The sequence below is a fragment of the Chryseobacterium sp. POL2 genome, from assembly GCF_011058315.1.
Taxonomy (GTDB): Bacteria; Bacteroidota; Bacteroidia; order Flavobacteriales; family Weeksellaceae; genus Soonwooa.
On sequence record NZ_CP049298.1, the window covers coordinates 519,045 to 634,387 of the forward strand.

At 31.3% G+C, this 115,343-nt stretch carries 126 protein-coding genes (2 of these 126 cut by a window edge); 42 read left to right on the top strand and 84 right to left on the bottom strand.

Translation table 11 applies throughout. From position 1 onward, the window contains the following. The 3 genes from G6R40_RS02390 to G6R40_RS02400 all read right to left on the bottom strand — a co-directional run. Window positions 1-319: the 5' portion of a MepB family protein gene (locus tag G6R40_RS02390; RefSeq protein ID WP_165131198.1), read on the bottom strand. Its footprint begins 188 nt before the window's first position; 319 of the gene's 507 nt are visible here — the first part of the coding sequence; it begins with the start codon at window positions 317-319; its stop codon lies off the left edge, out of view. A 236-nt stretch (window positions 320-555) separates the two neighbouring features. Further along, window positions 556-1,146 carry a hypothetical protein gene (locus G6R40_RS02395; RefSeq protein WP_165131200.1) on the bottom strand — a complete coding sequence of 197 codons (591 nt, stop codon included), beginning with the start codon at window positions 1,144-1,146 and terminating at the stop codon, window positions 556-558. 233 nt (window positions 1,147-1,379) lie between these two features. Then, entirely contained in the window at window positions 1,380-2,207 is an 828-nt protein-coding gene (locus G6R40_RS02400; RefSeq protein ID WP_165131147.1) for a GLPGLI family protein, read from the bottom strand. Between the two features lie 22 nt (window positions 2,208-2,229). Between G6R40_RS02400 and G6R40_RS02405 the strand changes: the two genes are divergently transcribed. From G6R40_RS02405 to G6R40_RS02495, 19 genes are all read left to right on the top strand, one after another. Continuing rightward, a complete protein-coding gene (locus tag G6R40_RS02405) occupies window positions 2,230-2,379 on the top strand; it encodes a hypothetical protein (RefSeq protein ID WP_165131202.1) in 150 nt (49 codons plus the stop codon). Window positions 2,380-2,671: 292 nt separating this feature from the next. Beyond that, complete coding sequence (locus G6R40_RS02410) at window positions 2,672-3,889, top strand: site-specific integrase (protein WP_165131060.1); 1,218 nt, start codon at window positions 2,672-2,674, stop codon at window positions 3,887-3,889. Between the two features lie 55 nt (window positions 3,890-3,944). Further along, window positions 3,945-5,021 (top strand): YhcG family protein, encoded by a 1,077-nt coding sequence (locus G6R40_RS02415; protein ID WP_165131062.1) that lies wholly within the window; start codon window positions 3,945-3,947, stop codon window positions 5,019-5,021. Window positions 5,022-5,233: 212 nt separating this feature from the next. After that, window positions 5,234-5,572: a hypothetical protein gene (locus G6R40_RS02420; RefSeq protein WP_317164542.1), complete on the top strand. Its 339-nt coding sequence runs from the start codon at window positions 5,234-5,236 to the stop codon at window positions 5,570-5,572. Between the two features lie 79 nt (window positions 5,573-5,651). After that, complete coding sequence (locus G6R40_RS02425; RefSeq protein WP_165131066.1) at window positions 5,652-5,921, top strand: YHS domain-containing protein; 270 nt, start codon at window positions 5,652-5,654, stop codon at window positions 5,919-5,921. Then, on the top strand, window positions 5,908-6,591 hold the full coding sequence (locus G6R40_RS02430) for an SCO family protein (protein WP_165131068.1): 684 nt from the start codon (window positions 5,908-5,910) through the stop codon (window positions 6,589-6,591). Before G6R40_RS02425 ends, G6R40_RS02430 begins: the two co-directional genes overlap by 14 nt. A 42-nt stretch (window positions 6,592-6,633) precedes the next feature. Continuing rightward, window positions 6,634-6,963, top strand: a complete 330-nt coding sequence (locus G6R40_RS02435; RefSeq protein ID WP_185670499.1) for a hypothetical protein — start codon at window positions 6,634-6,636, stop codon at window positions 6,961-6,963. Window positions 6,964-7,052: 89 nt separating this feature from the next. After that, window positions 7,053-7,880, top strand: a complete 828-nt coding sequence (locus G6R40_RS02440; protein WP_165131072.1) for an MbnP family protein — start codon at window positions 7,053-7,055, stop codon at window positions 7,878-7,880. Between the two features lie 55 nt (window positions 7,881-7,935). After that, the gene (locus tag G6R40_RS02445) at window positions 7,936-8,946 is read left to right on the top strand and encodes a cytochrome-c peroxidase (RefSeq protein WP_228455895.1); all 1,011 of its coding nucleotides are present in this window, start codon (window positions 7,936-7,938) and stop codon (window positions 8,944-8,946) included. Then, the gene (locus G6R40_RS02450) at window positions 8,946-9,893 is read left to right on the top strand and encodes a transporter (RefSeq protein ID WP_165131076.1); all 948 of its coding nucleotides are present in this window, start codon (window positions 8,946-8,948) and stop codon (window positions 9,891-9,893) included. The genes G6R40_RS02445 and G6R40_RS02450 overlap by 1 nt, the downstream gene beginning before the upstream one ends. 72 nt (window positions 9,894-9,965) lie before the next feature. Continuing rightward, window positions 9,966-10,874: a hypothetical protein gene (locus tag G6R40_RS02455; protein ID WP_165131078.1), complete on the top strand. Its 909-nt coding sequence runs from the start codon at window positions 9,966-9,968 to the stop codon at window positions 10,872-10,874. An 89-nt stretch (window positions 10,875-10,963) separates the two neighbouring features. Then, on the top strand, window positions 10,964-11,242 hold the full coding sequence (locus G6R40_RS02460) for a helix-turn-helix domain-containing protein (protein ID WP_165131080.1): 279 nt from the start codon (window positions 10,964-10,966) through the stop codon (window positions 11,240-11,242). Window positions 11,243-11,383: 141 nt separating this feature from the next. Further along, window positions 11,384-13,564: a VapE domain-containing protein gene (locus G6R40_RS02465; protein WP_165131082.1), complete on the top strand. Its 2,181-nt coding sequence runs from the start codon at window positions 11,384-11,386 to the stop codon at window positions 13,562-13,564. A 423-nt stretch (window positions 13,565-13,987) separates the two neighbouring features. Then, a complete protein-coding gene (locus G6R40_RS02470; RefSeq protein ID WP_165131084.1) occupies window positions 13,988-14,992 on the top strand; it encodes a CBASS cGAMP synthase in 1,005 nt (334 codons plus the stop codon). Beyond that, on the top strand, window positions 14,992-16,668 hold the full coding sequence (locus G6R40_RS02475; RefSeq protein ID WP_165131085.1) for a ThiF family adenylyltransferase: 1,677 nt from the start codon (window positions 14,992-14,994) through the stop codon (window positions 16,666-16,668). The genes G6R40_RS02470 and G6R40_RS02475 overlap by 1 nt, the downstream gene beginning before the upstream one ends. Then, the gene (locus G6R40_RS02480; RefSeq protein WP_165131086.1) at window positions 16,668-17,291 is read left to right on the top strand and encodes a hypothetical protein; all 624 of its coding nucleotides are present in this window, start codon (window positions 16,668-16,670) and stop codon (window positions 17,289-17,291) included. Before G6R40_RS02475 ends, G6R40_RS02480 begins: the two co-directional genes overlap by 1 nt. Continuing rightward, window positions 17,288-17,731, top strand: a complete 444-nt coding sequence (locus tag G6R40_RS02485) for a hypothetical protein (RefSeq protein ID WP_165131087.1) — start codon at window positions 17,288-17,290, stop codon at window positions 17,729-17,731. The genes G6R40_RS02480 and G6R40_RS02485 overlap by 4 nt, the downstream gene beginning before the upstream one ends. Further along, a complete protein-coding gene (locus G6R40_RS02490) occupies window positions 17,728-18,207 on the top strand; it encodes a Mov34/MPN/PAD-1 family protein (RefSeq protein WP_165131088.1) in 480 nt (159 codons plus the stop codon). Before G6R40_RS02485 ends, G6R40_RS02490 begins: the two co-directional genes overlap by 4 nt. Window positions 18,208-19,169: 962 nt before the next feature. Then, window positions 19,170-19,595, top strand: a complete 426-nt coding sequence (locus G6R40_RS02495) for a DUF6943 family protein (protein ID WP_165131089.1) — start codon at window positions 19,170-19,172, stop codon at window positions 19,593-19,595. A 198-nt stretch (window positions 19,596-19,793) separates the two neighbouring features. Here G6R40_RS02495 and G6R40_RS02500 read toward each other — a convergent pair whose 3' ends face one another. The 4 genes from G6R40_RS02500 to G6R40_RS02515 form a co-directional block, all read right to left on the bottom strand. Continuing rightward, a complete protein-coding gene (locus G6R40_RS02500; protein ID WP_165131090.1) occupies window positions 19,794-20,072 on the bottom strand; it encodes a hypothetical protein in 279 nt (92 codons plus the stop codon). Beyond that, complete coding sequence (locus G6R40_RS02505; protein WP_165131091.1) at window positions 20,062-20,325, bottom strand: hypothetical protein; 264 nt, start codon at window positions 20,323-20,325, stop codon at window positions 20,062-20,064. Before G6R40_RS02505 ends, G6R40_RS02500 begins: the two co-directional genes overlap by 11 nt. Window positions 20,326-20,337: 12 nt before the next feature. Continuing rightward, window positions 20,338-20,790 (bottom strand): DUF5675 family protein, encoded by a 453-nt coding sequence (locus tag G6R40_RS02510; RefSeq protein WP_165131092.1) that lies wholly within the window; start codon window positions 20,788-20,790, stop codon window positions 20,338-20,340. A gap of 79 nt (window positions 20,791-20,869) precedes the next feature. After that, complete coding sequence (locus G6R40_RS02515) at window positions 20,870-21,673, bottom strand: hypothetical protein (RefSeq protein WP_165131094.1); 804 nt, start codon at window positions 21,671-21,673, stop codon at window positions 20,870-20,872. Between the two features lie 108 nt (window positions 21,674-21,781). On the opposite strand from G6R40_RS02515, the gene G6R40_RS02520 reads away from it, so the two are divergent. Further along, complete coding sequence (locus tag G6R40_RS02520; protein WP_165131096.1) at window positions 21,782-22,273, top strand: thermonuclease family protein; 492 nt, start codon at window positions 21,782-21,784, stop codon at window positions 22,271-22,273. Window positions 22,274-22,393: 120 nt separating this feature from the next. Here the strand turns inward: G6R40_RS02520 and G6R40_RS15045 are convergent, their stop codons facing one another. The 12 genes from G6R40_RS15045 to G6R40_RS02580 form a co-directional block, all read right to left on the bottom strand. Further along, on the bottom strand, window positions 22,394-22,882 hold the full coding sequence (locus G6R40_RS15045; protein ID WP_185670500.1) for a hypothetical protein: 489 nt from the start codon (window positions 22,880-22,882) through the stop codon (window positions 22,394-22,396). Window positions 22,883-23,118: 236 nt separating this feature from the next. Further along, window positions 23,119-23,796, bottom strand: coding sequence for a hypothetical protein (locus tag G6R40_RS02530; RefSeq protein ID WP_165131151.1), 678 nt, complete (start codon window positions 23,794-23,796; stop codon window positions 23,119-23,121). 235 nt (window positions 23,797-24,031) lie between these two features. Next, window positions 24,032-24,334, bottom strand: coding sequence for a helix-turn-helix domain-containing protein (locus G6R40_RS02535; protein WP_055041225.1), 303 nt, complete (start codon window positions 24,332-24,334; stop codon window positions 24,032-24,034). 3 nt (window positions 24,335-24,337) lie between these two features. After that, window positions 24,338-24,625 carry a type II toxin-antitoxin system RelE/ParE family toxin gene (locus tag G6R40_RS02540; RefSeq protein ID WP_317164541.1) on the bottom strand — a complete coding sequence of 96 codons (288 nt, stop codon included), beginning with the start codon at window positions 24,623-24,625 and terminating at the stop codon, window positions 24,338-24,340. Between the two features lie 344 nt (window positions 24,626-24,969). Beyond that, window positions 24,970-25,605 carry an SEL1-like repeat protein gene (locus tag G6R40_RS02545; protein WP_165131204.1) on the bottom strand — a complete coding sequence of 212 codons (636 nt, stop codon included), beginning with the start codon at window positions 25,603-25,605 and terminating at the stop codon, window positions 24,970-24,972. Between the two features lie 230 nt (window positions 25,606-25,835). Further along, on the bottom strand, window positions 25,836-26,180 hold the full coding sequence (locus G6R40_RS02550) for a hypothetical protein (protein WP_165131206.1): 345 nt from the start codon (window positions 26,178-26,180) through the stop codon (window positions 25,836-25,838). Window positions 26,181-27,155: 975 nt separating this feature from the next. Then, window positions 27,156-28,049, bottom strand: a complete 894-nt coding sequence (locus G6R40_RS02555) for a WG repeat-containing protein (protein WP_165131208.1) — start codon at window positions 28,047-28,049, stop codon at window positions 27,156-27,158. A 214-nt stretch (window positions 28,050-28,263) separates the two neighbouring features. After that, window positions 28,264-28,941 carry a hypothetical protein gene (locus G6R40_RS02560; protein ID WP_165131151.1) on the bottom strand — a complete coding sequence of 226 codons (678 nt, stop codon included), beginning with the start codon at window positions 28,939-28,941 and terminating at the stop codon, window positions 28,264-28,266. Window positions 28,942-29,157: 216 nt separating this feature from the next. Next, window positions 29,158-29,898: a YoaK family protein gene (locus G6R40_RS02565; protein ID WP_165131210.1), complete on the bottom strand. Its 741-nt coding sequence runs from the start codon at window positions 29,896-29,898 to the stop codon at window positions 29,158-29,160. 245 nt (window positions 29,899-30,143) lie between these two features. Beyond that, window positions 30,144-30,698: a hypothetical protein gene (locus G6R40_RS02570; protein WP_165131040.1), complete on the bottom strand. Its 555-nt coding sequence runs from the start codon at window positions 30,696-30,698 to the stop codon at window positions 30,144-30,146. Between the two features lie 225 nt (window positions 30,699-30,923). Then, window positions 30,924-31,472 (bottom strand): hypothetical protein, encoded by a 549-nt coding sequence (locus G6R40_RS02575; protein WP_165131212.1) that lies wholly within the window; start codon window positions 31,470-31,472, stop codon window positions 30,924-30,926. A 230-nt stretch (window positions 31,473-31,702) separates the two neighbouring features. Next, complete coding sequence (locus G6R40_RS02580) at window positions 31,703-32,530, bottom strand: GLPGLI family protein (RefSeq protein WP_165131147.1); 828 nt, start codon at window positions 32,528-32,530, stop codon at window positions 31,703-31,705. A gap of 22 nt (window positions 32,531-32,552) precedes the next feature. Here G6R40_RS02580 and G6R40_RS02585 point away from each other — a divergent pair, with 22 nt between their 5' ends. Further along, window positions 32,553-32,774, top strand: coding sequence for a hypothetical protein (locus G6R40_RS02585; RefSeq protein WP_165131214.1), 222 nt, complete (start codon window positions 32,553-32,555; stop codon window positions 32,772-32,774). Window positions 32,775-34,175: 1,401 nt separating this feature from the next. Here G6R40_RS02585 and G6R40_RS02590 read toward each other — a convergent pair. Further along, on the bottom strand, window positions 34,176-34,469 hold the full coding sequence (locus tag G6R40_RS02590; protein ID WP_165131216.1) for a hypothetical protein: 294 nt from the start codon (window positions 34,467-34,469) through the stop codon (window positions 34,176-34,178). Window positions 34,470-34,471: 2 nt separating this feature from the next. After that, window positions 34,472-35,053, bottom strand: coding sequence for a hypothetical protein (locus G6R40_RS02595; RefSeq protein ID WP_165131218.1), 582 nt, complete (start codon window positions 35,051-35,053; stop codon window positions 34,472-34,474). Between the two features lie 283 nt (window positions 35,054-35,336). On the opposite strand from G6R40_RS02595, the gene G6R40_RS02600 reads away from it, so the two are divergent. Then, window positions 35,337-36,497 carry a transposase gene (locus G6R40_RS02600; RefSeq protein ID WP_228455899.1) on the top strand — a complete coding sequence of 387 codons (1,161 nt, stop codon included), beginning with the start codon at window positions 35,337-35,339 and terminating at the stop codon, window positions 36,495-36,497. Continuing rightward, a complete protein-coding gene (locus G6R40_RS15100; RefSeq protein ID WP_228455900.1) occupies window positions 36,428-36,910 on the top strand; it encodes a transposase in 483 nt (160 codons plus the stop codon). The genes G6R40_RS02600 and G6R40_RS15100 overlap by 70 nt, the downstream gene beginning before the upstream one ends. A gap of 110 nt (window positions 36,911-37,020) precedes the next feature. On the opposite strand, the gene G6R40_RS02605 is transcribed toward G6R40_RS15100, so the two are convergent. The 12 genes from G6R40_RS02605 to G6R40_RS02660 all read right to left on the bottom strand — a co-directional run bounded on the left by G6R40_RS02605 (window position 37,021) and on the right by G6R40_RS02660 (window position 46,517). Further along, the gene (locus G6R40_RS02605; protein WP_165131200.1) at window positions 37,021-37,611 is read right to left on the bottom strand and encodes a hypothetical protein; all 591 of its coding nucleotides are present in this window, start codon (window positions 37,609-37,611) and stop codon (window positions 37,021-37,023) included. A gap of 220 nt (window positions 37,612-37,831) precedes the next feature. Further along, window positions 37,832-38,458: a DUF4240 domain-containing protein gene (locus tag G6R40_RS02610; RefSeq protein ID WP_165131220.1), complete on the bottom strand. Its 627-nt coding sequence runs from the start codon at window positions 38,456-38,458 to the stop codon at window positions 37,832-37,834. 238 nt (window positions 38,459-38,696) lie between these two features. Then, window positions 38,697-39,347 (bottom strand): RloB family protein, encoded by a 651-nt coding sequence (locus G6R40_RS02615; RefSeq protein WP_165131222.1) that lies wholly within the window; start codon window positions 39,345-39,347, stop codon window positions 38,697-38,699. Window positions 39,348-39,357: 10 nt separating this feature from the next. Beyond that, entirely contained in the window at window positions 39,358-40,668 is a 1,311-nt protein-coding gene (locus G6R40_RS02620; protein WP_165131224.1) for an AAA family ATPase, read from the bottom strand. A 228-nt stretch (window positions 40,669-40,896) separates the two neighbouring features. Continuing rightward, on the bottom strand, window positions 40,897-41,325 hold the full coding sequence (locus G6R40_RS02625) for a hypothetical protein (protein ID WP_165131226.1): 429 nt from the start codon (window positions 41,323-41,325) through the stop codon (window positions 40,897-40,899). A gap of 305 nt (window positions 41,326-41,630) precedes the next feature. Continuing rightward, window positions 41,631-42,335: a hypothetical protein gene (locus G6R40_RS02630; RefSeq protein WP_165131228.1), complete on the bottom strand. Its 705-nt coding sequence runs from the start codon at window positions 42,333-42,335 to the stop codon at window positions 41,631-41,633. 916 nt (window positions 42,336-43,251) lie between these two features. Then, window positions 43,252-43,665, bottom strand: a complete 414-nt coding sequence (locus tag G6R40_RS02635; protein ID WP_165131230.1) for a hypothetical protein — start codon at window positions 43,663-43,665, stop codon at window positions 43,252-43,254. Between the two features lie 210 nt (window positions 43,666-43,875). Beyond that, window positions 43,876-44,334: a hypothetical protein gene (locus G6R40_RS02640; protein WP_165131232.1), complete on the bottom strand. Its 459-nt coding sequence runs from the start codon at window positions 44,332-44,334 to the stop codon at window positions 43,876-43,878. Window positions 44,335-44,580: 246 nt separating this feature from the next. Next, the gene (locus G6R40_RS02645; RefSeq protein WP_165131234.1) at window positions 44,581-45,060 is read right to left on the bottom strand and encodes a hypothetical protein; all 480 of its coding nucleotides are present in this window, start codon (window positions 45,058-45,060) and stop codon (window positions 44,581-44,583) included. A 215-nt stretch (window positions 45,061-45,275) separates the two neighbouring features. Next, window positions 45,276-45,740: a carboxypeptidase-like regulatory domain-containing protein gene (locus G6R40_RS02650; RefSeq protein ID WP_165131236.1), complete on the bottom strand. Its 465-nt coding sequence runs from the start codon at window positions 45,738-45,740 to the stop codon at window positions 45,276-45,278. A gap of 217 nt (window positions 45,741-45,957) precedes the next feature. Further along, window positions 45,958-46,275, bottom strand: a complete 318-nt coding sequence (locus tag G6R40_RS02655; RefSeq protein WP_165131110.1) for a type II toxin-antitoxin system RelE/ParE family toxin — start codon at window positions 46,273-46,275, stop codon at window positions 45,958-45,960. Window positions 46,276-46,277: 2 nt separating this feature from the next. Then, window positions 46,278-46,517 (bottom strand): hypothetical protein, encoded by a 240-nt coding sequence (locus tag G6R40_RS02660; protein ID WP_165131112.1) that lies wholly within the window; start codon window positions 46,515-46,517, stop codon window positions 46,278-46,280. A gap of 49 nt (window positions 46,518-46,566) precedes the next feature. Here G6R40_RS02660 and G6R40_RS02665 point away from each other — a divergent pair, with 49 nt between their 5' ends. After that, window positions 46,567-46,800 carry a hypothetical protein gene (locus tag G6R40_RS02665; RefSeq protein ID WP_165131238.1) on the top strand — a complete coding sequence of 78 codons (234 nt, stop codon included), beginning with the start codon at window positions 46,567-46,569 and terminating at the stop codon, window positions 46,798-46,800. Between the two features lie 1,400 nt (window positions 46,801-48,200). Here the strand turns inward: G6R40_RS02665 and G6R40_RS02670 are convergent. From G6R40_RS02670 to G6R40_RS02715, 10 genes are all read right to left on the bottom strand, one after another. Next, complete coding sequence (locus G6R40_RS02670; protein ID WP_165131200.1) at window positions 48,201-48,791, bottom strand: hypothetical protein; 591 nt, start codon at window positions 48,789-48,791, stop codon at window positions 48,201-48,203. A gap of 226 nt (window positions 48,792-49,017) precedes the next feature. Further along, window positions 49,018-49,734: a hypothetical protein gene (locus G6R40_RS02675; protein ID WP_165131240.1), complete on the bottom strand. Its 717-nt coding sequence runs from the start codon at window positions 49,732-49,734 to the stop codon at window positions 49,018-49,020. Between the two features lie 231 nt (window positions 49,735-49,965). After that, the gene (locus tag G6R40_RS02680) at window positions 49,966-50,601 is read right to left on the bottom strand and encodes an SEL1-like repeat protein (protein WP_165131204.1); all 636 of its coding nucleotides are present in this window, start codon (window positions 50,599-50,601) and stop codon (window positions 49,966-49,968) included. A gap of 231 nt (window positions 50,602-50,832) precedes the next feature. Beyond that, window positions 50,833-51,510 (bottom strand): hypothetical protein, encoded by a 678-nt coding sequence (locus tag G6R40_RS02685; RefSeq protein ID WP_165131151.1) that lies wholly within the window; start codon window positions 51,508-51,510, stop codon window positions 50,833-50,835. A 172-nt stretch (window positions 51,511-51,682) separates the two neighbouring features. Further along, window positions 51,683-52,408 (bottom strand): hypothetical protein, encoded by a 726-nt coding sequence (locus G6R40_RS02690; protein ID WP_165131242.1) that lies wholly within the window; start codon window positions 52,406-52,408, stop codon window positions 51,683-51,685. Window positions 52,409-52,791: 383 nt separating this feature from the next. Continuing rightward, on the bottom strand, window positions 52,792-53,697 hold the full coding sequence (locus G6R40_RS02695; protein WP_165131244.1) for a hypothetical protein: 906 nt from the start codon (window positions 53,695-53,697) through the stop codon (window positions 52,792-52,794). A 222-nt stretch (window positions 53,698-53,919) separates the two neighbouring features. Further along, window positions 53,920-54,510, bottom strand: a complete 591-nt coding sequence (locus G6R40_RS02700) for a hypothetical protein (protein WP_165131200.1) — start codon at window positions 54,508-54,510, stop codon at window positions 53,920-53,922. 211 nt (window positions 54,511-54,721) lie between these two features. After that, a complete protein-coding gene (locus G6R40_RS02705; RefSeq protein ID WP_165131246.1) occupies window positions 54,722-56,797 on the bottom strand; it encodes a DUF262 domain-containing protein in 2,076 nt (691 codons plus the stop codon). A 244-nt stretch (window positions 56,798-57,041) separates the two neighbouring features. Beyond that, entirely contained in the window at window positions 57,042-57,608 is a 567-nt protein-coding gene (locus tag G6R40_RS02710; protein ID WP_165131248.1) for a hypothetical protein, read from the bottom strand. 232 nt (window positions 57,609-57,840) lie between these two features. Then, window positions 57,841-58,422, bottom strand: coding sequence for a hypothetical protein (locus G6R40_RS02715; RefSeq protein WP_165131250.1), 582 nt, complete (start codon window positions 58,420-58,422; stop codon window positions 57,841-57,843). 18 nt (window positions 58,423-58,440) lie between these two features. Here G6R40_RS02715 and G6R40_RS15240 point away from each other — a divergent pair, with 18 nt between their 5' ends. Further along, on the top strand, window positions 58,441-58,563 hold the full coding sequence (locus G6R40_RS15240; RefSeq protein ID WP_262887661.1) for a hypothetical protein: 123 nt from the start codon (window positions 58,441-58,443) through the stop codon (window positions 58,561-58,563). 84 nt (window positions 58,564-58,647) lie between these two features. Here G6R40_RS15240 and G6R40_RS02720 read toward each other — a convergent pair whose 3' ends face one another. The 7 genes from G6R40_RS02720 to G6R40_RS02750 all read right to left on the bottom strand — a co-directional run bounded on the left by G6R40_RS02720 (window position 58,648) and on the right by G6R40_RS02750 (window position 62,239). Beyond that, the gene (locus G6R40_RS02720; protein WP_165131252.1) at window positions 58,648-59,106 is read right to left on the bottom strand and encodes a hypothetical protein; all 459 of its coding nucleotides are present in this window, start codon (window positions 59,104-59,106) and stop codon (window positions 58,648-58,650) included. Between the two features lie 252 nt (window positions 59,107-59,358). Beyond that, complete coding sequence (locus G6R40_RS02725) at window positions 59,359-60,306, bottom strand: helix-turn-helix transcriptional regulator (protein ID WP_165131254.1); 948 nt, start codon at window positions 60,304-60,306, stop codon at window positions 59,359-59,361. Window positions 60,307-60,314: 8 nt separating this feature from the next. Next, a complete protein-coding gene (locus G6R40_RS02730; protein ID WP_165131256.1) occupies window positions 60,315-60,734 on the bottom strand; it encodes a WG repeat-containing protein in 420 nt (139 codons plus the stop codon). Then, window positions 60,731-61,393 (bottom strand): hypothetical protein, encoded by a 663-nt coding sequence (locus tag G6R40_RS02735; protein ID WP_165131258.1) that lies wholly within the window; start codon window positions 61,391-61,393, stop codon window positions 60,731-60,733. The genes G6R40_RS02730 and G6R40_RS02735 overlap by 4 nt, the downstream gene beginning before the upstream one ends. A 7-nt stretch (window positions 61,394-61,400) precedes the next feature. Then, window positions 61,401-61,826: a lipocalin family protein gene (locus G6R40_RS02740; protein WP_165131260.1), complete on the bottom strand. Its 426-nt coding sequence runs from the start codon at window positions 61,824-61,826 to the stop codon at window positions 61,401-61,403. Window positions 61,827-61,833: 7 nt separating this feature from the next. Further along, window positions 61,834-62,031, bottom strand: coding sequence for a peptidase (locus G6R40_RS02745; RefSeq protein ID WP_165131262.1), 198 nt, complete (start codon window positions 62,029-62,031; stop codon window positions 61,834-61,836). A gap of 1 nt (window position 62,032) precedes the next feature. Then, a complete protein-coding gene (locus tag G6R40_RS02750) occupies window positions 62,033-62,239 on the bottom strand; it encodes a hypothetical protein (protein ID WP_165131264.1) in 207 nt (68 codons plus the stop codon). A gap of 99 nt (window positions 62,240-62,338) precedes the next feature. Here G6R40_RS02750 and G6R40_RS02755 point away from each other — a divergent pair, with 99 nt between their 5' ends. After that, window positions 62,339-62,572 (top strand): hypothetical protein, encoded by a 234-nt coding sequence (locus G6R40_RS02755; RefSeq protein WP_165131266.1) that lies wholly within the window; start codon window positions 62,339-62,341, stop codon window positions 62,570-62,572. A gap of 1,402 nt (window positions 62,573-63,974) precedes the next feature. On the opposite strand, the gene G6R40_RS02760 is transcribed toward G6R40_RS02755, so the two are convergent. Next, window positions 63,975-64,520, bottom strand: a complete 546-nt coding sequence (locus G6R40_RS02760) for a hypothetical protein (RefSeq protein ID WP_165131268.1) — start codon at window positions 64,518-64,520, stop codon at window positions 63,975-63,977. 84 nt (window positions 64,521-64,604) lie between these two features. On the opposite strand from G6R40_RS02760, the gene G6R40_RS02765 reads away from it, so the two are divergent. Next, complete coding sequence (locus G6R40_RS02765) at window positions 64,605-64,856, top strand: hypothetical protein (protein ID WP_165131270.1); 252 nt, start codon at window positions 64,605-64,607, stop codon at window positions 64,854-64,856. Window positions 64,857-65,055: 199 nt separating this feature from the next. Here G6R40_RS02765 and G6R40_RS02770 read toward each other — a convergent pair whose 3' ends face one another. Further along, window positions 65,056-65,760: a hypothetical protein gene (locus G6R40_RS02770; protein ID WP_165131228.1), complete on the bottom strand. Its 705-nt coding sequence runs from the start codon at window positions 65,758-65,760 to the stop codon at window positions 65,056-65,058. A 905-nt stretch (window positions 65,761-66,665) separates the two neighbouring features. On the opposite strand from G6R40_RS02770, the gene G6R40_RS02775 reads away from it, so the two are divergent. Further along, a complete protein-coding gene (locus tag G6R40_RS02775; protein WP_165131100.1) occupies window positions 66,666-68,240 on the top strand; it encodes an IS1182 family transposase in 1,575 nt (524 codons plus the stop codon). A 97-nt stretch (window positions 68,241-68,337) separates the two neighbouring features. Here the strand turns inward: G6R40_RS02775 and G6R40_RS02780 are convergent, their stop codons facing one another. The 3 genes from G6R40_RS02780 to G6R40_RS02790 all read right to left on the bottom strand — a co-directional run bounded on the left by G6R40_RS02780 (window position 68,338) and on the right by G6R40_RS02790 (window position 70,200). Beyond that, the gene (locus tag G6R40_RS02780) at window positions 68,338-68,802 is read right to left on the bottom strand and encodes a carboxypeptidase-like regulatory domain-containing protein (RefSeq protein ID WP_165131236.1); all 465 of its coding nucleotides are present in this window, start codon (window positions 68,800-68,802) and stop codon (window positions 68,338-68,340) included. Window positions 68,803-68,971: 169 nt separating this feature from the next. Then, window positions 68,972-69,484 carry a DUF2947 family protein gene (locus tag G6R40_RS02785; protein ID WP_165131272.1) on the bottom strand — a complete coding sequence of 171 codons (513 nt, stop codon included), beginning with the start codon at window positions 69,482-69,484 and terminating at the stop codon, window positions 68,972-68,974. 221 nt (window positions 69,485-69,705) lie between these two features. Next, window positions 69,706-70,200, bottom strand: a complete 495-nt coding sequence (locus tag G6R40_RS02790; RefSeq protein ID WP_165131274.1) for a hypothetical protein — start codon at window positions 70,198-70,200, stop codon at window positions 69,706-69,708. Window positions 70,201-70,203: 3 nt separating this feature from the next. On the opposite strand from G6R40_RS02790, the gene G6R40_RS02795 reads away from it, so the two are divergent. Continuing rightward, complete coding sequence (locus tag G6R40_RS02795) at window positions 70,204-70,401, top strand: hypothetical protein (protein ID WP_165131276.1); 198 nt, start codon at window positions 70,204-70,206, stop codon at window positions 70,399-70,401. A 16-nt stretch (window positions 70,402-70,417) separates the two neighbouring features. Here G6R40_RS02795 and G6R40_RS02800 read toward each other — a convergent pair whose 3' ends face one another. From G6R40_RS02800 to G6R40_RS02810, 3 genes are all read right to left on the bottom strand, one after another. Continuing rightward, on the bottom strand, window positions 70,418-70,723 hold the full coding sequence (locus G6R40_RS02800; protein ID WP_055041231.1) for a type II toxin-antitoxin system RelE/ParE family toxin: 306 nt from the start codon (window positions 70,721-70,723) through the stop codon (window positions 70,418-70,420). Beyond that, the gene (locus tag G6R40_RS02805; RefSeq protein ID WP_055041230.1) at window positions 70,705-70,947 is read right to left on the bottom strand and encodes a hypothetical protein; all 243 of its coding nucleotides are present in this window, start codon (window positions 70,945-70,947) and stop codon (window positions 70,705-70,707) included. The genes G6R40_RS02800 and G6R40_RS02805 overlap by 19 nt, the downstream gene beginning before the upstream one ends. Window positions 70,948-71,227: 280 nt before the next feature. Further along, window positions 71,228-71,725, bottom strand: coding sequence for a hypothetical protein (locus G6R40_RS02810; protein ID WP_165131278.1), 498 nt, complete (start codon window positions 71,723-71,725; stop codon window positions 71,228-71,230). A gap of 984 nt (window positions 71,726-72,709) precedes the next feature. Between G6R40_RS02810 and G6R40_RS02815 the strand changes: the two genes are divergently transcribed. After that, window positions 72,710-74,284 (top strand): IS1182 family transposase, encoded by a 1,575-nt coding sequence (locus G6R40_RS02815; RefSeq protein WP_165131100.1) that lies wholly within the window; start codon window positions 72,710-72,712, stop codon window positions 74,282-74,284. A 110-nt stretch (window positions 74,285-74,394) separates the two neighbouring features. On the opposite strand, the gene G6R40_RS02820 is transcribed toward G6R40_RS02815, so the two are convergent. The 7 genes from G6R40_RS02820 to G6R40_RS02850 all read right to left on the bottom strand — a co-directional run bounded on the left by G6R40_RS02820 (window position 74,395) and on the right by G6R40_RS02850 (window position 82,200). Continuing rightward, entirely contained in the window at window positions 74,395-74,961 is a 567-nt protein-coding gene (locus G6R40_RS02820; RefSeq protein ID WP_165131280.1) for a hypothetical protein, read from the bottom strand. A 219-nt stretch (window positions 74,962-75,180) separates the two neighbouring features. Next, complete coding sequence (locus G6R40_RS02825) at window positions 75,181-76,050, bottom strand: hypothetical protein (RefSeq protein WP_165131282.1); 870 nt, start codon at window positions 76,048-76,050, stop codon at window positions 75,181-75,183. A gap of 875 nt (window positions 76,051-76,925) precedes the next feature. Beyond that, entirely contained in the window at window positions 76,926-78,092 is a 1,167-nt protein-coding gene (gene tet(X) / locus G6R40_RS02830) for a tetracycline-inactivating monooxygenase Tet(X) (protein ID WP_005783159.1), read from the bottom strand. Between the two features lie 949 nt (window positions 78,093-79,041). Beyond that, complete coding sequence (locus tag G6R40_RS02835; RefSeq protein WP_165131284.1) at window positions 79,042-79,551, bottom strand: hypothetical protein; 510 nt, start codon at window positions 79,549-79,551, stop codon at window positions 79,042-79,044. A gap of 13 nt (window positions 79,552-79,564) precedes the next feature. Next, a complete protein-coding gene (locus G6R40_RS02840) occupies window positions 79,565-81,133 on the bottom strand; it encodes a hypothetical protein (protein ID WP_165131286.1) in 1,569 nt (522 codons plus the stop codon). Between the two features lie 278 nt (window positions 81,134-81,411). Further along, window positions 81,412-81,801 (bottom strand): hypothetical protein, encoded by a 390-nt coding sequence (locus tag G6R40_RS02845; RefSeq protein ID WP_165131288.1) that lies wholly within the window; start codon window positions 81,799-81,801, stop codon window positions 81,412-81,414. Window positions 81,802-81,834: 33 nt separating this feature from the next. Then, window positions 81,835-82,200 carry a hypothetical protein gene (locus G6R40_RS02850; RefSeq protein WP_165131289.1) on the bottom strand — a complete coding sequence of 122 codons (366 nt, stop codon included), beginning with the start codon at window positions 82,198-82,200 and terminating at the stop codon, window positions 81,835-81,837. A gap of 336 nt (window positions 82,201-82,536) precedes the next feature. Here G6R40_RS02850 and G6R40_RS02855 point away from each other — a divergent pair, with 336 nt between their 5' ends. After that, complete coding sequence (locus tag G6R40_RS02855; protein ID WP_165131100.1) at window positions 82,537-84,111, top strand: IS1182 family transposase; 1,575 nt, start codon at window positions 82,537-82,539, stop codon at window positions 84,109-84,111. 119 nt (window positions 84,112-84,230) lie between these two features. Here G6R40_RS02855 and G6R40_RS02860 read toward each other — a convergent pair whose 3' ends face one another. Together G6R40_RS02860 and G6R40_RS02865 are read right to left on the bottom strand one after the other, a co-directional pair. Then, window positions 84,231-84,548 (bottom strand): type II toxin-antitoxin system RelE/ParE family toxin, encoded by a 318-nt coding sequence (locus tag G6R40_RS02860; protein WP_165131110.1) that lies wholly within the window; start codon window positions 84,546-84,548, stop codon window positions 84,231-84,233. 2 nt (window positions 84,549-84,550) lie between these two features. Continuing rightward, entirely contained in the window at window positions 84,551-84,790 is a 240-nt protein-coding gene (locus G6R40_RS02865; RefSeq protein WP_165131112.1) for a hypothetical protein, read from the bottom strand. A 49-nt stretch (window positions 84,791-84,839) separates the two neighbouring features. Here G6R40_RS02865 and G6R40_RS02870 point away from each other — a divergent pair, with 49 nt between their 5' ends. Both G6R40_RS02870 and G6R40_RS02875 read left to right on the top strand, forming a co-directional pair. After that, window positions 84,840-85,073 (top strand): hypothetical protein, encoded by a 234-nt coding sequence (locus G6R40_RS02870; protein WP_165131238.1) that lies wholly within the window; start codon window positions 84,840-84,842, stop codon window positions 85,071-85,073. 749 nt (window positions 85,074-85,822) lie between these two features. Next, on the top strand, window positions 85,823-87,397 hold the full coding sequence (locus G6R40_RS02875; RefSeq protein WP_165131100.1) for an IS1182 family transposase: 1,575 nt from the start codon (window positions 85,823-85,825) through the stop codon (window positions 87,395-87,397). 112 nt (window positions 87,398-87,509) lie between these two features. On the opposite strand, the gene G6R40_RS02880 is transcribed toward G6R40_RS02875, so the two are convergent. Continuing rightward, window positions 87,510-88,457: an alpha/beta fold hydrolase gene (locus G6R40_RS02880; RefSeq protein WP_165131149.1), complete on the bottom strand. Its 948-nt coding sequence runs from the start codon at window positions 88,455-88,457 to the stop codon at window positions 87,510-87,512. Between the two features lie 355 nt (window positions 88,458-88,812). On the opposite strand from G6R40_RS02880, the gene catB (G6R40_RS02885) reads away from it, so the two are divergent. Then, entirely contained in the window at window positions 88,813-89,442 is a 630-nt protein-coding gene (catB, locus tag G6R40_RS02885) for a type B chloramphenicol O-acetyltransferase (RefSeq protein WP_014043450.1), read from the top strand. Between the two features lie 203 nt (window positions 89,443-89,645). Here the strand turns inward: catB (G6R40_RS02885) and G6R40_RS02890 are convergent, their stop codons facing one another. Continuing rightward, on the bottom strand, window positions 89,646-90,149 hold the full coding sequence (locus G6R40_RS02890) for a trimethoprim-resistant dihydrofolate reductase DfrA49 (protein ID WP_038694170.1): 504 nt from the start codon (window positions 90,147-90,149) through the stop codon (window positions 89,646-89,648). A gap of 568 nt (window positions 90,150-90,717) precedes the next feature. Between G6R40_RS02890 and ere(D) the strand changes: the two genes are divergently transcribed. Further along, window positions 90,718-91,944, top strand: coding sequence for an EreD family erythromycin esterase (gene ere(D), locus G6R40_RS02895; RefSeq protein WP_165131291.1), 1,227 nt, complete (start codon window positions 90,718-90,720; stop codon window positions 91,942-91,944). A gap of 395 nt (window positions 91,945-92,339) precedes the next feature. Further along, window positions 92,340-92,969: a type B chloramphenicol O-acetyltransferase gene (gene catB / locus G6R40_RS02900; protein WP_014043450.1), complete on the top strand. Its 630-nt coding sequence runs from the start codon at window positions 92,340-92,342 to the stop codon at window positions 92,967-92,969. Between the two features lie 965 nt (window positions 92,970-93,934). On the opposite strand, the gene G6R40_RS02905 is transcribed toward catB (G6R40_RS02900), so the two are convergent. Then, window positions 93,935-94,468, bottom strand: coding sequence for a hypothetical protein (locus G6R40_RS02905; protein ID WP_165131293.1), 534 nt, complete (start codon window positions 94,466-94,468; stop codon window positions 93,935-93,937). 277 nt (window positions 94,469-94,745) lie between these two features. On the opposite strand from G6R40_RS02905, the gene G6R40_RS02910 reads away from it, so the two are divergent. After that, window positions 94,746-96,320, top strand: coding sequence for an IS1182 family transposase (locus G6R40_RS02910; protein WP_165131100.1), 1,575 nt, complete (start codon window positions 94,746-94,748; stop codon window positions 96,318-96,320). A 79-nt stretch (window positions 96,321-96,399) separates the two neighbouring features. Further along, window positions 96,400-96,627 carry a hypothetical protein gene (locus G6R40_RS02915; protein WP_165131295.1) on the top strand — a complete coding sequence of 76 codons (228 nt, stop codon included), beginning with the start codon at window positions 96,400-96,402 and terminating at the stop codon, window positions 96,625-96,627. Window positions 96,628-96,834: 207 nt separating this feature from the next. Here the strand turns inward: G6R40_RS02915 and G6R40_RS02920 are convergent, their stop codons facing one another. The 7 genes from G6R40_RS02920 to G6R40_RS02950 all read right to left on the bottom strand — a co-directional run bounded on the left by G6R40_RS02920 (window position 96,835) and on the right by G6R40_RS02950 (window position 103,015). Further along, a complete protein-coding gene (locus G6R40_RS02920) occupies window positions 96,835-97,557 on the bottom strand; it encodes a hypothetical protein (protein ID WP_165131297.1) in 723 nt (240 codons plus the stop codon). Between the two features lie 33 nt (window positions 97,558-97,590). Then, a complete protein-coding gene (locus tag G6R40_RS02925) occupies window positions 97,591-97,917 on the bottom strand; it encodes a helix-turn-helix domain-containing protein (protein WP_165131299.1) in 327 nt (108 codons plus the stop codon). 17 nt (window positions 97,918-97,934) lie between these two features. Further along, window positions 97,935-98,222 (bottom strand): hypothetical protein, encoded by a 288-nt coding sequence (locus tag G6R40_RS02930; protein ID WP_165131301.1) that lies wholly within the window; start codon window positions 98,220-98,222, stop codon window positions 97,935-97,937. After that, complete coding sequence (locus G6R40_RS02935) at window positions 98,189-98,623, bottom strand: transposase (protein ID WP_165131303.1); 435 nt, start codon at window positions 98,621-98,623, stop codon at window positions 98,189-98,191. The genes G6R40_RS02930 and G6R40_RS02935 overlap by 34 nt, the downstream gene beginning before the upstream one ends. 103 nt (window positions 98,624-98,726) lie before the next feature. Continuing rightward, on the bottom strand, window positions 98,727-100,622 hold the full coding sequence (locus G6R40_RS02940; protein ID WP_165131305.1) for a hypothetical protein: 1,896 nt from the start codon (window positions 100,620-100,622) through the stop codon (window positions 98,727-98,729). A gap of 45 nt (window positions 100,623-100,667) precedes the next feature. Further along, a complete protein-coding gene (locus G6R40_RS02945; RefSeq protein WP_165131307.1) occupies window positions 100,668-101,315 on the bottom strand; it encodes a hypothetical protein in 648 nt (215 codons plus the stop codon). Between the two features lie 122 nt (window positions 101,316-101,437). Further along, window positions 101,438-103,015 (bottom strand): helix-turn-helix domain-containing protein, encoded by a 1,578-nt coding sequence (locus tag G6R40_RS02950; protein ID WP_165131310.1) that lies wholly within the window; start codon window positions 103,013-103,015, stop codon window positions 101,438-101,440. A 407-nt stretch (window positions 103,016-103,422) separates the two neighbouring features. On the opposite strand from G6R40_RS02950, the gene G6R40_RS02955 reads away from it, so the two are divergent. Further along, complete coding sequence (locus G6R40_RS02955) at window positions 103,423-103,701, top strand: hypothetical protein (RefSeq protein WP_165131313.1); 279 nt, start codon at window positions 103,423-103,425, stop codon at window positions 103,699-103,701. On the opposite strand, the gene G6R40_RS02960 is transcribed toward G6R40_RS02955, so the two are convergent. From G6R40_RS02960 to G6R40_RS02985, 6 genes are all read right to left on the bottom strand, one after another. After that, a complete protein-coding gene (locus G6R40_RS02960; protein ID WP_165131316.1) occupies window positions 103,668-104,693 on the bottom strand; it encodes a YhcG family protein in 1,026 nt (341 codons plus the stop codon). The two genes, G6R40_RS02955 and G6R40_RS02960, sit on opposite strands and share 34 nt — an antisense overlap. A 75-nt stretch (window positions 104,694-104,768) precedes the next feature. Beyond that, the gene (locus G6R40_RS02965; RefSeq protein ID WP_165131319.1) at window positions 104,769-105,113 is read right to left on the bottom strand and encodes a hypothetical protein; all 345 of its coding nucleotides are present in this window, start codon (window positions 105,111-105,113) and stop codon (window positions 104,769-104,771) included. Between the two features lie 4 nt (window positions 105,114-105,117). After that, window positions 105,118-106,386 (bottom strand): SPFH domain-containing protein, encoded by a 1,269-nt coding sequence (locus G6R40_RS02970; RefSeq protein ID WP_165131322.1) that lies wholly within the window; start codon window positions 106,384-106,386, stop codon window positions 105,118-105,120. 21 nt (window positions 106,387-106,407) lie between these two features. Then, window positions 106,408-107,655, bottom strand: coding sequence for a hypothetical protein (locus tag G6R40_RS02975; protein ID WP_165131325.1), 1,248 nt, complete (start codon window positions 107,653-107,655; stop codon window positions 106,408-106,410). A gap of 1 nt (window position 107,656) precedes the next feature. After that, entirely contained in the window at window positions 107,657-108,043 is a 387-nt protein-coding gene (locus G6R40_RS02980; RefSeq protein WP_165131328.1) for a hypothetical protein, read from the bottom strand. A gap of 56 nt (window positions 108,044-108,099) precedes the next feature. Then, complete coding sequence (locus G6R40_RS02985; RefSeq protein WP_165131331.1) at window positions 108,100-108,549, bottom strand: DUF6591 domain-containing protein; 450 nt, start codon at window positions 108,547-108,549, stop codon at window positions 108,100-108,102. Between the two features lie 849 nt (window positions 108,550-109,398). On the opposite strand from G6R40_RS02985, the gene G6R40_RS02990 reads away from it, so the two are divergent. The 3 genes from G6R40_RS02990 (at window position 109,399) to mph (ending at window position 113,396) form a co-directional block, all read left to right on the top strand. Further along, window positions 109,399-110,973 carry an IS1182 family transposase gene (locus G6R40_RS02990; protein WP_165131100.1) on the top strand — a complete coding sequence of 525 codons (1,575 nt, stop codon included), beginning with the start codon at window positions 109,399-109,401 and terminating at the stop codon, window positions 110,971-110,973. 310 nt (window positions 110,974-111,283) lie between these two features. After that, the gene (mef(C), locus tag G6R40_RS02995) at window positions 111,284-112,507 is read left to right on the top strand and encodes a macrolide efflux MFS transporter Mef(C) (protein ID WP_085286200.1); all 1,224 of its coding nucleotides are present in this window, start codon (window positions 111,284-111,286) and stop codon (window positions 112,505-112,507) included. Window positions 112,508-112,511: 4 nt separating this feature from the next. Next, window positions 112,512-113,396, top strand: a complete 885-nt coding sequence (gene mph, locus G6R40_RS03000) for an Mph(E)/Mph(G) family macrolide 2'-phosphotransferase (protein WP_078213155.1) — start codon at window positions 112,512-112,514, stop codon at window positions 113,394-113,396. Between the two features lie 946 nt (window positions 113,397-114,342). Here mph and G6R40_RS03005 read toward each other — a convergent pair. After that, a protein-coding gene (locus G6R40_RS03005; protein WP_228455901.1) for a metallophosphoesterase crosses the window boundary here: on the bottom strand, window positions 114,343-115,343 show its 3' portion. 151 nt of this gene lie beyond the right edge of the window; only the last 1,001 of its 1,152 coding nucleotides appear in the window; the start codon falls outside the window, past its right edge; its stop codon occupies window positions 114,343-114,345.

Here is a 115,343-nt window from a genome sequence, read left to right on the forward strand (position 1 = left end):
GTCTTTTTATTAATTCATTTTTTGGAAACAAGAAGAATCCATAATTTTCGTTTTCTTCAGTTACAATGATATAAAAATCAAAATTATCATATTCATTAAATGGCTCGGTTTCTTTTTGTGAGTTTCGCTTCCATAAAGTTACAAATTGACCAACTTTCTTAGGAGTAATTTTCGCTTTTCTAAATTTGAAATTCAGTTTTTCAGTTTGAAAATTATAACCGAAATATTCTTTTGCTTCTTCGTCTTCAATTAGATTTGAAATTTGAGATAGAGTAGTACCAAAAAGTAACTTTTCAAATTTATTTAGTTCTTGGTTCATCTTTTTTGTTTTGTGCGCAATTTTGGACGCATTACAGCTAACGGAAAAAGTATTGGCGAAGTGCGGGCTTAATTTGAACGAAAGTTCAAGTTCAGACCAATCGTAGCCAATATTTTTTCAATGGAACTAAGTTAAACAAAAAAGTGGAATTGGAAAATATTGGCGGATAAATATTACTAAAAGTTCAATTTAGCCTTAAACCCCGCATTTTGCCAATACAATGTTATGTGCAGTTCTTACTTTATATTTTCATCTTTCCAAACATCTTCGTAGCCATTTCTATCTATTTGAAATCTGTAACCAATCTCTAAACCCAAGAAATCAATTATTTTTGGATAAATATTAAGTAAATGTTCAGCACAAATAGGTTGAAAAAAATCAGGATCTTCTGAATATTCTCCAAACCAAATAAACCAACCTGAAGTCCCTTTTTCAGCGGAATGTCTTAAACCATTAATTGGTTCAAGATCATAATTTTGTGAAAGTCCAATATTTAATTTTTTATTAATAGGCTTCCATTCAGATTTGTACTTTTCGCAAAGTTCCTTCTGTAATTTTATATGAAAATTCCAATTATTATATTCTAAAAGTTTGTCTTCTCCCGTCATTAGATAATGTTTCCATAGACTAATATTCAATTTATTTATTTTGAAATTAATTTCTGTATTATCCCACTGAAATATTATATCTGAAACAATATCATTTTCAAATTCAATTTCATCATCAAATATTGCTTTTCCTGCAAAAGTTTCGATTTCATTTTCAGTAATTTTATCAGAGAGATAATTATCACAAATTTTCACTAAATCTTCTGTGTTAACTTTCATTGCGTGGTTTTGGGAGAATTGCACATAACGGAAAAAGTATTGGCGAAGTGCGGGCTAAAAATGAACTTTAGTTCAATTTTAGACCAAACGGAGACAATATTTTTTCCAACTTTAGCTAAGTTAAACAAAATAGATAAATTGGAAAAATATTGGCGGCTAAATTTTACAAATTTTTCAACTTAGACTTTCATCCCGCATTTTGCCAATACAATGTTAGCTGTAGTAGTTTTTTTTTAGTTTTGTGGATATTTTAGTGCTTTATCAATTTCAATAGGATTGTTATTTTCACGAATGAATTTTCGTCTTGATTCGGTCAATTCTTTAAATTGACTGATGTCTTTTATATCAGTACCATTAATGCTAAAAGTCGTTTTCGGATTTTTTTTGAACTGTTCACGAGTTTCGTGATATGGATCATTATATTCATTCATCAACATTTTATTTATGTTTTCTTGGGTTGTTTTTATCGGTTTTTGACCATAAAAACTTTCAATGAATGGCGTTTTATAAGTAGAATTCAATTTAAAACTTTTCACTAATGTAAAATCAAAATTATTTTGGTCATCATATATTTGGAAAATTAGTCCAGGCAAACCACGAAATTTATATGGACCTTCTGAAATATTTATTTCTTTAGAAAACCAGGCTGTCCATTTTCTGCCACCAAAATTTGAGGTCGCTTTTTGTAACGTATAGTTTTCAAATTTTTTGGTTTCTTTATCGAGATTCCAATCAATTTTGTCTTCTGTGTCAAAAACAAACACATCATTAATCATAGTATAATTACTATTTGTATTTGAATTTTTTGATCGAACGATAACATTTGTAGAATTATCCCAAAGCTGACTGTTTTGTCCTTTTGTTATGTTTGTTGAGTCGATTTCTACATAACGGTAATTATAAAATTTCACATTTTCAGGATTTACATCTAAAGTCATATTTACTTTTTGAAATTCTGTTTGTTTTGGGTTTTGTTTATATTTGAATTCGTAGATAAAGCGATGAGTTTGAGCAGAAATTAAAGCAAAACTAAAAGTAAAAATTAGAACAAATATTTTCATAACAGTATTTTTTAACGGCATTTTGGGAACTATTACAGCTAACGGAAAAAGTATTGGCGAAGTGCGGGCTTTCGAAGAACTGAAAGTTCAAGAACGACCAAACGTAGCCGATATTTTTTCCATGAAACGAACTTACAAAAATTTAGTGGAATGGAAAAATAGCGGCGGCTAAAAGTGGAAGATTTTTCAATTTAGACTTTAACCCCGCATTTTGCCAATACAATGTTATATGAATAATTAAATTTTATGTAACTATTTTCATTTAAATACTTATTAATAAAGTGTTTATAAAATTAAACTGATTAAAATAAAGCATAAAAAAGTAACAAAAACTGTAATTTGTTGTACTTAAAGTTGTATCTTTGTTTCAGGTTGCAGTCAATTATAAATCGTTGATTTTCTTTTGATTTATTCGATTGCTTTTCTTTTCCAAAACTGTTTAATTCATCTAAAATTTTAAGATTATGGCAACGGTTAAATTAATACTTCGAACATTTCAGGAAGATAAAAACGGAGAATGTCCTTTGTATATCCGTGTTATAAAAGATCGTAAGGCAAAGTTTATATCTACTGGATACAAATTCAAACCTTCACAATGGGATGAAGAAAAGCAGCGTGTAAAAAAGATTTATAAAAGCTCTGCAAGGGTTAATGCTTTTCTTGCTCAGAAAGTGGCAGATGCTGAAGGTCAGGTTGCGGATATGGAAAGACAAACAAAAAGTGTTTCTGCAAGAAAACTAAAGGAAGCTATTAAAGGAAAATCATCGTTGAACTATTTTGATTATTCCTACAATCGTTGTGAGAAGATTAAGTCGACAGTTTCATTGAAAACCTATGTTTGTTACAAAGGCGTTTTGGATAAGTTGAAGCGATTCAATCAAAATAGAGATTTGAATTTTGATGATATGACGGTTACTTTTCTGAAAGATTATGTCAATTACTGTTCTTCCAAGTTGGGAAATAGCAATACAACGATAAAACATTCGCTTATCATTATGGGGCAGTTTTTTAAAGATGCAATCAATGAAGATTTAGTTTATGCTAATCTGTACAATTTTAATAAAATAAGCATTAAAAAAGAACCCAGTAAAAGAATGTATCTCAATAAAAAGCAAATTGAGGATTTTAAAAATTTAGAAGTCAATCAGGATTCAAAAGCTCCCGTTATAAAAGATATGTTTTTGTTCAGTATTTATGCAGGAGGTTTGAGGTTGAGTGATGTTTTGGAACTGAAATGGAGCAATATTAACCTCGATGAAAACAGAATTATAAAAACGATTAAGAAAACCGGAAGACAGCATAGTTTTAAATTTGGACAATCAGCCTTGGATGTTTTAACTAAATACCATTCAAAAACTTCGGAGGAAGATGATTTTGTTTTCCCGATGTTGGACAAAGAAACGCCTTATTTTACCAATAGAAATTTTGCTTTAGCAGAAATGGCGCGATGTACGTCATTATCAAGTTTGCATCTTAGAAATATGGAAAAGGCTATGAAATTGCCGTTCAGATTGTCCTTTCATATCAGCAGACATACATTTGCTACCAATGCTTTGAATAACGGAATGAGAATAGAACACGTTTCAAAATTATTAGACCATTCGGATATTGGGATTACTCAGATTTATGCCAAAGTGATTAGTGAAGAATTGGACAAAGCAGTGGAGCAGTACATCAATTAGTTTTTATGGAGCTTCGGTAATATTATTTTTAAATTTGTAAATCATAAAATTGAATATGGACACACAATTTTTAGACATCCTGCATCTTATACAGCAATCCCGAAACAATGCGATAAAAGCCGTAAATGTGGAGCTGATAAACCTGTATTGGAATGTTGGAGCTTACATAAAGCAAAAACTTTCGGTTTCGGAATGGGGAGATAAAACAGTGGAAGAATTGGCGATTTATATTCAGAAAAACAATCCGGAACTGAAAGGCTTCAATCGTAGAGGTCTTTACAGGATGATTCAATTTTATGAAACTTACGCTTCTCACTCAATTGTGTCCGCAGTGAGGACACAATTACAAAATGCTGAAAACCAAAACGATATAATTGTCGCCTCATCGAGGACACAATTTGAACCGCAGGATATTAAAAACACTATTTTGGTACAGTTGAGTTGGACGCATCATCGCACCATATTTTCAAGATGCAAAACGGAAGAAGAAAGAGAGTTTTATATCCGAATGAGCATCAAAGAAAATTACAGCGTGAGAGAATTAGACCGTCAGATTTCCGCAAGTCTTTTTGAGCGTACAATGATTGGTAACGAAAAACTTTCTCCTGCAGCAAAAGAAATTCATACGGATATTGCAAATACATTCAAGGATAGCTATGTTTTTGAATTTCTAAATCTTCCGGAACCTCACAACGAAACAGATTTGCAGAAGGGACTAATCAAACAGATGAAAAATTTCATTCTTGAGTTGGGAAGGGATTTTCTTTTCATTAGTGAAGAATACAAGGTTCAGGTTGGTAATAGTGATTTTTATATTGATTTGCTTTTTTACCATCGTGGTTTACAGTGTTTAGTAGCTTTTGAGTTGAAAGCCGATAAATTTAAACCGGAACATTTAGGACAGCTTAATTTTTATTTAGAAGCTTTGGATCGCAATGTGAAAAGAGAAAATGAAAATCCAAGCATTGGTATTTTACTTTGCAAAGATAAAGATACCGAAGTGGTAGAATTTGCTTTGAGCAGAAGCCTTTCGCCTACAATGGTCGCAGAATATCAAACCCAATTGCCGGATAAAAAACTGCTTCAGCAGAAATTACACGATTTGTTTGAAAGGAGTAAAGAAATTGAATAATTTTTTTGGAAATTATTATTATATAGAGTAAAAATAGTTTGTTAAAGATTTAGAGAAATGGTTTAAATAATTAGTTGTCAAAACATAAATAATAATATTACTAAATTGAATGTTACAATTGATTTTACCCATAAATAACTATGCAAAATGTAGTATATTTGCACAACTTAATATAATTAATGAAACATTTGTTTCCCATACTTATCATTTTCATGATGGTACTACGTCCAGTAATGCCAATTGTTAATTATATGGTTAATTATGATTTTATTGTACAAAATCTTTGTGAAAACAGGGAAAAGCCTGAAATGATGTGTAATGGCAAATGCTATCTTAGTAAAGAGCTTGCAAAAACTACAGATAATATTCCAAAACAGGATAATTCTAAAATTAATATTACACTATTGGTAGACTCATTTGTTGTCAGAGATATATTTTCATTCTCCCAGCTAAATATTGGTATTAATGAAACACCGAAGCAAAATTCATATTTGGCTTTATTCTATAACTTTTCTATAAGTTCAAGTATATTTCATCCACCTTTGGTTTAGTTATTTATTCTACCATTTTTACTGTTTTCTTCCACAGAAAGCAGGCATTTATTTTATAATTAAATCAAATTTCGAAAAAATGAAAATCAATATTCTTATGATACTGCTTTCAGTATCTGTCATGTCATGTGCTCAGGAAACTCCTAAAGTGAAACAAGTTAAGAAAATGGCACCTAAAAAAGAAATAAAAGGTGTAAAGGTCGTAAATTCTGAAGACCCAATTTGTCATATGAAAACCGCAGAATTTCTTAAAGACACTGCAATTTATAAAAGTAAAACTTACGGTTTTTGTAGCGATTATTGCAAAAAAGAATTTAAGAAAAATCCAGCAAAGTATGTCCAAAAATAAAAAAAGAACAAACTCATCTAAAAACAAAATCATCATTCCCGTGGTTGTTTTCGCTTTACTTTTTGTAGCAATCGGATTCGGAATGTCTTATTTCAAAAAGAACTTGTACACAGTAATGAAAGTTCCAGATTTTGAATTGACAGATCAAAACAGCAAAGCAATTTCCAATAAAGACATGTTAGGAAAAGTGTATCTCGTAGAATTTTTTTTCAGTAAATGTCCAACTATTTGCCCCATAATGAACCAGAATATGAAATATATTCAAAATGAAATAAACAGTCCGGATTTTGGAATTATTTCCATCAGTATCGATCCTGAAAACGATACTTCGGAAGTCCTAAAAAATCATGCAAAAATGGTGGGCGCAACTTCCCCCAATTGGCATTTTTTGACAGGAGATAGAAATTATATTGGCAATATAGCGGATAAATTTAATATTTATGTTGGAGACAAAGAGGACGAAGCAGAAAGTCTCAATCACAGTGGAATGATTGCCTTGGTAGACAAAGAAGGAAATCTTCGTTGCCGTTTTGACGAAAATAATATGCCGATTCTCTATTATTCTGGACTTAATTACGAAGATGAAAAAGGAAAAACACCAAATCTACGAGGAAAATATCACCCTGATCGTGAAAAATTAATCGAAGACATCCGTAAACTTTTAAACTAAAATTTGAAATATACTCTTCACATATTCCTTGTATTTTACTTAATGCTGAAACCTCTGTTTCCAGTATTGGATTATGCTGTTAATTACGATTATATTTCTACGGAACTTTGTGTCAACAAAACTCAGCCGGAGCTTCATTGCAATGGGAAATGCTATCTTTCCAAAGAACTTGCAAAGTCTTCGCAGGAAGATACTTCACCTTTCTCAAAAACTAAAAATCAGCCGCAGAAAGTGCTGGATTTCTATCTTCCTGCCGAAATTTCTGAAATTCAAATTGTAACAAAAGAATTTTATACAAGTTTTTTCTTTATTTATAAAGCAGATTATTCATATCTATTTCTTAAGCATATTTTCCGACCTCCTATTTTTTAAGTTTTAATTTTTTATAACAATCCTATTTGTTGGACAACTAGTCCAACAAAGGATTCTAATCATTCAATTAAAACTTAAAATATTTAAAAATGAAAATTTACAAATTTTTATCATTATTCTTTATTGCCTTTGCTTTATTAATCGTTTCATCTTGTAGAAACAACGATGATGAAGATATTCAAGACACAACTCCGGGAAACCTCCAAATTAAATTTGAAAATGGTTTCAACAACCTTGGGAATATTGTTTTGAATCAAACAACACAAACTTCTAGTAATGGACAAAAGCATCAGTTTTCCACTTTAAAATATATTGTCAGTAACATCACTCTGATTGATGAAAGCGGAAACGAATTCAAATACAATTATAATAATCCTGATAAAGGAGCTTTCATTGTAGATCAGGCAGAGGCAACAGGTGGAGTTGTTTATCTTAACCTTAACGATATTCAAAAAGGAAACTATAAAAAAGTTAAATTCGGTTTGGGTGTAAGTCCACAAGCTTACTTATTAGGACAAAACGGACAAGGCGTATTTTGGGATAAAGCTAAAACAGCAGGCATGGCCTGGTCCTGGGCAGCAGGATATATCTTCACCAAACTGGAAGGAAAATACGGAACATCTTCTCCTGACACCGAATTTATGAATCACGCAGGAAATATGGGCGATACCACTGCCAACGGAACACCAGATCTTTACAGGGAAATTACTTTGGATTTGCCAACAACAGCAAGAGTTTCAAAAGATATTACACCATCTATTCATATTTTGGCAGACCTTAATCAGTATTTAAGCGGACAAACTGCGTTAACGTTGAACACTGCTAATAATATGGCAATGGGAAGTAGTCAGCATTTGGTAAATGTAACGGATAATTTGTCTAAAATGTTTAAAGTAGATCACGTTCACAATGATTAATTTTTTTACTAAAACCCAGAGAGAACACAATTGTTCTCTCTGGGTTTTTATTCTTATGATTGGATTTCTTCAATCCTGCTCGGATGAATATGAAGGAATCCCGATGGATAAAGATGAAGCTTACAATCTAGAAAAACCAAATGGTTTTCCCGAAATAGCATTTGATATTACAGGAAATCCCGTTACTGTAAATGGTGTTGCTCTTGGAAAAAAACTGTTTTACGAAGGAAAATTATCGAGAAATAATACTATTTCGTGTGGATTTTGTCATATTCAGGAAAATGCTTTTACCCATCACGGGCATCCTGTAAGTCACGGAATTGATAATAGACTCGGAATACGAAATGCACCTCCGATTCAGAATATGGCTTTTCTTAAAAATTATACTTGGGATGGTGTAAGTCATAATCTGGACGAACGTTCATTAGTGCCTATCACAACTGATTTTGAAATGGACAGTTCTATACCCGAAGTAGTTTCAAAGCTAAATGCAGACACCAATTACAAAAAAATGTTTAAAGCGGCTTTTGGAGATGAAACAATCACAGGACAAAGAATATTAAAAGCTCTTTCACAATTTATGGTAACTATGGTTTCCTCAGATTCCAAGTACGATCAAATGAAAAAAGGAATAGCCACTTTTACCAATGATGAAACCAAAGGGTATCAGCTGTTTCAGAACAAATGCATCAGTTGTCATTCCGGAGAATTATTTACAGACCAAAGTTACCGAAATACCGGAATGTATTACAATTCGCAATATGATGACAGAGGAAGATACAGAGTTACATTGGATTGGGACGACAACATGAAATTTCGTGTGCCAAGTCTTAGAAATGTAGAATATACAGCACCTTATATGCACGACGGAAGATTTTACACATTAGAGGCTGTGCTCAATTTTTATACAGACGGTGTAGAAAACCAACCCAATCTCGACCCTTTATTAAAACAGAACGGACATATCGGAATCCCGATGAATGCTCAGGAGAAGCAATACATCATCGCTTTTCTGAAAACATTAAGTGACAAAAATTTTATTACAAACCCAAAATTTGCAGAATAATGAAGAAGCTTATTTTAATTTTATTTTTTATCTCAAATATTTCTGTTTTTGCCATAGAAAAAGACAGTTTATATATTCCAAAACCTCTATTATCCGGGAATTACATTTTATTAGACGATTGTGATGCTTGTGGTTGTGCAGCCGGAAATGGCTCATCTGGTTTCGAATCACTTTTGAATCCGCAATTTATCGGGATTAAATACTTTAACCAACACTACAAAGCCAAAGAAAATTTATTTGTAAATGGTGTTACCCAAAATCAATACTTCAATACTTTACAACTTTGGGGCAAAATTCCGGTATCAAAAAAATTAAGCATATACGGAAACATACCATTTCAATTTCATGAAAAAAGAACGCTCCAAGGAGATATTAAAATTAATGGAATTGGAGACGCAAGTCTAATGGGAATTTATGAAATTCTACAATCAAAAGACAGCTACCACCAATTAAGTGGAGGATTTGGTGTAAAAATTCCAATCGGAAAATTTGATGAAAAAGGAATTACAGGCGTTAATCCAAGTTTTCAATTGGGAACAGGAAGTTGGGATTATCAATTGGCTTTAAGTTATAAATATCAAAAAAACTTATTTGCATTAATGCTAAACTCCGACTATACCATTAAAACCGAAAACAAAAAACATTATCAATTCGGGAACCAATGGAATTATGCAGTAACAGGATTTCAAAGGCTTTGGAGAAACGAAAACAGTATTTTCTCTGGAAAATTAGGATTACAAGGCGAAGTCTATGACTGGAATAAACAATTTGGGGAGCTTATGCCGAGAACCGCCGGAAGCGCATTGTACGGAAAGTTGGGTTTTGAGTTTTCATATAAAAAATTCAGTTTGGGAAGTGAACTGATGCTACCTGCTTATACCAATTTAGCAAGTGGAGATATTGAAGCTAAATCCAGGTTCAGTGTTTTTGTAAATTTTGGATTGTAATAGTGTAGTCTGTTTTAAAATAATAAACAATGATTTTTTATTATTAGTAAATTATAAAATTTAAAAATTAAGATGTCTCCAAGTAGTAAAATTAAGCATATAGTACAATTTACAGAACTGACTTCGGTTTATAAAGAGGAGGCAGATAATTCGGTATACAATATTTACAAAGAAGAAACAAAAACTAATAAAGCTTATTGTCAGGCAGTAATAGATAAAATTTTCAACCTGCCTTATGCTAAACTTCCGGAGTTTTTTAGTCATCATTGTATTTTTCTTGCAGATCCTATAAAATGGCTCAATAAGTTTGAGAAACTAATTTCCGAAAACGAAGAATTATTTACCACTTCAGGGAATCAGGGAAGAATGATAAAATGCTATACAATTATTGAAAGCAAACGGAAAGAAATAGAACAAACAGGCTATAAGCATACAGCAGCAAAACTTCCGATGATGTATGTCAATGCAGAATGCGAAGAACGGTATTTTTCTTTTAAGGAAACCAAAAAGAAAGTTCATTTGGCGGGAAGTTATACGGACAAAATAATGTTTCTGACAAAGGAGAAGTTCGATTATGAACAGGCAAGTATCGATTTTATTAATCCCAAATTGCCGGATTATTCTACACAATGTCAGAAAGAAATTGACCAGATTCAGCATATCAACAGATTGACCAATGAGTTTTCTCTTGATGTATCACAAAGCAATATTGGAATTATGCCACATAATAAATTGAAAATCAATTGCAATATCAATCAATTGGTAGATGTGTATTATCAACTGCACAGAGAATTATTTACAGATGGAAAACCTATTATTGATGGGCATATCAATGATATTACAGCAGTAATTGTCAATTCTTTTGTCGACAAAGATGGAAGAGAATTAAGTCCTCAAACCATCAGAACACTATTGACACCATCAAGGACGGATAAACGTCCTAAACCTCATAAAAGAATAGACATCGACAAATTGCTATAAAAGTTTTTAGTCCTGAAAGACCATTTTAGGACTAAAAGACTTTTTTTCTTTTATCACATTTGCTTCATAATCATAAAACCAAATGAATTATGGAAGCAATAATTTTATCCAAAGACCAATTCGATGGTCTGATGTTCAAAGTAAATGAAATTTCAGAAAAACTAAATTCAAAGAACAATCCGAAGCAGGATGTATTTTTGGATAATGAAGAATTTCTAAAGATGATGAAGATTTCCCGCAGAACCGCTCAAACGTGGAGAGACGAAGGAAAGATTTCATTTTCGCAGGTGGGTAATAAGATTTACTACAAATTGTCGGATGTAGAAAAGACCTTACAGAATTATTACAACAAATCTTTCGCAAAGTAACGGTTATGAACAATCTATACATCCGAAAAAGAAAGCCCAGAGTTACTCGCTGGGCTTTTTTCAAAATTTATAGTCACTATTTCTATAAATAATATGAATGAAAATCTGAAATCTCACGTCTGAAATCTAACATCTAATCCAATGAAAACCTCATTATTCAAAAACTTCAACGAAGTTGTAGAAAACAAAAACATCATAGAAATTCTGAACAATATCCAATCTGGAGTTTACAGAAATCAAATCACGTATTTACGAAAATCTTTGGCAGACAATAAAACCGAAGCAGCAGAAAGAGCCAAGAAATCACTTCCGGCATTTACTCCAAGTGCTACATTCAAAGGAGGTCGGAAAATGGAATTTTTGCAACAATACAATCAATTGGTTGTTTTGGATATTGATAAATTGAGTTTGGAAAAACTAACTGATACGAAGCAAAAAGCAAAAGAGAACGAATTTGTATTTTCAGCATTTATAAGTCCTTCAGGAAATGGTTTGAAAGTATTTGTAAAAGTAAATTCAGAATTAGAACAACATAAAGAAGCATTCATAAAACTGCAGAACTATTTTGAAAAACTTTTAGAAATCGAAATAGACAAATCCGGAAAAGATAGTACAAGACTATGCTTTGTTTCCTTTGATTCCGAATTATACTTAAATGAAAATTCTGCAATATTTTCTATAATTGAACAACCTGTAGACTGTCACACTGAGCGAAGTCGAAGTGTCCCCGAAAAATACCAATCATCAACCGACAACTATACTACAATCTACGAACATTGTGTTCGATTTACTGAAAAAAAAGAATCATTCGTGGAAGGCAACCGTAATAATTTTGTTTTTCAGTTGGCAAATAATCTCAATAGAAAAGGGCTTCCGGAATCTATGGCTTTAGGTTATTTGTTAGCAGATTATGGATATAATGACAAAGAAGTTACGGAAGCGGTAAAAAGTGCTTATGGTAATTCCGAACAGCATAATATCGATACTTTCAAACCAAGAAATTCAAATGGAAGAAACGAGAATAAAAAGACTGTCACATTGAGCGGTGTCGAAGTGTCTAAAAGAGTAAAAGAAGGAGATCCCGATTTTGAGGACGAAGAAGAAAAACCAAGTTTTATCGATAAATTGGAAATGTTTCTCAATAATCGTTACAATTTCAGATACAATACCGTTTTAGGAAAATTAGAATTTAAACTTTTGAATTCCTCCAAATGGAAACCAATGACTGACTTTTCAGAAAATTCCATATTAAGAGAAATCCTGAAAGCCAAAGTAAAATGCAACATCAATTCCTTACGGAATCTCTTGCATTCCGATTATTGCGAAATGTATGATCCTTTTGTAGAATACTTCAACAATCTCCCTGAAAATACAGATGAAACCGATTGGATAGAACAATTGGCAGATACCATTACAACAACAAAACAGGATTTGTGGCGGTTATGTTTTAAGAAATGGTTTGTGGCTATGGTGGCTTGTGTATTGGACGAAAAACAGGTCAATCAAACGGTAATTGTCTTTTCAGGAAAGCAAGGATTAGGAAAAACAACATGGATAGAAAAGCTAATGCCGAAAACACTTAAAGAATACATTTTTTCAGGAACCATCAATCCGAGCAATAAAGATACTTTGATACACCTTGCAGAATGTATGCTCATAAATTTGGACGAATTAGAAAATCTGAACAGAACCGAAATTGGAACGCTTAAAGAAATCATTACGAAAACCCATATCAGAATGCGGAAAGCCTATGGACACAATAATGAAAATATGCCGAGAAGAGCCAGTTTTGCAGGAAGTGTAAACACTGCACAATTTCTGAATGATACCACAGGTTCACGCCGTTTTCTTTGCTTTGAAGTAGAACATATAGAATATACCCACGAAATTGATATTAATAAAGTTTATGTTCAGGCTTTAAAATTAAAAAATGAAGGTTTTCGCCATTGGTTCAATCAGGAGGAAATCAAAGAAATCAATCAGAACAATGAGCAATACCAATTACGAAGTCCTGAAGAAGAATTACTATTAACATGGTTTGAACCTGCAACAAGAGAAAATGCAAATGCCTATTACAATGCTTCGCAAATAGCAGTGAGGTTGTCCGAAGTTGCCAAACTAAATGTGACTGATGGAACGGTAAACAAATTAGGAAAAGCATTGAAGAAACATCAATTTCAAAGATTTTCACGAAACCATGCTTATGTGTATGCTGTAAAAGAAATGTCTTATGAACAAGTTGAAGCCAAAAATAAAGACAACGGAATTCCACCAATTGAACCACCAACACAACAAAAAATACCCTTCCGATTTGATAATTGAAATTATAGATAATAATGTTATATGATATTCTTTCAAATCCACCATTTTACTCTGTTTTATGTGAGTAAGTAACGTAAGCAGATTTTAGCAAAAGAAAATTTAAAAATTTTCATTCTCAAAAAATATGCTGATTGAGGATAATCCAAAGCAATCTATTCATTAGACTTCACTCAACCGCTTCTAAATCGACAAATAAAATAGTTTTTTCAAAATCTCAAAAATTAAAAATTCTTTTTCTTTATTTTTTGGTTACGTTACTTACTTATTTCAGAAATCACGTTTTTTTCATTAAATTGCATTGTTTATTTTCTAATGAAGAATTTATGAAAATAGTGTTCCTCTTAAGAACCTATTTTTTCATTTTTTAATGACTTTTCATTATAAAGTATAAGATAATTAATATTAAAAAAAACATATGTAATAATGGCAGATAATCATTCTACATTTTTAGAATTTAATGATATTATTCGGTTAAATTCTACTAAAAAGAAACAGTTGAGAACTTCAAGAAAATCGGTTAGAGACGATATTTCTAAATACTTTAAAGATAATCGAGAAAAACATTCGGTTAGTTTCAAAGGACAAGGATCTTTTCCTATGGACACTACAATTTTACCTATAAATAATGAGTACGATGTTGATGATGGTGTTTACATCTTTGGTAAATCTGAAGATAGACCTTCTGTACAAACAGCTCATGACTGGATTTATGATGCTGTAAAAAATAGAACGGATCAAGAAACTTTAGATAAAAAATCATGTATTAGAGTTCAGTATGCAGCACAATACCATATTGATTTGCCTATTTACTATAAAACAGAGAAGGGACATGAATCTGAAATTGATGAAGAAATTCCTTTGCTCGCACACAAAACAAATGGATGGATTGAGAGTGATCCGTATAAGTTTGTAAAATGGTTTGATGAGCAGGCGAATGGTAAACCCCAACTAAAAAGAATAATAAGATATTTAAAAGCTTGGGCAGATCATCGTAGTGAAAAAAACAAAAGCTTGAAATTCCCAAATGGATTAATCTTCACAATATTAGCATGTAAACATTTTTCTGATAATTCGAGAGATGATAAATCACTATTGGATACATTAAAAAATATTCAATCAAGTATTGATGATCGTTTTCCATTCTATGGTTCTTACGAGTGTTATAGACCTACGATAGATACAAATGAAGATTTGTTAAATAAGTTTTCTGCAGAAACTGTAAAAAATAATTTCCTTGATGAGCTAAAAAAAATTATAGAATCTGGTAATCAAGCAATAGAAATGGAAAGTGCAAAAGATTCTTGTTCTAAATGGCAAAAACATTTAGGGGATAGATTTCCTTGTCAAAATATTACCGAAGATTCAGAAAAATTAGCAAAATCATTTTCAGTACAAGAAATTTTTAGACACGATAATAAATCAGCATAATGATTGATGAAATTATTAATGAAATTTCCAAAACTGAAAACTGTCGCATTCTATCTTTAGATGAAATTCGTAAAATTTCACATTTAAAAAAAAATAAGAATGTTATTGAAATAAATACAGATTTATCATCTGAATCTGGGTATATTTCAGTTGTTCTATATCTGACTTTAGAAAATGCCGAGTTACCTAAATTATATGTAAACGAGGATAGCTATGAATTAATAAAATTTATTCCGCATGTAAATCAGGATTTTAGTATTTGCATTGTTGAAGATGAATCAATAAGTTTTCATGAATCAAATCTTCCTAGAATTGCAACATATTTTATTCATAAAGCAAAAGAGATTTTATCAATAAAAAATGTTGATAAAGTGTCTGAATTTGAAGATGAGTTTAAAGCTTATTGGGAAATTCAGTATAATGGAGAAAAGGCTATTTATGAAGCTGGAATGGTTTTAATTACAAATGATGCACCTATAAAATGTGTAAGATTTACTTACAATTTTAATTTTTTCACATTTTTGCTTTACACAGATTCAGAAGAATCAAGCCGTTTATTTAATTTTTTTGATGTACGGAAAATTAAATATTACGAGATAGAAGCAATAGAAGCTACATATGATAAAGCCGTACCACCTTTCGACCTGAGTTTTACAGAATCTATTAAACTCCTTTCAGCAGAACAAATTAATATTCTAAGAAAGAAGATTAATAAAGAAGGACTAGATTCTGTAATACTTTTTTTTAGGAATAATAAAAATGAATGCTATGGATGGTGGTATGAAGAATTTATTCCAAAGATAAATCCTAAAATAGTAAAAGGACATACTTATAGTAATTGGGAGAAAATTAATTTACCACTTTATAAAAATAGTAAAGTTAGAAGGATATCCTTTTCCAATATCGGCAAAAAAAGATTGGATGTAAGGACTGCCGGTCAATTAATTGATGATGATAAAAAAGTTTGTATAATAGGATTAGGAAGTATTGGTTCTCAATTGCTTCATTTATTAACTAAAATATCATTTAACCAATACAAATTAGTGGATCATGATCTCTTGAAAGTTGAAAATATTGCACGTCACCAATATGGTTTTTCCGAGATAAATAAATTTAAGGTAGATATAGCTGAAAGAAATATTTTAGAAAAAAATCCTTTTGTTAAAGTATTAACATACAATAAATCAATAGTAAACCTTTTGAATGAGAATACAAGTTTTTTTGAAAATGACGATTTTATTTTCATTGTATTAGGAATAACGAGATATGAAATTTTCATTTTGGATTATTTAATAAAAAATGGAATAAACAAGCCAGTAATAATTATTTGGGTAGAGGCATATTTATCAGGAGGTCAAATGATTTTTTCGCATCCGAATGACTTTTCTAAAGCGAAACAACTCGTTTCTAATTTTCAATATCGAGTTTTAGATGAAGAAGTATATTTGAAGGAAGGGAGTTGCCAAGGAACATATATGCCATATTCGATGGAGCATATTAATTTATATTTATCATCAATTTTTGTAGAGATTTATAAAATAATCAGCCGCCAACAAAATTATTCTACCATTTTTACATGGTTTGGAGATTTGGATTTTGTGAAAGCTAAAAATCTTAAATTGACTACTTTTGCACAAAATAAAGAATCATTTTCTTTACATAAAACTAACATCTAATGAATTTCAAATATTATAAACGAGCCAATCTTATTATTTTTATTCTTGTGCTGTCGGTTGCACTTGGTAAAATAATGATTTATCTTGAACCCCACATTAATGAATATGAAATACTAAAACAAATTAATGATTTAATGGGTGTTTTTAGTGTGGTTGGCTTGCTGGGACTAGTACTATGGTTCATTGATGAAATTGGTTGGAAATGGATTTGTTTTAATTGGTTAATTGATGTGCCAAATCTCAATGGTAGGTATAAAGGGACATTAGTTTCAAACTATAATGGTAGAACTGAAATGGATTGTATCATTGAAATCATCCAAACCGCATCAATCGTTAAATTGTATTGTTATTTTGGGAATCTATCAACCGGAGAAATATCTTCGGAGTCTAGAAGCCATACAGAAGAAATTATATGTGAGCCAAATAAATTAAATAGATTAATTTATACTTTTAAGAATAATTCAGATATTGAAGTAAATCTTAACGATCATGAAGGAGCAGGTTCTTTATCGTATTTTAAAGATATAAAAAAGTTGGATGGCACCTATTTTAATAGAAGAGGTAATACTGGTAAAATCGAAGTAATATTTGAACAAAAAAAACTTTTAAAAAGATTTATATGAAAGCTGTTTCCGAATTTACAGAATTACTAATTGAACTTGCTGAAATACAAGATGTAGATTTTTCTGGAATAGGTTTAATTCTATATTCTTCTTTAGATAATTTGGATTTTATTCTAATGAAAGATAATGCAATCCTTTCAAATAAGCTAATTAGAGGTAAAGTAGAATTATTGAAATTTATCAAAGAAATATCTAGCCACGATAATTATTTTCATGACGGATTTCATTTAATAAATGAAAAATTAGAATTAACCCATTTATCCGCATTTATATCTCCTAAAATTAATAATGATTTAATTGTTTTTGATGGATATGGAAGCAGATATCGTACTGCTATATATTCTTCATTGTGTCCAGGTATCTTAGCAACAGGAGTAATAGGAAAGTCTTATGGACCATTTGTTTTTCAAAATGGTAATACTTACAATGTTAGTATATGATAGAGGAGTTATTGGTTGACTTCGATGTGATAATGCTAAGAATATATTCTGAAGTAATTTTAGTATTTAAAAAATATAAACAAGAGGCAAATAATAAAAATGAATCAGGAGGTGTTTTATCAGGTTTTTATTTGGACGAATATTCATATAGAATTACTGATGCATCAGTTCCTACAGAATTAGATAGGTCAGGAAAATATTTTTTTAATAGAGCTAAAGGAAGTGCACAAAGTTTTATAAGTAAACTATTTAAAAAAAGTAAAGGTAGAAAGATTTATCTTGGAGAATGGCATACTCACCCAGAAGATATTCCTACTCCTTCATATCTTGATATAAGATCTATTAAAAAACAAATTAAAACTGTCAATTTAAATACATCTCGTATATTTTTAGTTATTGTAGGGCGTAAAAAAACTTATTTAGGCATTTATGACACCAAAGGTAATTTGATTGTAGAAAATCATATTATTATATAAAAGACTTTACTCTTCTTATACTTCCGCTCAGCCACAGCAAATTACATAATCGAAATTATACGCAAAAGCCTACGCAACAACGTGCGTTTCCACTACGCTACACCGCAACCAGCACCATCTTTGCCTATAATTTGAGATTATGTAAAATGCTTTCCTTGCAACGGGCATAGCCCTTTTGCTCCAACGCCTTTCCAACGCTTTTTTCCCACCCACCCATTTTCATAGGATGCACAAAAAGTGATGCAGAAAGTTTGGTTTTATTGCCATCGGAGAAACCCGCTTCACATCCGGAAATATTTTAAAAGCAATAAAAAAATATTCCGACTGTTCAGCAGGTTCTTCCTTCCCGCACAGCAGTATTCCGTACTGAATAAAATTGCTTTCCTGAAGCAAATCCAAGCAAAAAGCATTTTCTTTCAGCACTCCATACCGCTGTCGTTCCAACACCTTTTCACGATAGATTTACAAAACAGATTTGTTGATAATTGACCATTTCGTAAAACATCATTTTTGTGCGAGTTGTTTTACCCATTTTTGCCAACGCTTTCCAATGTTCCTTCACACCATACAAAGCAGGCTTATGTATGCCGTTTCGTCACGGCTTGCAGAAGTATGTCGCCAATTCCTAAATCCAAAGCAACATACCTCTGCTTTTTCCATTCCTTCCCAACGCTTTATGGTCATTCTTTGAAGATTTGGGTTCCTACAAAAAATAAAAAAAGGAAAGTAAGTTAGGGGGCTTCCTGAATCCAGCCGCTAAGTTCTGTAAAGGTCAAGCACTTCGTGTTTTTGGAAAAAGATTTTTTCGTATAAAATATACGCAAAAATTTTTTCCAAAAAACCTTGACAGAACGCCCCGCCCCCTTTTGAAAGGGCTTTCTTTTTTTCTTTTTTTTTCGGTTTTTTTCTTGGTTTTCTTTTAAAAATATTTCGGCGGAGCATCAATTTTTAAATCGAAAACTATGCTCAATTTCAAAGTACGCACGTACAATTCCGAAAAGGAAACGCCTGAAAATTCAATTTTCATTTTATCAAGAGGAAAAAACGCAGGAAAACCGCTTTTTGAACCTTGCCCGAATTGTTTTATCCTATATTGTAGGAACGAAACCGAAAAAGAAAACCTGTACTGGATATTTTACACCCTTTGGAAAAACGGATTTTTCCATCCGTATCTCTGCGGAAGTGTAATTGATATGCTTCGACTTTCAGAACTCAAAAAAGTCCTTCAAAAATGGATTATTCCAAGTTTTTCCAAAATGGAACAAAACGGAAAAATCCTGCAGGACATCAAAGCGGTCTATCAACTCGAACAACATTATTCCAAACAATTGAAGCAACTTGCAGAACTTCGTAGTGTTCTTGTACAGAAATACTATTACAAGATTTGATGATTTTAGCCCTTACTTTAAGGGCTTTTTTATTGCAATAACTCTGAATGAACAATAAAGGCAGTTTATTTCATAGATAATTGCTACCTATTTCATCCACTTAAATAAGGAGCTGAAAGCAAATGAATATAAAAGAAATACCCACTTAAAAAGCGGGTATTTTGGTACATAAGGAATGTTTTAAAATAGATAAACTATTTAATTTTCCTGATTTTCGGCGGAATTTTTCGGAATTACTTCCGAATTTTTGTCCGGTTCTTCAGAATTGATTGCGGTTTGTGAAATAGCTGTTGCTAAAGTTCCTCCAAGAAGTAAATAACCTCCGACTGTAATCAAAGTAGCAGGCAAAGCAACCGGAGCGGCTACTAAAACACCGCCAACTGCGGATAAAACCAAACCTGCAGAACGGATAATTTTGAACCATTTTGGAGTGGGTTCTTTAATTCTGCTGACTAAATTCAAATTGTTATTTTTCATTGTCTGAATGTTTAATGAGGTTTAATTCGATTTTATTGATTCTTTGTTCTAAATATTCTACTTTCTGATTGATAAGATCATACGAATTTTTGAACTCTGTTTTTATGACCAAAGCCATTGTTTTGACTTCGGAAATGTCTTTTTCCATACTTTTAAAATCAGTGTGCAACTGTTTTATAAAGTAGGCAACGATGCCTAAAAGTAAGCTGCTTAATGCTCCGAAAAGGATGTTTATGGTGTATTCATTTTCCATTCTTTATGATATTTAGAATTGAAAATTGTTTTCTACCAAAATTCCTTTATCCGTTCCCTGAACAACTTTAAGAAGTTTTGGATAAATAATTTTGTAGGCTTCACGACTTTGAAGAACCTGAAAATCCCCATCTTTTTTAATCCAGCTCAATCCGGTAAGCGGACAACCTGCAGTTTGCGTAATAGTATTTCCAACGTGAATATATACAGCATCAAATGTAGGTAGACCATCAATTTCTATCATTCCCCGATGCATAACGGGATAAGTATTGGCGTAAGTCTTATTCATACCGCCCCAAGTATTTAAGGTTAAATAGAATTCTCCCGTAGGAATGGCGGTTTGTTTCATTATTTTAACCAAACGTATTTTATCCTCTAATAGAAAACATTGAAAAATTCCGTCAATATACAAATGGGATAATGTACTTTGTTTGCCTTCGGCAACTCTGATTATTTTTATTCTCATAATTCATAAATGTTTTAAAAGTTCGACGAATGAAAAATAAAAGCCCTCTTTTTTGAAGAAGGCTTTCAACTGAACCATTTTAAAAAGCTTCCTCAATTTTGAGACAGTTACCGGAAGCAAAAGGATAATATTGACCGTTAACTTCCTGAAAAAATTCAATTCCTATACATTGGACAACAGAAACATTTGCTCCAAGTGTTGGCGTTCCAGGTAGAGTAGCGGTTATCGTTGCTCCTGAATAAGATTGGTTTAAAGGGATGTAAGGAGAATATTCTACTACATTCAATTCGTTATTGTCCATATCGTCAGGTTCATAACTTCCTGTCGTTGGATTATAGGAAAAGTCAGCCAATACGGCTAAAGCATTCAATAAACGGAAATGCGTAGAACCTGACGGAGCAGAAATCAAATCCACTGGCAGAAATTCATCTACGATGAAATCTGCAGATGTTCTGTCCACATCGTGATTCACATCATAAGGAGCATTGAAAATACCTGAGATAGAAAGATTTTTATTGAACTCAAATCCGTCCAAATATTTTCTTTGTGTGGAAATTTCAACTTTTCGGTAACCTCTGGCTTCGGTTCCGTCCTCCAAATTGATTTTCTTCATAATTGAAGTTAAACGACCTGTAACCTGTGGATCAGTAAATTTACCCATCAAAGCGGATAAAGCAGTTCTTAGCGATTTTCCGGCTTTGGCACATCCGCCAAATTCGTTCATGTTTTCCCGAGTTCTTTCAAACTCCGGAGCAGATTTAACCTGTTGAGCAGTAGGACCTCCTACCAATCCGGCAAAAAATCCCTGCTGACCTTTGATTTTGAAATGTCTTACGTCACCAATAGTTCCGGTGTACTTCATAAGACCTTTTTGTCTTGCCATTGTAATACGATTTTGTAATTAGAAAAGATTGAAAAACACTGTTGTCTAGACACTTACAAATATCATTTATTATCTTTATAAAATCAATAGTTAAAATACTGTAAACCAATGAAATACAACGAAATTAGTGACTTTATAGAAGAAACTCACGTCAAAATAGAAGAAGTATTGGACGGAGACACGATAAAAGTAAAGCAGGAATTCGGGCAAATATCGAAGGAAATCCGTTTGTATGGATTAGATGCCCCAGAAGTGAGAATAAACCGTAAAATGTTGGAAGATGAAGCCAAGAGCCATATTCCAAGTTCTATGCTATTGCAATATGGTTTGATGAGTTTGGATTTTGTATTGCAAGTAGCACCAATCGGAACAAGAGTAACATTACTCACGGAAAGAAAACATCAATTGGATTTTTGGAAAAGGCAATTGGCTTATGTGATTTTGCCGAATGGTTTGTGCTTGAACGAAGAACTAATAAAAAATGGATATGCAAAAGCTAGTAATAATTATTACTGTCAACTACTTCCTAAATATCAAGCGTTAAACCTACAAGCTAAACAGCAAAAGCAGGGAATCTACCAATTTACTGATGTTTTCTAATTTGTTGTATTTATGTTGTACAATGATAAGTAAGTGAGTAAGATAACCCTGTATTTATAGGCTTTTTGGAACAAAGTTTATATAATACAATGTTAGCAGAAGTTGCAATTGGGAACTTTTTTACTGCTTTTTTGTTTTTGAAGATTTGATTCCTGTTAAAATAATTGATACTAACATTAGTGAAATTCCAATTATCAAAAATGGAATCCAGAATATGAAACAAAATTCAGACAATTTTATGATAAATTTACTATAATCACCTCGCGAAACAAACATTCCAGCACCAAATATTAACATTAAAATTGATGAAAGAAGTAAAATTATTCCACTTATAAATAATTTTCCACGAATCGATACTTTATTTTTGGATTTAATGTTTTCAGGTTCATAAATTCCCCAAATATTGTTTGAAAATTCTCCAGCTGAAAATATAATTTTCTTTCCGTTATTATTTATTTCATAAACATCAAAAATATAATTTTGATTATAAATTGGATCTTTAATATTTATTTTTTCGCCTGTATTATTCCATTGTTTACTCCAAATATTAATGTTTTGAATCAAATATGGTTCTCCATCTTTAATTGTTTTTGAAAATTTCCAATTCATAATCTTTGCGGAATATTTGTATGCAATTTCTGCTAACGGAAAAAGTATTGGCGAAGTGCGGGCTAAATGGAACGAAAAGTTCTATTTAGACCAATCGTAGCCAATATTTTTTCAATGGAACTAATTTAAGCAAAAAAGTGGAATTGGAAAATATTGGCGGCTAAAAATTACAAAAAGTTCAACTTGGACTTTAACCCCGCATTTTGCCAATACAATGTTATCTGCAGGCGTATTTTTTATTTTTTATCCAATTTTACTGATATACCCATTCCACTTATTGAGTATTCAGGATAATCTTTTAAGTCCATATTTGGCAGTTGATATTTCATACTTTGTTTATCGATTAAATTAAATTTTTCAATTCCATAACCGATTACTTTTTTATTTTGCAATTTTAGAAACTCATTCATTTTGGTATTAAAAATTGAACTGAGAAGAAATTTGTTTAAGTCTTTATATTCAATTCTTTTTTTACCATATTTTGCGTTATATTCATTTGATAGTTTTGTAACTATATCTGGATAATAAATAAAAGTGTTTGTAAAATATAGGTAATTAAGTTTTTCAATGTTAAAATCTTGTTTAATTAGAGTTAAACAATTTTCCGTATTTTTTATTGCAGTTTTTAAATTAATGGGATTTTTGTGAAAAATATTTATGCTCATAGATTTGTCTCTTTCATATTCGTGAGCGCTTATTGCAAAATCAAGAGTGTCTTTTCCAACAATCCAATAATAACTATAAGATTTTGAATAAAACCCAACTTCATAAGATTTTTCTATTGAATTTTTGTGTTTTACAATAATAGTGTCTTGAACATTACTTTTATAATTTGTAGAGAATTTTTTAGCGTTTATCTGTAAAAAACAAATTGATGCTAATAAAGCAAAAAATATTAAGACATTTTTTCTCATTTTGTGCGGTTTTTTTGTGATACGCTTGCAGATAACGGAAAAAGTATTGGCGAAGTGCGGGCTTAATTTGAACGAAAGTTCAAGTTCAGACCAATCGTAGCCAATATTTTTTCAATGGAACTAAGTTAAACAAAAATGTGGAATTGGAAAATATTGGCGGATAAATATTACAAAAAGTTCAATTTAGCCTTAAACCCCGCATTTTGCCAATACAATGTTAGCAGAAGTCGCAATTTTAGTTAATTAGTAAATTAATTCTTCTTCCAAGTCCAAACTCAAAAATTTTATATAAAGTTGAAAGTTGAATATCACATTTACCATTTTCCAATCTTGAAATATAACTTTTCTTAGTTCCAACTTTTTCAGCAAGTTGCTCTTGTGTCATTTTCGCTTCTTTACGTGCTTCTTTCAACATTTCACTAATTACAAAATATTGTGCTTTTTCTTCGAATTCATCGCGTTTTTCAGTTCCTATTTCCCCGTATTTGATGTTTAATAATTCATCGAAATTATTCACATCACTTATTTTATTTTTCATTTTCTATTTTTTAGAATTTAAATATTTATTTTTCAATTTAAGAGCTAATTCAATTTCTTTTTTTGGTGTTTTTTGAGTTTTCTTTTGGAAAGCGTTGAACAAAACAACTAAATTTCCTTTATCAAAACAGCAAAAAATTCTATAAATATTACTTTCAAACTCAATTCGAATTTCGTAAAGTCCGTCTGTTTCTGCCATATGTTGCAAAAACTTCTTCGGAACATTTTGAACTGTTCTGACAAGTTTAAAAACATATTCAATTTTCTCTTGAACTTTTTCGTTTTGTTCCAAATAGAAATTAACAAAATACCGTTCGTAGAAAATAATTTTTCTCTCAAAATTCATGTTACAAAGTTAACTTAAAAGTTATCAATTTGCAAGTTTATTCTGAAATATTTTTAAAGCGGAAAGCTTGGATGCGATTTCTGCTAACGGAAAAAGTATTGGCGAAGTGCGGGCTAAATTGGACGAATAGTTCAATTTAGTCTGAACGAAGCCGATGCTTTTTTCGGATTGTTAAATTACAAAAATAATCAATACGAAAAAGCAGCGGTGGCTAAATAGTTCAAATCTTTCAACTTGCATTTAACCCCGCATTTTGCCAATACAATGTTAACTGCAGTTGTGTAATGTTCTTATCTTCCAATAATGTTTAATAAATCATTAGATATTTCATTATCATTTTGGGAAAGTAAAAATTTTGCATTTTGAATTTCATTGTTTTCTAATGATAATAATGCTAATTGATAGTTCGCTTGTTCGATTTCGTATACGGAATATTTATCTACTTGATTTATAATTGATAAAAAGATTTCCTTAGCTTTCAAGTTGTCTTTTTTTATTCCTAATCCGTATAAATAATGAAAGGCTAATTCAATCGGAAAAATGCTATCAATTTCAAAAACTTTATAAAGTAATTCGACGACTTTTACATAATCACCTTTATCACGATAAATAGTGGATAAATTAAATGCAGCAGTACTTAAATTTTCTCTGATTAATTCGTTGTAAAGTTCAATTGATTTGTTAATGTCTTTTTTACATCCTATTCCTTCTGATAGATAATCAGCAACTCTTATTTTACAATAATTATAATGTGAACCTTCTAAATAAATCTCAAAAGCTTTTTCGAAATTTTGTTTAATTTCTAAATTATTTTCATCTATTAAACCTTCTTCATAAACTTGTGCTATTAATAAAAAATCATCTTCAGATTTATACTTTTTGATTAATAAATCATTCAAATCTTCAACGGTTTCAATTTCTTTCATTTACGAGAAGTTTTTTTACAATTGCAGTTAACTGAAAAAGTATTGGCGAAGTGCGGGCTTTCGAAGGACTGAAAGTTCAACAAAAAACCAAACGTAGCGAATGCTTTTTCAATACTGCTAACTTACAAAAAAATGCAGAATTGAAAAGTATGAGCGGATTATTTTTTCTGCTTTTCAATTTTGCACTTCTCCCCCGCATTTTGCCAATACAATGTTAGCAGAAGTTGCATTTATTTTTCTAAAGTCTTTATCTTTTTGTATAAACCGCTTTTATCGATTCTATAGATATCAAATTTATTTGAATACATTGGTTTGTTGATAGAATCATTTTCTAAAATGTCATCTTCTTGATTAACTTTTATAACACTTAACCTATTAAAAATATCATTTGTTTTAAATTTGATTTGAACATATCCATTTCCTCTACCTACAAATCTAGTTTCTTTTACAACTCCTGATATACAACTTTGATAAACATCTTTTTCTGTTATAGTTTTACCTGTTATAAACCAAGTAATAACGATACATAATATGCTATTAAATAAAATTAATCCTATAAAATTGTTTTTTTTCATTTAAAAAGATAGAATTATTAATCATACAAAAATAATTATTTCTTATTGTTACAGAATTTTGTGAGCGATTTCTGCTAACGGAAAAAGTATTGGCGAAGTGCGGGAATTCGAAGGACTGAAAGTTCAAGAATTCAGAAACGTAGCCGATGCTTTTTCACTTCTGCTAACTTACAAAAAATCGCAGAATTGAAAAGCATTCGGCGGAATATTTTTACAAAATTTCAACTTTTACAAAATCCCGCATTTTGCCAATACACTGTTACGCGCAGTAGAAAATGAGAACTTTTCAATGCTGAAAAATAGTTCTAAAAAATTATGAGCAATTAAATCACAAACAAATCAGATGAATAAAACGAAATTCAACCAGTTTTCAAACTGTATTTTTTCAGCAAAATTTAAAACTCAATTATCTGAAATTTTTCTCGATGGTTTCTGCGAAAAGTAAAATTGAAAATTCGTAAAAACTGAAAATTATTTTTATGAAAATATTAAAAAATGGCAAAACTTTCAACTATGGTTTCTGAATTCGATATTTTTTAATTTTTCAAATGGGAAAAATTTCAATTATAAAAAGAAAAGAGTAGAAGAAGCTTAAAAATCACGCGAAATTTTAAGCGAAAAAAACTCGAAATTTATTTGTCGAGAAAAGTGTTTTCAAGAAAATTTAAGAACTTTTTAAACCCAATATTTCTACTGAATTTTTTCTTATAAAAACCTAAAATATCAATGTTTAAAAAAAAGAAATTATTATCCGAAAATGCGCTAATCTATTGCGTGTAACGGAAAAAGGCTTTGCGAAGTGCGGGAATTCGAAGAACCGAAAGTTCAAGAATTCAGAAACGAAGCAAATGCTTTTTCAGATTGTCTAAATTAGTCAAAAAAACAATATGAAAAGCAGTTGCGAATAATTTTGACGAAATTTCAGTCAATGACTAAACCCCGCATTTTGCAAAACCTATGTTATGCGATGTTTTTTTATTCATAAGAATAGAATTCATCTTTTTTACCGGCTGCTTTTAAAATAATATATTCCTTTATCAATTGAATTTCATCATATTTCATATCCTTGATGATTTTGTTTTCAATATTAATTAATCCCTTCTTATTATTTTGTTCAATGATATAATATTTCCAATTTTGTGAAGGTGTGAGTTTATCATAGCTTGGTGGTATAACAACTGTATTTGAGGAATTAATTACACCAAATTTTCCGTTTTGTTTAAAAATTTGATATCTTTTTTCACCAATAGTGAAATTGTTTGCTGTTTTTATAAAAGAAATGTTTTCGTCTAAAATAACTGTTTTTGAAAGGTTTTCTAAATCTAAAATGTAAGCTTTATTATCTTTTTGGGCAAATACTTTATAATTATCTTCTTTGTAAAATATGTACTCTTCAGGATAAATATTATTTCCCTTAATATCATAAACTCCAAAGAGCCCTTTTTCATTTTCAACTAAGTAATATTCTTCGTATAAATTTGAATTTATATCATTAAAAATTGTTGGAAGTATTATTTTTCCTTTATTGTCAATCAAACCACATTTTGGACTCTTAGTACAAATTATAAAAAGGTTATTTTTTTTGGGTATTATGTATTTAAAATTTATAGGAACAATTTCTTTATTTTGAAAATTCAAAATGCCACTATTTTCTCCTTTCTCTACGATAAATACAGAATTTTTGAAAGAAATATAATTATATTCAAAAGGAATTATAATATTGTTTAAGCTATCAACGACACCATGAATATTATTTCTCCTTTCTATGAATAGATTATCTGAAATTTTAATATTATTATTTTGCCCAAATACACTAATGTTTGAGAAAATTAATAATATTAAAAATTTAATACAAGGGATGTTTTTCATAAAATATCGCATAACGAAAAAGTATTGGCGAAGTGCGGGCTTAATTTGAACGAAAGTTCAATTTTAGACCAATCGTAGCCAATATTTTTTCAATGGAACTAAATTAAGAAAAAATGTGGAATTGGAAAATATTGGCGGATAAATATTACAAATAGTTCAATTAACCCTTAAACCCCGCATTTTGCCAATACACTGTTATCTGCAGGCGTATTTTTTATTTTTTATCCAATTTTACTGATATACCCATTCCACTTATTGAGTATTCAGGATAATCTTTTAAGTCCATATTTGGCAGTTGATATTTCATACTTTGTTTATCGATTAAATTAAATTTTTCAATTCCATAACCGATTACTTTTTTATTTTGCAATTTTAGAAACTCATTCATTTTGGTATTAAAAATTGAACTGAGAAGAAATTTGTTTAAGTCTTTATATTCAATTCTTTTTTTACCATATTTTGCGTTATATTCATTTGATAGTTTTGTAACTATATCTGGATAATAAATAAAAGTGTTTGTAAAATATAGGTAATTAAGTTTTTCAATGTTAAAATCTTGTTTAATTAGAGTTAAACAATTTTCCGTATTTTTTATTGCAGTTTTTAAATTAATGGGATTTTTGTGAAAAATATTTATGCTCATAGATTTGTCTCTTTCATATTCGTGAGCGCTTATTGCAAAATCAAGAGTGTCTTTTCCAACAATCCAATAATAACTATAAGATTTTGAATAAAACCCAACTTCATAAGATTTTTCTATTGAATTTTTGTGTTTTACAATAATAGTGTCTTGAACATTACTTTTATAATTTGTAGAGAATTTTTTAGCGTTTATCTGTAAAAAACAAATTGATGCTAATAAAGCAAAAAATATTAAGACATTTTTTCTCATTTTGTGCGGTTTTTTTGTGATACGCTTGCAGATAACGGAAAAAGTATTGGCGAAGTGCGGGCTTTCGAAGAACTGAAAGTTCAAGAAACACCAAACGTAGCGAATGCTTTTTCAATACTGCTAACTTACAAAAAATTGCAGAATTGAAAAGCATGAGCGGAATAATATTTCTGCTTTTCAATTCTACACTTCACCCCGCATTTTGCCAATACAATGTTATATGACGTTTTTTTTGCTGTCACTATGTTTTCTATGATGCATTATCATTCTTAATTTTAGTCCATCATATATTATTCCAGTGATTAAAATAGCTGCAGCAATTGCTAAAATATACAATTTCAAGTTTGAATAAAGAATACCTCCTAAAAGTCCACCCAAAAAGAAAAATATAATAATAGTTAATCGTAATTTAATCGAAGAATTTAGTTTGTCCTTTTGATCTTTTTGTTTATAAAAGAATAGTTGTGATAGTTCAATACCCAAATCTGTAAATAGTCCTGTCAAATGAGTAGTTCGAACAGTTGCATTAGATATTTTCGTTACTAATGAATTTTGTAATCCCATTGAAAAAAGTAAGGAGCAAACAAGAAGGTTGGGGTTTTGCGAGATTAAAAATTGTCCAAAAATAGCCAAAGAAAAAAGTATAATACTTTCAAGGATGGTTGGAATAATATAAATTAATCTGTCATTTTTTTTAGCAATAATTTCAACTATAAAATTGGACACAAATGAACCTAAAAAGAAGAAAAAAATGTATAAAAAAAAGATAAATGCTTGCCAAAATCTAAGTTGAAAAATTTCGTCAACAAAAAAAGCAAAATGTCCAGTTACATTGGTTGTCAAACGTTGAACAGATAAAAAACCGGCTACATTCACAATTCCAGCAACAAAAGAAAGTAATGAAGCAATATTTAAATTATGTTTTAATGTCCTTGTTTTTCCCTTATGTGTAAACATAAATTAATTACAATTATTGTATTTATCTGTTGTCTAAAAATGTCATATAACGGAAAAAGTATTGGCGAAGTGCGGGCTGGATTTAACTGAAAGTTCAATTCAGACTGAGCGAAGCCGATGCTTTTTCAGATTGTCTAAATTAAGAAAAAAAACAATATGAAAAGCAGCGGCGAATAAAAAAGTAGAGTAGTTCAACTTACCCTTAAACCCCGCATTTTGCCAATACAATGTTACCTGCAGTTTTTTTATTTCTTTATTCCTCCAAATATTTCTCTTAATTCTATTCGCTTTTCTGTAATAATTTCGTTGTTACTATTTTTGAAAAGTGATTTTAAATTCTCCCAAAAAGTCTTTTTTTCAAAATTTATAGTTGTTGAATATTCATCTTGTTCATCAATATATATTTTTGACTTAAATAATTTTCCATTTTTATAAAATTGGACTTCAGTTCCTTTTAATCCGTTGTCAAGTTGATTATTTATGGCGTTCTTGTTAATTTCGTTAAATTCTAGACCTGGATTTCCGTACGATTCATTTTCTGTAAAATCGTTGGCATAAAAATATTCAATTTCTTGTTGTTTCGTAAAACCAATTGTTTTTGGATTTTCAAAATGCATCCAAATTAATTTGTCACCTAAATATCCAATTTTTATTTTCGTTTTTTCATTTTGATTTATTGATATATATTCTTCTATATCAGTATCTCCATGTTTTCCATGATCAATTCGACAATATAAATTTGATTCTTTTAATTTGTCTTTGAAAAATGATTTCCAATTTTCTTCTTTATTGATGCTCATTTGCGTTATGTTTGGAAAAATTGCAGGTAACGAAAAAGTATTGGCGAAGTGCGGGGAATTCGAAGAACTTTAGTTCAAGAATTCCCAAACGAAGCCGATGCTTTTTCAGATTGTCTAAATTAAGAAAAAAAACAATATGAAAAGGAGCGGCGGATAAATTTGAAAAATAGTTCAATTTTGGCTTAAACCCCGCATTTTGCCAATACCATGTTAGCCGCAGTTTTTTTATGTAAAATCAACATTTACCAAAATTGTTTTATTGTCATTAAGAAAATGTATAAATAGAAATCTATCACTTTCACCTTTTATTTTTCGCTCAAAAACTCTTAATTCATTCTTTTTATAAGGTTTTGTTTCAATTAATGTCTTGTCATTTTGTAATTTTTCTAATAACATATTAAAGTCTTGTTCCGACAATTTAATTTCTGATTTAGAAAAATAATCTCCGTGAAAATCTGGATAACTTGATTTTTTATTAATAATTTTCGCCGAATTTGGAATTTTTTGATTTGTTACATATTCAAATTCTTTATAGTAAAAGCTATCATTTGGATAAACTGCCGTATAAGATTGATAGATCGAAAAAATAAAAGAGCATATCAGCAAATAATACTTTAACGACTTATTTGACAAATATTTATTTTCTAATTTTAGTTTGTTTCTTAAAAATTTTAAGAGTTGAAAAATGAGAAGACAAACCCAAAAACAAATGAAAAATATAATTAAAAAAACTATTAATATAATTACAATATTTATTTTGGTTTCTGTGTCCATGCGGTTGTTATAAAATTGCGGCTAACGGAAAAAGTATTGGCGAAGTGCGGGCTAAAAATGAACTTTAGTTCAATTTTAGACCAAACGGAGACAATATTTTTTCCAACTTTAGCTAAGTTAAACAAAATAGATAAATTGGAAAAATATTGGCGGCTAAATTTTACAAATTTTTCAACTTAGACTTTCATCCCGCATTTTGCCAATACAATGTTAGCTGTAGTAGTTTTTTTTTAGTTTTGTGGATATTTTAGTGCTTTATCAATTTCAATAGGATTGTTATTTTCACGAATGAATTTTCGTCTTGATTCGGTCAATTCTTTAAATTGACTGATGTCTTTTATATCAGTACCATTAATGCTAAAAGTCGTTTTCGGATTTTTTTTGAACTGTTCACGAGTTTCGTGATATGGATCATTATATTCATTCATCAACATTTTATTTATGTTTTCTTGGGTTGTTTTTATCGGTTTTTGACCATAAAAACTTTCAATGAATGGCGTTTTATAAGTAGAATTCAATTTAAAACTTTTCACTAATGTAAAATCAAAATTATTTTGGTCATCATATATTTGGAAAATTAGTCCAGGCAAACCACGAAATTTATATGGACCTTCTGAAATATTTATTTCTTTAGAAAACCAGGCTGTCCATTTTCTGCCACCAAAATTTGAGGTCGCTTTTTGTAACGTATAGTTTTCAAATTTTTTGGTTTCTTTATCGAGATTCCAATCAATTTTGTCTTCTGTGTCAAAAACAAACACATCATTAATCATAGTATAATTACTATTTGTATTTGAATTTTTTGATCGAACGATAACATTTGTAGAATTATCCCAAAGCTGACTGTTTTGTCCTTTTGTTATGTTTGTTGAGTCGATTTCTACATAACGGTAATTATAAAATTTCACATTTTCAGGATTTACATCTAAAGTCATATTTACTTTTTGAAATTCTGTTTGTTTTGGGTTTTGTTTATATTTGAATTCGTAGATAAAGCGATGAGTTTGAGCAGAAATTAAAGCAAAACTAAAAGTAAAAATTAGAACAAATATTTTCATAACAGTATTTTTTAACGGCATTTTGGGAACTATTACAGCTAACGGAAAAAGTATTGGCGAAGTGCGGGAATTCGAAGGACTGAAAGTTCAAGAATTCAGAAACGTAGCCGATGCTTTTTCACTTCTGCTAACTTACAAAAAAATTGCAGAATTGAAAAGCATTCGGCGGAATATTTTTACAAAATTTCAACGTTTACAAAATCCCGCATTTTGCCAATACATTGTTACGCGCAGTAGAAAATGAGAACTTTTCAACGCTGAAAAATAGTTCTAAAAAATTATGAGCAATTAAATCACAAACAAATCAGAAGAATAAAACGAAGCTTAACCAGTTTTCAAACTGCATTTTTCCAGCAAAATTTAAAACTCAATTATCTGAAATTTTTCTCGATGGTTTCTGCGAAAAGTAAAATTGAAAATTCGTAAAAAATAAAAGTTATTTTTATGAAAATCTTAAAAAATGGCAAAACTTTCAACTATGGTTTATGAAGTTGATATTTTCTGATTTTTTCAAATGAGAAAAATTTCAATTATAAAAAGAAAAGAGTAGAAGAAGCTTAAAAATCACGCGAAATTTTAAGCGAAAAAAACTCGAAATTTATTTGTCGAGAAAAGTGTTTTCAAGAAAATTTAAGAACTTTTTAAACCCAATATTTCTACTGAATTTTTTCTTATAAAAACCAAAAATAGCAATGTTAAAAAAAGAGAAATTATTATCCGAAAACGCGCTAATCTATTGCGTGTAACGGAAAAAGTATTGGCGAAGTGCGGGCTTTCGAAGAACTGAAAGTTCAAGAACGACCAAGCGTAGCGAATGCTTTTTCAAGTACACTAAAATAAGAAAAAAATGTGGAATTGAAAAGCATGAGCGGATTATTTTTTCTGCTTTTCAATTCTTCCCTAAATCCCGCATTTTGCCAATACATTGTTACGCGCAGTAGAAAATGAGAACTTTTCAACGCTGAAAAATAGTTCTAAAAAATTATGAGCAATTAAATCACAAACAAATCAGATGAATAAAACGAAGCTTAACCAGTTTTCAAACTGCATTTTTCCAGCAAAATTTAAAACTCAATTATCTGAAATTTTTCTCGATGGTTTCTGCGAAAAGTAAAATTGAAAATTCGTAAAAAATAAAAGTTATTTTTATGAAAATCTTAAAAAATGGCAAAACTTTCAACTATGGTTTATGAAGTTGATATTTTCTGATTTTTTCAAATGAGAAAAATTTCAATTATAAAAAGAAAAGAGTAGAAGAAGCTTAAAAATCACGCGAAATTTTAAGCGAAAAAACCTCGAAGTTTATTTGTCGAGAAAAGTGTTTTCAAGAAAATTTAAGAACTTTTTAAACCCAATATTTCTATTGAATTTTTTCTTATAAAACCTAAAATATCAATGTTTAAAAAAGAGAAATTATTATCCGAAAACGCGCTAATCTATTGCGTGTAACGGGAAACGCATTGGCGAAGTGGCGGATAAATTGGACTAAAAGTTCAATTTAGCAGTAACGTAGCCGATGTGTTTCCACAGAAGCTAAATTATTAAAAAAAGCTGAATGTGGAACACATTCGGCGGCTAAATATGTAGAAACTTTCAATTTAGCACTTAACCCGCCATTTTGCCAATGCGATGTTAGCTGATGTGCTTATTTTTCATTAAGATTTACTTCGTTTTCGTTAATTCCGTTCAAGTCCATAATTGTAAAAACAGTTTCTTCGGTTTTTCTACAAAGTTTTACCATTTTTTGAACATTTATATCTTCCATATCGTCAAAATGGTTTAAAGAAAATGAATAAATATCTCCTTGGTCAAATGCTTCTTTTAAATGACTAAATTCATTTGACATTGCAAGATTTAAAATTTGTTCAAAAATGATGTGTCTTGCTTCGATTAAGTTATTTATGTTTTCAATGATTTGTTCACGATAAGTTAGTTCCATAATTATTCTCCTTTAAAAAATGCAAGTTCTAAAGCTCTATATTCTGTTATTTCATAACCAACTTTTTGTTTCATCAGTTCGTAAAAACTGTTAAATGCTTTTTCGCCTTTCAGTTTTTCTATAAAATCAAGATATTCGATATAAGTTTTTGGTCTTTCAAGTTTGTATTTATGAGGTTCTTCGTTGTTTAAGAATCTAAAAACTCGACTGTCCCAAATTGCGTATTGTTTTGGATTGATAAAATGTAAAAGTTTTGAAGTTCCGACAAGCGAATTGTTAAATGCACTTTTTAATGTTGCAAGTTGCTCTTCATTTATTTTCTTTCCGTTTTTCACATCGTTTAAAATCGAAAGTGTTTTTTCGGTATTTTCGAGTTTTATTGATTTTAATATTGTCGGCATCCAAGAATAAGTAAAACTTATTCCGATTATTAAGTTTTCAATATTTATGGATTGTAAATTTTTGAAATAGTTCAAAAAGTGAGGGTAGGACAGAAGATAATTTTCTTGAGTTGAGTCGAAATTATTTGCAATTTTAGTCAGTTGTTCAATAATTTCTTGGTTGGATTTTTCGGATAGTTTCATTTTGTGAGTTCTGTTCGGAAAGCATATCAGCTAACGGAAAAAGTATTGGCGAAGTGCGGGCTTAATTTGAACGAAAGTTCAAGTTCAGACCAATCGTAGCCAATATTTTTTCAATGGAACTAAGTTAAACAAAAAAGTGGAATTGGAAAATATTGGCGGATAAATATTACTAAAAGTTCAATTTAGCCTTAAACCCCGCATTTTGCCAATACAATGTGCTTGTTGCACAACTCAAATATACAAATAAACTTGTATAAAAACGGGATATTTCGTAAATTGATGTATGCAAGGAAAGAAGAGTTTTACACCACAATTATTTGTTTCGGTCAATTTATTAGACCTAGTTCCAGAGGATAATTTTTATAGAAAAATGTTATCCGAACTCAATTTAGATTTCATTTATAAAGCAACTCAAAAGTATTATGGTAAGGAAGGACAGGAGAGTATAGATCCTGTTGTTTTCTTTAAGATATTATTGGTGGGATATTTAAACAATATCAATTCAGATAGACAGTTGATAGCTTTTTGTAGTGATAGCTTGTCGATAAGATTGTTTTTAGGTTATGATGTACATGAGCAGCTTCCTTGGCACAGTACCATTAGCCGAACTCGCGGTTTGTATGGCGAAGAAGTCTTTTTAAACTTGTTTAAAGAAGTCTTGAGAATGTGCGTTTCTAAAAATATGGTTCGTGGTAAACGACAAGCGGTGGACAGCGTTTTCATCAAAGCTAATGCTTCTATGGATAGCTTGGTAGAGAAAGAAGTTTTAGAAGACGCCAGTGCTTTTGTAAACGAACTAGAAGAAAACAGCGAATACAAAGTAACTACCACCCGCAAGAAACTCGTTGAACGCCACCATGATTGGAAAGCAGAAGCGTATAAAGGAATGCCAGCAAATAGCAATAGTAGACAGATAGATGAAAACGGCAATCTCATCCGTCCCAAATACCTATCTAATCACACCCATTATTCTCCCACAGATAGCGATGCTAGAGTGAGTGTAAAACCCGGCAAAGCGCGACAATTAAATTATTTTGGACAAATCGCAGTTGACGATGCGCACCATGTCATTACAGGAGCGTGTTCAGATTTTGCGGATAAACGCGACAGTCAGTGTTTAGAACAAATTGTAGAACTCACAGAAGAAAACCTAAAGGAAAACGGAATAGAATTACAAGAACTTTTAGCCGATGGTGGTTACAGCAGTGGCGAAGCATTGGCGTATTTGCACGAAAAAAACATCAACGCCTACATCCCTAACTTCGGACAATACAAATCAGAGCGAGAAGGTTTTACTTACCACAAAGAAGAAAACTATTATCAATGCACAAAACCCGAAGGTAAGCAAGCTAAACTGCTTTTCAAAGGCGAAAAATGGATAGTAAAGGCTACACCAAACGAACGTACCGAAGCAGTGAAACAGATTGCAAAAACTGTCCACTAAGAGAACAATGCTGTGGCAAAAGCACCAAGTTTAAAAAGCTAGACGACAGCATCCACAAAGAACATTACGACCGTATGCATCAAAAACTCACCCAAAACGAGAAATATGCCAAGAAAATGGTTAGAGTGCGAAGCAAAACGGTAGAACCCGTCATTGGAACGTTGATCAACTTTACCAACATGAAACGAGTCAACACTCGAGGCATCAAAAACGCAAACAAACATGTACTGATGGCAAGTTTAACCTACAACTTGAAGAAATACATGCGTTTTACCATTAAAAAACCAAGTATTTTAGCCCAAGTTCTATCTCTAAAACAAGGGAAGAACTTTGCTTTTTCAAAACGCGCCTTTTCAGTCTATAAAAACTCGATTTTAAGCTATTCAAATTCTAGAATTTTGAACTACAACTAAAAAAAAACCTCTCTAAAATTGCTTCTAAAGAGGTCAAAATTTCATGTTTTTGAAAACTATTTTCTAAAAAAAAGGAGTTGTGCAACAGTTACCAATGTTATGTGCAGTTCTTACTTTATATTTTCATCTTTCCAAACATCTTCGTAGCCATTTCTATCTATTTGAAATCTGTAACCAATCTCTAAACCCAAGAAATCAATTATTTTTGGATAAATATTAAGTAAATGTTCAGCACAAATAGGTTGAAAAAAATCAGGATCTTCTGAATATTCTCCAAACCAAATAAACCAACCTGAAGTCCCTTTTTCAGCGGAATGTCTTAAACCATTAATTGGTTCAAGATCATAATTTTGTGAAAGTCCAATATTTAATTTTTTATTAATAGGCTTCCATTCAGATTTGTACTTTTCGCAAAGTTCCTTCTGTAATTTTATATGAAAATTCCAATTATTATATTCTAAAAGTTTGTCTTCTCCCGTCATTAGATAATGTTTCCATAGACTAATATTCAATTTATTTATTTTGAAATTAATTTCTGTATTATCCCACTGAAATATTATATCTGAAACAATATCATTTTCAAATTCAATTTCATCATCAAATATTGCTTTTCCTGCAAAAGTTTCGATTTCATTTTCAGTAATTTTATCAGAGAGATAATTATCACAAATTTTCACTAAATCTTCTGTGTTAACTTTCATTGCGTGGTTTTGGGAGAATTGCACATAACGAAAAAGTATTGGCGAAGTGCGGGCTTTCGGAGAACTGAAAGTTCAAGAAAGACTTAACGTAGCGAATGCTTTTTCAATAGTGCTAACTTACAAAAAATTGCAGAATTGAAAAGCATGAGCGGAATAATATTTCTGCTTTTCAATTTTGCCCTTCTTCCCGCATTTTGCCAATACAATGTTAGGCGTAGTTTTACTTGTTTTCAAATTCAGCAAAAAGTTGAGGACATATTTTTTTCATACTGTCTGGATTTTCCTCTTGCCAAGTAAATTCAAATTGTGGATAATTTCCTTCTTTTGTTGTGAAATTATCTTCATCAATATAATCATAAAGGTCTTTTCCAGTTGTTTTTTCAAATGCTTCTAAAGCAACATACCAAAATAACTCAAATTCATAAAAATCTTCTTCTGAAAATTCTTTTTGAGAAATTAAACTATCAGGATTTTCTTTTGCCTTATAATATACTTCTTTACCTCTAGAAATTATCCAATTTCTAAAATATTCAAATCCATCATCTGAATTTCCTCCATTCATCAAATAGCTTGCACACCACATTTCAGAATTGTATGTATCATAGAGAAGTTTATCGGTTCGCAATCGAAAACCAATCATTTGTTTTGGAGTCAAATTGCTTATTTCATTAATCAAAAATTGTTCTTGATCAGTTTGGTTATTCGTGTTTTTTAGTGAATTATCAATAATTTTCCAAAATATATCTTCATCAAGCATTTCTGCTGTTTTTTCAAGTTTTAGACTATCAACTTTTGGTTTAGGTTGTTCATTATTTTTTTTACCAAAAAGGTTGTCAAAAAATTCCATATTATTTTGATTTGAATTGTTACAAGATAAAATTGTTAAAAAGAATATTGTTATTATAACGGTTTTCATAAAATTACGCCTAACGACGGTTCGCGGCTTTGCGTAGTGGCGGATTTTTTGCAGAAATGTTTAATCGAAGCACTAACTTTCAATTTTGTACAAATGTTCAATCGAAGTCGTTACCCCGCCATTACGCAAAACCGATGTTGTATGCCGTTTTTTGTGTTTATAAGCCCTCTTAATCTCTTTTTATTTTTTCAATCAGTTTGTAGATATGAGAACCTAATTTAGTGGGATATTCTTCTTGTGGTTGGTCAAGATTTTTTGCTCTCGAAATGGCTAAATCAATGTTTGGAAGAAAATCGTCCACTTTAAGGTTCGTTTTATTGTAAGAACCTACAATTTTAACGATTTTAGTGTCCACATAATTTCTGTTACCCGTCTTTCTATTTCTAAAAATTAGCTCTAATTCTTCTGCACCGTATTCTTGAATATCTTTGATGTGTAGCAATAACCAAAATTCAAAACACGGATTACTTACAGCAACAAACATATTCTCCAAATCATTACAGGCTTGGATAATATCAGGAATATTCCTCCATCTGTCGGTGTCAATAATCATCCAAAGTTCATCTCCTGTCTTGAAATTAAACTCGTCTTTTGCCTCCTTTTTCAATTTACTAAAAACGTGATTAGGTGCACTATTGGTATCATCGTTTGCACGTTTTAATAAATGTAAGTAAATCAGTTCGTCATTAAACTTATTGGAATCTCTAAATTCAGAAAAGTATTTTTCTTCGGTTTTATTCCCCTCGAAAGCCAATACGAATATTTTCTCCCTTTCGGTAGTGTTACTTTCTCTGAAAAAATCTTCTCTTTCTCTTGGCATAACAAAAAAATTACTTGTTAATTACTGTAAGTTTATTTCTGTTACCAATTCGAGGAATAGCCTTAAATCTGCCTAATAGGTAGTCTTTGCGAATTTCTTTATCAAATCGAACATTGTATTCTTCGAGCGAATGCAGTCTTGAAGCTCCGTAATTGTCTTTTACAACAAACCAAATTTCATCTTTTCTTAATAATTTTTGAGTTAATAAAGAAGATTCGTGACTTGCTAAAATTAACTGACTACTTACACCTGTTGATTTTGATAAAAACAAATCCAATAAGTCATAAATCAGATTGGGGTGCAAACTTCTTTCCATTTCGTCTATTATGAAAACATTGTCCCCTTTTAACAAGTCCATTAACAGAGGAATAAAGTCCATTATCCTGTTAGTGCCGTCTGATTCATCACTTGTATCAAATTTTTCAGGATTGTTGGCATTTTTTACCTTATGCTTTGTCATAAATTTCTCAATGACAATATCCTCATTTTTAACCGACAAAAAGTAAGTAGTATTTCCTTTGGATATTATAGAAGCTCTTATGTTCTCTGATTTCTTACTCAATAAATCCTCTCTGATTTTCTCTAATAAAGGCTTGGGAATATCTATATTTTCAGAATCAATCTTTTCAAGGCAAACACCGTCAATTCCTGTGTCAAAATAGGATAAAAATTCTTCAAAGGTTGTCAGTAATTCTTCGTCCTGTTTTAACTCAAATTTCAACCCCTCGTTGTATTTGTCATCTGGAAAAATGACCTTTAAGGAATTTTGAAACCAATCAATAACATTGAGTAAATCCTCTATTTTTGAAACATTTTCTTTAACTTTTCTTGTTCTGATTTCAGTCAAAAAGAGCTGATTATTAGGCGTTCCTTTCGCAATAAAGCGAAGAAATTGTTTTTCTTCCTCTTTTTTTAGCTTTTGCAGAATATAATCTAAATCAAATATTTGCTTATTTGAAAAGTTTCTCTCAAAAATTTTAACCTCTTTTTTTGCTCCGACTTCATAAAGCCATTCTTCCTTGATTAACTCATTATCGAATACAAAACCATAAGCATAATTTTTCCCCTTATGCTGTATTTCATATTCAATTCTTGAATTATTAGTATTGGAATTTTTGTCAAGTCTAAATTTTTGATAGTCTATTGGTTTTTCTGGCTTAGTTCCTCTTAAAACTAATTTTTTCCCAAAATCAATAGCTTTAATCAAATTAGATTTTCCCGAAGCATTTGCACCAAATAAAACAGATGTTTTCAATGCAGAAACACCATTAACCTTTGGGGTTTTGTGGTCTGCTTTTAAACTTCCTTTACCTGGCAACATAGAAAATTTTTGTCTATCACTAAATGACAAAAAATTCTCAACTGAAAACCTGATTAGCATATCTTTTGTTTTTACTGATGCAAATGTAGTGATTTTTTCACAACTTGTATGCTTTTGTTGGGTGAAAAACAAAAAAAACAGTGCTAAAAGATATTTCAGAGGTTGAAACCTCTAATGAAAACGATAAAGTAGAGTTTCACTATCCAAAAACTCTACTTTAAAGATTTGTCATTCTTTTACGAAAACAGTGTTACCCCAAGCGTCTTTCTTGTAAGTTCCTACTTTATTTCCTCTGTTGTCATAGACAGCTGTGTTTCCCCAAGCATCCTTTTTGTAAGTGTACTCGGTATTTCCCCGATTGTCTTGTTGGATGGTATTTCCCCAAGCATCTTTTTTGTAAGTGGATTGTGTGTTTCCTCTACTGTCTTGCTCGATTGTATTACCCCACGCATCTTTCTTTTGTGTTGTTATAGTGTTTCCTCTATCATCAACCCAAACCTTGTTTCCCCACGCATCAGTTTTCTGTGTGGCAATTGTATTACCTCTATCATCAACTGCTACTGTGTTACCCCACGCATCTTTCTTATAGGTTATGTTTTGACTAAACCCTACAACTGCAACTAACATAAAAGTTAGTGATAAAATTGCTTTTTTCATTTTTTACAATTTATGTTTTGCCTACTCTTTCAAGATGTGGTTTTCGGCTTCCCCGTTGTATTTCATCTTCCTTTCAAGGATAGTTGCTCGGTAAAATGGCATACAACGGAAAAAGTATTGGCGAAGTGCGGGCTTAATTTGAACGAAAGTTCAAGTTCACACCAAACGTAGCGAATGCTTTTTCAATACTGCTAACTTACAAAAAATTGCAGAATTGAAAAGCATGAGCGTATTATTTTTTCTGCTTTTCAATTTTGCACTTCTCCCCGCATTTTGCCAATACTATGTTACCTGCAGTGTTTTTATTATTTAATTTCACCAATGTAAAAACATTCATAAACTTCGCTTCTTTTATCGAAATCTTTATATCGACCTTCAAAGCAATTTCCATTATATTTTATTCTGACTTTCCATTCATCACTTCCGAACAATAATAAAGGTTTTAAAAAGGTTTTTTTATCTTCTTTGAAATCTAAATTTGAAAACCAATTTGGCATTGTGTTTTTAGGAAATTGCGAATTCCATATTTCAATTGTGTTATCATTATTTAGCATTTCATAATTTGTTGAGGATAGTTGCAAAACATCACCGAAAATGTTAAACATATAAATTTTGTCATCATTATTTTTACGTGCATTTTCAGGATAATACTCAAAACCTAATTTTTTCCAAGCAAATTCAGATGATTTAGGTGCACAATATAAATGCATTGCTTTATAATCTGAATTTTTGAAATTTTTTTCAATCGCTTTTTTAATAAATTTTGCAACACCACGATTTCTGTGACTCTCTTTGGTTTCTGCAATAATTATAAAAATGCAAACTGCTTCAAGCTCATATGCGAAAAATCCAACAGTTTCATTTTGAATCATTGCAACACATAAATTATTTTTTTCAAAACATTTTTGAATAACAGACCAATTATTTTTAGGAAAAGTCGTCCAAGAAAAAATTTCGCTTAAGTTTTCTTCTGTAGGATTGAAATTTATTGTTATAGACGAATTTTTCATAACATTGCAGGTAACGGAAAAAGTATTGGCGAAGTGCGGGAATTCGAAGGACTGAAAGTTCAAGAATTCAGAAACGTAGCCGATGCTTTTTCACTTCTGCTAACTTACAAAAAATTGCAGAATTGAAAAGCATTCGGCGGAATATTTTTACAAAATTTCAACGTTCTCAAAATTCCGCATTTTGCCAATACACTGTTACGCGCAGTAGAAATTGAGAATTTTTCAACGCTGAAAAATAGTTCTAAAAAATTATGAGCAATTAAATTACAAACAAATCAAAAGAATAAAACGAAACTTAACCAGTTTTCAAACTGCATTTTTCCAACAAAATTTAAAACTCAATTATCTGAAATTTTTCTCGATGGTTTCTGCGAAAAGTAAAATTGAAAATTCGTAAAAAATAAAAGTTATTTTTATGAAAATCTTAAAAAATGGCAAAACTTTCAACTATGGTTTATGAAGTTGATATTTTCTGATTTTTTCAAATGAGAAAAATTTCAATTATAAAAAGAAAAGAGTAGAAGAAGCTTAAAAATCACGCGAAATTTTAAGCGAAAAAACCTCGAAATTTATTTGTCGAGAAAAGTGTTTTCAAGAAAATTTAAGAACTTTTTAAACCCAATATTTCTACTGAATTTTTTCTTATAAAAACCAAAAATAGCAATGTTAAAAAAAGAGAAATTATTATCCGAAAACGCGCTAATCTATTGCGTGTAACGGAAAAAGGCTTTGCGAAGTGCGGGAATTCGAAGAACTTCAGTTCAAGGATTCACAAACGTAGCAAATGGCTTTTTCAGATTGTTAAGTTAATAAAAAATTGCAATATGAAAAGCCAATTTGCGGATAAATATCTAAAATAGTTCAACTTAGACTTTAACCCCGCATTTTGCAAAACCACTGTTGTCTGCAGTGCTTTTTATTTTTTAGTATAAGTCTTTTTTATATTCAAAAAAATTGTTGAAATGAATATACCAATTGCGGATACAATAGAAAAAGTTAGAGCACTAAAATTCCCGTTAACATCATACTTTTCTTTTCCAAAGGATGCATATATTGTTAATAATATTAATAATGTAGAAATTCCACTTAGTATCAATTTATTTTTTGTGTAAAGATTATTCATTCCAAACTTAGAAATTAAAAATACAACGAGGAAAGTTGGAAAGGAATAAATTATAGAATAAAAAAACATAAAAATTCCGAAACCTATAAAACTTAAATCAAGACTTTTGGATTTTATAGCACTTCCAAGAATAAAAATCAAAATTGCAAAAATTATTGATAAAATCCAGAATTTTATAATATAATAATTATTGGCGGTATCTTTCATAGCATTGCAGACAACGGAAAAAGTATTGGCGAAGTGCGGGAATTCGAAGAACTGAAAGTTCAAGAATTCAGAAACGTAGCCGATGCTTTTTCACTTCTGCTAACTTACAAAAAATCGCAGAATTGAAAAGCATTCGGCGGAATATTTTTACAAAATTTCAACTTTTACAAAATCCCGCATTTTGCCAATACAATGTTAGCAGAAGGTTTTTTATTTCTGTCGAATATAAATTCCAGAATTTGGAAATGTAATTTGTGCGAGATAATCTTCTTTAGTAATGTATTGAAACCATTTTTTATATTTACGGTTTCTAAAATCATAAACATTAATTATTAAATATGGTTGTTCAAGATTTTTTTTTTGCAATTTTATATTAAAGGTTTTAAGATTCTGTATTCCTTTTTTAAATGTGTTATATGTGAAAGTCAGAGTAAAGTATTCATCAAGATTTTCAAATTTTTCTTTATCGTAATTGCTAACTATCAAATCTCCAGGATAATAATTTGCATATATTTTTTCATCAGTTTTTTGATTATTGTTACTCAAATATAAATTAGTAATTTCTCCATTAATGTTTTGATCATTTACTTGAAGGATTACGTTAAAATTTTGAGCTATTAGATTTAAAGTTCCAATAAATAAGGTTGCAAAAGTCAGTGAAAATTTCATTTAGTATTTGATTTGACGATTGTTTGGATAAACTTTCTGCTAACGGAAAAAGGCTTTGCGAAGTGCGGGAATTCGTAGAACTTTAGTTCAAGGATTCACAAACGTAGCAAATGGCTTTTTCAGATTGTTAAATTACAAAAAAGAGCAATATGAAAAGCCAATTTGCGGATTATTTTGACAAAATTTTCAGCTTTGACCTAAACCCCGCATTTTGCAAAACCTATGTTAGCGGAAGTCTTATTATTTTTAATAGGTGGGTATTTTTTCGTGTATTTTATTCATAATATTTGGAATCGACTCCCAATATTTCTGTTGCATTCTTGTTAAGCTATCTAGTCTTTTACTACCATAAAACTCTAAGCAGTGATTTAAAACATTTCTTTTTTGATACAGCGGCTTTAAATCTTCAGGATATGTGCCTTCTGAATTTATTGAGTCTAATCTAATTAAGTTTATTTCCTTTTTAACTTGAAATTCAAGAGAATCATCAAATATTGCTATTGCTAAAGCATTATAATAAGACCGATCATTATCCCATAATTTTTTTTCTATATTTTTATTTTCGTAACCTTTCAATTGACATAAGCAAAAAGCTCTTGATTTAAATTCTTTATCCCAATTATTAAAATTCCATGCTTCTCTTTCATCTTTCAATTCTTTATTGATAGAACAAGAAGTAAATGTTTGCAATAATATTGTGAATATATAGAAATAATAATTTTTCATTTATGCAGACAGTTGGTTTAAGATTTCCGCTAACGGAAAAAGTATTGGCGAAGTGCGGGCTAAAACACTGAAAATGTTCAACTTAAACTGCAAAAAGCAAAAACTTTTTTCCTTTTGCTAAAATACAAAAAATTGTAAAAGAAAAAAGTTTTTTGCGACGAAATACAATTAAATTTTCAATTAAAACTTCAATCCCGCATTTTGCCAATACAATGTTATCTGTAGTTCTTTTTTAAAGTTATTTTGGGTTTGAATTCAATTTTTTCACACGCATAACAACCATCCTTTTTATAAGATTTGTATTCATCAAATTTTGTTTTGAAAGTTTCATAACCGTTATTTGAAATTTCAAAATCTGCATAACACCAAGCAAAAGGTAAATCAAGTGGTGTATGAAACCAGTCTATTCGAGATTTTTGTTCAAGAAAAAAGTTTCCATTATCGTCAGTTTTTGTAGTTTGAGATTTATATTCAGAGTGTTCTTCGTAACCCCATTTTTTATTTTTCCACCGTTTTTCTTCAATTCTTGAAACTACAGCGTTTTTTATTGGAATTCCATTTTCGTCGATAACTTTTCCAGAAATTTTTGCTTCATATATTACTTTTTGAGGTCGAATAAAAAGACCAATAATAAAGATTAGAAAAATTCCTATAATTACTTTTATGACACGGTTTTTCATAGAATTACAGATAACGGAAAAAGTATTGGCGAAGTGCGGGCTTAATTTGAACGAAAGTTCAAGTTCAGACCAATCGTAGCCAATATTTTTTCAATGGAACTAAGTTAAACAAAAATGTGGAATTGGAAAATATTGGCGGCTAAATATTACAAAAAGTTCAACTAAGACTTCTCCCCGCATTTTGCCAATACTATGTTAGCAGAAGTGCTTTTTATTTTTATTTTGATTTTCTTCTTTCATCAGTCATTTTTATTGGATTTTGTCTTCCATCAAAAATGTCATTGATGATTATTTTAGTATCCACAATTTTGTAAATGACTTTATAATTTCCACAAACAATATATCTATGCTTTTGATTTAGTTTTTCTAGATTTAATTCAATTTGGCCAGATTTAGGATTATTGATTAATTGTTTTGTCGAGGTCAAAATTTGCTTCCGAATTTTATGAGCAACTTTTTTATTTGCTTTATTTGAGTAATAATCAAAAATATCTTTAAGATTTTCTATTGCAAAATCGGTCCAAATAATTTTCATTTCTACCAATTTGCTGATAATTTTTCCAAATCTTCTTGAGATTTATATTTTCCATTTTTAAAATCTTGTTCAGATTTTTCAATTCTGTTAATAAGTTCTTCAACAGTAAATGGTCTGAATTCAGAATGATCTTCTTTTTCGAATTTTCTTAAAATATAATTTTCGATTTTTTCAAAGAAACTTTCATCCTGCAATTGAGCAAGGTATGTGATTAAGTTTAATTTTCTATTTTCTAAATCCATTGTAATAATATTTGAATCAAATTTACTGAATTATTTTTGGATTTTGAATTTGAACACGAATTTTTGTAGCATTTCTGCTAACGGAAAAAGTATTGGCGAAGTGCGGGAATTCGAAGGACTGAAAGTTCAAGAATTCAGAAACGTAGCCGATGCTTTTTCACTTCTGCTAACTTACAAAAAAATTGCAGAATTGAAAAGCATTCGGCGGAATATTTTTACAAAATTTCAACGTTTACAAAATCCCGCATTTTGCCAATACATTGTTACGCGCAGTAGAAAATGAGAACTTTTCAACGCTGAAAAATAGTTCTAAAAAATTATGAGCAATTAAATCACAAACAAATCAGAAGAATAAAACGAAGCTTAACCAGTTTTCAAACTGCATTTTTCCAGCAAAATTTAAAACTCAATTATCTGAAATTTTTCTCGATGGTTTCTGCGAAAAGTAAAATTGAAAATTCGTAAAAAATAAAAGTTATTTTTATGAAAATCTTAAAAAATGGCAAAACTTTCAACTATGGTTTATGAAGTTGATATTTTCTGATTTTTTCAAATGAGAAAAATTTCAATTATAAAAAGAAAAGAGTAGAAGAAGCTTAAAAATCACGCGAAATTTTAAGCGAAAAAAACTCGAAATTTATTTGTCGAGAAAAGTGTTTTCAAGAAAATTTAAGAACTTTTTAAACCCAATATTTCTACTGAATTTTTTCTTATAAAAACCAAAAATAGCAATGTTAAAAAAAGAGAAATTATTATCCGAAAACGCGCTAATCTATTGCGTGTAACGGAAAAAGTATTGGCGAAGTGCGGGCTTTCGAAGAACTGAAAGTTCAAGAACGACCAAGCGTAGCGAATGCTTTTTCAAGTACACTAAAATAAGAAAAAAATGTGGAATTGAAAAGCATGAGCGGATTATTTTTTCTGCTTTTCAATTCTTCCCTAAATCCCGCATTTTGCCAATACATTGTTACGCGCAGTAGAAAATGAGAACTTTTCAACGCTGAAAAATAGTTCTAAAAAATTATGAGCAATTAAATCACAAACAAATCAGATGAATAAAACGAAGCTTAACCAGTTTTCAAACTGCATTTTTCCAGCAAAATTTAAAACTCAATTATCTGAAATTTTTCTCGATGGTTTCTGCGAAAAGTAAAATTGAAAATTCGTAAAAAATAAAAGTTATTTTTATGAAAATCTTAAAAAATGGCAAAACTTTCAACTATGGTTTATGAAGTTGATATTTTCTGATTTTTTCAAATGAGAAAAATTTCAATTATAAAAAGAAAAGAGTAGAAGAAGCTTAAAAATCACGCGAAATTTTAAGCGAAAAAACCTCGAAGTTTATTTGTCGAGAAAAGTGTTTTCAAGAAAATTTAAGAACTTTTTAAACCCAATATTTCTATTGAATTTTTTCTTATAAAACCTAAAATATCAATGTTTAAAAAAGAGAAATTATTATCCGAAAACGCGCTAATCTATTGCGTGTAACGGAAAAAGTATTGGCGAAGTGCGGGCTTAATTTGAACGAAAGTTCAAGTTCAGACCAATCGTAGCCAATATTTTTTCAATGGAACTAAGTTAAACAAAAAAGTGGAATTGGAAAATATTGGCGGATAAATATTACTAAAAGTTCAATTTAGCCTTAAACCCCGCATTTTGCCAATACAATGTTATGTGCAGTTCTTACTTTATATTTTCATCTTTCCAAACATCTTCGTAGCCATTTCTATCTATTTGAAATCTGTAACCAATCTCTAAACCCAAGAAATCAATTATTTTTGGATAAATATTAAGTAAATGTTCAGCACAAATAGGTTGAAAAAAATCAGGATCTTCTGAATATTCTCCAAACCAAATAAACCAACCTGAAGTCCCTTTTTCAGCGGAATGTCTTAAACCATTAATTGGTTCAAGATCATAATTTTGTGAAAGTCCAATATTTAATTTTTTATTAATAGGCTTCCATTCAGATTTGTACTTTTCGCAAAGTTCCTTCTGTAATTTTATATGAAAATTCCAATTATTATATTCTAAAAGTTTGTCTTCTCCCGTCATTAGATAATGTTTCCATAGACTAATATTCAATTTATTTATTTTGAAATTAATTTCTGTATTATCCCACTGAAATATTATATCTGAAACAATATCATTTTCAAATTCAATTTCATCATCAAATATTGCTTTTCCTGCAAAAGTTTCGATTTCATTTTCAGTAATTTTATCAGAGAGATAATTATCACAAATTTTCACTAAATCTTCTGTGTTAACTTTCATTGCGTGGTTTTGGGAGAATTGCACATAACGGAAAAAGTATTGGCGAAGTGCGGGCTTTCGAAGAACTGAAAGTTCAAGAACGACCAAACGTAGCCGATATTTTTTTCGTGGAACTAAACTACAAAAAATTGTGGAATGAAAAAATAGCGGCGACTAAAAAAGTAGAGTAGTTCAACTTTGTACTTTCCCCCGCATTTTGCCAATACAATGTTATGTGCAGTGCTTCTTAGTTCCAATCTAATAAGAACATTTTCCATTCTTTTTGAATTGTTTTATCCAAGAATTCGATAAATATTTTTTTGTCATTTTGAAATTTAACATCTTGGAAATTTTTATCAGTTTCAAGAGTGTATTTTAAACTTTGAGCTATTTCCGGAGTAATTTCATTTGTAATATATTCTGAATTAAATTGTTCTAATCTTTTATCATTATTATAGATGTTCCCATAAATTAAATCATCAAAAATTTTATTTTTCTCTCGTAATAGAGATAAAAAGCTAATTTTAAATTCAAAATTCCCTAAATGACTTTGAACCCATTTTTGTTGAAATTTTTCAGGTAATGTTTCTTTAAAAAATAGATAATCCAAACCTGCATTCCAATATTCTTTGTTTCCATTTAAAGTGGATTCGATAACTTCTTCTGCTAATGCATAATCAGTCGCTTCTATTTTTTTTGTGTTATGTATGTATTTTTTTGATAAAGTATCTTGAGATACAGGATTTATTTGTGATAATTTTTTTAAATCATTTTTTAATTTTTCATTCTGAAAATCAAATGATTGATAGTTTTTTAAAAAAATATCAATTTTTTGGTTGTCAAACACTAGAAAGGTAAATTGTAAATCATTTTGGTCATAATATTTATTACCAATTTCTGTGTTTTTCGTTTTTATACAATTTTGTAGAAGAAAAAGACTAATAATTATTAGAAACTGTTTCATAGCGGTCTTTTTGGTGCATTGCACATAACGGAAAAAGTATTGGCGAAGTGCGGGCTAAATTGGACGAATAGTTCAATTTAGTCTGAACGAAGCCGATGCTTTTTTCGGATTGTTAAATTACAAAAATAATCAATACGAAAAAGCAGCGGTGGCTAAATAGTTCAAATCTTTCAACTTGCATTTAACCCCGCATTTTGCCAATACAATGTTAACTGCAGTTGTGTAATGTTCTTATCTTCCAATAATGTTTAATAAATCATTAGATATTTCATTATCATTTTGGGAAAGTAAAAATTTTGCATTTTGAATTTCATTGTTTTCTAATGATAATAATGCTAATTGATAGTTCGCTTGTTCGATTTCGTATACGGAATATTTATCTACTTGATTTATAATTGATAAAAAGATTTCCTTAGCTTTCAAGTTGTCTTTTTTTATTCCTAATCCGTATAAATAATGAAAGGCTAATTCAATCGGAAAAATGCTATCAATTTCAAAAACTTTATAAAGTAATTCGACGACTTTTACATAATCACCTTTATCACGATAAATAGTGGATAAATTAAATGCAGCAGTACTTAAATTTTCTCTGATTAATTCGTTGTAAAGTTCAATTGATTTGTTAATGTCTTTTTTACATCCTATTCCTTCTGATAGATAATCAGCAACTCTTATTTTACAATAATTATAATGTGAACCTTCTAAATAAATCTCAAAAGCTTTTTCGAAATTTTGTTTAATTTCTAAATTATTTTCATCTATTAAACCTTCTTCATAAACTTGTGCTATTAATAAAAAATCATCTTCAGATTTATACTTTTTGATTAATAAATCATTCAAATCTTCAACGGTTTCAATTTCTTTCATTTACGAGAAGTTTTTTTACAATTGCAGTTAACGGAAAAAGTATTGGCGAAGTGCGGGCTAAATGGAACGAAAAGTTCTATTTAGACCAATCGTAGCCAATATTTTTTCAATGGAACTAATTTAAGCAAAAAAGTGGAATTGGAAAATATTGGCGGCTAAAAATTACAAAAAGTTCAACTTGGACTTTAACCCCGCATTTTGCCAATACAATGTTATCTGCAGGCGTATTTTTTATTTTTTATCCAATTTTACTGATATACCCATTCCACTTATTGAGTATTCAGGATAATCTTTTAAGTCCATATTTGGCAGTTGATATTTCATACTTTGTTTATCGATTAAATTAAATTTTTCAATTCCATAACCGATTACTTTTTTATTTTGCAATTTTAGAAACTCATTCATTTTGGTATTAAAAATTGAACTGAGAAGAAATTTGTTTAAGTCTTTATATTCAATTCTTTTTTTACCATATTTTGCGTTATATTCATTTGATAGTTTTGTAACTATATCTGGATAATAAATAAAAGTGTTTGTAAAATATAGGTAATTAAGTTTTTCAATGTTAAAATCTTGTTTAATTAGAGTTAAACAATTTTCCGTATTTTTTATTGCAGTTTTTAAATTAATGGGATTTTTGTGAAAAATATTTATGCTCATAGATTTGTCTCTTTCATATTCGTGAGCGCTTATTGCAAAATCAAGAGTGTCTTTTCCAACAATCCAATAATAACTATAAGATTTTGAATAAAACCCAACTTCATAAGATTTTTCTATTGAATTTTTGTGTTTTACAATAATAGTGTCTTGAACATTACTTTTATAATTTGTAGAGAATTTTTTAGCGTTTATCTGTAAAAAACAAATTGATGCTAATAAAGCAAAAAATATTAAGACATTTTTTCTCATTTTGTGCGGTTTTTTTGTGATACGCTTGCAGATAACGTTTTTCGGCTTTGCGTTCGGGCGGGCTTTTTAGCACTGCACCCGATACGAAGAACCGCACTTCAATTATACACAAAATTGTCAATAGAAGCACGACACCCCGCCTGACGCAAAACCGATGTTGGCGGTAGCTTTTCTATTGTCCATATGTGCCGTCCTTGTAATCCCATTCGGCAGTCATTTCTCCCTTGTCATTAAACCACTTCCACACTCCAATCCGCTTTCCTCCACTTGTCAGTCCAGTAAACTTTATCTTGCCATTCGGATAATGTTCGTGATTATTTTCCCACCAAACAGAAGATACAGTTTTGCCATTTTTATCTTTAATCTCTGTCACTTTAAAAACCAATTCGTCTTTTTGTAACTCGCAATATTTTTCAAAAATTGAGGTGTCTTTAAGTGCAGTCTGTCTTGTTTTTATGAAGCCGTTTTGATAGAAATATGAAGTTAAACCATTTGTCAAGTCGAACTCTGATTTAACTACTCCATTGTCGAAGAAGTGTCTCCAAATTTTTACAGATTTACCTTTCTTGAATTGACCTTCCGCAATGACAATATTGTTTGAGTTTATGAATTTGAATTTACCCGATAATTTATTTTTGAAAATGTCAGCAAACTGTTTCAAAATGTGAAGTTCATTTACAACAATCGGGTTATCACTAATTTGCTTTGTCCATCTGTCACAGTTGCCTCCAAAACTAAATACCCGTCCGCTGCCACCTGTATAAATTAAGTATGACTTGCCAACTGTCAAGTATGAACCAGCTCTAAGCGTTATAATGTTAGTATCAACGTTACCAAAATAAACTTCTATTATTTCTGCGGTAGCTGTCCCGTCAATACTACCGTCTGAGGCAATCATAGCTATATTATCTCCGTAGTTTGGAGTTGAAAAAGTCAAAATGCGGCAGGAAAAAATTGTCCCAGAGTTTCCATTAAACAACCTTTCAGTCAAAGTCCTGTCATCTTCTGCGCAACATCCGTATGACGTATTTGTCAGTCCGACACATAGTAATATGTAAAGTAGTCTTTTCATAAAGTTACCGCCAACGGAAAAAGTATTGGCGAAGTGCGGGCTTTCGAAGAACTTTAGTTCAAGAACGACCAAGCGGAGCCGATGCTTTTTCAATGAAGTAAACTTACAAAAAAACTACGGAATTGAAAAGCAGCGGCGGAATATTTTTTCAAAAGTTCAACTTTGCACTTTCTCCCGCATTTTGCCAATACAATGTTAGCAGAAGTTTTTTATTTCTTGTTTTTTATGTATCTGATTGAAGGAAATAAATTAAAAAATGGATTCTGATTACCAGTAAATTCATAGACTGGTTTATCCAAATAATTATTTTTAATTAATTCTTTTTCTGTATCATATTTTCCTTCTATTTTTAAAACTAACTCATCTAATTTTTTATATTGAGTATCGTGAATATCTTCAACATCCTTTAAAGTTGTTATTATTTCGTCAAGCAAATATTTTATATATTCTCCTGATTCTAATCTGCTGATCGCCGAATTTACATAGGAAGAAAGTGCATTTGATTTAACGCCCTTGAGATTCCATATGTCTCCGTTAATTTTTTCGATTTCATTTTTTATTCTTTTTAAATCTGAACTTAATGACTTTTCTGTTGATTCATTTTGAAATGTGCTTAATTTTTCAATTAGATTTATTTGTTTTTGCTTTTCTTTAAAGTCTTCGTTGATTTTATCAGAAAATTTGTTTTCCATTTTCACAAAGATTTTATCAATATTTTCTTTATTTAGCTTATCATTTTGTGTAATTTCCTTTAAAATATCGGCTTTTAATTCAGAAAACTTTTCCATAATGTCTTTGTTTATACTTTCCAAATCTTTTTTATTAACTCTCCAGTTAAAAAATATTTGACTTCCAAATATTGCTAAAAGAAATGCAAGTGAAAGACCAATAGTCCATTGAATAGTTGTTGTTAATTGCTCATTAAAATCTTTGGAATTTTCATATAGTAACTTATATAAATCTTCTTGATTTTCTATTTTATTACTTTTACTTACGTTATTTTCATAAAGTTTTTTTTCTATTTTAATAGAATCATTATTAGACTTTATTTTTTTTTGCGCATAAATATTGAACACAGTAAACAATAATAAAAAAAGAAGGTATTTTTTTTTCACGTGATTTTGTTTTAAAATTTCTGCTAACGGAAAAAGTATTGGCGAAGTGCGGGCTTAATTTGAACGAAAGTTCAAGTTCAGACCAATCGTAGCCAATATTTTTTCAATGGAACTAAGTTAAACAAAAAAGTGGAATTGGAAAATATTGGCGGATAAATATTACTAAAAGTTCAATTTAGCCTTAAACCCCGCATTTTGCCAATACAATGTTATGTGCAGTTCTTACTTTATATTTTCATCTTTCCAAACATCTTCGTAGCCATTTCTATCTATTTGAAATCTGTAACCAATCTCTAAACCCAAGAAATCAATTATTTTTGGATAAATATTAAGTAAATGTTCAGCACAAATAGGTTGAAAAAAATCAGGATCTTCTGAATATTCTCCAAACCAAATAAACCAACCTGAAGTCCCTTTTTCAGCGGAATGTCTTAAACCATTAATTGGTTCAAGATCATAATTTTGTGAAAGTCCAATATTTAATTTTTTATTAATAGGCTTCCATTCAGATTTGTACTTTTCGCAAAGTTCCTTCTGTAATTTTATATGAAAATTCCAATTATTATATTCTAAAAGTTTGTCTTCTCCCGTCATTAGATAATGTTTCCATAGACTAATATTCAATTTATTTATTTTGAAATTAATTTCTGTATTATCCCACTGAAATATTATATCTGAAACAATATCATTTTCAAATTCAATTTCATCATCAAATATTGCTTTTCCTGCAAAAGTTTCGATTTCATTTTCAGTAATTTTATCAGAGAGATAATTATCACAAATTTTCACTAAATCTTCTGTGTTAACTTTCATTGCGTGGTTTTGGGAGAATTGCACATAACGGGAAACGCATTGGCGAAGTGGCGGATAAATTGGGCGAAAAGTTCAATTTAGCAGTAACCTAGCCGATGTGTTTCCACAGAAGCTAAATTATTAAAATAAGTTGAATGTGGAACACATTCGGCGGCTAAATATGCAGAAAGTTTCAATTTAGCAATTACCCCGCCATTTTGCCAATGCGCTGTTAGGCGATCGTTGTTTTTTCTTCAGCATATTTTATCAATAGTTCGTCTTCGAAATCAAACAAAGTAAGAGCAAGTTTTATCCTGTCAAACTTTCCGTTATTGTCAATATTTCCTTCTATAAAATAAGTTTCATTGATTGGCACAGGTTGTCTTGGATTTCCTTCTGTTGGATTTTTAGTTAAGCCAATTTTTTCAGCAAGTTCTGTTGTGAAAAAAGTCTCAGGTTGTAGTTCAAAAAGTTGTCTAAAAACTTCAAAATATAGTTTTGCAACTTGATTTACTTCAATTTTTTGGTCAAAGAATACAGCATATTCTAACTTTTTCCCTTTTGGGTCTTCTGCTTCAAAAATGTTTATTTCATCATTATCTGAACTTTCGTCAATTGTAATGTTGGGAATTTCCCAAATTTTCAAAAAGCGTTCAGAAATTAGATTATATCGTATTTCAATTTCTGCTTTATCCCACTTGTCAAGAATTGTAAGATATTTGTTTAGCCATAATCGACTATCTTTATAACCTGCCTCGGCTAAATCTCTTTTGTCAAGGAATGGTTTGTTACCTAATTTTCCATTATTTCCTGATAATGTTAGGTTTCCAATAGTATTAAGATAGTTTTCTTTGATATAGTTGTATTCATCTGCTCCTAAATCTAATTTCCATTTAGCATCAGGATTTTGAGGAAAAATGTGTTCAATTGTTATGTCAGGGTTTCCTTCAATTAAAACAGGTTCTCTATTTTCAAAATTTTCAAGTCTTTCCAATAAATAAGTTCTGTTTTTAGATTTGATGTTATAAACATCTTTTATCCTTAAAGCATCAGTAACTTCTGCATTTCTTGGAAATCTTTGTACACCAGTTCTTTGTAAAAGTGATTTTTGTACTGAATGTAAATAATTGTCAGTTTCAACTTTGTCGTAAAGATTCATAAATATTTTATTCAAGGCATTTGTTGGCAAACCAAGAATAAAACGTCTCCAAGTAAACGATTGAATTAGTTCTAAAATTTTGACGAATGTAGATTTGTCAATGATTTCTTTAGAATAATCATCGTAAACTTTCATTAAAAACGGATAAGCGACATTAATTTCTAACTTACTGATATATTCTAATTGTTTTCTGATGTCTTTGTCAGTTTCATTTTTCGGGTTTAGTAGCTTGTTGTAATGTTTTACTAACGATTTTATATTTCCGAGATTTGTTTCTAAATCTTCGAGTGAAGAAGTTGGATATTTAGCTTTGAACTCTAAATACACTTTTCCTTTATTGGGAATATTGTTATTTTCAAGTGTTAAATAATCTCTTATAAAATCAGAAACTCGACTTGAATTAGAAGATTCATCTTTTGCAAGTTTTTCAATTACTTCCCAGTAATTTTGATAGATTTTGTTTTGGTCTCTTCGATTGAGTCCCATTAAAATATAGTTTCTAATCAAATCCGCTTGTGTCAATTCCAAACCTGTTGAGTTCAAACTTTCAAAAATTCTTTGAGGGTCGTCTTTTTCTCTGTCAAGTGAAACTTCAACAAACATAAGTTTTGACAAGCCTTTTAAAACCACGAGATAATTTTCTTCCGAAATTCTCCCCTTAAAATAATTGAAGTTGTCTATCAATTTTGAAAAATCGGTATATTCTTCGTCAGAATGCCCACGTAACAGATATTTTAATGCTTTATCGTTGTTTTCCGTTGGTCTTAATTTTAATTTTTCCTCTTCTGGTGCGAATTTGTTTATAAGATATGTTTCGCTTATTTCGCTTTCAAGTCCGTCATCTTTTAAATCTTTAGCGAGTTGATATAAAGCTAAATAAATTAAAGTAAGTGTTGTAAGACGTTGTTGTCCATCAATAATTGTTAATTCCTTTATTCGTGAAGCTGTATAAACATCATCGTGAACATAGACAATGCTCCCAATAAAGTGAGCGTTCATTTTTTTGTTTGTTCCTACTTCAAGAATATCGTCTAAAAGTTGTTTGCATTGTCCTGTTGTCCAATCATAGTTTCTTTGGTAAACTGGGATTACAAATTGAGTTTTATTTGATGATAAAAAGTCTTCTACTTTAGTTTCGTTTGCTTTCATTATTAAGATGGAATTTCAATTTAGGGCAGTGTTTACATACAATGTCGCCTAACGGAAAAAGGCTTTGCGAAGTGCGGGAATTCGAAGGACTGAAAGTTCAAGAATTCAGAAACGAAGCAAATGCTTTTTCAGATTGTCTAATTTAGTCAAAAAAACAATATGAAAAGCAGTTGCGAATAATTTTGACTAAATTTCAATCATGACTAAACCCCGCATTTTGCAAAGCCTATGTTGTCTGCAGTTTTTATCGTATTCTCTTAACCTCCCAATTAACAAAGCCTTTTAATGTATCTTTTGGTTTAACTTCAAAATATTTAATTTTTTGAATTCCTCCTTTTTTCTTATCAGGCTTTTCTACTTCTGCAAGAACTGAAATATTTCCATCACTAAAATGATGACCAATTGAATCAGCTTCACCTGTTTTGCGATTATAAAATATCCAATCGGAAACTGGAATTATTTTTTTTGATTTATAATTATAAACAACAAAACCTTCATTTTCTTTTCTTCCATTTTCAAAATAATTTTTTATTTCAAAAAAATTTGGTTTTTGTAATAATGTTGCAACTAGTTTTTTATTTTGATTTGTGTGAAACTCAACCATTTTTGTAATAGTATCTTTATCAAAATCTGTAATAGCTAAAATTTTATTAGTGTTTTTATCATACACTTCTATTTTGATTTTGAAATCATCTTTATAATATTCTTTAACAATATTTGCTCCATTATTTACACTCATTTCTTCAACTCTATTTGGATTTTTTTTACATCCAATTAATAAAAAAGATACTAAGAATAAGTTTTTTTTCACTATAATAACAGTTTTTTGGTGAAATTGCAGACAACGGAAAAAGTATTGGCGAAGTGCGGGAATTCGGAGAACTGAAAGTTCAAGAATTCACAATCGTAGCCGATATTTTTTCAATGGAACTAAATTAAGAAAAAATGTGGAATTGGAAAATATTGGCGGCTAAATATTACAAAATGTTTAATTTAGACTTTAACCCCGCATTTTGCCAATACAATGTTATGCGACGTTTTTTTTAATTTTTTAATAAGTTGGAAAGTTTCTCAAAATCTCCATCTTGACCGAAGTTTTCTGTATTTGCATTTGTTCCTATGATTCTGAATAAACGGCAATCAAAACATATTTTACAAAATCCTATAATTTTCTTATTTTTTTTAAAGACAAGAATATCACGATAAACTGCAACACAAGCTGCTGCATAATTTTCATAAACTGTTTTTTCGGTGAAAATTTGATTAATTTCCTTAAATTTAGATTGAGGAATTTGAGATCTTGTAAATCCTATTTCGCTTAGTGAAGTTATAAACTTTAAGTTATTTAAATTTTCAGGTTTTTCGCCAATAATAATATCAAATTTTAATTTGTCTATTTGTGATTTATTTTGTGAATCAAATAAATCCATAGCTTTATCTTCTGGAATTTTTGTGTGATAATATTCAATTACATCAAAATTAAAAAATGAATTTCCATATTTTGGGACAAATTTATTTTCAACGAATTTATTTTTTTTATTATCAATCTCAGTATTTTTATTCTCAGTTTGTTTGCATCCTATAAAAATGAGAATAATTAAAAAAATGTTGAAAATTTCTTTCATAGACGTGTTTTATGTAAAATGTCGCATAACGGAAAAAGTATTGGCGAAGTGCGGGAATTCGAAGGACTGAAAGTTCAAGAATTCAGAAACGTAGCCGATGCTTTTTCACTTCTGCTAACTTACAAAAAATTGCAGAATTGAAAAGCATTCGGCGGAATATTTTTACAAAATTTCAACGTTCCCAAAACCCCGCATTTTGCCAATACAATGTTGTACGAAGTGTTTTTATTTTTTATAATTATATGTTGAAAATGGATCATCATTTTTCTCAACTGCAACAGGTCTTTCTTTTATTAGTTTTAGAAGATATTCCATTGCATTATAAACTTTATTTGCATTTTCTCTATCCTTTAATTGTTTTACCATAAAACTTTGAGAAAAATTAGATTCTCCTTTTCGATTTGTTGATTTCACACATTTTGAATTGTATTTACATATCAACATTACATTTGTAGTTCCAATATTTTCTCGTTTCTCTAATTCAACGTCTTTATAATCAACAATTGTTTCCCAAACCCAAAAATCTTTAAATTTCATTACTCCGTATTTATCCACACTTATAAATGAACTATAATCACTTGGTTCAATAGAGTTTATGTAATTAATAGTTTCTTCGATTGATAAGTTTTGAGAAAAACAAAAATTAGAAATTAAGAAGATTGTAGAATAAAATATTTTTTTCATTTTCCGTTTATTCAACGCAATTTTTGGTAACATTGCGTACAACGGAAAAAGTATTGGCGAAGTGCGGGCAAAAAATGAACTTTAGTTCAATTTTAGACCAAGCGTAGCCGATATTTTTTCCATGAAACTAAACTACAAAAATAATGTGGAATGGAAAAATAGCGGCGGCGAAGATGCTGAAATTTTTCAATTCTGTTGTAAACCCCGCATTTTGCCAATACAATGTTAGCAGAAGTGTTTGTTTTCGTAAGTTTACTTATAATTTTCAGACATTTCTCTGATAGTATTTGTAATGTGTTTTCGGAAAGATTCGGGAGAAATTACCGTAACATTTTGTCCGTGAGAAAGAATTTCTTGCGTGAAATCGAAAGTTGGGCACAGCTTCACTTTTATTCGTAATTCTTTTTCATTATCTGTTACTATTTCTTGTGAATGATGAAGCGGTAAAGATTTTATATATTGTCCTTGATGTGGTGTGAAAGACAAAATGATTTCTTGCGGAATCTCATCTAATGTTGATGAAACTCCGAAAGAATACTTGAAGGAATCCTCTAAAATATCATCAAAACGAAGTTGCCTTGTGTAATGAACCTCCACATTAGAAATGCGGTCTAATCCAAAACTTTTAATCTTTGGTTTTTCATTGTTGGAAAGGAAATCCCCAACTGATTTTTTATTTTCAACAGAGTAATCAGTAGCTAAAAGATACCAGCGATTTTGAGATTCTTTCAAAGCGTAAGGAACTACAACTCTTTTTTCAGGTTGATTTTCATAGAATTTTTGGTATTCAAAGGAAACTATTCTGTGTCTTTTAAGAGCATCAATAAAATCAGAAAAATGGTATAAACCTCTGGGTTCTCTTTTTTCAAATAGAATAATTTTAGAATTTCTCTTTGATTTTCGATAAGCTTCGATTAGCAAAACATCTTCTAAAGTACCTTCTGAATCTTCTTCCAATTCTTCATGGTTTAATGCAAAAGTTCCTGAGTCCTTTTTGTATTTGCTTTCTAAGCCCAAAATTTCGGCAATGAGATTACGGTCTCGCTTAAAAGTTTTCTCACTGAATTTAAGCTCAAATCCTTTTTCTTCAAACTTTTTTTCAAGAAAGTCTTTGGTTTCTTCAAACGTAATTCCGTTAGGTTTACTTTTTAGCAATTCTGCGATATACAATAAACGTTGGATTTGTTCTAGTTTAGCCATGATTTTGTTTATAAAATTTTATCTAACCCATCAATTTCTTTGATGATATGATTTTCCTGATTTATTATGTAGTATTTTCCATTTTTACAAACCTTGGCTTCTCCATCTTGAAAGACAGAAGCATAAGAATATTCAAATGGAATTATAATTTCATTTTTCCAATTGATAAATCCCCATAATTCTCCTTTGTTTGCAAGAATTATTTTACTTTCAAGCTCTGCAAAATCAATGAGATTATCATATTCTAAAGGAATTATTATGTTACCATTTCTATCAATTACACCTGAATAACCTTCAACAGAAATTATTCCGTAACCTTGCTTGTCAAAAATTGTTACATGCTCCCATTCAGTTGGCTCTTTTCCGTTATTCTCGTCTCGGTAAAAAGTAAAAACTTCTGTTACGTCTTTAGGCTCAATTTTTTTCATCTTAAAACATCAATTAAATCGTTTCCAATTAAATTTCTAATTTCCGTACTATTGTAGCCTCTTGCTGAAAAATGTGGAATAGAATGAACTAATTTATTATTTAAAATTCCACTTTTTGTATATTTTCCTATTTTTTGAATATTTTTAACTCCTATTTTTCTAAGTACGGATGTGTCTGAAGTGAAAATTATTATATTTTTGGGGTTTAAAATATCAATAAGTTCAATTGTCTTTTGTAAACAAAAATTTTTTATTTCGTGGTCTAAATCTTTAAGATTCTGAGATGAAATCGTATTGAAAAAAGTAGTGTTGGTCATAACAGAATTTGTTAACTTACAAAATAGCTGCTCGGTAAAGAAAATCTCTTTTAGTTTTCTTCTTACTTGTGAAAGACTATCTCCCCAATTGGCTTCTTCTATTAATAAATTTTGCGAATAATATAAGCTTTCTGGTTTCCTTTTTTCAATTTTATTATTTTTTAAGTAATCAGAATATTTACCATTATTTCCTGGATTAATTCCAATCAAAAGTATATCTGGATTAAATGAAATAGAAGTTTGAAAACAATAAAAATCCAAATCAGTTTTTAAAGCAAATTCATGACATTGCTCTGCAACTTCTTTCAACCATTTTTCCTTTTTTAATTCGAAATCTTTCATATTATTCTTATTTACTGAATGTATATTTTGTAACATCATTTCCCACCGAATTTACTAAAATCAATTCATTTTCAGACAAACTAGAAACTGAATAAATTAGCACATCATTTTGAGCGTTTTTTGCGGTTATTTTTTTATTGTTTTCGTCAATAGAATAAGTGTAATTATCAGTATCTATTATACAATTGTTATTGACAACTGAATTATGATTTTCATATAACTTATTATTATAATCGAAGACAAAGTTTCCAAGATTCAGACAAGGTGAAGATGCAGGAATATTAGTTCCGTTACTTTCCTTTTTTACAATTGTCCAAGTTCCTATTATTTTTTGATGAATAGTAATTTGTGTAGCATTATCTTCATCTCGGTCTTCTCCACAAGCTTGAAGCATAAACAAAGTTATTGCTCCTAAAAATAATTTTCTTTTCATATTTTTTCTATTTTTTTTCAATTACAAAATAAGAGGAACTACATTTTCCTTCGTTTACTTCAATATTGTACTTTATTTGAAATGCACTTACAATTTCTTTAGGTCTAGGTTCTCCACTTCTATCCGAAATTACAATTTCCACACTCATTCCTTTCACTACTTTTCCGCTGTCTCTTTTTGCGGTGACTTTCCAAAGTTTTGCCATTTTATTTATTTTTTAATTGTTTAATCCTTGACTGTATTCTTTCCAAAATCTTTTTGTCAGAATCATTGTGAATATCTCTTATTTCTTCCGAATCTTTTTTAAATTCATTAATATTCAGATTGAATAAGATTTGTCCAAACCTTTGATTTGGATTCTCTTTACAATAATTTGCAATGATATTTAGTATTTCTTGTTTCGCTTCATTCATTATGATGCAAATGTAACTTTTAAAACAGACAAAATATGTCTGTTTATTATTTGAAATCAAAAATTATTGAAATAAATTAAACCTTAGAAAAAATTTCTTTTGAAACGGAATTTTGGCAACATTTCTGCTAACGGAAAAAGTATTGGCGAAGTGCGGGAATTCGAAGGACTGAAAGTTCAAGAATTCAGAAACGTAGCCGATGCTTTTTCACTTCTGCTAACTTACAAAAAAATTGCAGAATTGAAAAGCATTCGGCGGAATATTTTTACAAAATTTCAACGTTTACAAAATCCCGCATTTTGCCAATACATTGTTACGCGCAGTAGAAAATGAGAACTTTTCAACGCTGAAAAATAGTTCTAAAAAATTATGAGCAATTAAATCACAAACAAATCAGAAGAATAAAACGAAGCTTAACCAGTTTTCAAACTGCATTTTTCCAGCAAAATTTAAAACTCAATTATCTGAAATTTTTCTCGATGGTTTCTGCGAAAAGTAAAATTGAAAATTCGTAAAAAATAAAAGTTATTTTTATGAAAATCTTAAAAAATGGCAAAACTTTCAACTATGGTTTATGAAGTTGATATTTTCTGATTTTTTCAAATGAGAAAAATTTCAATTATAAAAAGAAAAGAGTAGAAGAAGCTTAAAAATCACGCGAAATTTTAAGCGAAAAAAACTCGAAATTTATTTGTCGAGAAAAGTGTTTTCAAGAAAATTTAAGAACTTTTTAAACCCAATATTTCTACTGAATTTTTTCTTATAAAAACCAAAAATAGCAATGTTAAAAAAAGAGAAATTATTATCCGAAAACGCGCTAATCTATTGCGTGTAACGGAAAAAGTATTGGCGAAGTGCGGGCTTTCGAAGAACTGAAAGTTCAAGAACGACCAAGCGTAGCGAATGCTTTTTCAAGTACACTAAAATAAGAAAAAAATGTGGAATTGAAAAGCATGAGCGGATTATTTTTTCTGCTTTTCAATTCTTCCCTAAATCCCGCATTTTGCCAATACATTGTTACGCGCAGTAGAAAATGAGAACTTTTCAACGCTGAAAAATAGTTCTAAAAAATTATGAGCAATTAAATCACAAACAAATCAGATGAATAAAACGAAGCTTAACCAGTTTTCAAACTGCATTTTTCCAGCAAAATTTAAAACTCAATTATCTGAAATTTTTCTCGATGGTTTCTGCGAAAAGTAAAATTGAAAATTCGTAAAAAATAAAAGTTATTTTTATGAAAATCTTAAAAAATGGCAAAACTTTCAACTATGGTTTATGAAGTTGATATTTTCTGATTTTTTCAAATGAGAAAAATTTCAATTATAAAAAGAAAAGAGTAGAAGAAGCTTAAAAATCACGCGAAATTTTAAGCGAAAAAACCTCGAAGTTTATTTGTCGAGAAAAGTGTTTTCAAGAAAATTTAAGAACTTTTTAAACCCAATATTTCTATTGAATTTTTTCTTATAAAACCTAAAATATCAATGTTTAAAAAAGAGAAATTATTATCCGAAAACGCGCTAATCTATTGCGTGTAACGGAAAAAGTATTGGCGAAGTACGGGCTTAATTTGAACGAAAGTTCAAGTTCAGACCAATCGTAGCCAATATTTTTTCAATGGAACTAAGTTAAACAAAAATGTGGAATTGGAAAATATTGGCGGCTAAATATTACAAATAGTTCAACTTAGACTTTAACCCCGCATTTTGCCAATACAATGTTAGGCGACGTTTTATTAAATTATAATTGTTCCAAAAATTAAGAAAGTCAATTTTGCATTCTTTATAAAATCTTCATAGCTCGTATTTTCATTTGCATTCTCATTTGTTAATTCTAAATAATATTCATCAGGATTTATTCGACTCGATAACAATTTCTCAAAATCAGTTTGATTAGAATTAGCTTTTGTTGGAAAAATCCAAAATTTAAAACGTTTTGTTTGTGGATTAGGGTTTAGTAAACTTAATTCATCAAAACTGGCGATTTTTAAGTAAGAACTTTTATTTATTTCGTAAGGATCTAAAAATCCATTTTGTAAAATAAGCTTGTATTTATAATCAAGCTTTTCAGCGAATTCAATAGTTTTTGTATTGTTTAAAATTACTTTATTTGTTTCTATTTTAACTTGTAATTCGGTGAATTTTAAATAATCTTTTTTCTTGTATTTTTTTTCAAAAATTTCTTTTGCAGGATGATATTTCCCAGAGTTTATATTTTCACTTTGTGAGTATATATTAAATGGAATTAATATTAGAAATATTATTTGAATAACGGTTTTCATAAAATGTCGCCTAACGGTTCCGCAGCTTTGCGAGGTTGCGACCTAAAAACCTAAAATTCACAAATAAAAAACACACTTAAAATTATGACTAAAGTTTCCAAAAAATCACAGACCAAGCAATCTTGCAAAACTGGTGTTAGTGGCAGTCTTTCTAAACGTGAAAAGCTATCACTTTTATCAGCAGATATTTTTGCAAGGAGAAACGATTATAATTTTCATTTAACAAGTGAATTGTGTGCTGTTATTTGGCATTTAAGTAAAGGAACTAAAAACGAATATGATTGCATGGAAATTATAAATTCTGTTTATCCGCAGTTCTTTCAAGATTGCCACTAACGGAAAAAGTATTGGCGAAGTGCGGGCTTAATTTGAACGAAAGTTCAAGTTCACACCAAACGTAGCGAATGCTTTTTCAATACTGCTAACTTACAAAAAATTGCAGAATTGAAAAGCATGAGCGTATTATTTTTTCTGCTTTTCAATTTTGCACTTCTCCCCGCATTTTGCCAATACTATGTTACCTGCAGTGTTTTTATTATTTAATTTCACCAATGTAAAAACATTCATAAACTTCGCTTCTTTTATCGAAATCTTTATATCGACCTTCAAAGCAATTTCCATTATATTTTATTCTGACTTTCCATTCATCACTTCCGAACAATAATAAAGGTTTTAAAAAGGTTTTTTTATCTTCTTTGAAATCTAAATTTGAAAACCAATTTGGCATTGTGTTTTTAGGAAATTGCGAATTCCATATTTCAATTGTGTTATCATTATTTAGCATTTCATAATTTGTTGAGGATAGTTGCAAAACATCACCGAAAATGTTAAACATATAAATTTTGTCATCATTATTTTTACGTGCATTTTCAGGATAATACTCAAAACCTAATTTTTTCCAAGCAAATTCAGATGATTTAGGTGCACAATATAAATGCATTGCTTTATAATCTGAATTTTTGAAATTTTTTTCAATCGCTTTTTTAATAAATTTTGCAACACCACGATTTCTGTGACTCTCTTTGGTTTCTGCAATAATTATAAAAATGCAAACTGCTTCAAGCTCATATGCGAAAAATCCAACAGTTTCATTTTGAATCATTGCAACACATAAATTATTTTTTTCAAAACATTTTTGAATAACAGACCAATTATTTTTAGGAAAAGTCGTCCAAGAAAAAATTTCGCTTAAGTTTTCTTCTGTAGGATTGAAATTTATTGTTATAGACGAATTTTTCATAACATTGCAGGTAACGGAAAAAGTATTGGCGAAGTGCGGGAATTCGAAGGACTGAAAGTTCAAGAATTCAGAAACGTAGCCGATGCTTTTTCACTTCTGCTAACTTACAAAAAATTGCAGAATTGAAAAGCATTCGGCGGAATATTTTTACAAAATTTCAACGTTCTCAAAATTCCGCATTTTGCCAATACACTGTTACGCGCAGTAGAAATTGAGAATTTTTCAACGCTGAAAAATAGTTCTAAAAAATTATGAGCAATTAAATTACAAACAAATCAAAAGAATAAAACGAAACTTAACCAGTTTTCAAACTGCATTTTTCCAACAAAATTTAAAACTCAATTATCTGAAATTTTTCTCGATGGTTTCTGCGAAAAGTAAAATTGAAAATTCGTAAAAAATAAAAGTTATTTTTATGAAAATCTTAAAAAATGGCAAAACTTTCAACTATGGTTTATGAAGTTGATATTTTCTGATTTTTTCAAATGAGAAAAATTTCAATTATAAAAAGAAAAGAGTAGAAGAAGCTTAAAAATCACGCGAAATTTTAAGCGAAAAAAACTCGAAATTTATTTGTCGAGAAAAGTGTTTTCAAGAAAATTTAAGAACTTTTTAAACCCAATATTTCTACTGAATTTTTTCTTATAAAAACCTAAAATATCAATGTTTAAAAAAAAGAAATTATTATCCGAAAATGCGCTAATCTATTGCGTGTAACGGTTTGGGGCTTTGCGTTCGGGCGGGTTTCCGAAGCACAAAGTTTCAATTTATTACTAAAGTTCATTAAAAGCACAAATCTTCAAGTTTGCACGTCAGCCCGCCTGACGCAAAACCCCTGTGCTTGTTGCACAACTCAAATATACAAATAAACTTGTATAAAAACGGGATATTTCGTAAATTGATGTATGCAAGGAAAGAAGAGTTTTACACCACAATTATTTGTTTCGGTCAATTTATTAGACCTAGTTCCAGAGGATAATTTTTATAGAAAAATGTTATCCGAACTCAATTTAGATTTCATTTATAAAGCAACTCAAAAGTATTATGGTAAGGAAGGACAGGAGAGTATAGATCCTGTTGTTTTCTTTAAGATATTATTGGTGGGATATTTAAACAATATCAATTCAGATAGACAGTTGATAGCTTTTTGTAGTGATAGCTTGTCGATAAGATTGTTTTTAGGTTATGATGTACATGAGCAGCTTCCTTGGCACAGTACCATTAGCCGAACTCGCGGTTTGTATGGCGAAGAAGTCTTTTTAAACTTGTTTAAAGAAGTCTTGAGAATGTGCGTTTCTAAAAATATGGTTCGTGGTAAACGACAAGCGGTGGACAGCGTTTTCATCAAAGCTAATGCTTCTATGGATAGCTTGGTAGAGAAAGAAGTTTTAGAAGACGCCAGTGCTTTTGTAAACGAACTAGAAGAAAACAGCGAATACAAAGTAACTACCACCCGCAAGAAACTCGTTGAACGCCACCATGATTGGAAAGCAGAAGCGTATAAAGGAATGCCAGCAAATAGCAATAGTAGACAGATAGATGAAAACGGCAATCTCATCCGTCCCAAATACCTATCTAATCACACCCATTATTCTCCCACAGATAGCGATGCTAGAGTGAGTGTAAAACCCGGCAAAGCGCGACAATTAAATTATTTTGGACAAATCGCAGTTGACGATGCGCACCATGTCATTACAGGAGCGTGTTCAGATTTTGCGGATAAACGCGACAGTCAGTGTTTAGAACAAATTGTAGAACTCACAGAAGAAAACCTAAAGGAAAACGGAATAGAATTACAAGAACTTTTAGCCGATGGTGGTTACAGCAGTGGCGAAGCATTGGCGTATTTGCACGAAAAAAACATCAACGCCTACATCCCTAACTTCGGACAATACAAATCAGAGCGAGAAGGTTTTACTTACCACAAAGAAGAAAACTATTATCAATGCACAAAACCCGAAGGTAAGCAAGCTAAACTGCTTTTCAAAGGCGAAAAAATGGATAGTAAAGGCTACACCAAACGAACGTACCGAAGCAGTGAAACAGATTGCAAAAACTGTCCACTAAGAGAACAATGCTGTGGCAAAAGCACCAAGTTTAAAAAGCTAGACGACAGCATCCACAAAGAACATTACGACCGTATGCATCAAAAACTCACCCAAAACGAGAAATATGCCAAGAAAATGGTTAGAGTGCGAAGCAAAACGGTAGAACCCGTCATTGGAACGTTGATCAACTTTACCAACATGAAACGAGTCAACACTCGAGGCATCAAAAACGCAAACAAACATGTACTGATGGCAAGTTTAACCTACAACTTGAAGAAATACATGCGTTTTACCATTAAAAAACCAAGTATTTTAGCCCAAGTTCTATCTCTAAAACAAGGGAAGAACTTTGCTTTTTCAAAACGCGCCTTTTCAGTCTATAAAAACTCGATTTTAAGCTATTCAAATTCTAGAATTTTGAACTACAACTAAAAAAAAACCTCTCTAAAATTGCTTCTAAAGAGGTCAAAATTTCATGTTTTTGAAAACTATTTTCTAAAAAAAAGGAGTTGTGCAACAGTTACCAATGTTATCTGTAGTTCTTTTTTAAAGTTATTTTGGGTTTGAATTCAATTTTTTCACACGCATAACAACCATCCTTTTTATAAGATTTGTATTCATCAAATTTTGTTTTGAAAGTTTCATAACCGTTATTTGAAATTTCAAAATCTGCATAACACCAAGCAAAAGGTAAATCAAGTGGTGTATGAAACCAGTCTATTCGAGATTTTTGTTCAAGAAAAAAGTTTCCATTATCGTCAGTTTTTGTAGTTTGAGATTTATATTCAGAGTGTTCTTCGTAACCCCATTTTTTATTTTTCCACCGTTTTTCTTCAATTCTTGAAACTACAGCGTTTTTTATTGGAATTCCATTTTCGTCGATAACTTTTCCAGAAATTTTTGCTTCATATATTACTTTTTGAGGTCGAATAAAAAGACCAATAATAAAGATTAGAAAAATTCCTATAATTACTTTTATGACACGGTTTTTCATAGAATTACAGATAACGAGTCACGGCTTGGCGAAGTGCGGGCTTGAATTGAGCGAAAGTTCAATTCAGACCGAGACATAGCCAAAGCTGTGAGCCTTTTGGTAAATTTAAGAAAAAAACAAAAGCAAACAGCTTTTGGCGGATAAAAAGGCGAGAAGTTCAATTTTGCACTTAACCCCGCATTTTGCCAAGCCGATGTTGTACGACGTTATTGTTTTTTATCCAAAGATTAGACACTTCGTAATGTGAGAAGAATAATATCCAATTCGTTTTTTCAGATATAATAGTCACATCGTCAGATGATGGATAAAGAAAATCTGTCCAATATTTTAGAAAGATTGTTTTATTTGTTTTTAAAGTTGTTTTTCTATTCCAAGAAATAATTAAATCTTCGTCGAATTTTGATAATTTTTGTGCTAAATTATTTCTGAAATTTTCAATTTTTTCATCGTTTTCTTGACTCGATCTGAACCAATCAGTTTGTTGATAATTTAAAATCCTATTTGATTCGATTTCATAAAAATCAATTACTTTATTCAGTCTTTTAGATTCTGTTTCAGACAGCGGTAGAATTTGTTTTAATTCTTCGTCAGAAATATCTGAATTATGTGATTTTGAAAATCTCCAACCTAAATCAAAATCTTCAAACGGAATTATTTCTTTGCTATCAATTTTTATATCCATTCTGTTGGGAATAATGTCGTACAACGAAAAAGTATTTGCGAAGTGCGGGCTGGATTTAACTGAAAGTTCAATTCAGACAGAGCGAAGCAAAATGCTTTTTCAGATTGTTAAATTACAAATAAAATCAAGATGAAAAGCATTTTTGCGTGTAAATTGTTGATGCTTTTCAACTTTGATTTAATCCCCGCATTTTGCAAATACACTGTTGTACGACGTTCTTTTTAAGATTTATTTTTGAAAAGATAGATTATTCCGAAAATTAAGCCTACAATTCCACCATAATAACTTCCAGAGTTCATAAAGTTAGCTTGAACATATTTTTGAGGATTTTGAACTGAAATATCCATCCAAATTTCTGAATTCTCCCAGGGAATTATGAATCCGATAAAATATCCAATGATACTTCCAATTAAAGCGAAAAGAATATTTATCAAAATTGCCTTGAATATGTATTTGAAGTTATTTTCAGTATTTATAAACAGGAAAATTACAGCGTAAATAACACCTAATATAAATCCAACCCAATATGAGCCTAAAATTCCGACAACTGAGGCTTCAAATCTTTTATTATTTAGATTCCATTCATTAATTCCAAAATTTCCAAACAGAAAGTCTTCAAAAAATTCATTTGATACAGAATATGAAAGTTGATTATGGATTGCACCAAAAATACTTGCAATTATTAAAGCTTTCAAAATTATTGCGGTTGTTTTCATAGAATGTCGTACAACGGAAAAAGTATTGGAGAAGTGCGGGCTTTCGAAGAACTGAAAGTTCAAGAACGACTGAGCGTAGCCGATGCTTTTTTCGGATTGTTAAATTACAAAAATAATCAATACGGAAAAAGCAATCGGCGGATAAATGCTAAAAATATTTCAACTTGCGTTTCGCCCCGCATTTTGCCAATACACTGTTAGGCGATGTTTTTTTATTTTAGGTGTAATCAAATTCGGTGTCATTTTCATCTCGTCTTGCGTCCCAAATTGATTGAACAATTAGTTCTTTTTCTGTAAATTCATAGAAAATTAAATAGTCTCGAACAATATTTATTCGAGTTTCCCCATCATTTGTGGTTCTTCCGATTTTCGGATGTTCAGATAAAAGATTTACGGCTTCACTAAATAATTTGTTAAGTTTTTTGCTATAGGTTTTAGATTTTGTTCTATTAATCCAATAAATCAAAATTTCTTTTCGTTCAAATTTTGCAGATTTGGTCCAAATTATTTTTCGTTTAGCCATTGTTCAATTTCGTTTTCTACTTCATCATTTGTAAAAGTTTCTCCATTAGTATATTCTTTTCTTGCTTTCATAATACGATTTTTTTGTTTTTTCGATAGTTCGAAAATTTCTTCATCAAGTTCGAAATCAAGAAGTTTTTTTAATTCTTTAATAATCCGAATTTCTTTTAATTCGGTTATTTTATTGATCAATTCTAATTTAAGTTTCAACTCAGCTGTACTCATTTTGCAAATTATTTATCTCAAATTTACATAAAATTTTGAAACAAAATATTTAAGCGTATAGTTTTTATAAAATATCGCCTAACGAAAAAGGCTTTGCGAAGTGCGGGAATTCGAAGAACGAAAAGTTCAAGAATTCCAAAACGTAGCAAATGGCTTTTTCAGATTGTTAAGTTAATAAAAAACAGCAATATGAAAAGCCAATTTGCGGATTATTTTGATAAAATTTTCAGCTTAGACTTAAACCCCGCATTTTGCAAAACCAATGTTGTACGCAGTATTTTTAAAATTCAAGTTTATCTTTTTTGCAATACCATTTTGGATCACAATTTGAAATTTCGCATCCTGCAAAATGATATTTTTTCTTATTTTTTTTCATGAATCTTCCAGTTGTAAGTCCGTAGAAAATTGGAATAACATCATTTTCAGATATACAATTAGGACAAACTTTGCTTTTATTCGCTCTGTATTGACAGAATTTTTCAACATAAAAAATTTCATTTATGTTTTTATTTAAATCAATTTTGAATATGTTTTCTTTATATTCTTCATTTAAAATTTGCAGTTTGTATAATCCTTTTTCTAACTCTTTAAATTCAAATTCTTGATTTTGATTAGTTTTTTGGAAGTATATTTTATTATTTGATTGATTTGTTAGCTTTAATTCGAATTCAGGAGTGTTATGTCTCTTAATTAGTGAATCGATAATTTTCCCATTAAGTTTTTGAGCTATTAATTGAGTTGAAAAAATCAAAAAAAATAGAAAATAAATAAGCTTCATTTTGTGCGGTTTGTTTGGGAAATATTGCGTACAACGGAAAAAGTATTGGCGAAGTGCGGGCTTTCGAAGAACTGAAAGTTCAAGAACGACCAAGCGTAGCGAATGCTTTTTCAAGTACACTAAAATAAGAAAAAAATGTGGAATTGAAAAGCATGAGCGGATTATTTTTTCTGCTTTTCAATTCTTCCCTAAATCCCGCATTTTGCCAATACATTGTTACGCGCAGTAGAAAATGAGAACTTTTCAACGCTGAAAAATAGTTCTAAAAAATTATGAGCAATTAAATCACAAACAAATCAGATGAATAAAACGAAGCTTAACCAGTTTTCAAACTGCATTTTTCCAGCAAAATTTAAAACTCAATTATCTGAAATTTTTCTCGATGGTTTCTGCGAAAAGTAAAATTGAAAATTCGTAAAAAATAAAAGTTATTTTTATGAAAATATTAAAATGATAAATTTTTCAACTATGGTTTCTGAAGTTGATATTTTCTGATTTTTTCAAATGAGAAAAATTTCAATTATAAAAAAAGAAAAGAGTAGAAGAAGCTTAAAACGTTAGAAAATTTTAAGCGAAAAAAACTCGAAATTTATTTGTCGAGAAAAGTGTTTCCAAGAAAATTTAAGAACTTTTTAAACCCAATATTTCTACTGAATTTTTTCTTATAAAAACCAAAAATATAAATGTTAAAAAAAGAGAAATTATTATCCGAAAACGCGCTAATCTATTGCGTGTAACGAAAAAGTATTGGCGAAGTGCGGGCTTTCGAAGAACTGAAAGTTCAAGAACGACCAAACGGAGCGAATGCTTTTTCAAGTACACTAAATTAAGAAAAAAAGTGGAATTGAAAAGCATGAGCGGATTAAAATTTCTGCTTTTCAATTTTGAACTTCTCCCCGCATTTTGCCAAACCGATGTGCTTGTTGCACAACTCAAATATACAAATAAACTTGTATAAAAACGGGATATTTCGTAAATTGATGTATGCAAGGAAAGAAGAGTTTTACACCACAATTATTTGTTTCGGTCAATTTATTAGACCTAGTTCCAGAGGATAATTTTTATAGAAAAATGTTATCCGAACTCAATTTAGATTTCATTTATAAAGCAACTCAAAAGTATTATGGTAAGGAAGGACAAGAGAGTATAGATCCTGTTGTTTTCTTTAAGATATTATTGGTGGGATATTTAAACAATATCAATTCAGATAGACAGTTGATAGCTTTTTGTAGTGATAGCTTGTCGATAAGATTGTTTTTAGGTTATGATGTACATGAGCAGCTTCCTTGGCACAGTACCATTAGCCGAACTCGCGGTTTGTATGGCGAAGAAGTCTTTTTAAACTTGTTTAAAGAAGTCTTGAGAATGTGCGTTTCTAAAAATATGGTTCGTGGTAAACGACAAGCGGTGGACAGCGTTTTCATCAAAGCTAATGCTTCTATGGATAGCTTGGTAGAGAAAGAAGTTTTAGAAGACGCCAGTGCTTTTGTAAACGAACTAGAAGAAAACAGCGAATACAAAGTAACTACCACCCGCAAGAAACTCGTTGAACGCCACCATGATTGGAAAGCAGAAGCGTATAAAGGAATGCCAGCAAATAGCAATAGTAGACAGATAGATGAAAACGGCAATCTCATCCGTCCCAAATACCTATCTAATCACACCCATTATTCTCCCACAGATAGCGATGCTAGAGTGAGTGTAAAACCCGGCAAAGCGCGACAATTAAATTATTTTGGACAAATCGCAGTTGACGATGCGCACCATGTCATTACAGGAGCGTGTTCAGATTTTGCGGATAAACGCGACAGTCAGTGTTTAGAACAAATTGTAGAACTCACAGAAGAAAACCTAAAGGAAAACGGAATAGAATTACAAGAACTTTTAGCCGATGGTGGTTACAGCAGTGGCGAAGCATTGGCGTATTTGCACGAAAAAAACATCAACGCCTACATCCCTAACTTCGGACAATACAAATCAGAGCGAGAAGGTTTTACTTACCACAAAGAAGAAAACTATTATCAATGCACAAAACCCGAAGGTAAGCAAGCTAAACTGCTTTTCAAAGGCGAAAAAATGGATAGTAAAGGCTACACCAAACGAACGTACCGAAGCAGTGAAACAGATTGCAAAAACTGTCCACTAAGAGAACAATGCTGTGGCAAAAGCACCAAGTTTAAAAAGCTAGACGACAGCATCCACAAAGAACATTACGACCGTATGCATCAAAAACTCACCCAAAACGAGAAATATGCCAAGAAAATGGTTAGAGTGCGAAGCAAAACGGTAGAACCCGTCATTGGAACGTTGATCAACTTTACCAACATGAAACGAGTCAACACTCGAGGCATCAAAAACGCAAACAAACATGTACTGATGGCAAGTTTAACCTACAACTTGAAGAAATACATGCGTTTTACCATTAAAAAACCAAGTATTTTAGCCCAAGTTCTATCTCTAAAACAAGGGAAGAACTTTGCTTTTTCAAAACGCGCCTTTTCAGTCTATAAAAACTCGATTTTAAGCTATTCAAATTCTAGAATTTTGAACTACAACTAAAAAAAAACCTCTCTAAAATTGCTTCTAAAGAGGTCAAAATTTCATGTTTTTGAAAACTATTTTCTAAAAAAAAGGAGTTGTGCAACAGTTACCGATGTTAGCTGTAGTCGTTATTTTTCTTTTGCTAAGTCTTCCAATGTTCTATTTTCAGAATCATAAATCAAAGTTAGATTTGTAGCAAATGCAGGTTGAGTAATATTTATGTTCCAATTTTTATCTTTGATATTTAAAGTTTTATTTATTTGGTCAACGAAATAAAACCAACCTGGAGTTTCTTCATTCACATTGTAAACTTTTTCATCAGTAATTATTTCAGCGACAATTAAATCAGTTGTTAGTAAATCCTTTTTGTATGCGATTATAGATTTAATATTCTTCCAATTTATTAGTTCAGGGTTTTTAAGTTTATCAATGTAAAATCCATCACTATAAAATTCGAAAATTCCTTCATCGGTATAAATTTCGTGAAAGCTTTTTTTATTAAGTTCTGCTTTTTCATTGTAGTTCATTAAAAATTTAGCTTTTGGGAAAATTATTTTTAGGATTGCAAGTATCAATCCTATAATACCAAAAACTAAAACAATCCAATTTAGAAATTTAGATTCTTTACTAACAAGTAAAATTCCAAATATTAAAATCAAAAATGACGTAATTAAAAGTTTGTTTGATTCTTTCACGTTATGTTGGTTAACTATTACAGCTAACGGTTCGGGGCTTTGCGAAGTGGCGGTAAATCGAAGACGAAAGTTTCGATTTAGACGACACGTAGCAAAAGCCAATTTCTATTTGCTAAATTATGAAAAAAAGCCAATAAAATTGGCTTTTGCGGATTACGAAGCACAAAGTTTCAACTTAGACGAAAACCCGCCATTTTGCAAAACCCTTGTTACCAGCTGTTATTTTTCCCACTCTTTGTAAAATCCTGCTTTAATATATTCTTTGTCTCGCTCGTTGACAGGTTTACCTTGATGTTCGGCAAATATATCGTAAGTGTCTTCAACTGTATTAACTCCAATATCAAAACAAGCTCGTCCCCATTGATAAAGAGCAACACTTTGTTTTGTCGTAAACACGCCTTGTTTTATTTGAACTCCGTCATATTCTTTTCCTTTGATTTCCGTAAAAAAATCAAGTTTTCCTCCTTGTTTAGTTTCTGCAAGTATGAAAGATTTGAGTTCACTTTTTGAAGGTATAATAATGTCGGACGGTTTCTTTTTGTTTAATTTCTCCTTTTTGATTAGTGCTAAAACTGCTTTTTCAATTTCTTGGTTTGAAATGATTTTGAACATTTTCCCATTAAATTTCAATTTTCCGTTTTCAATGGTTGCATTTGTGTCATACTTTTCTTTAATGATTTCATTAGCCCGATTTTCAGTAATGTCGCCAATAAGATTGCAAGCGAAAGTTGATTGTTGATTTGTCCGCATTTCAATTGTCATAAATTGCAGTTTGGGGTCATTTTGTAGCATAACCATAACAACCATTTTACTTTCCTTTGTCAATATAAAAAAGTCAGAAGGAAGGTTGATTGCCGACTTTTCTATTTGGTCTAATGTCGGGTTTTCAGAAACAAACACGGAAGATTGTCTATTTTCAATGTTGTTTTTGAGTGTATAATAGTTAGAAATAAGTAAAAAATCGTCAACCGATTTTTCAGAAGTTGAAACGGAATTGAATACTGGGTTTCCGTTATTGTCGGTTTGTCCAAATGCCTGACCTAATACCAATGTTAGTAATGTCAAAATGATAGTTGTGATTTTTTTCATTGCTGTCTTTTTGTTATAATTGCTGGTAACGGAAAAAGTATTGGCGAAGTGCGGGAATTCGAAGGACTGAAAGTTCAAGAATTCAGAAACGTAGCCGATGCTTTTTCACTTCTGCTAACTTACAAAAAATCGCAGAATTGAAAAGCATTCGGCGGAATATTTTTACAAAATTTCAACGTTTACAAAACCCCGCATTTTGCCAATACAATGTTACGCGCAGTAGAAAATGAGAATTTTTCAATGCTGAAAAATAGTTCTAAAAAATTATGAGCAATTAAATCACAAACAAATCAGATGAATAAAACGAAGCTTAACCAGTTTTCAAACTGCATTTTTCCGGCAAAATTTAAAACTCAATTATCTGAAATTTTTCTCGATGGTTTCTGCGAAAAGTAAAATTGAAAATTCGTAAAAAATGAAAATTATTTTTATGAAAATATTAAAAAATGGCAAAACTTTCAACTATGGTTTCTGAATTCGATATTTTTTAATTTTTCAAATGGGAAAAATTTCAATTATAAAAAAAGAAAAGAGTAGAAGAAGCTTAAAAATCACGCGAAATTTTAAGCGAAAAAAACTCGAAATTTATTTGTCGAGAAAAGTGTAATCAAGAAAATTTAATAACTTTTAAACCCAACATTTCTACTGAATTTTTTCTTATAAAAACCTTAAATTTCAATGTTAAAAAAAGAGAAATTATTATCCGAAAACGCGCTAATCTATTGCGTGTAACGGCTGGCAAATTGGCGATGGAGCCGACTTTTAGCACAAATGTTGAATAGAATTACTAATCTTCAACATTGCACAAAAGTTCAATAGAAGTACTTCACCGGCTCTATTGCCAATTTGTTTGTTATGTGCCGTTTTATTCCATTTTATACATTTAACAATTGCTGAAACGTAAAGTCGGGTTTAAACATTTCAATTTCGTTTTGAGTTGATTCTTCTTGTGCTTCTTTGCCATAGATAAACATTTGCTGTTCATAATTTTTAACAGCCTCTTCAATGCTATTAAATTTTCCATCGGCTAGATTATCAGACAATATCAAGGCATCCACCAACCCACTATTTACTCCCTGCCCTGCAAAAGGCGGCATCAAATGTGCGGCATCCCCAATCATTGTTATGGGTAATGGGCGCTTGCTTTTCCAAGGCTTTTCTAAAGGAAATATCCGTGTAGCCAATCCTACAAATGACAACGTCGTATGAATCAATTCTTTGTAGCGTTCGTCCCAATCGGAAAATTCTTTCAGAAGAAAATCAACGACACTATTTCTGTTTTGAAAATCTACCTGCGTTTGGTTTTTCCATTCATCAGGTGTTTTAAAACTTATTCCAAAATGCAATGCACCATTATTATTGGGGTTAGCAAATAATAAATTACCTTGGTGAGATGCCATTAGCCGGTTTCCATTGCATAGCTGAAAAAATCCAGGACAGTTTATCTCTGGTTGATGAATATCGGCTTGTATATTGAAAGTACCTGTTTCTTCAACTTCCGTGTCGGTAACAAATTTTCTTACCTTGGACATCCCGCCATTGGCAAGAATAACCAAATCTGCTGTTTCACTCGGTTTATTCTCAAAAGTTAGTGTCCACTTCTTCTTACCAGGTTCAAGCATAACAAGTTTTCTATCCCAAATAACCGTGTCGTTTTCTAAACTATTCAACAAGATAGCCCTTAAGTCATTTCTGTTTATTTCAGGATTGTCAAATCGATTTTCGGGCTTTACATTTTTTGTGGATAAAATATTGCCTTTTTTATCAGCAATATTTACACCCATTGGTAAGGCTAAGTCATAATAAGTTTGTAACAATCCCGCTTTTTTCATTGCTTCCTGACCTGAACCTTTGTGTAGGTCAAGGGTTCCACCAAAAATTCTTGCCTCTCGGTCGTTGTCTCTTTCGTAAACTGAAACGTCTATGCCGTTTTGCTGTAATAATTTTGCCATAGTCAGTCCAACGGGTCCACCACCAATTATTGCAACGTTCTTATCACTAAGTAAATTCATTTGTTTGTCTGTATCTATTCGCATTGTCATTCAAAAATGGCCCATAACGGAAAAAGTATTGGCGAAGTGCGGGCTTTCGAAGAACTGAAAGTTCAAGAACGACCAAGCGTAGCGAATGCTTTTTCAAGTACACTAAAATAAGAAAAAAATGTGGAATTGAAAAGCATGAGCGGATTATTTTTTCTGCTTTTCAATTCTTCCCTAAATCCCGCATTTTGCCAATACATTGTTACGCGCAGTAGAAAATGAGAACTTTTCAACGCTGAAAAATAGTTCTAAAAAATTATGAGCAATTAAATCACAAACAAATCAGATGAATAAAACGAAGCTTAACCAGTTTTCAAACTGCATTTTTCCAGCAAAATTTAAAACTCAATTATCTGAAATTTTTCTCGATGGTTTCTGCGAAAAGTAAAATTGAAAATTCGTAAAAAATAAAAGTTATTTTTATGAAAATCTTAAAAAATGGCAAAACTTTCAACTATGGTTTATGAAGTTGATATTTTCTGATTTTTTCAAATGAGAAAAATTTCAATTATAAAAAGAAAAGAGTAGAAGAAGCTTAAAAATCACGCGAAATTTTAAGCGAAAAAACCTCGAAGTTTATTTGTCGAGAAAAGTGTTTTCAAGAAAATTTAAGAACTTTTTAAACCCAATATTTCTATTGAATTTTTTCTTATAAAACCTAAAATATCAATGTTTAAAAAAGAGAAATTATTATCCGAAAACGCGCTAATCTATTGCGTGTAACGGAAAACGGCTTTGCGAAGGAGCGGCTAAGAAAGCCAAAACTTTCAATAATCACTAAAAGTAGCAAAAGTAATTTTCTTGCACTAAATTACAAAAAAATGTGAAATAAAATTGCTTTTGCGGGTAAAAAAGTAGAGTAGTTCAACTTAGATTTAAACCCGCTCTTTTGCAAAACCGATGTTAGCAGAAGGTGTTTTGGCGTATTGTATTTTTTATTACTCTTGCCAATTTATTTTAAACTATCTCTGGGTATCATTCTGATGTCATAATTTTTATAATCAGGATTTGTTAATCTCATATTTTCTAAATAAATATAATATGCTTTTGATGGTTCAAATTTTGTTATGCCCCATTCGCTAGAGGTTTCCATCCATTTTTCATTTCTTTTTGTATAATTAAAAATAAACATTAAACCCGACTTAAAATAATTAATCACTACAACAGCTGTATTGTTTTTGATATTTACACTTGCGGAATAAAAATTTGTTGTTGTATGATTCAATAATTCTGTGTTTGACAAAAAATTAATGTTTAATAAATCATAATTGACTCTTTTTCCATTTATCTCATTAAAAACATTTCTTTTCAATGATAGAGTCAAAAGGCTTATTTGCTTGGATGACAAAGCCTTTGAAATAAGTATTTCTTCATCAGATTTATGATTGTCCAATCTCATTCCTGTGGGGAATAAAACAATTATAAAAATACTTAATAATAGCATTAATCCTATTGTTTTCATACTTTTTTTCATATTATTGTTTGATAAGGTTAATGTTCCCCATGTTTACTACAACACCATAGGTTGCTATTTCCCATTCTTCACCGCTTTCTTGTGTGTAGTTGAAAAATAAACCATCAGTCCAGTGAACAAATTCGTGAAGTAATGTTATTGACAAAAACAGTTTCATAATCTCAGCATCAGCACCAACAGAATTTTCTAGTTTTTTAACATAATTTACATCTATCTTTACGGTATTTGTAAAAGGATTATGATATCCATAAGCACCAGGTAAATCTACTATTTGAATTAAAGGACCTTGTCCAAATTTTAATTTATCCAAAATTTGCTGTTCATTCAATCCTGTAAACTGTGTTAATGTTTGCATGACTTTCATGTTAGAATTAACATAATTTGCAATGTTTATGACAGCATTTGTAAATTTAGGATACTTCAACTGGTCAACTTTCCTCATTTTAAAATCGGGAGAATTTAGTGATTGGTAATTTAAAACAGTTGCTGGATTTTGCAAAACAATTTGTTGTAAAAAGCCACTAGGAATGTCGGTAATAAACTCGTTTTGAAACTGTACCCAAGTGAAATTAGGGTTTTGCAACATAAAATCAAAAGCAAAATCTTGGATTGTGCTTATCTTTGTCCAACTATCTGGGTTTTGATTTTTATATGAGGTAGCAGAAGCAAAAATAGGACTAAAGTTAAACCAAGCAATATCCTTTTTAGTAACATATTCTAAAACAGAGGTAATGAAACCTTGGTGCTTGGGAGCTAATCCATTTTGTGCAAAATAGTTGGTTATATCAGTCAGTGCGCCAATGTTTTCTGTGATATAGGCATGAGTAGATGGTGAAAGAAATGCTATGAAATTATTAATCTGTTCTGTAGTAGGTACATTAGGTACTGTACCACCACCACCTCCTCCTGATGGTGGCCCACCAGTATTTCCGCCTGAGGATCCGCCCGAAGATCCACCGCCACCTCCTGTTGTACAAGTAGCCATTATATAATAGGTTACTCCATTATAATCACTACATGGGCAACCCGCACCAAAACAAGGGACATGCATTTCTACCATACATGTAGTAGAATTCTTTGCATGGTTTTCTGTTTTGTTATTTCCATTAATATCCGTTATTTTTAAAATACCTTGATAATCTCCTTTTTTACTAGCTATATAATTTTTTAACCATTGAGCATCTGGTATATAGTGATAAATGTATTCTTCTATATTGCCGTTATGTACATTAATTATAAGATTTGAAAATGTAAAGTCTTTGTCACCTAATGTGTTAACTTTTAAAGTAAAAGAAGTAACATCGTTATGTACAACTTTAATAATATCTGCTGTATCAATAGCAGTAATATATTGTTCTGTATTTTTATTTAGATTATTGGGTTTTAAATAATCTGGAAGAGTATTTTTCGCATTTTTTTGAATAAAATTTTCCATTTCCTCAAAACTCACTTTGTCCACTCTTGAATTTGAATGAACTTGAATTGTGTCATTAGACTCCATAAGATATTCTCTTGTACACGAGAATAGAAATAATAAAGCAAGCATTGTTAAAAAATAATTCTTTTTCATAAATTTTTGTTTTTTAAATTAATAAAATTTTTTCATTCGTTGAAACGTAAAGTTTGGAAACACTTTCTGCTAACGGAAAAAGGCTTTGCGAAGTGCGGGAATTCGAAGAACTTTAGTTCAAGGATTCATAAACGTAGCAAATGCTTTTTCAGATTGTCTAAATTAGTTAAAAAAACAATATGAAAAGCAGTTGCGAATTTTTTTGACTAAATTTCAATCAAGACTAAACCCCGCATTTTGCAAAACCTATGTTAGCAGAAGTTTTTTAGAAATGTTATCTAATTTCTATAAATGTTGTTAACACTTAATTTAATAGAGTCGCGAAGTCTTTCTTTACCTAAATCGCGATAAACTACATTTTGACCTTTTCTATTTACTCCATTTTCAATTATTTCTGAAAAGATTGTACCACTATTATCTGATTCCAGCTTCAAACCAATATTTAGTTCACCAGTGGAAAGTTGTTTTTTAAAACAAAATCTTCTTCCATCATCATATTTTAAAACCATATCATAATCTTGCTCTAATATATCTGTGAAATTTTTATGTCTAGCAACTAAACCACCTGTCTGAATATAAAAATCTCTTATTTTTTCGTTATCCTTGTTATTGCTAACAATAGCCCATATTATAAATATTGCTACTAAAATTATAATTATTGTCCACATTTTTAGTTAATTATTTTAGAATTATATAAAGTTTTAAAATCCATTATTTAATCGCATTTCACAATCACTCACAAAAAAATAAAATTCATAACGTTCCAATTTTAATTCTCGAAACTTATCTAATTGTTTTTGATTCATTGAATTATTATTTTTTAAAATTTCCAGTTCTTCAATTACTTTATCTAAACTTTCAAGATTATTCTTCATTTGAAACAATGATAAACTATAATTTTGGTCTAATAAAGTTATCATATATATGAATCCATATTCAATATTAGACTTTTCTAAATTATAACCCATTTTTGCAAGAGGTCTCGCGCTATTAAAATCATTTTCTTGAATTTTTTCTATAGCATTTTGTATCCAAAATTCTGGCATTGTATGATCAAAGGCATTCATAAACTGATAATTGTTTTTATTATTTTTAAATTAATTGTGAAAATCAGATTTTCAATTGCAGAAAGGTTTTTTGATAAAATTTCTGCTAACGAAAAAGTATTTGCGAAGTGCGGGCTGGATTTAACTGAAAGTTCAATTCAGATCGAGCGAAGCAAAATGCTTTTTCAGATTGTTAAATTACAAAATAAATCAAGATGAAAAGCATTTTTGCGGATAAATATCTGATGCTTTTCAGCTATGATTTAACCCCGCATTTTGCAAATACACTGTGCTTGTTGCACAACTCAAATATACAAATAAACTTGTATAAAAACGGGATATTTCGTAAATTGATGTATGCAAGGAAAGAAGAGTTTTACACCACAATTATTTGTTTCGGTCAATTTATTAGACCTAGTTCCAGAGGATAATTTTTATAGAAAAATGTTATCCGAACTCAATTTAGATTTCATTTATAAAGCAACTCAAAAGTATTATGGTAAGGAAGGACAAGAGAGTATAGATCCTGTTGTTTTCTTTAAGATATTATTGGTGGGATATTTAAACAATATCAATTCAGATAGACAGTTGATAGCTTTTTGTAGTGATAGCTTGTCGATAAGATTGTTTTTAGGTTATGATGTACATGAGCAGCTTCCTTGGCACAGTACCATTAGCCGAACTCGCGGTTTGTATGGCGAAGAAGTCTTTTTAAACTTGTTTAAAGAAGTCTTGAGAATGTGCGTTTCTAAAAATATGGTTCGTGGTAAACGACAAGCGGTGGACAGCGTTTTCATCAAAGCTAATGCTTCTATGGATAGCTTGGTAGAGAAAGAAGTTTTAGAAGACGCCAGTGCTTTTGTAAACGAACTAGAAGAAAACAGCGAATACAAAGTAACTACCACCCGCAAGAAACTCGTTGAACGCCACCATGATTGGAAAGCAGAAGCGTATAAAGGAATGCCAGCAAATAGCAATAGTAGACAGATAGATGAAAACGGCAATCTCATCCGTCCCAAATACCTATCTAATCACACCCATTATTCTCCCACAGATAGCGATGCTAGAGTGAGTGTAAAACCCGGCAAAGCGCGACAATTAAATTATTTTGGACAAATCGCAGTTGACGATGCGCACCATGTCATTACAGGAGCGTGTTCAGATTTTGCGGATAAACGCGACAGTCAGTGTTTAGAACAAATTGTAGAACTCACAGAAGAAAACCTAAAGGAAAACGGAATAGAATTACAAGAACTTTTAGCCGATGGTGGTTACAGCAGTGGCGAAGCATTGGCGTATTTGCACGAAAAAAACATCAACGCCTACATCCCTAACTTCGGACAATACAAATCAGAGCGAGAAGGTTTTACTTACCACAAAGAAGAAAACTATTATCAATGCACAAAACCCGAAGGTAAGCAAGCTAAACTGCTTTTCAAAGGCGAAAAAATGGATAGTAAAGGCTACACCAAACGAACGTACCGAAGCAGTGAAACAGATTGCAAAAACTGTCCACTAAGAGAACAATGCTGTGGCAAAAGCACCAAGTTTAAAAAGCTAGACGACAGCATCCACAAAGAACATTACGACCGTATGCATCAAAAACTCACCCAAAACGAGAAATATGCCAAGAAAATGGTTAGAGTGCGAAGCAAAACGGTAGAACCCGTCATTGGAACGTTGATCAACTTTACCAACATGAAACGAGTCAACACTCGAGGCATCAAAAACGCAAACAAACATGTACTGATGGCAAGTTTAACCTACAACTTGAAGAAATACATGCGTTTTACCATTAAAAAACCAAGTATTTTAGCCCAAGTTCTATCTCTAAAACAAGGGAAGAACTTTGCTTTTTCAAAACGCGCCTTTTCAGTCTATAAAAACTCGATTTTAAGCTATTCAAATTCTAGAATTTTGAACTACAACTAAAAAAAAACCTCTCTAAAATTGCTTCTAAAGAGGTCAAAATTTCATGTTTTTGAAAACTATTTTCTAAAAAAAAGGAGTTGTGCAACAGTTACCTATGTTAGCAGAAGTGCTTTTTATTTTTATTTTGATTTTCTTCTTTCATCAGTCATTTTTATTGGATTTTGTCTTCCATCAAAAATGTCATTGATGATTATTTTAGTATCCACAATTTTGTAAATGACTTTATAATTTCCACAAACAATATATCTATGCTTTTGATTTAGTTTTTCTAGATTTAATTCAATTTGGCCAGATTTAGGATTATTGATTAATTGTTTTGTCGAGGTCAAAATTTGCTTCCGAATTTTATGAGCAACTTTTTTATTTGCTTTATTTGAGTAATAATCAAAAATATCTTTAAGATTTTCTATTGCAAAATCGGTCCAAATAATTTTCATTTCTACCAATTTGCTGATAATTTTTCCAAATCTTCTTGAGATTTATATTTTCCATTTTTAAAATCTTGTTCAGATTTTTCAATTCTGTTAATAAGTTCTTCAACAGTAAATGGTCTGAATTCAGAATGATCTTCTTTTTCGAATTTTCTTAAAATATAATTTTCGATTTTTTCAAAGAAACTTTCATCCTGCAATTGAGCAAGGTATGTGATTAAGTTTAATTTTCTATTTTCTAAATCCATTGTAATAATATTTGAATCAAATTTACTGAATTATTTTTGGATTTTGAATTTGAACACGAATTTTTGTAGCATTTCTGCTAACGGAAAAAGTATTGGCGAAGTGCGGGAATTCGAAGGACTGAAAGTTCAAGAATTCAGAAACGTAGCCGATGCTTTTTCACTTCTGCTAACTTACAAAAAAATTGCAGAATTGAAAAGCATTCGGCGGAATATTTTTACAAAATTTCAACGTTTACAAAATCCCGCATTTTGCCAATACATTGTTACGCGCAGTAGAAAATGAGAACTTTTCAACGCTGAAAAATAGTTCTAAAAAATTATGAGCAATTAAATCACAAACAAATCAGAAGAATAAAACGAAGCTTAACCAGTTTTCAAACTGCATTTTTCCAGCAAAATTTAAAACTCAATTATCTGAAATTTTTCTCGATGGTTTCTGCGAAAAGTAAAATTGAAAATTCGTAAAAAATAAAAGTTATTTTTATGAAAATATTAAAATGATAAATTTTTCAACTATGGTTTCTGAAGTTGATATTTTCTGATTTTTTCAAATGAGAAAAATTTCAATTATAAAAAAAGAAAAGAGTAGAAGAAGCTTAAAAATCACGCGAAATTTTAAGCGAAAAAACCTCGAAATTTATTTGTCGAGAAAAGTGTTTTCAAGAAAATTTAAGAACTTTTTAAACCCAATATTTCTACTGAATTTTTTCTTATAAAAACCAAAAATAGCAATGTTAAAAAAAGAGAAATTATTATCCGAAAACGCGCTAATCTATTGCGTGTAACGGAAAAAGTATTGGCGAAGTGCGGGCTTTCGAAGAACAAAAAGTTCAAGGAAGACCAAACGTAGCGAATGCTTTTTCGATTATGCTAACTTACAAAAAATTGCAGAATTGAAAAGCATGAGCGGATTAATATTTCTGCTTTTCAATTTTCACTTTACCCCGCATTTTGCCAATACTATGTGCTTGTTGCACAACTCAAATATACAAATAAACTTGTATAAAAACGGGATATTTCGTAAATTGATGTATGCAAGGAAAGAAGAGTTTTACACCACAATTATTTGTTTCGGTCAATTTATTAGACCTAGTTCCAGAGGATAATTTTTATAGAAAAATGTTATCCGAACTCAATTTAGATTTCATTTATAAAGCAACTCAAAAGTATTATGGTAAGGAAGGACAGGAGAGTATAGATCCTGTTGTTTTCTTTAAGATATTATTGGTGGGATATTTAAACAATATCAATTCAGATAGACAGTTGATAGCTTTTTGTAGTGATAGCTTGTCGATAAGATTGTTTTTAGGTTATGATGTACATGAGCAGCTTCCTTGGCACAGTACCATTAGCCGAACTCGCGGTTTGTATGGCGAAGAAGTCTTTTTAAACTTGTTTAAAGAAGTCTTGAGAATGTGCGTTTCTAAAAATATGGTTCGTGGTAAACGACAAGCGGTGGACAGCGTTTTCATCAAAGCTAATGCTTCTATGGATAGCTTGGTAGAGAAAGAAGTTTTAGAAGACGCCAGTGCTTTTGTAAACGAACTAGAAGAAAACAGCGAATACAAAGTAACTACCACCCGCAAGAAACTCGTTGAACGCCACCATGATTGGAAAGCAGAAGCGTATAAAGGAATGCCAGCAAATAGCAATAGTAGACAGATAGATGAAAACGGCAATCTCATCCGTCCCAAATACCTATCTAATCACACCCATTATTCTCCCACAGATAGCGATGCTAGAGTGAGTGTAAAACCCGGCAAAGCGCGACAATTAAATTATTTTGGACAAATCGCAGTTGACGATGCGCACCATGTCATTACAGGAGCGTGTTCAGATTTTGCGGATAAACGCGACAGTCAGTGTTTAGAACAAATTGTAGAACTCACAGAAGAAAACCTAAAGGAAAACGGAATAGAATTACAAGAACTTTTAGCCGATGGTGGTTACAGCAGTGGCGAAGCATTGGCGTATTTGCACGAAAAAAACATCAACGCCTACATCCCTAACTTCGGACAATACAAATCAGAGCGAGAAGGTTTTACTTACCACAAAGAAGAAAACTATTATCAATGCACAAAACCCGAAGGTAAGCAAGCTAAACTGCTTTTCAAAGGCGAAAAAATGGATAGTAAAGGCTACACCAAACGAACGTACCGAAGCAGTGAAACAGATTGCAAAAACTGTCCACTAAGAGAACAATGCTGTGGCAAAAGCACCAAGTTTAAAAAGCTAGACGACAGCATCCACAAAGAACATTACGACCGTATGCATCAAAAACTCACCCAAAACGAGAAATATGCCAAGAAAATGGTTAGAGTGCGAAGCAAAACGGTAGAACCCGTCATTGGAACGTTGATCAACTTTACCAACATGAAACGAGTCAACACTCGAGGCATCAAAAACGCAAACAAACATGTACTGATGGCAAGTTTAACCTACAACTTGAAGAAATACATGCGTTTTACCATTAAAAAACCAAGTATTTTAGCCCAAGTTCTATCTCTAAAACAAGGGAAGAACTTTGCTTTTTCAAAACGCGCCTTTTCAGTCTATAAAAACTCGATTTTAAGCTATTCAAATTCTAGAATTTTGAACTACAACTAAAAAAAAACCTCTCTAAAATTGCTTCTAAAGAGGTCAAAATTTCATGTTTTTGAAAACTATTTTCTAAAAAAAAGGAGTTGTGCAACAGTTACCAATGTTACCTGCAGTTTCTTTATTCACGAAGCCATTTATTTATCTCGTTAAAAGTATTTTCGCTCTGTTCAATCCAGGGAAAATGACCTGCTTTGTCAATAATCACCAATTTTGAGTTTGGTAAGCGGAAGTGCAGTTCTGTTGCATATTCAGGTAAATTGTTTGTGTCATATTTTCCGTTAATTATTAAAATTTTTGTTTTTAAATTGTTAAACTTTTTCTGAAATTCCAAATATTTTTGGCGTTCTTCGGGTGTTTCCTGATAATAATTACTTCCGATTGGTTTTCTTCGTCCTGCTTTTGTAATTTCTTTCACAATTGGAATAACTTTTTGAGAGGTTTCTTCATTATAAGTCCACCATTTTGTTCTTGCAGTAGAAATGTCATTTCCATTTTTGTCAAAAATTGTATTGTTTGCATTCATGTAATCCCAATCCTCAATAACTTTAGCAAACCATGTAGATTCTTTTATCCTCTTGTTTTCAGAAATTCTTCTTCTTTCAATAGATTCGTTTTGACTTCCTGTATAACTTGTTCCTGATAAAATTATCCCCGAAACATTATTTGGATATTCTACTGCGTATTGCAAAGCAATTGCACTTTGGTCTGAATGTCCAAACAACCAAATCTTTTTTGCACCAAGTTTTTCTCTTAACAATTCAATTTCTTTTACGGAATTTGCAGGAGTGTAATCTTCAATTTTTTTTGGTGTTTCAGACTTTCCTGTTCCGCGAGAATCATAATAAACCATTGTGAATTTTTCTTCAAGTGGTTTTAAAGTCATTTCGTAACCGATTTTTCCCGAACTTGGATGTCCAATAAGCATAATTGGACCTTTTCCTCTTACTGTATAATTGATATTTAAGTTATCAATTTTTTCCGTGTAATTTCCATTCTCAATTTTAGAACTTGAAGCACAAGAAATTAAGAAAAATGATAATATTAAAATTCTGAAAATTCCTTTCATAAACGCTGTTTTGATGAAATTGCAGGTAACGGGAAACGCATTGGCGAAGTGGCGGATAAATTGAACCGAAAGTTCAATTTAGCAGTAACGTAGCCGATGTGTTTCCACAGAAGCTAAATTATTAAAAAAAAGCTGAATGTGGAACACATTCGGCGGAATAAAAAGCACAAAAGTTGAATTTTGTACTTAACCCGCCATTTTGCCAATGCGATGTTATGTGTAGTTTTTTTGTATCTTTGTCAGATGAAATTATCAGATTAGCATATTTACTTTACGCAACGTATAGGAAGAGAATAGTTTAGTATTATTCTTCGTTTCCTTATTGTCTCTTATTGTAAATTAAATATGTTAAATAATGAAAAATTTCTTCGAAAGTCCTTTTAAAGGAAAAATAATCAAAGACCACATAACTAATCCCAATATAATTTCGGGTAAATATTCTTATTATTCTGGTTATTATCACGGTCATTCATTTGACGATTGTGCTCGTTATCTGTTTCCGGACAGGAATGATGTCGATAAACTAATTATCGGTTCTTATTGTTCAATAGGGAGCGGTGCAAGTTTCATAATGGCAGGTAATCAAGGTCATAAATATGATTGGATTTCCAGTTTTCCATTTTTTTATATGTCTGAATTTGATGTTTTCAGTAAAAGCCAAGATGGATTTCAAAAAGCAGGAGATACAGTTGTTGGGAATGATGTTTGGATTGGTAGTGAAGCTATGATAATGCCAGGAGTTCAGATAGGAGATGGAGCTGTTATTGGCAGTCGTGCTTTGGTTACAAAAGATGTTGAACCTTATTCAATTGTAGGGGGAAATCCAGCCAAATTGATAAAAAAGAGATTTAGTGATGATGACATCCAAAAATTGCAGGAAATGAAATGGTGGGAATGGGATGAAGAAACCCTTTTTGAAGCAATGCCAATTCTTTGTTCAAATAAAATCGATTTGTTGTACAAGTTTTTTAGAAAAATGAAATGATAAAAAGAAGGTTCCGAAATTCGGAGCCTTTTTGTTTTAACTGCGTTTGCGGCTAAAATTACACATAACTTATTTATTGATACGGCTTTTCTGTACAAAACAGCATAATACTTGATGTTTTTGTGCAGGTTTGTTTCTTTATTTGATCAAATATAACGAAAGTAGGTAGACAATGATTTCTTATTTCTCATCAAGTAATCACGTTACCTCCAATACCTTTTCACTTCAAACGCATAGGCATTTTTCTCATCCACTGCTTGGGTTGCTACCGTTTCAACATTCCAAGCGACAGCTTCGAATTTCGGGAAGAAGGTATCTGCACCAAATTCGCCCTGCACATGGGTAATAAACATCTCTTGAACACAATCAAGCGCTAAAGCTTCTCGGTAAATTTGTCCGCCTCCAATTATGAAAACGGTTCGTTCCACTTCATTTTTATAATGATCCAAACAGGATTCCAAGGAAGAAAAAACAACTGCTCCAGGAGCATGATATTCGGTATTGCGTGTTAAGACCGCATTCTCGCGGTTGGGCAACGGCCGAAAACGTTCCGGAATGGAATCGTAGTTTTTTCTACCTGTAACCACAATATGTCCCGTGGTTGTTTCTTTGAAAAATTTCATATCTGCAGGCAAATGCCACATCAAATCATTGTTCTTTCCAATACCGAATTGCTGATCAACAGCAACAATCAATGCTACTTTCATGGAAGTACTTTGTAAATTGTAGGTGAAATGAACACCATGCGGGGATTTGGAATTACTGCATCGTGAACCTGTGTTCCCCTGGCCTCTTCTTCCGTGAGAAAATAACCAATTACCCAATGATAGGTTCCATCCGGAGCCACCACCAATTATTGCAACGTTCTTATCACTAAGTAAATTCATTTGTTTGTCTGTATCTATTCGCATTGTCATTCAAAAATGGCCCATAACGGGAAACGCATTGGCGAAGTGGCGGATAAATTGGACGAAAAGTTCAATTTAGCAGTGACGTAGCCGATGTGTTTCCACAGAAGCTAAATTATTAAAAAAAGCTGAATGTGGAACACATTCGGCGGAATAAAATGCAGAAACTTTCAATTTAGCACTTAACCTGCCATTTTGCCAATGCGATGTTATGTGAAGGAATTTTTAGTATCTTTGTATTCAAATAATTCACATTTTATGTATTTCAGCAAGCCTTGGTAATTAAAAATTAAAGTAAATTATTAAATCGTCTTTTTGAGACGGTTGCTATTTGGTACGTTAATTTTTAATTTAAAATAAGGTAATAATGAAAAATATAAAACCCTTAACTTTTCCGTTTAATTCGGAAAATAATACATCCATAAAACAAAGTCTTTTTCGATTTCGAGAATATTTTGATTCTTCTACAATTGTTGGTTTAGGCGAAAACGCACATTTCATAAAAGAGTTTTTTACATTCAGGCATCAAGTTATTGAGTTTTTAGTAACTGAATGTGATTTTGACACCTTGGCATTTGAGTTTGGTTTTTCTGAAGGATTAGAAGTTGATAAGTGGATAAAATCACAAATTCCATTCGACGATTTGGATAAGTTACTGTCACACTTTTATTATCCAAATGAGTTTAAAGATACTTTGCTATGGCTTCGTCGGTATAATCAAGACAATAATAATCAAATTACCTTTTTAGGTGTGGATATTCCTAAAAATGGAGGTTCTTATTTTCCAAACTTTCGTATTGTATCTGATTATTTGCAAAGACTTTCAATCGTTTCTTCTGATGTCTTACAGAAGATTTTAAATCTTGCTGAGAAATTTGATTTCTATTCGACTTCTCAGCTTGCGTTAAATTTATCGCTTTTTGATGAAGCTGAACATAATGAATTAAAAGCATTGCTATTAAAAGTTTACATTCGTTTGGTCACTCTTCAACCAAAACTGGAAAGTTTAGAGTTTCAATCGATACTTCATCAAGTTAAAGGCTTGATTTATATGAATTATAATGCTGATGCTATGGAAAGCTTCATTACTGAAAAGGGAATTGAGGGAGATATGGGAGCAAAAGACCAGTATATGGCAGAAAGTATTGATTGGTTTTTGAAAAATTCACTTGGTAAAAAGATTATTTTAGTTGCCCACAATGCTCACATTCAAAAAACTCCGGTGGATTTTGACGGATTTATTAGTTGTTATCCAATGGGGCAAAGACTTTCGATGACTTTTGGAGAAAAATACAAAGCATTTGCAATAACTAATCTACGTGGAGAAACTGCCGCATTGTATCCTGATAATGATTATCAATTTGGTTTTAGGGTTGATAAATTTCCACTTGATTCTCCAGAGTCGGATTCTGTTGAATTTTTTATGCAGGAATTATCAGGAAAAGAATGCTGTTTAATAATCAATAAAAGTAAGGAATTAAAAAATTGTAGTAAGATTCGTTTTGATTCTATATATCTAAAAACTGAAATAGTAGATTCTTTTGATGGGATTTTCCTAATAGAAAAATCAACTGTTTCAGAAATAGTGGATTGAGAATAATGTAAATTTGATTTCGAAAAGGTACTTTCTTTTTTGGAGGTGCCGTTTTATTCTTTCACATAACGGGAAACGCATTGGCGAAGTGGCGGATAAATTGAACCGAAAGTTCAATTTAGCAGTGACGTAGCCGATGTGTTTCCACAGAAGCTAAATTATTAAAAAAAAGCTGAATGTGGGACACATTCGGCGGAATAAAAAGCACAAAAGTTGAATTTTGAACTTAACCCGCCATTTTGCCAATGCGATGTTATGTGTAGTTTTTTAGTATCTTTGTCAGATGAAATTATCAGATTAGCAAATTTACTTTACGCAACGTATAGGAAGAGAATAGTTTAGTATTATTCTTCGTTTCCTTATTGTCTCTTATTGTAAATTAAATATGTTAAATAATGAAAAATTTCTTCGAAAGTCCTTTTAAAGGAAAAATAATCAAAGACCACATAACTAATCCCAATATAATTTCGGGTAAATATTCTTATTATTCTGGTTATTATCACGGTCATTCATTTGACGATTGTGCTCGTTATCTGTTTCCGGACAGGAATGATGTCGATAAACTAATTATCGGTTCTTATTGTTCAATAGGGAGCGGTGCAAGTTTCATAATGGCAGGTAATCAAGGTCATAAATATGATTGGATTTCCAGTTTTCCATTTTTTTATATGTCTGAATTTGATGTTTTCAGTAAAAGCCAAGATGGATTTCAAAAAGCAGGAGATACAGTTGTTGGGAATGATGTTTGGATTGGTAGTGAAGCTATGATAATGCCAGGAGTTCAGATAGGAGATGGAGCTGTTATTGGCAGTCGTGCTTTGGTTACAAAAGATGTTGAACCTTATTCAATTGTAGGGGGAAATCCAGCCAAATTGATAAAAAAGAGATTTAGTGATGATGACATCCAAAAATTGCAGGAAATGAAATGGTGGGAATGGGATGAAGAAACCCTTTTTGAAGCAATGCCAATTCTTTGTTCAAATAAAATCGATTTGTTGTACAAGTTTTTTAGAAAAATGAAATGATAAAAAGAAGGTTCCGAAATTCGGAGCCTTTTTGTTTTAACTGCGTTTGCGGCTAAAATTACACATAACGGAAAAAGTATTGGCGAAGTGCGGGCTTTCGAAGAACTGAAAGTTCAAGAACGACCAAGCGTAGCGAATGCTTTTTCAAGTACACTAAAATAAGAAAAAAATGTGGAATTGAAAAGCATGAGCGGATTATTTTTTCTGCTTTTCAATTCTTCCCTAAATCCCGCATTTTGCCAATACATTGTTACGCGCAGTAGAAAATGAGAACTTTTCAACGCTGAAAAATAGTTCTAAAAAATTATGAGCAATTAAATCACAAACAAATCAGATGAATAAAACGAAGCTTAACCAGTTTTCAAACTGCATTTTTCCAGCAAAATTTAAAACTCAATTATCTGAAATTTTTCTCGATGGTTTCTGCGAAAAGTAAAATTGAAAATTCGTAAAAAATAAAAGTTATTTTTATGAAAATCTTAAAAAATGGCAAAACTTTCAACTATGGTTTATGAAGTTGATATTTTCTGATTTTTTCAAATGAGAAAAATTTCAATTATAAAAAGAAAAGAGTAGAAGAAGCTTAAAAATCACGCGAAATTTTAAGCGAAAAAACCTCGAAGTTTATTTGTCGAGAAAAGTGTTTTCAAGAAAATTTAAGAACTTTTTAAACCCAATATTTCTATTGAATTTTTTCTTATAAAACCTAAAATATCAATGTTTAAAAAAGAGAAATTATTATCCGAAAACGCGCTAATCTATTGCGTGTAACGAAAAAGTATTGGCGAAGTGCGGGCTTAATTTGAACGAAAGTTCAATTTTAGACCAATCGTAGCCAATATTTTTTCAATGGAACTAAATTAAGAAAAAATGTGGAATTGGAAAATATTGGCGGATAAATATTACAAATAGTTCAATTAACCCTTAAACCCCGCATTTTGCCAATACACTGTTAGCTGCAGTTCTTATTTTTCAATATAGAAAGTTGATTCTCTCTTAAATTTATTTTGATAGACAATTTTATCAATCTCGGCAATCAGATTCTCAATGTTTTCAGGAAATATCATTGATTCTAATGTTCTGGATTTATTGTCAGAATCGTAATAGTATATTATTCTCTTAGTTATTCCATCACAACAATCATTTGATTCATATTTTATTGTTGGGAAACTTATAGTATTTATTTTTTCTGAAATTCTCTCAAAATCAATTTGATTTAATTTGCCACTAAATGAACCAATTTTAGTAGAATCAATTGTTTTTGGATTTCCTTCGATAAAATTTTGGACTGAGATTGAATCTGTTTTATAAAAATTATCAATTTTTAGTTTGAATGTGTTTTCATTCGTTAATTCTACACTATACTCATTACAGATACCCCAACAATCATTGTTAATTTTATGTACAATTATTTTATTGTATTCGTTGTTTTTAATTTCATTGTTTTTTACACAACCAATTAAAGTCAAAATTATACAAAATGTTGAAAAATAGTTCATTGACTGGATTTTGGTAGAATTACAGCTAACGGAAAAAGTATTGGCGAAGTGCGGGATTTCGAAGAACTAAAAGTTCAAAAAATCCAAAACGTAGCGAATGCTTTTTCGATTATGCTAACTTACAAAAATTTGCAGAATTGAAAAGCATGAGCGGATTAATATTTCTGCTTTTCAATTCTGCACTTCTCCCCGCATTTTGCCAATACAATGTGCTTGTTGCACAACTCAAATATACAAATAAACTTGTATAAAAACGGGATATTTCGTAAATTGATGTATGCAAGGAAAGAAGAGTTTTACACCACAATTATTTGTTTCGGTCAATTTATTAGACCTAGTTCCAGAGGATAATTTTTATAGAAAAATGTTATCCGAACTCAATTTAGATTTCATTTATAAAGCAACTCAAAAGTATTATGGTAAGGAAGGACAAGAGAGTATAGATCCTGTTGTTTTCTTTAAGATATTATTGGTGGGATATTTAAACAATATCAATTCAGATAGACAGTTGATAGCTTTTTGTAGTGATAGCTTGTCGATAAGATTGTTTTTAGGTTATGATGTACATGAGCAGCTTCCTTGGCACAGTACCATTAGCCGAACTCGCGGTTTGTATGGCGAAGAAGTCTTTTTAAACTTGTTTAAAGAAGTCTTGAGAATGTGCGTTTCTAAAAATATGGTTCGTGGTAAACGACAAGCGGTGGACAGCGTTTTCATCAAAGCTAATGCTTCTATGGATAGCTTGGTAGAGAAAGAAGTTTTAGAAGACGCCAGTGCTTTTGTAAACGAACTAGAAGAAAACAGCGAATACAAAGTAACTACCACCCGCAAGAAACTCGTTGAACGCCACCATGATTGGAAAGCAGAAGCGTATAAAGGAATGCCAGCAAATAGCAATAGTAGACAGATAGATGAAAACGGCAATCTCATCCGTCCCAAATACCTATCTAATCACACCCATTATTCTCCCACAGATAGCGATGCTAGAGTGAGTGTAAAACCCGGCAAAGCGCGACAATTAAATTATTTTGGACAAATCGCAGTTGACGATGCGCACCATGTCATTACAGGAGCGTGTTCAGATTTTGCGGATAAACGCGACAGTCAGTGTTTAGAACAAATTGTAGAACTCACAGAAGAAAACCTAAAGGAAAACGGAATAGAATTACAAGAACTTTTAGCCGATGGTGGTTACAGCAGTGGCGAAGCATTGGCGTATTTGCACGAAAAAAACATCAACGCCTACATCCCTAACTTCGGACAATACAAATCAGAGCGAGAAGGTTTTACTTACCACAAAGAAGAAAACTATTATCAATGCACAAAACCCGAAGGTAAGCAAGCTAAACTGCTTTTCAAAGGCGAAAAAATGGATAGTAAAGGCTACACCAAACGAACGTACCGAAGCAGTGAAACAGATTGCAAAAACTGTCCACTAAGAGAACAATGCTGTGGCAAAAGCACCAAGTTTAAAAAGCTAGACGACAGCATCCACAAAGAACATTACGACCGTATGCATCAAAAACTCACCCAAAACGAGAAATATGCCAAGAAAATGGTTAGAGTGCGAAGCAAAACGGTAGAACCCGTCATTGGAACGTTGATCAACTTTACCAACATGAAACGAGTCAACACTCGAGGCATCAAAAACGCAAACAAACATGTACTGATGGCAAGTTTAACCTACAACTTGAAGAAATACATGCGTTTTACCATTAAAAAACCAAGTATTTTAGCCCAAGTTCTATCTCTAAAACAAGGGAAGAACTTTGCTTTTTCAAAACGCGCCTTTTCAGTCTATAAAAACTCGATTTTAAGCTATTCAAATTCTAGAATTTTGAACTACAACTAAAAAAAAACCTCTCTAAAATTGCTTCTAAAGAGGTCAAAATTTCATGTTTTTGAAAACTATTTTCTAAAAAAAAGGAGTTGTGCAACAGTTACCAATGTTATATGCAGTGCTTTTTGTTCATACAGTTTGTGAATATGCAGGAGTAGCGGTGGGAAATTTATTCTTTTTTGGCGGTGGGGAAAAGAGGGAAGGGAAAAGCTCTTTTGCAGACATGGATTTTGGTGTTGGTGAAGCGGTATGCAAATGTGCTTTTACCGTTGCGGTGGGTTATATTGTTCGATTTGTAAACAAACATGAAAGAATTTAAAACAACATCGCAATAATTGAACTCCACAATGCTTCAATATAAAATTGCATCACAAGAATATTACTCCACATCGGAAAAATATAAAATCACAACGCTATAATATTACTCCACATCGTGCCAATATAAAACCACAAGATAAAAATATAGAGTTACATCGCTAGAATGTAACTCCACATTGTAAGAATATTAAAACTTCTTGGCCAAATATTATTTTCTGCTAGTGAATTCGATACTTGAAACGTTTGTGTATTCTGGTGAAGTAGCTCCGTAGAGACTTTTCACGTATTTTTTGACGCTTTGGGCGATAGAATATAAACCTGTTCCGTCTGAATATAGGATGTTATCTCTTTCAATCAATTTATTGTTAAGTTCAGCTTCTGATTGGTCAACAGCTTGGGTAGAACTGACCAAAGAATCTTTATAAGTGTTGAGATTTATTAATTTTAAATCGTCTTCATTGGGATTATAGGACGGAATTGTTGAAAGCAATTGTAATAGGATTCCAAAATTCTCGGCTTGTTGGGTGTAAGACTGCCGAGATGTAGAAATTGTTTTTGGAGTTTCGCCACCTTCAACGGGTGGGGTTTCAGTTTTCTTTTGTCCGCCTTGAATATTACGATTCAAAGATTTTGCTTGGTCGATTGTTCCCTGTGGGAGTCCCAATATTTCTAAATGATTGATAATTTTTGTGCAAGTTGATTTTAGATTTTCAAAAGCGGATTGACGTAATGCGATAGCATTTTTGTTGGCGACTCTCTTGTCTTCTACTTCAGCAAGTTTTGTGGAAGCTGTGGTATAAAGTGTCTGTAGGTTTGCAATCTTTAGATAGTCGACTGGTGGGTTGTAAAGACTATAAACGTTTACTTGTTCTGTAAGTTTTTGTAGGTTGGCTACATTCTTAGCGTGTCCTACTTCTGATGTACTTGACATAATATTTTGTTTTTGGTGTTGATGTTAATTTTACTATGTAAGAAACATTTTTTTCCATTTCGTGACGGAGTTTCTGCTCAGTTTAAAATATGTTGATAATTGGCTATTATTGAGTTTGTGCTTTTTTTGATAATCTAAGATCTTCAGAATGTCGGATTTGCTGTAAGAGCGGTATTTTTGGTTTTCGGATTGTTTTTCTCCTTTGGGAGTATTGAAGATATTATTATTCAGCTCGATAATATCTATGGCAGATAAGTTTTTCTTTTTTAGATGGATTTGGCATTTTTCTTTCTTGTGAGGAAATTTTTTGTCGAGAATATCTGTAAATATTAACTTGTAATCAGGTGATGGATATTTCATCTTTTTTCGTTATTTGCTTATAATAATTTAATCACTTTATATTCTGGGTTTTCTCCTTTGTTATAAAAGATACTTCTGTATTCTATCCAAAAAACATATTCTGTGAGCGTAATATCTATCACACAGTCTTCTTCGAAGATAAAAGCAATTTCGTCCATGAAAATTCCGCATTTGTATTTACGATAAAACCAGATTTCTGTGTGGGAATTTTTACCAGGCTTTCCGTACTTTTTTTCTATATCTGTTTTTGTTTGGTTTAGATGCTGCTGCACTAGCGTTCGGAGCTTTTGTGTTTGCTTATCCATTTGTATAAAGTTGTTTTAGGGATTCTGTAGCGTTCCATTATTTGGTTTTTAGTCATTTCTTTTTTTTCTATCTGTTCCAATATGAAATCGATGATTTCTTTGGTATAGATATTTTTTCGGAACTGCGGTAATTTTGACTTTACATTATTTTTTTTATTCTTCTCAATTGTTGATGGTGGTGCGTATAAAATAAGATGCTGACTGTAAACTCTGAAAAAATCATACTCCAATAATTTGCTCCATCTCAGGAGAAGTTCTGTATCCAAGCTTTTACTTTGGTACATTTCTGTTATTTTCTTTTCTGTACATTTCATAAAATTACAGATGCGGGATATTTCGATTCCGTTTTCTGTTACTCTTTGATTGATGAAAGAGCCAATATGGATGTCTTTGAAGTTCATTTTATTTTCATCTTAAATTTTAAATTACAGTTTGGGACATTTAGAAAAACGCCCCAATACTGTAATTCATCATTGTTTGTGTTTAGAATCGTTTATTGTAATTCTATTTTTTGATTAGAAGATTAATTTGTTCTTGTTGTGTTTTTACAAGAGCTTTTAAATCATCGATTTGTTTTTGCTGTTCAATAGTGTGCAAATACAATTCTTCTACTTTTTCTAAAGTCTGTGTGGAAAGTTCTGTTATATTGAAAGAATATCCATTTTCATTTTTTTGTAAATCTTTAATAGAAGTTACACCAGGTAAGTGATGATTTTCTTTAATAAAGTTTTCGGTATCATAAATTGATTTGAATTTATAACTAGAATTAATGCTAGAATTTCCACTGAAATAATCTTCGAAAACGTAATCTGGATAATTAGCGCCCGCCGTTTGGATGCTTCCATACACGCGTAATTTTTCCGATCCAACTGGTGTAAGTGTTGTTCCTCTAGCTGCTGCACTAGGCGCACCAATGGCTACCCAATTGTTGGTACCAGTTGTTGCAATTGCTAATGCTGAATTTAAAGCTGTTGCGTTGTTACCACTTCCAACTTCAAATATTGCATTAGTGTAGTTCGCATTAAACTTTCCAAATGCAGTAGAATAATCATTTGTTAGATTAAGATAATAACCAGAGGCGGTAGCTCCAACAATTTTTTTAGTAGTACTGCCTAAAATATTGTAGCGCCCCGTTACAAAATTGAATGATCTTATTGGGAAATCTGGCCCATAGATATAGTTGCCATCACCTGCGGCAAAATTACTAAATCCAGAATCGATGGTATTATTAGTTCCTGCGATGAAACTTCCGTTTGCATTATTCAATAACTTGTTACCAGCTCCGCCTACTACAGTATTTGTGCCCAAAACCGTATTATTAGTACCAAATACTGCATTGTTAAAATAGTTTGATCCAGAAGCGCCAACTTTATTCTCTTGTCCTGTAACTAAATTGTTATTACTATAGACCACATTAGAAGTACCTCCTACTAAAGTGAAACCTCCAGTTATATTGTTTTTAGTACCAAAAACAGCAATACCATTAGATCCTGCGTTTATTACATTGCCATACCCAGCTGCGAAGCTATCTCCCGCATTTAGTACATTGCCATAGCCAATTGCACCAGAACGAACTTGGTTAATAGTATTGTTTTCTCCAACTGTAAATGCACTATTTGCCGATACTATGTTACCGAATCCTCCTATCAAAGAATTATTTGCTGTACTGGTATTATTGGCTCCGGATACCAAACTTGTTCGGCCGCCCACTTTATTATTGTACCCAGTTGCAAATGTATAGACGCCAGTATTTTCATTTAGAGTACCAAAAGAAGTCGAATGACTTCCGCTAGCAATATTTTCTGAACCAGCAGCAAAACTGTTATCTCCTACTGCTCCTCTTTGTCTCGCTCCGAATCTTACAGAGCCATATACATCCAAGCGTACTCCATCTGGATTATCAGCTTCCGTAGAAGTTGTAGTACCATCATACACAGAATTGCGGCTAACTCCCACAGATCCCATTTGGTAGATGCTCTGCGTATTCGAAGTAGCTGGCGTTTGTGTTGTAATATCATTCCAAGGCTCTTGGTAGGCTGCTGGCGTACTAGGATTTGCAATTTTCATCCAACGACCAGCGGTTCCTTGCGTTTTATCGAAATAGTAATACCCAATTGAGGTTACATTAAATGTTTTATCTGTTGCTGTAGTAACAGGAGCTGTTGCGTAAATGATTGTTGCGTCTTGATCATTTGTATATAGTGCATCTTTAGCCTGCAATTCGTTACCAGTAAGTCTCGGCGCGATGAAGCCATCAATTCTTGTATTTATATTGGGAGATGCCACAACGTCCATAGTTGCTGCGGGGGTTGTTGTGTTCACTCCAACTCTGCCTTCTTGCGCGTAATATAAAGATGCAATTAATAATAGTGAACCAGCTGTAAATTTTGTTTTTAACATTTATTTTGTTTTAATATTTTTAAATAATTGAAACGGTTATTAATTTTAGGAAAAATTTAAAACTGATGGAGGTGGACGTGTTTTAAAAGTAGATTTTACACTATGTATTAAACGTATATTTTTATAGAAAATACCTTTATTCGAATTTTTTAAAAGTATTTTGATCGATTCTTCAAAAAAAGCATTTGGAGTTGATTTTGAATTATGTTGTGAGCTTTGAAGTGCTGCGTAAATACTTTCGAAACTAGATTTAATAGCTTCATCAGACTTTCCACCGATAAAATTGAAGTTGGGTTTTTTCTCAAGAGCAGTAATTTCTTTACTGTATTCGGATTTGCGCGTTTTGTTTGTTGTTGCTAATTCTTCTTTGAAAATTGCTTTTTTCTGAGGATTTTTTAAGACAATAATTTTTGTAGAAGTGATGTTTTCTGCATTATAAATGCTTGCACCTTTTGAAACATAAACATTGCCAATTTGGTCTTTAGAAGGAACAATTGTAATTTGTGAAATACCAACTATTTTGACATCTCTGGATTGGTATAGTTGAGCAAAAGTAAATTGGAAGTAAAATAAATAAAAAATACACAGTACCCACTTCCCTAAAAAAGCAGATACTGCGCAATTTGTAGTTTTTAAATTCTTCTTTATCAATCGTATTTTTTCAATCACAAAAAGACAAATAAGAAATGACATTTAAAAAGCTTTTACTGACAATTAAACGCTAAAATGAAAGCGTGAAAATTAGTTATAATATTGATAATCAGTACACTTTATTTGTAAAGCTTTGTTTTGGTATTATAGTTTATAACTTGTTGTTATTTCTTTTCTTTGCGTAATAAATCGATGTATTGAGAAGGCGAAATACCAGTTTTCGTTTTGAAAACAAGCGTGAAATGACTGTGCGAACTATATCCGCACATATCAGCAAGTACAGCGATTTTGTAATTCAGATATTCAGGATGTTCTCGTAAAGTGGCACTTATATAATCTATTCTCAAAGTGTTGAGGTAACTATAAAAATCTTCATTTCTATATTTCTTAAGAATATAGCTCAAATTTCTGGGTGTGATTTTTAATAGTGCTGCTAATTGGGTTGCGGATGCATCTTTTGATGTAAATAACAATTTTTCTTCAAGTTTATCAAGCTTTTTTAAAATATTTAGTTCGAAAATGTTTTCATCTTGATGATCTATTTCTGATATTGATTTTGGTGTAATATTTCCATCTAAAGTATTTGATTTTTGTTCTTTCTTTTTGTCGATATTTTTAATTAGCCTTTGATAGTTATACTGTAATTTTTTGTTTTGGTATTTGTAATAAAGTAATATAAATGTGATAATTAAGATTAAAATTACTGAAATCAAAAGATACAAAATGCGATTTTCTTTTTCATTTTTCAACTTTAAATTTTTATTTTCTATTTCTTTCTTCACCACTTGTTTAGTTGATTCAGTTTGGAAATTCTGAATTTTTATTAATGCTTCATATATTTCGTTTTTCTCCTCTGGCGTTTCAAAAAGTCCGCTAGCCTGCATTTCTAAAAGAATGCTTTTAATAGAAGATTTATTTTCTGTTAAACTTACTGTTTTGTAAGATTTTCTGAACCATTGTTTGGCACTAATTTTATCATTTTCTTTTAGTGCTATTAAAGCTTTTACTAAATAGTATTGCTCTATAATATATGTCGGTTTTTTGGTGCCTAATTCGTCATATAATTTTTCTACAATATCTAAATGTTTTAATGCAGTACTTAGATTGTTGCATTTTATGTTTAAATAAGCTAAAGTAATATTCCCAAATATTAGTAAGCTTTTTCTAGAAACTTCATCATCAAATTTGTAATCTTTATTATAAACATCAAGTGCTTGTTTTCTATAAGGAATTGCTTCGCAATATTTTTCCTGAATTTCATAAGATTTTGCTATCAATTGTGGAATTGCAGTTGCTTCATTAGCATTTTGTATGTCGATTGTTTTTTTTATTTTATTTATTACATTATTAGCTTCTGTTGGCAAACTGGCATAACTATAGCTTAATGCTAATAATGCATTAATGTAGATTTGCATCTGTTTTTTATCACTTGGTTTTGTGTAATTATCATTAGAATCTATATATTTATTAGCTTTTTCTAAAAAAATGATAGCTGCTAGGTAATCTCCATCTTTGTATTTCCCATCTCCCATATTGTGATAGGCTTTAGCAAATTCCTCATTGGTTTGCGCGTATTTACGCATTTCGATACCATTATTGTATATTTCTACAACATTGGTAAGCTTGCGTTTTTCCAAAGAATCAAATACTCGTTTTTTTTCTAGAGTGATGTTTTGTTGGGAAAATACGGGAATAATGGATATTAGGAATAAGGTGAAAATAAATTTTCTTATCAATTTCATTCAACTTCTATTTTATTTTTCAAAAATAGAGAAAAATATCTGGAAAGATTTAATTCATAGGAAATAATATAGCTGAAATTAGCTTTTCAGAGTAACCTTGGCGGATAAGCTCTTTTGCAAAATAGGGAAGGGACTTAGCAAGGAAAGATTTTGCAAATGTGCTAATGAGCGTTGGCAAAAAAAAGCAGCGGGAAAAAGAATAAATTTTGCGTTGGAAATGTAAAAAAAAATAAGAAGAAAATAATTTTAGGAAAACTTCTTCTATTGAAAAATCGTTTTTGCAGCATTGCATATAACGGTTCGGGGCTTGGCGACAGTGGCGGAAATAGAAGCGCAAAGTTTCATTTTTGCACAACAGTAGCATAAGCCATTTTCTATTTGCTAAATTACAAAAAAAGGAAATAAAAATGGCTTATGCGGTGATAGAATTACTGACGTTGAATTTTGCACTTAACCCGCCATTTCGCCAAACCCTTGTTACCTGCTGGCCGTCTTTTCTTTATGCTTGTCTGCTTATTTTATTTTTTTTTAAGCGTTGGCAATATTTTAAAACAATTTTTTTAGGGTTGGAAAAGCAAGCTCTTTTGCAATTTTTGGCTTTGTGCGGTTGGCTTGTGCGAATTGCAAATGTGCTTGCTTTAGCGTTGGCTTATTATTCTTCCAAGTTCATTTGCGAACGAATTTGAGTGATTTCTTGTATCAGTTCTTCCTCTGTCGGAATGTACAATTTGTATTTTGTCGCAAATAGTTTTTGATTGTCGTTTAGAACGGAATAGCGAACTTCTGCTCGGTCTTTTTCCTCGCAAAGTATAATTCCGATTGTTGGGTTATCGCCTTCGGTTCTTTTCATTTCGTCATACATTCTTACATACATATCCATTTGTCCAACGTCTTGATGTGTGAGTTTCCCGATTTTCAAGTCAATCAAAACAAAGCATTTTAAGATGTAGTTATAAAATACCAAGTCGATATAGTAATGTGAAAATTCTGTATTGATGCGTTGTTGACGAGCTACAAAAGAAAATCCTTTTCCAAGTTCCAATAAGAATTTCTGAATATTATCTATAATCGCTTGTTCGATTTGGTTTTCGCTGTATGTCTGCTTCTCTTTTAAATCGTAAAAATCCAAAACAAGTGGGTCTTTCAGTATAAAATCTTGCGGATTTACAGCCAATTGTTTTGAATTTTCTGTATTCAGTTCGTTCAAAGTTTCTTTATGTGTCGAAATCAGTCGCTCGTAATAATGTTTGTCCACTTGTTCGTCCAAAAAGCGTGTATTCCAAGCATTATCAGCCGCTTCGTTCATATAAACTTCTCTTGCTTTCGGATTTTCGACCCGAATTAGCGAACGATAATGTGTCCAACTCAATTCTTTACGCAGTGCGTAAACATTTGGAAATTGCTGGTAAAATTTACGCATATTGGTCAGATTTGCATAGGTAAAACCTTTGCCAAACTCATTTTGTAAGCGTTCTGAAACTGACTTTAACAAACCTTTTCCATACTTGGCATATTGCTCTCCGTCTTGTTCTTCCACAATTTTTTGCCCAATGTGCCAATAGGTTTCAACCATTGTAAAATGGGCCGTTTGATATACTTTCTGACGAGCGTTGAGTATCAATTCTCTCGAAAATTGATACAAATTACTGTTATATGCTAAGTTTTGCTGTTCATCCATAAGACAACAAATTTAAAAAATATTGTCCTAAAGAATGATTGTAGAACGTGATTACTTTTTCGTTACATCAATTTTTTATTGCTTGGCTTTTCCGATAGAGTATGAAATCAATCCATAAATCAAAAACAAAATTCCGTTTACAATGATATAGCTTGCTTCCTTGAAATCCATAAACGAAAATATGACATTGCTGATTAAAGCAATAGTAAAAAATATTGCCGAAACAGTTCTTATCAACGAGGTGGTTCTTGGTAATTTAAAACTAACTCCAATGGTCATCGTTAAGGTTATTATAAAAAAAAATAAACTGCCAAAAGTTAGCAAGTCTTTGTTTACACTTGTATTAAAGACAAAGAAACTGTAAGCGATTAAACCGCTTACAGCTATTGCAATGATTGTTTTTATAAAATCTAATTTCATAATTTTAAATTGTTGGTGGCGGTGGTGGAATGGTTGAAAATACACTTGCAAGTTCAGGGACATTACTTGCCAATTCCCAAGCCGACATTCCCTCTTTCCAAACGTGATGCTGTTGTGTAAACTGTCCGTTTGGTACGGATAGTTTCAGTTGTTCAATTGTAAATTGTCCTAATTGTTGTCCGTTCAGTGCAACGTGATAGGTTGATACAGGCGGTGGTGGCGGTGTGTTATTCATATTGTTCATCATTCCGCCCATTTGGTTACCCATTGCTCCGCCAATTCCCATACCAACCATTAGTCCCGCTGCATTTAATCCGCCTCCGCCACCTAAATCTACATTGCCCATTCCCCCAAGATTTTCGGCTGCAGTTTTTAGCACATCTGTTTGTTGATTGAGCTGATGAACGGCAAAGTTTTTACCTTCAACACCCATTTCCATATCTTTTCGTTGGATACGTGTGGTTTCGGATAGGTTTTCTATTTCAATATCCGTTTTGGCTTCGGCAAATTTCGTTTGTTGGTCGGCAGTTGTCTTTTTGAGTTGTTGATAATGCGGATGCTCTTTATCTAATTCAATTGCTCCAATGTCCAATCGTTTTAGATTTACGCCAAAATGGTCTTCCAAATCGGTTTTTATTTTGGATTGGATGATGTCGCTTATTTCGTCAATTTTTCTTTCAATTTGCATTACAGGAATATTATTGTCCTGTGGAGTATTTAAGATAACCGATTTTGCTTTTCGCTGAAAAAAATCTTTGATTTGCTTTTTGAAATCGTCTAAATCAAAATTAACCAAACGGTTGAGTTTGATAAAGTTTTTGTAGTCAGTCAAATTAAAAGTAAGTGTTCCACGAACGGCACAAGGAACACCTAAATCTATAAATCTCGGGTCGTACAAATCAAAATACGGAATACCGAATTTGATTTGTACATTTCCCGAAAGATTGATGAAATAAATTTCTGCCTGAAATGGCGAACTTCCACCAAATGCTGTGCCTACAATGTTTGTAAGAATAGGGAAGTTGGCTGATTTTATAGTTTGGTCGTGCGGACCGTGTATAAAATCCTGCATAGAACCGTCATTTTGTTTGTAGAAAAATACGGCAAGTTCTCCGTCTTTTACTCGCAAACTACTTCCGTAGCGTATTGCATTTTCTTTGTTGGTAGAATTGGCAGAGCCTGACGGTCGCCATTTCCAAACCAAATATTCTTGTTCATCACAACGAATTACGTCCATTAATCCGCCTTCTGACTTTTTGCTGAATAAGCCCATTTCTGAAATTGTTTTTTTGGTTTATAATGAATATTCACTTTCTATTTCTGCTCGTTTATCTTCGGGCATTTGGTTATTTATCGCTTTTTTCTTTTCGATGAAATTTTTGAATGTTTCTCTTTCGATGCTTTCCAAATCCCAATCGGAATTCGGACTTATTTTAGTCCATCTTAATTTTTCAAGCTCCATCTTTAATTTTGAATATTCTTTATTTTTCAATAAAGGTTCTAAATCCTCTAATTTTTCAGTCAGTTTTGAAAGTTGGATTTTACTTTTGATTTCTACTTTGTGTTTGTTATCTACTTCGTCCAACAATTTTTCTGCCTCTTCGTATTGTTTATTCTCTATTAATTTTTCGGCAGAATTTGTTACAGAAGTGTAGGTATTGTTTCTATTGTCGTCTATTTTTCCAGAGATGATATTCCAAATGACAAATCCTAAAATAATTATAATTCCTGCACCCAAAACCCGAAACACTTTTTTTACATTTTCTTTTGTGATGTTTCTTGCATTTTCTACAATATTTTGTATTTCGGCATAGGTTTTTGTGTCGTTTTTCATAGAGATTGTCGCTTTGGAATTAATCTGCTCTATCTTTTTTAACCATATTTTATTCCAAGCATTTTTGTATTTGGTGTCTTCCGAAAATATCGTCAGATAAGATGACGAATTGATTTTACTTGCAGAAAGTGTCAGAAATTCCAAAATATTTTCCTTTGAAACAGGTACAGGATAATTGAGTACCAATTCTTCTTTTCTGGCATCAGTAGTTGACCATTTCGCTGGTTTTGCAGTAGAAAGAATAAGTTGGAATCCTTTGATAAAAATTAAAACAGGCCAAAAGAACAACCATAACAAAACAGTTCCAATCCCGATATTACTTTTAGAGCTTTGTTCATACAATGCTGTTGTTCGAGTTGCTTCTACTTCATCAAGTTTTTCAAAAAACTTAATCACGCTTCCCGATGCTTCTATATTTCTAAATTCAGTACCACAATCCGAACATTTTGTAGCAAAACTTTCTGCTATTGCTCCGCAGGCAGGACATTTTTTTACATCGCCCAACTTATCCGATTTTGGAGAAGCTGCGGTTTCTGTTGTTTTGTTTTTTGTCTTTTCAAAAATTCGTGCTTCCAAAACCATTTCAAATTCGTCAAGGTCAATTCCTTCGGCTTCAGCTTTTTTGAACAAGATTTGTTTTTCTTTTTCGGTTAATTCTCCGTCTGCTAATGCCAGTTCAATGAGTTTTTCTATTTGTTCGCTGTACATATTATTTTTTAGATTTGGTTACTACTTTTTTATACTCGACAGTTTCTTCGGTTTCGTAATTTATCAAAACCAATTTTGTAGGTGTTAATTCGCTGATTGTCCATACATCGTCAAAACAACCGCTACATTTCACGAACAAACCAACAAGGTCTATTTTGTGATCTTTGTGGTTATATCTTTTAATTTCGTAAGGCAAACCTTGTTCTAAAGTACCTTGCTGAAACTTCTGGAAAAAGGACATTTCTTTTACTGTAAAGCTGTGGTTCTTATATTTTGGTGAGATACAAGTCCACTTGCCTTGAATGTTTTGGTAATCACTTTTTATCTGGGTTTGAGCTGAAACAAACAAGCTGAAAAACAATACGAAAAGTGTAGTTGTTATTTTCATTCTGATTAGTTTTATAAAAATCGGACAGAAGAGTTTCTCATCTGCCCGATAGCTTTTTAATACATACTTGATGCTGCTTGTGTTAATTTGGCTTGGATTTTAAGGAATTTAGCCATTTGAGCCGAAGACATTTCGCTTTCTGCCTTCTCCATTTTCTCTGACAAATCGGTTGCCTTTTCCATATATTCTGCATATTCGGTCATTGCAGATACATCTCCGTCTTTGGCTTTTTTCATCAATTTGATGTATTGGTCAACGTATTCTTCGTAACTTTTTAGGTACTCATCAATATTATTATTCCCTTTTGGGGTAGAAACAACTTCTTCTTTTTCTTCGGAAATTTCATCTGTTGGTCCGTCTGTAATTTCTTCTGTATCAAAAGAAGAAGTTTCCATTTCGGTTGTCGGCTCGTCAAAAGAAGTTTCTTTTTCCGTTTTGTTTCCACACGCTGTGAATGTTAATGCGATTGTCGCAAGAATTGCTAATTGTAAATTTTTGATGTTCATTTTATTTATGTTTATAATGTTAAATATTCTGATTTATATAGTATAGAAATACAGTTTTTCAGCAAAAGTATAATACGATACTGGTGTTTCCTTACGGTTTTCCGTAAAGTGAATATTTTAGGGTGGAATTTTTTGGAGTGGAGTAGTGTATGTTCTTTTTCTGTTCATTTGGACTTTCGGTATTACTTCGTTGTGCCGATGTCCTACAAAAAAAACGTGGGACAGTTGCAAACTCGTAAGTAAGGGAGTCGAAGCCCTGAGAACAAAGTAAAGCAAAAGCCCACGCCGTAGCGTGAGCGTTCTGACTAAACTTCCCTGTTCTCTATAAAATTTCGACTTTTTACTTACAGGTAGCGTAGCAAACGCAATATGTTATTTTATAATTTTATCTTTTCGTTTCTATAATTTTTTTGTTTTTAATTTTTGCAAATGTAATAAATATTTATGGTCTTGTTTTTAGAGCGTTGGCAAAAAAATGGCTCTTTTGGTTTTTTGAAGCATTGGCTTGTGTGTCAGCAAAAACCAAATGTGCCATTTATGCGTTGGCTAAAATTGTTTTAAAATGTGCGTTGGCAAAAATAAAAATAACTTCAGCGGTTGTTTTCTGTTAAATTTTCCGAAGTTTCGATTTAAGACGGCTGTTCAAATCGGCTTGCAGGTAACGTTTTGGGGCTTTGCGATGGTGGGGCAATCGAAGCACAAATCTTCAATTTTGCACAAAAGTTGAACCGAAGAACAACAGTTGAACTTTGCAGTTTCGCCCCACTATTGCAAAACCCTTGTGCTTGTTGCACAACTCAAATATACAAATAAACTTGTATAAAAACGGGATATTTCGTAAATTGATGTATGCAAGGAAAGAAGAGTTTTACACCACAATTATTTGTTTCGGTCAATTTATTAGACCTAGTTCCAGAGGATAATTTTTATAGAAAAATGTTATCCGAACTCAATTTAGATTTCATTTATAAAGCAACTCAAAAGTATTATGGTAAGGAAGGACAAGAGAGTATAGATCCTGTTGTTTTCTTTAAGATATTATTGGTGGGATATTTAAACAATATCAATTCAGATAGACAGTTGATAGCTTTTTGTAGTGATAGCTTGTCGATAAGATTGTTTTTAGGTTATGATGTACATGAGCAGCTTCCTTGGCACAGTACCATTAGCCGAACTCGCGGTTTGTATGGCGAAGAAGTCTTTTTAAACTTGTTTAAAGAAGTCTTGAGAATGTGCGTTTCTAAAAATATGGTTCGTGGTAAACGACAAGCGGTGGACAGCGTTTTCATCAAAGCTAATGCTTCTATGGATAGCTTGGTAGAGAAAGAAGTTTTAGAAGACGCCAGTGCTTTTGTAAACGAACTAGAAGAAAACAGCGAATACAAAGTAACTACCACCCGCAAGAAACTCGTTGAACGCCACCATGATTGGAAAGCAGAAGCGTATAAAGGAATGCCAGCAAATAGCAATAGTAGACAGATAGATGAAAACGGCAATCTCATCCGTCCCAAATACCTATCTAATCACACCCATTATTCTCCCACAGATAGCGATGCTAGAGTGAGTGTAAAACCCGGCAAAGCGCGACAATTAAATTATTTTGGACAAATCGCAGTTGACGATGCGCACCATGTCATTACAGGAGCGTGTTCAGATTTTGCGGATAAACGCGACAGTCAGTGTTTAGAACAAATTGTAGAACTCACAGAAGAAAACCTAAAGGAAAACGGAATAGAATTACAAGAACTTTTAGCCGATGGTGGTTACAGCAGTGGCGAAGCATTGGCGTATTTGCACGAAAAAAACATCAACGCCTACATCCCTAACTTCGGACAATACAAATCAGAGCGAGAAGGTTTTACTTACCACAAAGAAGAAAACTATTATCAATGCACAAAACCCGAAGGTAAGCAAGCTAAACTGCTTTTCAAAGGCGAAAAAATGGATAGTAAAGGCTACACCAAACGAACGTACCGAAGCAGTGAAACAGATTGCAAAAACTGTCCACTAAGAGAACAATGCTGTGGCAAAAGCACCAAGTTTAAAAAGCTAGACGACAGCATCCACAAAGAACATTACGACCGTATGCATCAAAAACTCACCCAAAACGAGAAATATGCCAAGAAAATGGTTAGAGTGCGAAGCAAAACGGTAGAACCCGTCATTGGAACGTTGATCAACTTTACCAACATGAAACGAGTCAACACTCGAGGCATCAAAAACGCAAACAAACATGTACTGATGGCAAGTTTAACCTACAACTTGAAGAAATACATGCGTTTTACCATTAAAAAACCAAGTATTTTAGCCCAAGTTCTATCTCTAAAACAAGGGAAGAACTTTGCTTTTTCAAAACGCGCCTTTTCAGTCTATAAAAACTCGATTTTAAGCTATTCAAATTCTAGAATTTTGAACTACAACTAAAAAAAAACCTCTCTAAAATTGCTTCTAAAGAGGTCAAAATTTCATGTTTTTGAAAACTATTTTCTAAAAAAAAGGAGTTGTGCAACAGTTACCCTTGTTAGCTGCTGGGCTTAATTTTGCTAAAATAGCTTATTTTTTGAGATAATAATTTGTACTTTTGTGGCTTCACTTCCAAAAAGTATACAACACGTGGCAAAGCCTTGGATTAAATAATTATTAGGGTAATTCTCTTCAAAACCCACTTTTATGGTATAGTACTCTATTAGTATTATGCTACAATTATTTTGTTGTATAATTTAATCAAGTTTTTATGGAAAACCGTAAATGGTTTAAGACCTATATGTTTATATGGGCTGGACAGTTTGCTTCAATGCTTACAAGTTATGCTGTTCAGTTTGCTATTGTTATATGGCTTAGTCTGGAGTACAAGTCAGCCGAAGTTTTAGCCTACGCAGGAATAGCAGCTATGTTGCCTCAAGCATTGATAGGCTTAATAGCAGGTGTATATGTTGACCGTCTCAATCGTAAATATGTAATGATTTTTTCGGATGCTTTTATAGCTCTCTGTGCCCTTTTGTTACTCGTCATTTTACAAAATGAAAATGTTAATCTTATATGGATATACATTTTATTGGGTTTACGCTCTGTTGGTAATGCTTTTCACGCTCCGGCACTACAGGCAATTGCTCCGCTGATTGTACCCCAAAATGAATTGATAAAGGTAGCAGGAATTAATCAGGTGTTACATTCGGTTTGCAGTATTGGTGGTCCTGCCATTGGCACATTAGCCATTGCTTATCTTCCTATTTCAAAAGTATTGTACTTGGATTTGATTGGAGCATTGCTGGCTATTCTTTCACTCGTGATGGTGAAAATTCCCAATGTGGTTGCGAAGTCAAAATCGTCTGCACATTCTATTGCTACAGAATTTTCGGAAGGGTTTCAGACTGTTTCAAAAAACAAAGGTTTGCGTTATCTTTTTCTTTATGCAATGGCGATAACCTTTGTTATAATGCCAGCTGCCATTATGTTTCCGTTGCTCACAACAGGGCATTTTGCAGGAGGAAAATGGGAGATAGGAATTGTAGAAGTGGTTTGGGGCGGAGGTATGCTTATTGGCGGTGTCATCCTGAGTATTTTCAAATTGAAAGGCTCAAAAGTAGTCGCAGTCAATGTTATGTATGTATTATTGGGACTTACATTTATTTTGAGTGGTGTATTACCTGCAAGTTGGTTTGTAGGATTTGTGATGGTAACAGCCATTGGCGGTATCAGCCTGTCTGTTTTCAATGGCTGTTTTACAGCAATTGTACAAACAGAGGTAAGTCCTGAAAAATTAGGACGTGTATTTTCACTTTATTATAGTTTGGCAGTTTTGCCAAGTGTAATCGGTTTATTATTCACAGGCCTGATTGCAGAAGTTATTGGTGTAAACATTACGTTTATCATAAGCGGTTGTTTGGCAATCCTTGTGGGTATTCTTTCGTTTAGCACTCGCAACTTAATGCAATTAGGTAAAATCAAAAATATTTAAAAAAATGAAAAATAGAGATATTCAAAAATTAGCGGAAAGAAATGGGTTAATTCTTTCGGATGAAATGAGTTTTAATGAAATGGGAATTGATTTTAAGGTTGGTTTCGCTACAGATAGGGATGGCACAAAGTGGTTGTTGCGTATTCCAAGAAGAACAACCTTAGGCGAACAGATTGCGAATGAGAAACGCATTCTTCAATTGGTGTCGAAATACCTTTCGGTTCAAGTTCCTGATTGGCGTATAGCTAATGAAAAACTGGTAGCCTATCCTTTGCTCGATGGAAAACCTGCACTTACTTATGATGCGGAGACTTATGAAGTAACCTGGAATATGTCTAAAGAAAACGACCTTTATATACCATCATTAGCGAAAGCACTTATAGAACTTCATTCAATTCCTACGGAAGAAGTACTTCGTAATAATCTAAAAGTTTTGACACCTGAACAGGTTAGAAATGAGATTTCTGAAAGATTGATTTTGGTGAAATCTGAATTAGGGATAAATGCCGAATTAGAACTTCGGTACCAAAAATGGCTGGATAATGATGCCTTATGGCCGAATTTTACAAAATTCATTCACGGTGATTTGTATGCAGGTCATACACTTACTCATCATAATGGAGAAGTTTGTGGAATTATTGATTGGTCAACTGCACAAGTCAGCGATATAGCACAAGATTTTTCAGGTCACGTTACTGTTTTCGGTGAAGAAAGTCTGAAAAATTTAATTTCGGCATACGAAAAACAAGGTGGAGAAGTATGGGATAAACTGTTTGAACAAGCAGTTGAACGAGCTGCTGCCGCACCTCTAGCTTATGGATATTTTGCTTTAGAAACACAAGATGAAATTCATCTTAGTTCTGCAAAATTACAGTTAGGTGTTGAGTAGATTTTTTTTAGTAGGGGCTGACACCTTAATCGGGTCAGCTCCCTATTATTTCAAGGGATGTTTGTCTATTAGCGTTGTTGTGTAGCCTTGCAGCTAACGGACCGCGGCTTTGCGAAGTGCGGGAAATTGAAAGGAAAAATTTTCAATTATCACCAATATTAGCAAAACCACTTTTGTTTTGACGAATTTACAAAATTTGTTAAAACAAAATGGATTTTGCGGATTATTTTGAAAAAAAGTCTAAGTTATATTCTCAGCCCGCATTTTGCAAAACCGTTGTTGTACGAAGGCGTTTATCCAATATTATTAGAGATCAGAAAATGTGAGACTAGTTCTATTATAATTATTATGTTTCGAAGCTGTATCGTGTCTTCTCCAATATTAAAAAAACACCTATTTGGTTCAAAAGATATTTAACAAGCATATCAGAATAACATCGTTTTTCCCAGGATAAAACACAAAATATTTCTATGCAGAATTTAAATAATTATAGTTGTATTCTCACGAATTTTGTTAGAATATATCTTTTGATTACTCAAAAATACCAACTGGAAAAAATTGAAACTATTTCAACTTTGGAAAATATTGTTGAGAAATAAATAAGTGTTTTTTAATAGAGTAGAAGTAGAAAATAACTACAAAAATTTGTAAATTATTAGATATCTAAAACTCAGAATTATAACTGAAAAATAGTTCTACTTAATTGTATTTTTCTAATTATGAAAACTTCCCCAAACGCTTTCGTACAACGTTTTGGGGCTTGGCGTCAGTGGCGGAAATTGAAGCGAAAAGTTTCAATTTAGCGTCACGGTAAGCAAAAGCCAATTAATTGAATAAATTTAAGAAAAAAGTCAATATAATTGGCTTTTTGCGGAATAGAAAGCCGAAACTTTAATTTTAGCCTTAACCCGCCATTGCGCCAAACCCTTGTTAGCTGACGTATTTTTTAGAGTTTTGTTTTCGTTCCTTTTCCGTCAAGTTTATATTCAATTCCATTTTCGATTAGTAATCCTTTGGTCTTTTCAGAATTTTTTTCTTGTCCGTGTTTTACATCTGTGTTTATCGTTTTGCCGTTAAATTCTTTTGCTATGTCTTCCACAACTGAATGTCCGAAAACAATTTTGTCAGCTTGGTAAAATTTCAATACTTCGTTGAGTTCATTTTCCTTTATTTTGTCGTAATATTTATAGTCTTGTGAAAGACCACGATACCAATAAACTCCTTTTTTACCTGTTAGAAAATTTTCTACTTTATTATTTTCTTCTTCATCATAAAGATTTTTATCCCAATTCTTTCTTACTATTTGGTTGATGTCAGAAATTGAAATTTTGTATTTTAAAATCTCTGGACTTAAACCTGCGTGAACGAAAATATAGTTTCCAATTTTCTCAATTACATTTTTAGAACGCAACCATTTTCCTAATTCTGTTTTGTCTGAATATAAATATTGAGTAGCAATTTTCAGACTGTCATTTTTGCTAATAAGCTGTGCAACACGTTTGTATTTTTTATTGGCATAGCGGGGATTTCCTTGAAAATTCATTATTTCGTGGTTTCCTAAAATGTAATGCACTTTTCCGTTGTACTTTATTGCTTCTTGTTCAAGTTTATAGATGAGCCACAAAACCTGGGTTACATTTTCTCCTCTGTCCACAAAATCCCCGTTTAAGAGTAAATGTCCGTTGCCAAAAGTCCAATTAAAGTTTTTATCAATTACTCCATTGTTGATAAGGAAACTTGAAAGGCCGTCAAAATTTCCTTCAATGTCAGAAATAACAACCAGTTTTTCAGGTAATTCGTAAAATTCAGGTTCGGAAATTATACTATCTTTGAGTTGAAATTCAAATTGGTCATTATCTGAATTACCTACATTTACAATTAGTTTTTCTTTTCTGTCGATATTTTTGTTTAGTAATTTATTTTCTTTTGTTACTTCGTAAAGTTGAT

Bases quoted from the DNA above. Each gene is read 5' to 3' on its own strand.
- G6R40_RS02395 (WP_165131200.1), bottom strand. From the start codon at position 1,146: ATGAAAGTTAACACAGAAGATTTAGTGAAAATTTGTGATAATTATCTC.
- G6R40_RS02400 (WP_165131147.1), bottom strand. From the start codon at position 2,207: ATGAAAATATTTGTTCTAATTTTTACTTTTAGTTTTGCTTTAATTTCT.
- G6R40_RS02410 (WP_165131060.1), top strand. From the start codon at position 2,672: ATGGCAACGGTTAAATTAATACTTCGAACATTTCAGGAAGATAAAAAC.
- G6R40_RS02415 (WP_165131062.1), top strand. From the start codon at position 3,945: ATGGACACACAATTTTTAGACATCCTGCATCTTATACAGCAATCCCGA.
- G6R40_RS02420 (WP_317164542.1), top strand. From the start codon at position 5,234: ATGATGGTACTACGTCCAGTAATGCCAATTGTTAATTATATGGTTAAT.
- G6R40_RS02425 (WP_165131066.1), top strand. From the start codon at position 5,652: ATGAAAATCAATATTCTTATGATACTGCTTTCAGTATCTGTCATGTCA.
- G6R40_RS02430 (WP_165131068.1), top strand. From the start codon at position 5,908: ATGTCCAAAAATAAAAAAAGAACAAACTCATCTAAAAACAAAATCATC.
- G6R40_RS02435 (WP_185670499.1), top strand. From the start codon at position 6,634: ATGCTGAAACCTCTGTTTCCAGTATTGGATTATGCTGTTAATTACGAT.
- G6R40_RS02440 (WP_165131072.1), top strand. From the start codon at position 7,053: ATGAAAATTTACAAATTTTTATCATTATTCTTTATTGCCTTTGCTTTA.
- G6R40_RS02445 (WP_228455895.1), top strand. From the start codon at position 7,936: ATGATTGGATTTCTTCAATCCTGCTCGGATGAATATGAAGGAATCCCG.
- G6R40_RS02450 (WP_165131076.1), top strand. From the start codon at position 8,946: ATGAAGAAGCTTATTTTAATTTTATTTTTTATCTCAAATATTTCTGTT.
- G6R40_RS02455 (WP_165131078.1), top strand. From the start codon at position 9,966: ATGTCTCCAAGTAGTAAAATTAAGCATATAGTACAATTTACAGAACTG.
- G6R40_RS02460 (WP_165131080.1), top strand. From the start codon at position 10,964: ATGGAAGCAATAATTTTATCCAAAGACCAATTCGATGGTCTGATGTTC.
- G6R40_RS02465 (WP_165131082.1), top strand. From the start codon at position 11,384: ATGAAAACCTCATTATTCAAAAACTTCAACGAAGTTGTAGAAAACAAA.
- G6R40_RS02470 (WP_165131084.1), top strand. From the start codon at position 13,988: ATGGCAGATAATCATTCTACATTTTTAGAATTTAATGATATTATTCGG.
- G6R40_RS02475 (WP_165131085.1), top strand. From the start codon at position 14,992: ATGATTGATGAAATTATTAATGAAATTTCCAAAACTGAAAACTGTCGC.
- G6R40_RS02480 (WP_165131086.1), top strand. From the start codon at position 16,668: ATGAATTTCAAATATTATAAACGAGCCAATCTTATTATTTTTATTCTT.
- G6R40_RS02485 (WP_165131087.1), top strand. From the start codon at position 17,288: ATGAAAGCTGTTTCCGAATTTACAGAATTACTAATTGAACTTGCTGAA.
- G6R40_RS02490 (WP_165131088.1), top strand. From the start codon at position 17,728: ATGATAGAGGAGTTATTGGTTGACTTCGATGTGATAATGCTAAGAATA.
- G6R40_RS02495 (WP_165131089.1), top strand. From the start codon at position 19,170: ATGCTCAATTTCAAAGTACGCACGTACAATTCCGAAAAGGAAACGCCT.
- G6R40_RS02500 (WP_165131090.1), bottom strand. From the start codon at position 20,072: ATGAAAAATAACAATTTGAATTTAGTCAGCAGAATTAAAGAACCCACT.
- G6R40_RS02505 (WP_165131091.1), bottom strand. From the start codon at position 20,325: ATGGAAAATGAATACACCATAAACATCCTTTTCGGAGCATTAAGCAGC.
- G6R40_RS02510 (WP_165131092.1), bottom strand. From the start codon at position 20,790: ATGAGAATAAAAATAATCAGAGTTGCCGAAGGCAAACAAAGTACATTA.
- G6R40_RS02515 (WP_165131094.1), bottom strand. From the start codon at position 21,673: ATGGCAAGACAAAAAGGTCTTATGAAGTACACCGGAACTATTGGTGAC.
- G6R40_RS02520 (WP_165131096.1), top strand. From the start codon at position 21,782: ATGAAATACAACGAAATTAGTGACTTTATAGAAGAAACTCACGTCAAA.
- G6R40_RS15045 (WP_185670500.1), bottom strand. From the start codon at position 22,882: ATGAATTGGAAATTTTCAAAAACAATTAAAGATGGAGAACCATATTTG.
- G6R40_RS02530 (WP_165131151.1), bottom strand. From the start codon at position 23,796: ATGAGAAAAAATGTCTTAATATTTTTTGCTTTATTAGCATCAATTTGT.
- G6R40_RS02535 (WP_055041225.1), bottom strand. From the start codon at position 24,334: ATGAAAAATAAAATAAGTGATGTGAATAATTTCGATGAATTATTAAAC.
- G6R40_RS02545 (WP_165131204.1), bottom strand. From the start codon at position 25,605: ATGAAAGAAATTGAAACCGTTGAAGATTTGAATGATTTATTAATCAAA.
- G6R40_RS02550 (WP_165131206.1), bottom strand. From the start codon at position 26,180: ATGAAAAAAAACAATTTTATAGGATTAATTTTATTTAATAGCATATTA.
- G6R40_RS02555 (WP_165131208.1), bottom strand. From the start codon at position 28,049: ATGAAAAACATCCCTTGTATTAAATTTTTAATATTATTAATTTTCTCA.
- G6R40_RS02560 (WP_165131151.1), bottom strand. From the start codon at position 28,941: ATGAGAAAAAATGTCTTAATATTTTTTGCTTTATTAGCATCAATTTGT.
- G6R40_RS02565 (WP_165131210.1), bottom strand. From the start codon at position 29,898: ATGTTTACACATAAGGGAAAAACAAGGACATTAAAACATAATTTAAAT.
- G6R40_RS02570 (WP_165131040.1), bottom strand. From the start codon at position 30,698: ATGAGCATCAATAAAGAAGAAAATTGGAAATCATTTTTCAAAGACAAA.
- G6R40_RS02575 (WP_165131212.1), bottom strand. From the start codon at position 31,472: ATGGACACAGAAACCAAAATAAATATTGTAATTATATTAATAGTTTTT.
- G6R40_RS02580 (WP_165131147.1), bottom strand. From the start codon at position 32,530: ATGAAAATATTTGTTCTAATTTTTACTTTTAGTTTTGCTTTAATTTCT.
- G6R40_RS02590 (WP_165131216.1), bottom strand. From the start codon at position 34,469: ATGGAACTAACTTATCGTGAACAAATCATTGAAAACATAAATAACTTA.
- G6R40_RS02595 (WP_165131218.1), bottom strand. From the start codon at position 35,053: ATGAAACTATCCGAAAAATCCAACCAAGAAATTATTGAACAACTGACT.
- G6R40_RS02600 (WP_228455899.1), top strand. From the start codon at position 35,337: ATGCAAGGAAAGAAGAGTTTTACACCACAATTATTTGTTTCGGTCAAT.
- G6R40_RS15100 (WP_228455900.1), top strand. From the start codon at position 36,428: ATGGATAGTAAAGGCTACACCAAACGAACGTACCGAAGCAGTGAAACA.
- G6R40_RS02605 (WP_165131200.1), bottom strand. From the start codon at position 37,611: ATGAAAGTTAACACAGAAGATTTAGTGAAAATTTGTGATAATTATCTC.
- G6R40_RS02610 (WP_165131220.1), bottom strand. From the start codon at position 38,458: ATGGAATTTTTTGACAACCTTTTTGGTAAAAAAAATAATGAACAACCT.
- G6R40_RS02615 (WP_165131222.1), bottom strand. From the start codon at position 39,347: ATGCCAAGAGAAAGAGAAGATTTTTTCAGAGAAAGTAACACTACCGAA.
- G6R40_RS02620 (WP_165131224.1), bottom strand. From the start codon at position 40,668: ATGTTGCCAGGTAAAGGAAGTTTAAAAGCAGACCACAAAACCCCAAAG.
- G6R40_RS02625 (WP_165131226.1), bottom strand. From the start codon at position 41,325: ATGAAAAAAGCAATTTTATCACTAACTTTTATGTTAGTTGCAGTTGTA.
- G6R40_RS02630 (WP_165131228.1), bottom strand. From the start codon at position 42,335: ATGAAAAATTCGTCTATAACAATAAATTTCAATCCTACAGAAGAAAAC.
- G6R40_RS02635 (WP_165131230.1), bottom strand. From the start codon at position 43,665: ATGAAAGATACCGCCAATAATTATTATATTATAAAATTCTGGATTTTA.
- G6R40_RS02640 (WP_165131232.1), bottom strand. From the start codon at position 44,334: ATGAAATTTTCACTGACTTTTGCAACCTTATTTATTGGAACTTTAAAT.
- G6R40_RS02645 (WP_165131234.1), bottom strand. From the start codon at position 45,060: ATGAAAAATTATTATTTCTATATATTCACAATATTATTGCAAACATTT.
- G6R40_RS02650 (WP_165131236.1), bottom strand. From the start codon at position 45,740: ATGAAAAACCGTGTCATAAAAGTAATTATAGGAATTTTTCTAATCTTT.
- G6R40_RS02655 (WP_165131110.1), bottom strand. From the start codon at position 46,275: ATGAAAATTATTTGGACCGATTTTGCAATAGAAAATCTTAAAGATATT.
- G6R40_RS02660 (WP_165131112.1), bottom strand. From the start codon at position 46,517: ATGGATTTAGAAAATAGAAAATTAAACTTAATCACATACCTTGCTCAA.
- G6R40_RS02670 (WP_165131200.1), bottom strand. From the start codon at position 48,791: ATGAAAGTTAACACAGAAGATTTAGTGAAAATTTGTGATAATTATCTC.
- G6R40_RS02675 (WP_165131240.1), bottom strand. From the start codon at position 49,734: ATGAAACAGTTTCTAATAATTATTAGTCTTTTTCTTCTACAAAATTGT.
- G6R40_RS02680 (WP_165131204.1), bottom strand. From the start codon at position 50,601: ATGAAAGAAATTGAAACCGTTGAAGATTTGAATGATTTATTAATCAAA.
- G6R40_RS02685 (WP_165131151.1), bottom strand. From the start codon at position 51,510: ATGAGAAAAAATGTCTTAATATTTTTTGCTTTATTAGCATCAATTTGT.
- G6R40_RS02690 (WP_165131242.1), bottom strand. From the start codon at position 52,408: ATGATTGCCTCAGACGGTAGTATTGACGGGACAGCTACCGCAGAAATA.
- G6R40_RS02700 (WP_165131200.1), bottom strand. From the start codon at position 54,510: ATGAAAGTTAACACAGAAGATTTAGTGAAAATTTGTGATAATTATCTC.
- G6R40_RS02705 (WP_165131246.1), bottom strand. From the start codon at position 56,797: ATGAAAGCAAACGAAACTAAAGTAGAAGACTTTTTATCATCAAATAAA.
- G6R40_RS02715 (WP_165131250.1), bottom strand. From the start codon at position 58,422: ATGAAAGAAATTTTCAACATTTTTTTAATTATTCTCATTTTTATAGGA.
- G6R40_RS15240 (WP_262887661.1), top strand. From the start codon at position 58,441: ATGTCGCATAACGGAAAAAGTATTGGCGAAGTGCGGGAATTCGAAGGA.
- G6R40_RS02720 (WP_165131252.1), bottom strand. From the start codon at position 59,106: ATGAAAAAAATATTTTATTCTACAATCTTCTTAATTTCTAATTTTTGT.
- G6R40_RS02725 (WP_165131254.1), bottom strand. From the start codon at position 60,306: ATGGCTAAACTAGAACAAATCCAACGTTTATTGTATATCGCAGAATTG.
- G6R40_RS02730 (WP_165131256.1), bottom strand. From the start codon at position 60,734: ATGAAAAAAATTGAGCCTAAAGACGTAACAGAAGTTTTTACTTTTTAC.
- G6R40_RS02735 (WP_165131258.1), bottom strand. From the start codon at position 61,393: ATGAAAGATTTCGAATTAAAAAAGGAAAAATGGTTGAAAGAAGTTGCA.
- G6R40_RS02740 (WP_165131260.1), bottom strand. From the start codon at position 61,826: ATGAAAAGAAAATTATTTTTAGGAGCAATAACTTTGTTTATGCTTCAA.
- G6R40_RS02745 (WP_165131262.1), bottom strand. From the start codon at position 62,031: ATGGCAAAACTTTGGAAAGTCACCGCAAAAAGAGACAGCGGAAAAGTA.
- G6R40_RS02750 (WP_165131264.1), bottom strand. From the start codon at position 62,239: ATGAATGAAGCGAAACAAGAAATACTAAATATCATTGCAAATTATTGT.
- G6R40_RS02760 (WP_165131268.1), bottom strand. From the start codon at position 64,520: ATGAAAACCGTTATTCAAATAATATTTCTAATATTAATTCCATTTAAT.
- G6R40_RS02765 (WP_165131270.1), top strand. From the start codon at position 64,605: ATGACTAAAGTTTCCAAAAAATCACAGACCAAGCAATCTTGCAAAACT.
- G6R40_RS02770 (WP_165131228.1), bottom strand. From the start codon at position 65,760: ATGAAAAATTCGTCTATAACAATAAATTTCAATCCTACAGAAGAAAAC.
- G6R40_RS02775 (WP_165131100.1), top strand. From the start codon at position 66,666: ATGCAAGGAAAGAAGAGTTTTACACCACAATTATTTGTTTCGGTCAAT.
- G6R40_RS02780 (WP_165131236.1), bottom strand. From the start codon at position 68,802: ATGAAAAACCGTGTCATAAAAGTAATTATAGGAATTTTTCTAATCTTT.
- G6R40_RS02785 (WP_165131272.1), bottom strand. From the start codon at position 69,484: ATGGATATAAAAATTGATAGCAAAGAAATAATTCCGTTTGAAGATTTT.
- G6R40_RS02790 (WP_165131274.1), bottom strand. From the start codon at position 70,200: ATGAAAACAACCGCAATAATTTTGAAAGCTTTAATAATTGCAAGTATT.
- G6R40_RS02795 (WP_165131276.1), top strand. From the start codon at position 70,204: ATGTCGTACAACGGAAAAAGTATTGGAGAAGTGCGGGCTTTCGAAGAA.
- G6R40_RS02800 (WP_055041231.1), bottom strand. From the start codon at position 70,723: ATGGCTAAACGAAAAATAATTTGGACCAAATCTGCAAAATTTGAACGA.
- G6R40_RS02805 (WP_055041230.1), bottom strand. From the start codon at position 70,947: ATGAGTACAGCTGAGTTGAAACTTAAATTAGAATTGATCAATAAAATA.
- G6R40_RS02810 (WP_165131278.1), bottom strand. From the start codon at position 71,725: ATGAAGCTTATTTATTTTCTATTTTTTTTGATTTTTTCAACTCAATTA.
- G6R40_RS02815 (WP_165131100.1), top strand. From the start codon at position 72,710: ATGCAAGGAAAGAAGAGTTTTACACCACAATTATTTGTTTCGGTCAAT.
- G6R40_RS02825 (WP_165131282.1), bottom strand. From the start codon at position 76,050: ATGAAAAAAATCACAACTATCATTTTGACATTACTAACATTGGTATTA.
- G6R40_RS02835 (WP_165131284.1), bottom strand. From the start codon at position 79,551: ATGAAAACAATAGGATTAATGCTATTATTAAGTATTTTTATAATTGTT.
- G6R40_RS02840 (WP_165131286.1), bottom strand. From the start codon at position 81,133: ATGAAAAAGAATTATTTTTTAACAATGCTTGCTTTATTATTTCTATTC.
- G6R40_RS02845 (WP_165131288.1), bottom strand. From the start codon at position 81,801: ATGTGGACAATAATTATAATTTTAGTAGCAATATTTATAATATGGGCT.
- G6R40_RS02850 (WP_165131289.1), bottom strand. From the start codon at position 82,200: ATGAATGCCTTTGATCATACAATGCCAGAATTTTGGATACAAAATGCT.
- G6R40_RS02855 (WP_165131100.1), top strand. From the start codon at position 82,537: ATGCAAGGAAAGAAGAGTTTTACACCACAATTATTTGTTTCGGTCAAT.
- G6R40_RS02860 (WP_165131110.1), bottom strand. From the start codon at position 84,548: ATGAAAATTATTTGGACCGATTTTGCAATAGAAAATCTTAAAGATATT.
- G6R40_RS02865 (WP_165131112.1), bottom strand. From the start codon at position 84,790: ATGGATTTAGAAAATAGAAAATTAAACTTAATCACATACCTTGCTCAA.
- G6R40_RS02875 (WP_165131100.1), top strand. From the start codon at position 85,823: ATGCAAGGAAAGAAGAGTTTTACACCACAATTATTTGTTTCGGTCAAT.
- G6R40_RS02880 (WP_165131149.1), bottom strand. From the start codon at position 88,457: ATGAAAGGAATTTTCAGAATTTTAATATTATCATTTTTCTTAATTTCT.
- catB (WP_014043450.1), top strand. From the start codon at position 88,813: ATGAAAAATTTCTTCGAAAGTCCTTTTAAAGGAAAAATAATCAAAGAC.
- G6R40_RS02890 (WP_038694170.1), bottom strand. From the start codon at position 90,149: ATGAAAGTAGCATTGATTGTTGCTGTTGATCAGCAATTCGGTATTGGA.
- catB (WP_014043450.1), top strand. From the start codon at position 92,340: ATGAAAAATTTCTTCGAAAGTCCTTTTAAAGGAAAAATAATCAAAGAC.
- G6R40_RS02905 (WP_165131293.1), bottom strand. From the start codon at position 94,468: ATGAACTATTTTTCAACATTTTGTATAATTTTGACTTTAATTGGTTGT.
- G6R40_RS02910 (WP_165131100.1), top strand. From the start codon at position 94,746: ATGCAAGGAAAGAAGAGTTTTACACCACAATTATTTGTTTCGGTCAAT.
- G6R40_RS02920 (WP_165131297.1), bottom strand. From the start codon at position 97,557: ATGTCAAGTACATCAGAAGTAGGACACGCTAAGAATGTAGCCAACCTA.
- G6R40_RS02925 (WP_165131299.1), bottom strand. From the start codon at position 97,917: ATGAAATATCCATCACCTGATTACAAGTTAATATTTACAGATATTCTC.
- G6R40_RS02930 (WP_165131301.1), bottom strand. From the start codon at position 98,222: ATGGATAAGCAAACACAAAAGCTCCGAACGCTAGTGCAGCAGCATCTA.
- G6R40_RS02935 (WP_165131303.1), bottom strand. From the start codon at position 98,623: ATGAACTTCAAAGACATCCATATTGGCTCTTTCATCAATCAAAGAGTA.
- G6R40_RS02940 (WP_165131305.1), bottom strand. From the start codon at position 100,622: ATGTTAAAAACAAAATTTACAGCTGGTTCACTATTATTAATTGCATCT.
- G6R40_RS02945 (WP_165131307.1), bottom strand. From the start codon at position 101,315: ATGTCATTTCTTATTTGTCTTTTTGTGATTGAAAAAATACGATTGATA.
- G6R40_RS02950 (WP_165131310.1), bottom strand. From the start codon at position 103,015: ATGAAATTGATAAGAAAATTTATTTTCACCTTATTCCTAATATCCATT.
- G6R40_RS02955 (WP_165131313.1), top strand. From the start codon at position 103,423: ATGGCTTATGCGGTGATAGAATTACTGACGTTGAATTTTGCACTTAAC.
- G6R40_RS02960 (WP_165131316.1), bottom strand. From the start codon at position 104,693: ATGGATGAACAGCAAAACTTAGCATATAACAGTAATTTGTATCAATTT.
- G6R40_RS02965 (WP_165131319.1), bottom strand. From the start codon at position 105,113: ATGAAATTAGATTTTATAAAAACAATCATTGCAATAGCTGTAAGCGGT.
- G6R40_RS02970 (WP_165131322.1), bottom strand. From the start codon at position 106,386: ATGGGCTTATTCAGCAAAAAGTCAGAAGGCGGATTAATGGACGTAATT.
- G6R40_RS02975 (WP_165131325.1), bottom strand. From the start codon at position 107,655: ATGTACAGCGAACAAATAGAAAAACTCATTGAACTGGCATTAGCAGAC.
- G6R40_RS02980 (WP_165131328.1), bottom strand. From the start codon at position 108,043: ATGAAAATAACAACTACACTTTTCGTATTGTTTTTCAGCTTGTTTGTT.
- G6R40_RS02985 (WP_165131331.1), bottom strand. From the start codon at position 108,549: ATGAACATCAAAAATTTACAATTAGCAATTCTTGCGACAATCGCATTA.
- G6R40_RS02990 (WP_165131100.1), top strand. From the start codon at position 109,399: ATGCAAGGAAAGAAGAGTTTTACACCACAATTATTTGTTTCGGTCAAT.
- mph (WP_078213155.1), top strand. From the start codon at position 112,512: ATGAAAAATAGAGATATTCAAAAATTAGCGGAAAGAAATGGGTTAATT.